Source organism: Mycobacterium rhizamassiliense, assembly GCF_900157375.1.
GTDB lineage: Bacteria > Actinomycetota > Actinomycetes > Mycobacteriales > Mycobacteriaceae > Mycobacterium > Mycobacterium rhizamassiliense.
Genome location: NZ_LT721901.1, coordinates 4,405,736 through 4,521,078, shown reverse-complemented (window position 1 = coordinate 4,521,078; position 115,343 = coordinate 4,405,736). Strand labels below are relative to the sequence as shown.

The window sequence follows — 115,343 nt, the reverse complement described above, 5'->3', positions numbered from 1 at the left end:
CCGAAGTCGTCTTCGGCATCGCCGGTGTCGAGCTCGTCGTGGTGGTGGGCGCCGTTCTCCTTGCGATGTGGTACCCGCCGTACCGGCCGGGCCGGGCAAACTACATGTTGCTTGCCGCGGCGGTGATCACCCTCGCCTCTTCGGACAGGCTGCTGGCCTACCTTCGCAGCGTCGGCGTGACAAAGCTGGACCTTGCGGTCGGCGTCGGCTTCGTCGTCGCTCCGCTGTTGATCACGTGGAGCCTGCTCGAACTGCCGCCGCGGTCCCGGCCCCCTCAGGACGAGCTGGAACAGCCGAACAATTGGGCGCAGTTGACCCTGCCGTACGTGGGCTTCATGGGCAGCACCACTCTCCTCACGTTCCACGTGCTCATCGGCCGCAGGGTCGACCCGATCTTTGTCAGCACGTATTTGGCGATGGCGCTGCTGGTCGCGACCCGCTACGTGGTGGCGATGCGCGTGCAGCGGATGCTGACAGAACAGCTCGTCGACGCCAAGCGCCGACTTGCCCACCAGGCCCACCACGATGCGTTGACCGGCCTGCCGAATCGACTGCTGTTGGCGCAGCGGCTGGACGAGGCGATACGTGAGGAGCCGTTCGTCTTGATCTTCGTCGACATCGACGACTTCAAGGAGGTCAACGACCAATTCGGGCACGCCGCGGGCGACGAGCTGCTGCGCGCGATCAGCGAGCGCCTAGGGGGCTGCCTCAGACCCGGCGACACGCTGGCTCGCATCGGGGGAGACGAGTTCGCCATCCTGGTAGCGGGCGATGTCGAGACACCCGAAAAGTTCGCCGACAAGCTACGGGTGGCGCTTCGGAGTCCATTCTCGGTGCACGGGACTTCCGTCCGGGTGCGCGCCAGCATGGGCCTGGTCAGTCCCGGCGGTGACGGTGTTACGCCGACGTCCGACGACCTGCTTCGGCAGGCCGACATCTCGATGTACACGGGGAAGCGGCTGGGCAAGGACACCGCCGTCGTCTACCACCCGGCGTACAGTGCGTCGGAGGATTTTCCGACGGCACTACGGCAAACGAATGGGTGTGTCCCGGAAGGCTTTCGGCTGAAGTACCAGCCCGTCGTTTCCCTCCCACAGGGCATCCCGGTGGCGGTGGAGGCGCTTGCCCGGTGGACGACACCGAGCGGGACACAGATTCCGCCCCAGACCTTCGTCTCGCTGGCTGAGGCGAACGGCATGGGGGCGCAATTCGATGCCATGGTGCTCGATTTGGCGTGCGCGGAGATCCAAGCCGCGGGCCTCGATGTGGACGTCCACATCAATGTCGGCGCCGCGCGACTGGGCAGCGTCGAATTCGAAGATGTCATCAGCCGCACGCTTGCGCGACACCGGTTATCGCCGCACCGACTGGTCCTGGAAATCACCGAGACCGTCCCCGTCGTCGATCTCGCCGACGGCGCGGCCGCCATCGGACGCCTGACCGACCTTGGGATCAGGGTGGCCCTGGACGACTTCGGCGCGGGCTACAACTCGCTGACGTACCTGCACGAGTTGCCCGTGCAAATCGTCAAGCTTGACCGTGGCCTCGCAACGGGCGTCGAGCCGGGACGCAACCTCACGCTGTACCGGTCGGTCATCGGATTGTGCGAAGCGCTGGGCCTCAACGTAATAGCCGAAGGCATCGAAACGACCGAACAGGCCGACACAGTTTTCCGGGCCGGATGCGGATTGGCGCAAGGCTACCTCTTCGGGGCAGCAGCGGGCCTCACCGAAATCTCCGTCCCTTCTACCGCCAATTGAGCTCGAGGCCGCGCATCCGTCACGACACCAGTCGACGAAATCACCTGCTACACCCTTGGAGACCCGAACTGCCCAGGGTGATACTTCGGAGGTGGTTGAGGTCCGGGAGGCGACAGCAGCAGACAAGATGGCCGTAGCCCGCGTCCACGTCCGATCTTGGCAGCAGGGCTACCGAGATCTCGTCGCACAGGACTTTCTCGACGGAATACGTCCCGAGGACATGGCAATTCGATACGCATTCGACGGGATGGACGTGCGGCAAGGCCCGTACACGCTGGTTGCCACTGATCGCGACACGATACGCGGCCACATCACCATCGGCCGATCGCGCGACGACCACATAATCGACGGCGGCGAAATCTGGTCGCTGTATGTCGACCCGCCGCACTGGGGCTCAGGAGTCAGCCGCGCCCTGCTGGCCGCCGGGTGCGAACGACTGAGTCAGGCCGGCCACGAACAGGCCTTCTTATGGGTCCTGGCCACCAACATGCGGGCCCGACAGTTCTACGAACGCAATGGATGGACGAGCGACGGAGTGCAAAAACCCGTAGTCCTCGGTGGGGCGCCGGTCCACCAGGTCAGGTATGTCACCCCGCTAGGGCGCCAGGCGTAACACGCCCAGACGGACAAGCGGCGCGATTATGCCGATTTTCTCTTCCTCGGTCAGGTCGCCGGGGAGTTCGCGCACATAGAAGTCGCGTGCCTGGGCGATGAAATCCACGGCCTCACAAGCCAATTCATTGACCGACAGCACGGTGGTCCCGTGCTCGTCCGCCAAGTGGATGGTGTGGTCGTCGACGTTCGAGGTCAACAGCCCGGCCCTGGTGTTGATGACGCGGCGGGAGGGCTCGATGCTGCTGTCGTCGTACCAGACGGCCGGCAGCGGGTGGCCGTACAGCTCCTCATATCGCTGACGAAAATCGTTGAAGGAGGCCGCCTTTTGCGCCTGACCGCTAGCCCCGGTTGGCTCGGGGGCGCCATGCTCGTCGGCGGGCGAATGGTGGATGTAGTTTCCGAAGTAGTTGCGACCGTATTCCGTGTACTCGGTCGTGAAGAGGATAAAAGCGTGCCAGGCTTCGTCCACCATCGACGAGCACATGCCAAACGTCATGTCGGGTGTCGCCTCGCACAGCACGAGATACCTTTTCACCTCGGTGAAGAGCAATTCCGCGAATGCCGGCGTATCGGCGACCCGATCTTTGACAAGTCGATCGATCACAAAGGGTGCGTTGAAGGCCAACGCCTCGGCAAGTCGACCTTCAAGCACCACGGCAGTTTACCGAGCCTGTGCGAAGCCAGGGTTGGCGTCGGAAGACTTGCAGAAGCACAAAAGCTCGGCGGAGCGCCCCGCTGGGCTGGCGATGGTGAGTCTGCCGATCGTGAGGGTCTCGGTGGTGTTCTTTTCGATGCTCATTGTTAGCGCCTTCCAGTTGTTGGGCCGGTCTCCCCGAAGCCCTTCAATGCAAGTATTGCGATGCGTGAATATTTTGTCAGTCCACCGATCGGATGATTCGCGGGAGGAACCCGCTGTCCACCGATTGGGGGACAAGGATGGCATGCTCGGGATACTGATGTCGCCAGGGCTACTACCAGACGGTGACACCTGATCAAGACGCCCTCACCTGAAGCTGTTGCCGGAAAACGCAATTGAGCACCACGCAGGTTCGAGCTGGGGTCGCCGGTATAGCTCTGCAACCTATCGGGGACGTTCTCGACCCCATCGCGGCGTAATCGCGATGCCATTCCAAACCCTGGTCCCGAATGCGGGTTTACCATGTCGTTATGGGGGCCGAGGGGCAGGCTGCGCACCCACCGAGCGACGAACCAGCAAACTCCGTGGAGTTGGTTCGAACTCTGTTGGGCCTGTTGCGGCTTCGCCTGGGTCTTGACACGGCGTGGATAGCGTCGTTTCGCCAAGGCATGCAAGTAGTCGAGGCGATCGACGGCGACACCGATATCTTGGGCTGGTCGCCCGGCGACCGCTCATCGCTGACCGGGTCGTACAGCGTCCGCGTTATCGACGGGCGGCTGCCCGCCGTCATCCCGGACACTTCTGCCGACAAGACTGCCTCCGTGCTGCCCAGAACGCAGAAACTGGGGCTGGGGGCCTATGTAGGTGTTCCGTTGCTCGGCGCAGATGGCTCCACGGTCGGGATGGTGTGCGCGGTGAGCCAGCAGGCGAAGCCGCATCTCGCCGACGTGGACCTACGCATCGTCAACAAAATGGCTGAACTCATCGGCGCCTTGCTGGAGTTGCCGGCGAACTCGACGAATATCCACGCCGAGCAGCGCGAGGGGATCCGCCGGGTGGTGGCCGAGCGCGATTTCGAGGTCATCTTCCAAGCGGTGCACGATGTCGTCTCGGGAAAGGTGGTCGGCGTCGAGGCGCTCGCGCGCTTCCCGTGCGAACCGTTTCGACCCGATCTTGTCCTCGGCGAGGCCGCGCTGTTGGGCCTGGACATCGAGTTGGAGACCGCGGTCGTCGCGCGCGCCCTGTCGCTGCTGCCTCAGCTGCCCAAAGATGGATTCGTCACCGTGAACATCTCTCCGTCCGCGGTGCTGCTGGCTCCGTGGCCCGAACTGCTCGCCGGGGTCGACCCCTCGCGCCTCGTGCTGGAAATCACCGAGCATGATGCCGTCGAGAACTATGACGCCCTCGACGAGGTGCTCGAAGCATGCCGGGCACGCGGCATGCGGGTGGCCGTCGATGATGTCGGCGCCGGCTTTTCCTCGTTCTCCCACGTGCTGGAACTCGCACCGGAATTCATCAAGATCGATCAGTCCATCACCCGCAACATCGACGCCGACGACGCTCGGCGGCGACTGGCGCAATCCATTGCCGAGTTCGCCGCGCAGATCGGCGCGACCGTGATCGCCGAAGGGGTGGAGAGCCAAGGCGAATTGGACGCCGTATGCGCCGCCGGCATCCCCTGGGCGCAGGGTTACTACCTGAGCAGGCCCCACTCCCATACCCACGGCTTTGGGGCCTGCGGTGCCCTCGCCGAGCCGGTGGATCAGTCCTTCGCTGATTTCGACCTACTCGGGGAGCGACGATTCGAACTGGCACTGACGCATTCGCCGATCGGGATGGCTATCGTCGGCCTCGACGGCTCCTTCCAGCGCACCAACCGGGCACTGCGGACGATACTCGGCTACGGCCGAAAAGCTCTGGCAGGACTAACCTTTCAGGAGATCACTCATCCCGACGACCTGGATGCCGATCTGGCTTTGCTCGGCGAGTGCCTCGCGGGGCGCCGCCGCAGTTACCGCATGGACAAGCGTTTCATCGCCGCCGACGGACGCATCGTATGGTGCGACCTCACCGCCGTGCTCGTACAGGGCCACCGTAATCAGCCTCATTGCTTCGTCTCGCAAATCCTCGACGTCACCGCCGACCGCATGCGCGAGGCCGAGTTGGCCCGCCAGGCCACCACTGACACCCTGACGAAGATTGCCAACCGCTCTGCGGCGTGGGGCCAGCTAGAGCGCCTCGACGCGGCCGACGAGGGCTACGGCATCCTGTTCTGCGACATCGAGCAATTCAAGTCCGTCAACGACCGATGCGGCCACCAAGCAGGCGATGAATTGTTGATTGAGGTCGCCGGCCGCCTACTCGCCGCTATCGACGGCGATGATCTCGTCGCCCGCTGGGGTGGCGACGAATTCCTGGTTATCACCAACACCGTCGACGATCCCGGGCTCGCACACCTCACCCACCGAATAACAAGCCAGGTGCAGAAGACACCGATTGTCGTCGCCGACGGAACACAGATCTCCATCGTCTTGACGATCGGCTCCGCGGCCCACCGACCGGGGGATGGCCGGTCGATAGACGCCATCCTCGACTGCGCCGATCAGGCCATGTATAAACAGCGGCGCTTTCAAGCCGGTGTATTTCGCCTCGCGGCCGGTCAACCCGGCCCTAGCTCTTGATGATTCCAAGTTCAAAAATCAATCCTGCTGTGGCACAGCATATTTAGCGGCAACTATCGGAGCAGTGTCGGTCCCTCCATCTTGATTTATGTTTGCCGACGCTACCGCAACGGTTGCTAGCCTGCCGCACCACCGGTGGACTATCGTGTTGCTGAATCGCAGCTGTCGGGAGGTTTCGGTGGAAGGGACTCCGTTCGGCCGGTACCGCCTGATCACTTTGCTCGGCAGAGGCGGCATGGGGGAAGTCTGGCGAGCCTATGACACCGTGACCGATCGGGTAGTCGCGCTAAAAGTGCTCCCGGCGCATTTTGCCGCGGACAGGACGTTTCAACAGCGATTCCGTCGCGAGGCCCACGCAGCGGCACGATTGAGCAACCCGCACGTGGTGCCGATTCACACCTACGGCGAGATCGACGGGCGGCTGTTCGTTGACATGCGGCTGATCGAGGGCCGCGACCTGGCAACCGTGCTGGCCTCCACTGCGATGTCTCCCGCACGCGCGGTGCATATCGTCGAGCAGGTGGCCCAAGCCGTCTACGCCGCGCACAAGATGGGATTGGTTCATCGAGATATCAAGCCCTCCAACATCTTGCTCGATGAACACGACTTTGCGTATCTGATCGATTTCGGGATCGCACGCGTTGTGGGCGAGACCGGTCTAACCGGGACGGACGCGGTGGTCGGCACGCTGCGCTACATGGCACCGGAGCGATTCAGAGTCGGTCAGGCCGATGCACGCTCGGACATCTACGCACTGGCCTGCGTGCTCTATGAGTGCTTGACGGGTGGCGCCCCTTATCCCGGTGACAGCATCGAGCAACAGGTGGCTGGGCATCTGGCGACCCCGCCGCCGCGACCATCCGACTCCGGCGCACCGCCGGCGTTCGATGCGGTCATCGCCACCGGTATGGCCAAGGACCCTGAGCACCGCTACGCCACCCCGGTGGATATGGCACGCGCCGCGCGCGACGCGATCACGGTCCCGCTACCCGCGCCGGACCCGAATGCACAGTCCCACAACGCCGATGACACTGCCCCCACACAAGTGGACTCATTTCCGAGTGAGCCCACGCAGCAGGCGCACAAACCATTGCACTTCGGCCCGGGGCAGGCGATGGCCGAGAACCGCACGCGCGCCAAGCGGTCATGGGTGATCGCCGCGGTGATTGCGGTGGCGGTGGCGTCGGGGGCCGCGGGCTTCTACCTGCTGCGCACACACCCATCCACGACTCGATCGACGCAGCCGACAGCGGCGCCGCCGCCATCGAACCCTAGCGGGGGAGGCACACCTAGCGCGGCAGTGACCGCAGTGCCGAGCGGCCCACCCACGATCGCCACCTCGATACGGGTGGGCAATGGCGCCTTCGGCGTCGCGGTCGACTCGGTCGGACACACCGCCTATGTCGCGAACACCGGTGCCAACTCCGTCTCGGTGGTCGACACCACCAGCCGCACGGTCACAGCCACCATCGCTGTGGGACGCCACCCGGTGGGTGTTGCCGCGGATCCGTCAACTCGAACCGTGTACGTCACAAACTTCGATGACGCCTCGGTGTCGGTCATCGAGATGGCCAGCGGCAAGGTCATCGCCAGAATAAGCGTCGGTAGCCATCCGGGCGGGGTAGCGGTCGACCCGGATGCCCGGATCGCCTATGTCACTGAGGGTGATAACGCATCGGTGTCGGTCATCGACACGACGACGCACACCGTAACGGCGACGGTGCCCGCCGGAAAGGGGCCAAGCCGCGTCGCCATCGATCGGATCGCTCATCGCTTGTTTGTCACCAATACCGATCCAACGGTGACGGTTATCGATACCGCGAACCGAACCGTCATCGGCTCGGTCGCGCTTCGTGTCCACCCGGCCGGTATCGCCGTCGATAGCGCATCGCACACCGCCTATATCGCCAGCGGCGATGATGCATCGGTGTCTCTCGTCGACACCATCAGTCTCGGCGTCGCCGCTAGTGTGCCCGTCGGGCAACGCCCCGCGGGGGTGGCGGTGGACCCCCCGACGAATACCGCGTACGTGGCCAACTACAGCGGCGGGTCCGTTTCGGTGATCGACACCACTCGGCGCATCGTCACCGGAATTCTTGCGGTGGGCAACAATCCGCTCGCCATCGCCATCGACCCAACCACACATTTCGCCTACGTCACCAGCGACCTGAACCATGGCTCGGTGACGGTGATCGAGCGCTGACGCGGGGGCGCGGTTACTGGCCTTTCCAGACGACCTTGTCCGTGCCGCCGGCGTCGCGGTACACGACGCTGTCGGGGTTCGTGCCGCTGCGAACGTTGAAGTAAAGGCGCCCAGTGACCGGGGTGCCCAAGGGGAGTGGCCCCTCGGGAAGGCCGTCGGACTGGTTGCCCTTCATCACCGCGAACGTCGAGCTGTTGACGGCCCGAGCGTTGAAGTCGGCAATGTTGGGAGTTGCGTTACCGCTCACACCTTTGGCCGTGACGTCGGAATACCACACGCCGTCGTTGTGGCCGCTGGGCTGCAGGTTGCTCACGGTGTAGTCGATGGTGCCGCCATTACTGGAAAGCTCTGCCATCTGGCCGAACTGCAGCACTTGTGGGTCAGCTAATGCCGGTGTCGCCGTAAGGAGTCCGACAGCCGCCAATGCAACCGTTGCTGCAGTTGTTTTCGATGCAATGTATGAGAACGCCACGTCGGGCTCCCTTCTTAATGTGCCGACTATCCAGGAGCGGCAGCTGAAGGTGGGGGTTATCCACAGCTTGGACTTTCAAACCTGGTGTTTGCTATTCGCGCACCGGCGATTTTGACTCGGGCCTCTGGCTCGCTGTGTATGACCGCGTCGTAAGTTCGTTCGGAGCCGCAACCTGACCCACAGGAACACGCGAGTAGGGGGAAGCCCATGAGAACGATCGTTTATCGCCACCCGGCAGTCGTCGGCCTGGCCGCCGTCGCGCTGATTACCGCCGGCTGCAGCAACGGCAAGAGCGTCGACGCGTCGGCACCGCCTCAGACCAGTGCGAACGCCGCGTCCACGTCCACAACCACCCCAGCGCCTCCGACCGAGGTGAAGCTCACCGGGGAGCGCGACGTCGAGGTGACTCTGACCGGCCCGATCGCTACCAAGTACTCATCGGCAACCGATGATCAGAAGAAGGCTCTCGGCAAGCCGCTGACGGGTGACCGCAACGCGGGGACGCGGGACAGCGGCGTGGTGTTCCAGCAGTTCCAGGGCGGCGCGATCACCGCGAGGAACGACCAGCCCGGCACGCCCGCGTACATCATCCTGGGCAGGGTCCGGGAGGCCTGGAACGTCCCACGAAACCCGGACGGCACACCCGCGGCTACCGGCACCAACGGTTCGGCAGGTCCGCTGGGCTTGCCCACCAGCGACGCGAACACCGTTGGCGATCTTCAGGTGTCGACCTTCGAGCACGGCAAGATCGAGTACAACCCGAAGACCGACCAGGTCACTGTGACGATCAACGGCAAGGTCGTGCCGTCCGGGCTGTAGCCCGAAACTGTTTGGCGCACAGAATCATTAGAGGAGACGCAAGCCGCACGACGCAGGGGAGCGGCTTGGGCGTCACCACCGCCCGCGCAAGCAACGCCTATCGCACATCGCCGCTTGGACGGCCCGCATGGAGGTTCCACTGGCCGCAGTCGGGGGCCAGGACGTCGTTGACGTCCACTTCGAGTCCGCCGACCTTCGGCCCCGGATTGGACGCAGTGCTCACGACGCGCTGGTAGAGAACAGCGGCGGGGTCGACCTGACTGCCGGACCAGGCTCGGGTTTGCCAGACCCACCGGCGGCCAGGTGTGCTCGAAGACCCGACAACGCCATCGGCCACGGCCCACTGGCACACCCTGACCCCTCCGTAGACCCCAGTGCGCTGAACCCCAAGAACCGAGTTGATTCCGCGAAACCACGGCAGCGCGGTGTGATTCCAGGTGTCGCGATTGATGTCCTCATCGATCGTGAAGAACACCGGCGCACCCTGGCCGCCGCCTGCCGCGGTGTGCAACCCCCAGGCGGTGCGCGCGTCCGCGATGCCGCCCGCGTGGCCCCGCGTGAAGTCCGACGGTGCCGAGCTACCCGGCTTGCCGTATTGGTAGTTGCTGACGATCACCAAACCCGCGGCTATCAACGAATCGGCGTAGGACCGGGTGATCGGTTTGGCGCCGAACGACGAGCCGGGCCGCGACATCGAAACGTAGTTGACCACGCCGCTGTAGCCGGCAGCCCGGATCTGCTGCGCCGGAATCTGGTGTGCGGCAAAGTCGATCAGCTGAGGGGGAGCGGCGGCAGCCGCTGTCGGAATGCGGACACCTACCGACGCGGCACCCAGGCCGGCCAGCGCCGTGGCGTAGCGCAAGGCGTCGCGCCGGGAAACGACACGCGGTCGCGCGCTACTGGCGGCCGGGGGGAAATTGTGCATCGCGCGATGTTAACGATGTGGCTGTTGTTACCGATAGACCTGCGCCAGCCGAAACGCGGTTGCATTCCCAAATCGATACCAAGCGGTGACCATTCGGCTACAACCGCGAAAGGACATGCGGGAGAACGACTTATCCCACAATCGCCCGCGCTGCGCGCTCCGCGATGAGCATGACCGGCGCGTTGGTGTTGCCGGAAATGATGGTGGGGATGGCCGACGCATCGACGACGCGAAGGCCAGCGACGCGAAATACGCGGCAGTCGGTGTCGAGCACCGTGGTGGACGCTCGCGGCCGACCGTGGGCGTCGAAGGCGCCCATCGCGCAGGTACCCACCGGGTGGAAGATTGTCGTACCCAATTCACCGGCTGCCTTCTGCAGCTCGTCGTCGCTCACCAGTTGCAGGCCGGGAAGCAACTCCTGCGGACCGTAGCGGGCGAGGGCAGGTGCGGCCATGATCTGCCGGGTCATCCGGAGGCCTCGCACGGCGATTTGACGATCGGCGTCAGTCGACAGGTAATTGCACGAAATCTTCGGGTAGGTCAATGGATCTGCACTGGCCATGCGCACATGGCCACGCGAGGTGGGCCGCAGATTGCAAACCGAGGGAGTGATCGCCGCGAAGGGGTGCAGGGGTTCGCCGAACTTCGGCAAAGACAGGGGCTGCACATGCCACTCCAAATCGGAACTGGCTAGCGCGGGGTCGCTCTTGGCGAAAGCCCCGAGCGTGGAAGGCGGCATGGTCATGGGCCCCGATCGGAACAACAGGTACTGAAGTCCCATGCCCGCACGGCTGATCCAATTGCGGTACAGCGTGTTGACGGTCGGGGCGCCGCGGATCCGGTAGATCGTTCGAATCTGCAAGTGGTCTTGGAGGTTTTCGCCCACTCCGGGCAGATCGACGGCCACCGGCACCTGATGCTGGTTCAGCAGGCCCGCCGGGCCCAGACCCGAGACTTGCATCAGATGCGGCGACCCAATCGCTCCGGCGCTCAGAATCACCTCCTGGCGTGCCCGGACGTCGACGATTTGGCCGCCTTTGAGCAGGCGCACACCGGCGACGCGGTGCTGCGCCGTGGTCCAGGCACCCCGACGCTGATCCTTGTGGACCTGGTCATCCATCAAGAGCCGCAAGGCCTGAGTTTGCGTGTAGACGGTCAGATTCGGCCGATGGGCGATGGGATGCAAGAAGGCATCGGCCATCGACCAGCGACGGCCACGCCGTTGGTTGACGTGAAAGTACGCGCAGCCCGCGTTGTCGCCCTGGTTGAATTCAGCGATCGGGGAGATGCCCACCTGAGCGGCGGCGGCCTGCCAGGCGTCCAAGATCTTCCAGCGCACCCGCGGTAGCTCGACGCGGATCTCACCACCGGCGCCGTGCCAGTCGTCGGCTCCGCCGAAGTAGTTTTCCAACTTTCGGTAGATCGCGAGTGTGTCGCCGGGACTGTCCGGGCCACCCCAGAGCCAGCGCTCGTCACCGGTGGCCTGTGCCCAGAGCTCGTAGTCACTTGCCTGTCCGCGCATGTGGATCATCGCGTTGATCGACGAGCAGCCACCGATCACCCGGCCCCGCGCGTAGTGAATGCTGCGGCCCGCCAGGCCGGGGTCAGGCTCGGTCGTGAAGCACCAGTCGGTGCGGGGGTTGGCGATCGTGTACAGATAGCCCACCGGCACCTTGATCCAGAACCAGTCATCCTTGCCGCCGGCCTCAATCAAGAGCACGCGGCGATCGGGGTCGGCGCTGAGCCGGTTGGCGAGCAGGCAGCCCGCGCTGCCTGCTCCCACGACGATGAAATCGAAGTCGGCGACCGTGTTCATTCCGTCATCTTGTCAGGGGATGACTGTCCTAGTGTGCGCGAAGACCAGCGATCCTTGCTAAACCCAGACGTCCAGGAAGGTCCCAAAGGCAGCCACTGGCCACACAGCTAGACAAGCTGCGAACACACCACCTGATCCCAAATATGCTGGCGCGGAACCGAAAATGGAGTAGCTTCCCGGAAGAAGTCTTCCGTCACGATGGAAGCTTGACGGATGCGGATTCGGCTCGCCGCGCAGTGTGGGAGCACGACTGTGTGCTGCGACCGTTAGGGATCGTTACCGCAATCGTGATCTCGCAGTCCTATCTTTGGACCTACAAGAAGGCCGAAGCATCCGACCTTCCAGATAACGCCTAACCGCGTCCGCGAGCCTAGGGGCTGATATGACTACCGCAATCGCCGCGCAAGACCTAGTCGAGATCGACGCAGCCGACGCCCATGACGATGTCCTTTTGGCGGTCGCAAAAGTAAACGCGAAGGCCTGTTTAGGGGACACCGATGTCGTCGAAAATCCGCGCTCGCGGCTGACGGAAGAAGAGCTCATACGCGCGTCGTCGATCACGGTGATTTTTGTCGCCCTTATGACGGTGATTTGCGTTGCCACAGCCGCGATCTTGACAATGGGTTAGCAGCGAATATGGCTTGGCATTCCTGCGCGACGCCCCACCTGAAATCGGCGTACTCAACTGGTAACCCTGCATATTCGATTCGTGCATATTCTCTAGAGCGTTAACGGCAACGGCTACGGCACGGTTGTGGGTGTTGGTTCGGTCGTATGAGGGGCGACTCCTGGTGCTGCGGGTATGCGGCTGAAGCCGTTGAGCGTTGCGAGGTTTCGTCGAGACGGTTGCCCGTTGAGTTGAAGGGTGGGGAAGCGTTCGAAGAGTGCGCGCAGGGCGAGGGTTGCTTCCATGCGCGCAAGGCTGGCGCCGAGGCAAACGTGGATGCCGCTGCTGAATGAAAGATGTTCTTTGGCGTTGGTCCGAGTGATGTCGAAGCTGGCCGGATGGGTGAAGATCTTCGGGTCGCGGTTCGCGCCGCTGAGCAGCAGGGCCACGGTGGTGTGAGCGGGGATGTGGTGGCCGGCCAGCTCGACGTCGCAGGCGGTTGTGCGTGAGGTCATCTGCACTGGCGAGGCGAATCGTAGGACTTCTTCGACCGCGTTTGGCCATAGGTCGGGGTCGGCGTGCAGCATGGCGAGCTGGTCGGGGTGCTGCAGGAGCAGCACGATCGCGTTGCCGATGAGGTTGACCGTTGTTTCGAACCCGGCGCCGGCGATCAGTGTGGCGGTGGTCGCTAGCTCGTGTCGGGTGAGGGTGCCTTGGCCGACGATGTGGCTGAAGATCCCGTCGCCCGGTTCGGCGCGGAGATGGTCGATTTGCGCGTTGATCTCCTGGCCGCTGGCGCGGAGCATCTCCATACCACGTCGAAACGTCCTCCAGGACACTCCGATATCGAGTAGTGGGGCGCCGCTGTCGCCGCGCTCGAGCATCTGCGATCGATGGCCGTCAGGGATGCCGAGGATGTCGGCGATGATCGCTGCGGGTAGTGGTGCTGCGTAATCGGCGATCAGATCAAACTGGGCCGAAGAATCGATGCGATCCAGCAGCGCGGTACTCACGTCGATGACGCGGGTGCGCAATGCGTCTATCGCCTTCGGGGTGAAGGCGTGGGCGACAGGGTGGCGGTAGCGGCTGTGCTCGGGCGGGTCGACTTGCAGCATGGACGGTGGTTCGCCAGGGTGGGCGAGCTGCGGGTCGGTGCGGTGGATCAGCCAAGCCAGCGGGGCCGGCAGGTTCAGGTTCGTGGTGCTGGTGACGACAAATCGGCTGTCGCGCAGAAGCGTTCGGCACAGGTCGTGATCCGCAGTGGCCCACACCAACGGCTTGCGCATCAGCCGACCGCGATCACGGATCTGCTCGAGCAGTGGGTAGGGATCGCCACCGCGCTGCGGTCCAACCAGCAAGCGGGCCAGCGGATCACCGCAGCGTGCCTGGACCGCCAGGGCTGCGCGGGGCAGGCCGTCCAAGATGGCCCAACGAAGCCTCAACCTGAATCGGTCCAGCGTCCGTCGCACCATGTAAGACCTCCTACGAGTGAGCTTCGTTGCCCGTTCAACGGTTCTGAGCTGCAACGTACGCCGCGCCCAAACAATGTTCAATCAGTGTTGAAGTATTGTTGTTGCATGTCAGAGCGGCAGCGCGCCGGCCGATGGCGTACCGGCCAACAAAGCAAACAGCGGATAGTGCACGCCGCGCGTGAGCGGTTCATGCGCGAGGGTTACCGACGCGCCACGGTCCGGGCCATCGCTGCCGACGCCGACGTCGACGTCGCGATGGTCTACTACTTTTTTGGCAACAAAGAAGGCCTGTTCACTGCTGTCTCAGTCGCAGGGCCCGAGCACCCCTTGCGCCAGCTGGCCGCCCTGCTCGACGAAGGACCCGAACGCATCGGCTCCAGGCTGGTGCGCCATTTCATCGGACGCTGGGACCAAGGCACTGCCTTCGAGCCACTGGTCGCACTGTGGGATACCGCGCCGCTGCTGCCGCAGGCACGAGACATGTTGCACAGCAGCCTGATCGGCCCACTCGCCAAACGCATCCAAGAGCAGTTCGGTGTAGCAGACGCCGAACTGCGACTAGAACTGGTGGCCAGCCACCTCATCGGTCTCGCGTTCGCGCGCTACCAGCTCAAAATCGAGCCACTCGCCTCCGCCGGTGCCGACCGACTAGCTGCCACGATCGGCGCGACGATCGACCGATATCTGACAGATCCCTTGGGGCTGGACGGACGATGATTCGTCTGATGCAATATGCAGTACTTTACTTGACATAATGTCGCTTATCGGTAAAGGCCATATGCCTGGTCGCCGCAAGGCGGGGCCGCTCGACGTTCGCGCCCGCCACATCCCGCTCGATTGATTGGCGCGTCCAACCCCGACACCACGACTGCAACGAACCGCGCCCCGGCGGCCCGGCCGATCGGTCGGCGCGAGATCTGCGCGAGCCAACCCTGACCAACCCCCAAAGCCGGCACCCGGACCACCCATCGCCCCTTCCGCCATATCGCCCCCAATACGTCACTGTGACGAATTATACTGGGCCGCAGCGCATTTGGAGCTCCGCGTGGAGTCGACTGCGACCCGCCTCGTTGCGCGCTTATTGAAAATCATTAGCATTGCCTTGCCGCGCCCCGACAGCAGCCGGGCCCGGCAGGACGGAAGGACGGGGTGTGCGGGCAATCCCTGTGATCGGCTTGACGGGCTATCTCGGCGCCGGCAAAACGAGTCTGCTCAATCACGTGCTCCGCAGTCCTGGAGCCAGGATCGGCGTGATCATCAACGATTTCGGTGAACTGAACGTCGACGCCATGCTGGTGACCGGACAGGTCGATGAGCCAGCATCGATCGCCGGCGGTTGCATCTGCTGCCTGCCCGACGACGGCGGGATCGACGAGGCTTTGGCCAAGCTCGCCGATCCGCGACTCAATTTGGATGCGATCATCGTCGAGGCCAGCGGGCTGGCCGAACCCGTCGCGGTCGCCCGAATGATCGGCTTCAGCGAAGTCGCCGGCGTGCGATTCGGCGGGCTCGTCGATGTCGTCGACGCCGCGAACCACTTCGACACCGTCGACGTCGGCCAGACGCCGCCCGCGCGCTACGGAGCGACCTCCCTGGTTGTGGTCAACAAACTTGACCAACTCCCCCGCGATGATCGGACTGAGATGACTGAGCGGGTGGAAAGCCGGGTGCGAGAGCGTAATCCACGTGCCGTCGTCGTCGGTGCGGTCGGCGGCCGGATCGATCCCGGCCTCCTTTTCGACGCACCGGGAACGCACGAGGAACCGGGCCAGCTCTCGTTGCGCGAACTGCTCGTCGATGCCGCGACCGGTCCGGCGGCCCACGATCACGACACTTCGCATGCCGACTCGGTCACCTCCGTGAGCGAGGGTGAAATCGATCCGGGCGCACTCATCGACCTGCTCGAAGACCCGCCACCAGGGGTATATCGGCTCAAGGGAGCCGTGGTCATGCGATACGGAAAGGCCGCGCCGGTCTTTGTGGTGAACCTGGTCGGCACGTCGATCCACATTGCGAACGCACTGCCTGGCGCCTCACCCAACTGTCTCGTCGCGATCGGAATGGGCCTCGACGCCGACGCCGTGCGCAGCCGGCTCACTGCCGCGCTGCGACCTTGCAGCGGACCGCCGACGCTCGCCGATAGTCATCGACTTCGGCGATATCGCCGACACAGCCTGTAGATCCCCGCATCCCGTCTGCCGCTGCCGATTCGTCACTGTGATGAATTGCCATGGGGCGCAGAGCTATTGGTGCAGCCGGCCCATGTGGCGATGCGTGTCGGTGGACCAGAGATATCCGCAATCCGAGCACTGCAGGTGCACCAACGTCCCCTTGTTGCTCAGCAGGTACTGCCAGTGCGTTTCGCAGTTTCGGGGAGCCCGGCAATCGCCACACTTGGCGGCGTGATCGCAGCACGGGCAAGGCAGCCATGCGCGGCGGCTGCGGTCCGCGGTCGGATCAATCGGCAGCACGAGCAATTGTCCGCTCGGGCAGGACGCCGGCGCGGACCAGTTCGTCGTAGACGCGTTGCTGCTCCGCGTCCAAATCCGAGTACAGCATGTCGTAGGCCTTCTCTTCCTCGGCGAGCACAGCGACAGGGTCCCAGTCGTCACCTAGCGTCTCGAGCACTGCGCTGCGTCTACGCGCTTCGTCGAGGGTCAGGTCATAGGCATAGTCGAAGTTGGCCATCGTGCTCCCAGCCGTTAGATAGACGAACGAAGGGCCAGGATGGCTCAATTCACGCTTGGCGGGCTATGACGTGCGTCACGGTTACCGGTTGAACTTCGTCACAGCGGAAGCGCCGTGCGGTGGGCCCTAGCCCGATGCGACCACCGATGCGGAGTTCCACGGCGCCGCGCGATCGGCCGAACCGGTCGACTCGGGAAGGTCCTCGATGACGTCCCATGTCGCCGACAGGCGTCCGACGCCTAACGCAATCGCGCAGTGTAGGCCGAGTTCGACGAGCTGGTCCTCGGTGAAGTGCTCGCGCAATCCGTCGTAGACAGCGTCATCGATGGCGAGATGGTTGGTAGCGAACAACTCGGCGAACCCCAGCGCGGCCTGCTCGGCGGCGGAAAGGTTGTCCGCGTCGGCGGGCCGTTCCAACGAGCAGACCGCGCCCTCGTCGAGCCCGTCGTCGATGGCGCTCTGGTAGCGCACCGCTATGCAGCTTCGGCACTGGTTGAAAAATGCGATCCGCAGGCGCACCAATTCGAGAAGCCGCGGCGATAACGTGCCGGCGCCGCGCAGTGCATCGGTCAAGGCGCCGAGCGCTTCGGCCACCGCGGGCAGCCGGCCCATGATGCCGGCCACGCCGAGATTGATCCGGTCTCCCTGGCCGAGATCCGCTGTCGGGATTTCAGCAAAAGCCGCCGAAGGCGCAATGCGTGTCAACTCAACCGTCTCCTCTGTATAGCCGCCCCGTTGCAGTATTGCCCCCTGGGAGCCGGGACGCCACTCCCCTCTGACCCGCCAGCTATATCAAACCGTCACAGTGACGTATCTAGCGCGTCGGGCGGGCTGGACCAAAGCACGGAACATGTTGTGCCCGAGGGATATCCGCCGCAATCCTGCGCTCGTTGCCTAGCAGTCGAACGCTGCCCCGTCGAAGCGTTCGCGGGTGGCGATCTCAGAGACCGCTCGCCGGCGCAGTTTCGTCACCTGATGCACCGGCTTGCCCAGCGGCACGACCGCGGCGACGGCGAAGGTATCCGGCACTCCCAGAAGGCTTTTCACCTGCTGCTCCCGGGCCACGGCCATCGTGGTCAACACGCCGCCGTAGCCTTCGTTGCGGGCGGCCAGCAGAATGTTCCACACGAACGGGTACACCGACGCGCCCGGCACCACGGCGATGCGGTCGAGATCCTGATCGGTCGCGGCCACGACGGCGAGGTCCAGGCAGATCACCAGCGCCACCTGTGCCTCACGGAGCGGAGCCGACATCGGCGCCGGCACCTCCGTCTGCTCGATCGTCGAGGCGGCTATCGCGGTGGGCTGCAACGGGTTCCACGGCGATTCGCCGTTCGCGAGCTGGGCCGTGTACCGGCGAGCCGCCGGAAGTCCCAGGTCGGCCAGCGCGGATCGGGTGTCCTGATCGCGAATCACGATGATGCGCACGCCCTGCCGGTTGCCGCCGGTCGGCGCGAACCGGGCGTTGTCGAGGATCCTGCCGAGGACCTCGTCGGGAAGTGGATCATCGGTGAACTCGCGGACCGCGGACGTGGATCGCATGACGTCGTACAACTCCATGACCACCATGGTGCCGCAAGCGGCGCCGCACGCACTCAGGCGGCGTCGTGGAAGATCATCCCCAGCGTGTAGCGCTGGCCGGAGCGGACCGCGGACACCCCGTGGCGTACCGGCGCGGCCGACCACCCCCTGGTCGACCGGATCGGGCGTTCCCTGGTGGTGAAGACGTAGCCGTGCCCCTGCGGAAGTGTGGTGGCCGTCCCGCGCGACTGCGCCCGGGCGCGTTGCTCGACGAGCAGGAATTCACCCCCGGTGTGGTCTACTCCGGGCTCGCTGAGGTTGACGACGACCTGCAGCGGAAAGACGAGATCCCCGTAGAGGTCTCGGTGCAAGGCATTCCAGTCGCCCGGCCCGTATTTGAGCATCAGCGCGGTGGGTTTGGTTTGCTCGGCACGGTGGCACATGTCCAGCCATTCGTCGAGCGTGTCCGGCCACGGGGCGTCGCGCCCCAGCCGGGCCCACCAGTCGCGAGCGATCGGCAATAGCCGCGGGTAGAGTGCCTGTTTCAGCTCTTCGATCGGGCGCGGGTACGGCGCTTTGAAGTACCGGTACTCTCCTTCGCCGTAGCGGTGGCGGCCCATGTCGACCACGGCACGAAACAATCGGTCGTCGGCGTAAAGCCCCACCAGCGAAGCACACTCGGCGGGCGTGAGCAGCCGTGGCAGCAGCGCGCCGCCGACCTCGTCCATGTCGGCGGCGACCGCTTCCCAGTCAGCGGCGCCGACGCGCTCGCACCAAGACATCAGAACAGCTTGCCAGCGACGGCCGGTGCCGGTTCTTCGAGCTCCAACAGAAACCGTTTGCGTTTCAGGCCGCCCGCGTAACCGGTGAGCGCCCCGTCCTTTCCGACGACCCGATGGCAGGGCACGACGATGCTGAGCGGGTTGCGCCCGACGGCTTGACCGACCTCGTAGGCCATGGTCCCATCGCCCAGTTCGGCCGCCAGTTCGCCGTAGGTCTTGGTCTGCCCGTACCCGATGCCGGCAAGCAGATCCCACACGCGCCGGTGCCGTGGGTCGCCCGTCAACGCCACCGGGACGTCGAACTGGTTCCGCTCCCCGGCGAGGTATTCGCGGAGCTGTTCGGCGGCGCGGCCCAGTAGTTCGTCCGCCCCCGGTTCCACGCGCGGGCCCAGGGCCTGGGCCGTGGGTGGATGCCAGTGGTGCCGGAAATACACACCGGTCAACGCGTTACCTCTGGCGGCCACCGTCAGCTCGCCCAATGGACTGTCGATCACCACATGCCGTGTTGTCATCCGTTCAACCTCCTCTCAAGGTAGACGACCGCCCGCCCGTAAACGTGAGGTGCGCGCGGGCAGAAATATGCTGAACGCGGAATTGCTTTCTCACGTTTCACGGTGTGCCGGCGTCTTCCTAGTGAAGTCGCTACTTTCCGCAGAGGACCACAACGGTGAAGACCACGCAGTACTTCCAGCCACCGTTCGAGGCAGTGGTCGCGCGGCACGGCGCCACGGTGCTGCGGGTGGCGCGAGCGGTGGTCGGCCCGACCGATGCCGATGACGCGTGGTCGGATACCTTTCTGGCCGCCATGCAGGCCTACCCGCAGCTGCCTGCCGACGCCAACGTCGAGGCATGGCTGGTGACGATCGCGCACCGCAAAGCCATCGACATCGCCCGCGCGAAGTCGCGGCGGGCCACGCCGATCGCTGACACCCCCGACTCCCCCGGCGGAGAAGGGGCCGACCACCGCGACCTCGACCTGGACGCCGCCGTGAGTGCACTGCCCCCCAAGCAGCGCCAGGCGGTGGCCTACCACTACCTGGCGGGCCTGCCCTATGCCGAGATCGCCACGATCCTCGACAGCAGCGTGGCGGCCGCGCGCCGCGCCGCCGCCGACGGCATCGCCACCCTGCGCCGAACCTATCCGCGCATCGACAACCCGAGGAGAAGCCAATGACCACCTTCGAGCTCACCGAGCACTTCCCCGTCGACCCAGATCACCTCCAGCGCCTGCACGCGCGGCTCGAGCGAGAGGCCAACACCGGCGATCTGCTCGACATCGCCTATCGGACCGTCGATTCCGCCGTCGGGCCGCTGCTGCTGGCGGCCACCACACGCGGACTGGTCCGGCTGGCCTTCGCCAGCGAAGGTCACGACGACGTCCTGCTCACCCTGTCCCAACGCCTCAGCCCGCGGGTGCTGGAAGCGCCCGCGCGCCTGGATTCCATCGCTCGGCAACTCGACGAATACTTCGCAGGGAGCCGGCATCGGTTCGATGTTGTGCTGGATTGGTCTCTCTCGCAGGGCTTTCGGCGCACGGTGCTGGAGCACCTCAACACCGACGTCAGCTACGGCCTTACGGCGAGCTATGCGGCCCTGGCCGAGCTGTCCGGATCTCCTAGGGCGGTCCGCGCCGTCGGCACTGCGTGTGCGACCAACCCGATCCCGATCGTCGTTCCGTGCCACCGGGTGATCCGCTCCGACGGGGCGATCGGCGCCTACCGCGGCGGCCCCGTCGCCAAACGCGTGTTGCTCGACCTCGAGCGGACGCAATGACGACACACCCGCCGGCACGCAATCGGGTCTCCCCGCTCGGCGAGATCATCGCCACCCCGGGCCGCGGCGCCTGGATGGGCAACCGCGGGCGATTGCATCAGGGCCGCGGCACCCGCGACATCGTGCGCAATCATCAGCACAAGGCCTGGATCACCTGCGCCCTGTCGTTTCGGGGCCGGCGGGTGGCGCAGTGGGAACCCAACCGCTACACGCCGTTGTTTTTCCTCGACGAGGCCGTCGCGCTGGCCGCCGGGCACCGGCCCTGCGCGGAGTGCCGGCACCGCGCCTATACGGAGTACCGAACGTTGTGGGCCGAAACTCATCGTGGGGCAATGCCTTACGCCAAGGAAATGGACGACCGGCTGCACCGCGAACGGACCTGCGCGTCCGGCCATCGCGCGCCGTGGAATGGCCTGCCCGACGGCGTCTTTGTCGGCACCGACGCCGGACCCGCCGTCGTGGTCGGCGATCGGCTAGCGGTATGGGACCGGTGCGACAACATGTATCGGGACAAACTGCCCCGACCCGGGGCGGGCACCGCCACAGTCCTCACTCCACCTTCGACCGCGGGAATACTGAGGGCCGGTTACCCTGCGCAGATTGACGATTCGGCCCGCTGAACGAAAGAGCAGTCATGGCGAACAGAGTTTCCGAAAATTCCTTTACTTCACGGCAGGCGCTGAATCCTGAGCTGCGTAACGTCGCCCGCTTTCTGCCCCGGGGTTACGCGCTGCATCGCGGCTACAAAGTGCAGCGGGCCCTGATGCGCCTCATGGGTTCCGCGGGCCGGCTGCGCCACGTACCGGTCGTCGCCGTCAACGAGCACGTCACGGTTCGGCTGCACCGCCCGGACGGCGTAGCGGGCCCGACGCCGGCGCTGCTGTGGATCCACGGTGGCGGCACGATCATGGGCACCGCGGTGCAGGACGACAAGTTCTGCCGCAAGCTGTCTCGCGTCACCGGCGTCGCGGTAGCGGCGGTCGAATACCGCGTCGCCCCCGAGCATCCGTATCCGACACCGCTCGAGGACTGCCATGCCGCGTTGCAATGGCTGGCGCGCCAATCCTGGGTGGACCCGGATCGACTGGCGGTCGGCGGAGCCAGTGCCGGCGGAAACTTCGCGGCGGCGTTGGCGCAGCGGGCACACGACCGCAGCGACGTCAAGCTCGCCTACCAGCTGCTGGTGTATCCCATGCTGGACGACCGCACCGGTGCCAACGGTGATGGCGCCAAGCGGATCATGTGGACCGAAGACGACAATCAGCGGGCGTGGAAGTGGTATCTCAACGGCGCGGACCCCACTGAGGCCGCGCCGGGGCGCCGGGAAGACCTGTCCGGGCTGCCCCCGGCGTGGATCGGCGTCGGCACCCTGGACCTGTTCTATCCGGAGTGCCAGGACTACGCGCGGCGCCTGCGCGAGGCCGGGGTGCCGGTGCACGAGGAGATAGTCCCCGGCGCGTTTCATGCGTTCGACCTGATCGCCGACAAGGCACCGATCTCGGTGAACTTCTTCGCCAGCCAGCGCGATCACCTCTGGAGCGCTCTGGCCACACCCACGAAATAACCGGCCATACGACTGCAAAGTCTGCAGAACGTGCAACTATGTTGGCTATGGCCGATCAGTTGGGGCTGCGCGAGCGCCGTCGCCGCCAGACCAGCGCAGACATCCGTGATGCCGCTGCGCACCTCGCGCTGGAGCGCGGCTTCGACAAGGTGACCATCGACGAGATCTGCGCCGAGGCCGGCATTTCGACGCGCACGTTCTTCAACTACTTCCCGAACAAAGAGTCCGCGATCGCTTACGGCCCCTCCGACATCCCGCCCGAGCTGGTCGCGGATTACGTCGCCGCCGGGCCCGCCCCGTACTCGGTCGTGCTGGCAGAACTGATCACCCTGGCGGCGCACCACCTCCGCGACGTACCTCCGCCACGCAAGCAGGCCGCCCACATGCTGGAACTCGCCAAAACCTCGCCCGCCGTGCTCGCGGCCTTCCTCGCCGACCTGGAGCGGTTCCAGCACCAGCTAATCGATATCATCGTCCGCCGCCAGGGCATGCAACCCGACGACGAAATGGCCGCCTTGATCTCGGCGCTGGCGCTGACGGCCGTGCGCTCGGGCATCGAAAAGTGGGCAAGCGGCGAGCCATGCGATCCCGACGACACGCCGATGCCGTATGTCGAGCGCGCCGCCACCCTCGTGAACAGCATCTTTACGAAGTGATCTGAAACACCGCCGGCCTATGTTGCATACAGTGCAAGATATGCACATCATGTACTATGCGCTGCTGGGGGTACATGACAACCGGCACCGGCCGCAGGTGCGCACGGGCAGCTGCATCTGCGCCTGACGGTCCAGCGCGCAAACCACAGCAATCGACGGGTTTTGACGCCGGGTTGGTCGACGCGCGCGCGACCCCGACTGCGGGCGGCGCGGGCGCGGGGCACATCCCGGTCACCGTGACGAGAAGGGAATCGGGTAGTTGCAGTTGCAGAAGCTGATGCGCAACGCATGGTTGCCGCTGTTGATCGTGGCGGTCGTGATGGTCGGCGGCTTTGCGGTGGTCCGGGTCAAGTCGTTCTTCGGCGCCAACGACACCGGCGTGTTGACCAGTCCTCGGCTCGACGATTCCAAGCCGTTCAAGCCCAAGGTCGTCAAGTACGAGGTCTTCGGCTCGGCTAGCCACGCCAACGTGAACTACTTGGATCTATCCGCCGACCCGAAGCGGGTCGACGGCGCGCCGCTGCCCTGGACGCTGGTGCTCAGCACGACCGCACCTTCGGTCTTCCCCAATCTCTCGGCGCAAAGCGACGGCGACTCCCTCGGGTGCCGCATCACCATCGATGACGAAGTCAAGGACGAGAAAGTATCCACCGGCGTGCACGCCCTGACCTTCTGCTTGGTGAAATCCGCATGAGCACATCGATCGACGACGCCAAGACCGACACCATTCCCGTCGCCAAATCCGAAGAGCCGGCCGCGATTCCGCGCTTCATCCGGAAGTACGCCGTACTGGTCATCCTGGGCTGGGTCGCGATCATCGCGGTGCTCAGCATGGCCGCCCCCGACCTGGACACGGTCGGGAAGATGCGCTCGGTATCGATGGCCCCCGACGATGCGCAATCGGTCGTTGCGACCAAGCGCATGGGTGCGGTGTTCAACGAGTACAAGTCCAACAGCTCGATCATGATCGTCCTGGAGGGCCAGCAGCCGCTGGGCGCCGATTCGCACGCCTATTACGACAAGATCGTCGCGAAGCTCGACACCGACACCAAACACGTTGAGCACGTTCAGGATATGTGGAGCGATCCGCTGACCGGGGCCGGCGCGCAGAGCAACGACGGCAAGGCCGCCTATGTGCAGGTCTACCTGGCCGGTAACCAGGGCGAGTCCCTGGCGAACGAGTCGGTCGAGTCCGTCCAGAACATCGTCAAAAGCGTGCCCGCGCCCAGCGGGGTGAAGGCCTACGTCACCGGACCCGCGGCCCTGTCAGCGGATCAGCACATGGCCGGTGACCGCAGCGTGCAGGTCATCACGATGTGCACGTTCACCGTGATCATCGCGATGATGCTGTTGGTCTACCGGTCGATCGTCACGGTGTTGCTCACGATGGTGATGGTGGTTTTCGAGCTGTCGGCCGCGCGCGGGATGGTGGCGTTCCTGGGCTACCACAACATCATTGGGCTCTCGACGTTCGCGACCAACCTGATCGTCACGTTGGGGATCGCGGCCGCCACCGACTATGCGATCTTTTTGATCGGCCGATATCAGGAAGCCCGGGGCAAGGGCCACTCCCGTGAAGGCGCCTATTACGACATGTTCCACGGCACCGCACACGTGGTGCTGGGCTCAGGGTTGACCATCGCGGGCGCGACGCTCTGCCTGCACTTCACCAACCTGCCCTATTTTCAAACGCTGGGTATCCCGCTGGCCGTCGGCATGGTGGTCGTCGTGTTGGCGGCGTTGACGCTGGGTCCGGCGGTCATCTCACTGGCCACGCGTTTCGGCAAGACGCTCGAACCGAAACGAACCCAGCGTATTCGCATGTGGCGCAAGGTCGGAGCCGTCATCGTGCGCTGGCCCGGGCCGATCCTGGTCATGACGATCGGGATAGCACTCGTCGGGTTGCTGACGCTGCCCGGATACCGCACCAACTACAACGACCGCAACTATCTGCCCGCCGATCTACCCGCCAACGAGGGGTACGCGGCCGCCGATCGGCATTTTTCGCATGCGCGGATGAATCCCGAAGTGCTGATGATCGACAGCGATCACGATCTTCGTAACTCGGCGGACTTCCTGGTCATCGACAAGATCGCGAAGACGATCTTCCGGGTGCCGGGAATCGGCCGCGTGCAGGCCATCACCCGGCCCGAGGGCACCCCGATTGAGCACACCTCGATCCCGTTCCAGATCAGCATGCAGGGCGTCAGCCAGCAGATGAACCAGAAGTACCAAGAAGACCAGATGGCCGACATGCTCAAGCAGGCCGACATGATGCAGACCACCATCGACAGCATGCAGAAGATGTCCGACATCACCGCGCAGATGGCCAACGACATGCATCAGATGGTCGGCAAGATGCACGCCATGACCCTCGATGTTGCTGAATTACGTGACCACATGGCCGATTTCGAGGACTTCTTCCGGCCGCTCCGTAGCTACTTCTATTGGGAAAAGCACTGCTTCGACATCCCGGTGTGCTTCTCGCTGCGATCGGTCTTCGATCTCTTCGACGGCGTGGACACGATGACCGATGACATCCAGAGCCTGCTGCCGATCATGGATCATCTCGACACCGTGATGCCGCAGATGGTGGCGCTGATGCCCGCCATGCTCGAAAACATGAAGGCCATGAAAACCACGATGCTGACCATGTATTCGACCCAAAAGGGTCTGCAGGATCAGCAGAGCGAGGCGCAGAAGAACTCCAACGCCATGGGCAAGGCGTTCGATGCGTCCAAGAACGACGACTCGTTCTACCTGCCGCCGGAGACCTTCAACAACAAAGAGTTCAAGAAGGGCATGAAGAACTTCATCTCTCCCGACGGCCATGCGGTCCGCTTCATCATCAGCCACGACGGCGATCCGATGTCGCAGGAAGGCATTTCGCACATCGCCGCCATCAAGAAGGCCGCCTACGAGTCGATCAAGGGCACGCCGCTGGAGGGTTCGAAGATCTACCTCGCGGGCACCGCGGCAATCTTCAAGGACCTCAGTGACGGCAACACCTACGACCTGCTGATCGCCGGAATCGCTTCGCTGTGCCTGATTTTCATCATCATGCTGATCATCACCCGGGGTGTGGTGGCGTCCGCGGTCATCGTGGGCACCGTGTTGCTGTCGTTGGGAGCGTCCTTCGGGCTTTCAGTGCTGATCTGGCAACACATCATCGGCATCGAACTGCACTGGATGGTGCTCGCGATGTCGGTCATCATCCTGCTCGCCGTCGGTGCCGACTACAACCTGCTGCTGGTGGCACGCTTCAAGGAGGAGATCCACGCCGGCTTGAACACCGGCATCATCCGATCGATGGGCGGCACCGGGTCGGTGGTCACCTCGGCCGGACTGGTCTTCGCCTTCACGATGATGACGATGGCCGTCAGTGAGCTGACCGTCATCGGTCAGGTGGGTACCACCATCGGCCTCGGTCTGCTCTTCGACACCCTGATCGTCCGGTCGTTGATGACGCCGTCCATCGCCGCGCTGCTGGGCAAGTGGTTCTGGTGGCCGCAGCGGGTCCGGCAACGCCCGGCCCCCGCGCCCTGGCCGAAGCCGGCCGAGAAGGCCGAATCGGTAACCGCCGCTACGTAACCCACTCCGGTTGCTCGCCGGTCTCGACGTTGTCGAAGTCCTTGTGCGCGAGGCCTGCGGTGGTGCCGCCGTCGACCACGAACTCCGAGCCGGTCGAGTAGCTGGACTCGTCGCTGGCCAGGTAGATCACCAGGTTGGAGACCTCCACCGGCTGAGCGGCCCGACCCAGCGCGGTGTGGAAGAGATCGTCGGGAACCCAGTCGGTCATCGGGGTCTTGATGAGTCCGGGATGAATTGAGTTCACCCGGATTCCGCTGGGTCCCAGTTCCAGGGCCGCCGACTTCGTCAGCCCGCGAACGCCGAATTTCGTTGCGACATAGCCGTGGCAGGCGATGGTGCCCGCGATCCCCTCGATCGAGGAGATGTTGATGATCGATCCGCGCCCGGCTTCCTTCATGGGTTTCGCCACCGCACGGATGCCGAGGAACACTCCGGTCAGGTTGATGTCGAGGATGCGCTGCCACTCCGAGAGCGCGTAGTCGTCGAAGGAGCCGACGTTGATGATGCCCGCGTTGTTCACCAGCACGTCGATGCGGCCGAACTCGTTGAGCGCGGTGGCGACCGCCGCGTCCCAATCCTCGGGCTTCGTCACGTCGAGGTGCAGATAGCGGACCGCGTCGCCGACCTCGGCGGCCACCGCCTTGCCCTCATCGTCGAGGATGTCGCCGAACACGACCTTGGCGCCCTCGGCCACCATCGTCCGCACGTGCGAGGCGCCCATCCCCCGCGCGCCGCCGCTGATGAGCGCGACCTTGCCCGCTAACCGTTCTGCCACTGCATCTCTCCTGTCGTGTCGGTGCGAGTCGAGTATGCGTCCGGCCCACCGCGTGGGCATCCCGCCCTCCCGGCAGCCGGGACACAGCCGTCACCATACATACCGGCAAGAGTGTATGACCAGGGTTTTAGCCGACGACCTCGAAGATCGCCGCGGCGGAGGTGACGGCCTTGTCCGCGTTTCCCTCGTCGTGCAGCAGCATGCGCACGCCGATGCGCCCCGGCCCGCCTCCCGAACCGGCAATGTGTGCGGTGCCCTCCACCCGGAAGGGGCCGACCTTGCCGCGCGACAAGAACATCACGTGCCAGCTGACGACCTGTACCTTCCTGGTCCTCGCAGCCTCGGCGGCCAGGTCGGTGGCGGCGACTTCGAGCACTACATGCTGGGGCCCGATGTGCAGCGCGGCATCGGGTGAGGCGAGTTCGACGCTGAGCGGCGGCAGCACCCAATGGCCGTCGTCGCGCTTGTCGGCGCCGAAGGCCTGCCACAGCGGCGGCAAGTCCGGCGAATCCTCGACCACCAGCTCGGTGCCCGAAACATCCATCCTGTCAAGGCCTTCCGGCGGTATGCCGATGATCGCGCCCTGGCCCTCGTTGAAGGCGATGACCCGGTCCGGGTTGTCGGCGTCGACGATCTTGCACCGCCCGTAACCCATGGTGCGGCCCTGGTGCACGATGCCGGAGTCGACGATCTCGACGCGGGCGACGTCGTAGCCGGGGTCGATGATCTGCACCGACGCAATGACCGGGTTGGGCACTGCGACCATGTCGGTCTGGCAGCCCTCCGGCGATGAAATCGCCAGCGGCGCAACCATGATGCCGCCGGCTTCGTTGCGCATGTCCCGGCGGATCGTGACGGTGTTGTCGATCTCGCCGATGTCCATCGACGAGTGCTTGCGGCCGATGTAGCGATAGCTCAACAGCCCGGTCCAGCGCTTGTACAGCTCGTCGCGATACGCGTCGGTGTCGTCCATCAGCTCGCGGATGTCGCGCAATTGGTCGCCCATTTCGGCCGCCTTTCTTCCCGACGTCAGGCCTTGCTATGCCGCACCTGGTTGAAGGGAACCCCGCGGTCGGCGGCGTACTCCCGGGGAAAATTCAAGACCCGCTCGCCAATCACGTTGCGCGCCATCTCGGTCGTGCCGCCGCCGATGCTGGCGATCTGACGGCCCAACCACCGCGTGCCGATGTCGAGTTGCGCCGCTGCGTCCTCGATCACGGCGGCCGGGCCCGCGACCGCCAGGGCGGTGTCGGTCTCCACATCGTGTGTGGTGGCCATCATCAGCCTCATGATCGATCCGGCCGTCGGGGGCAGCGATCCGCCGGCCACCGCGTGGAAGACGTGCTCGCTGAGTTGCCCCGCGACCGCGCGATGCACCGAGGCCCGGCCGACCATCTCCCGGACGCGTTCGCTGTCGCCCTGGTTCGTCAGCTCGACCAACGACAGCAGGTCGATCGAAACATCTTGGGCGTCAGAGATTCCGGGTCCGCTGGTGTATTCCGAGCCGTCGCCCATCGAGCGGCGTTCGTGGTACAGCTGGCGCGACGCGACTTCCCAGCCCTGGCCCGGTTCTCCGACGACGGCGTCGTCACCGACTTCGACGTCGTCGAAGAATTCCTCGCAGAACTCGACCGAGCCGTTGATCTGGGTGATGCGGTTGATCGTGATCCCGGGCTGCCGCAACGGCAGCAGGAACATCGTCAACCCTTCGTGCTTGGGCACGTCCCAGTTGGTCCGGGCCAGGCATAAGCCATAGTCGGCGGCGAAGGCCCAGGTACTCCACGTCTTGGCGCCGTTGATGATCCAGCGGCCGTCCCGGCGGTCGGCGCGGGTGATGACGCCCGCGAGGTCCGAACCCCCGTTGGGTTCGGAAAGCAGCTGCACGAGCACCTCGTCGCCGCGCAGCGCCGCGCCGATATGGGCTCGCTTCTGTTCCTCGCTGCCCATGTCCAAAATCGTTGCGCAGCAAATGGCGAACGACGGCACGTTGAGCAACAGTGGAATCTCGTAGCCCACCGACTCGGCGTCGAAGGCCTTCTTGTACGCATAGCCCAGCCCGAGGCCGCCGTACTCGCGCGGGAAGCAGATGCCCGCGAATCCCCCGTCGTACAAAGTCCTTTGCAGTTCGCGCGCCCGCACCCAGGAAGGTTCCGCGTCACGCTCGAGCAGCGCCGCCTCCTCGGGAGACTGCCGCGGCATGTTCTCGGCGAGCCATGCCCGCGCGCGGCTCCGAAATTCCGCCACGGTCTCCGTGGTCTCGGCAGTCATCGCCGCGGGCCTCCTGCATTGAGGTTGTGCTGGGCGACTGTACAGCACCGCCAAATCACTGTACAGACCAGCGCCATTGGCTGGTCAGCCGATGGTCAGGGCGATCTTGCCGACGTGTTCGTTGGCCCGCATGACCTCCACTGCCTCGTCGACCTTGTCCCAACCGAAGACGTGGCTGATGTGCGGCTTGATGTTCGCCTGCGATATCAACGCGCACATGTCGCGGTGGGCGCGCACGCTGCCGACGGTGATCCCGATGATCCGCAGATTGTTGAGCATCACCTCGGCGATCGACAGGGGCGCCGGGTCGAATCCGCTGAGCACGCCGATCACCGCGATGGTGCCGCCCGCCCGTACGGACTGAACCGATTGCGCCAGCGTGGCGGGCCCGCCGAGCTCGACGATAAGGTCGGCGCCGCGGCCTTCGGTGAGGCGCTTCACCTCGGCCTCCCACTGCGGAGTGGTCCGGTAGTTGATGAGATGCGTTGCGCCCAGCCCGGAACCGATTTTCAGCTTGTCGTCGGATGATGACGTGAGGATCACCGTGGCGCCCAGCGCCCGCGCCAGCTGCACAGTGAACAGGGACACGCCGCCGGTCCCCTGGCTGACGACGACATCGCCTTCGCCGATGTTGGCCTCCTGCAACGCACTCCATGCCGTCACGGCCGCGCAGGGCAGCGTTGCGGCCTCGATGTCGCTGAGGTGGTCGGGGGTCGGCACCAGGCCGGCCGCGTCCGCGACGCGGTACTGCTGCAGCCAGCCGTCCTCACTGTCACCCGGCAACTCGCGCTTGGCTTCGGGGGTCGGCGGGCCGTCGAGCCAGCCGGGATGAAACGCGCCCATCACGCGCTGACCGACGCGCAGCGCATCCACATCCGGACCGATCGCCACCACCTCGCCGGCGCCGTCGCTCATCGGCACCCGCGGCCAGGGCCCGGGAAGCAGACCCATCAGGTTGACGTTGTCGTGAAAGTTGAGACTGGACGCGTTGACCTTGACCAGTACCTGCCCGGCACCGGGTGGGTCGACGGACCTGTCCAGCATTTCCAGGGGTGCGCCCGGGCCGCTCATCACGATGGCTTGCTGACGGTCCGGAATACTCACGTGCAACAGTCTGCCGCACGGGGGTCGCACCCAGAACGAATGTCCCGCGCACCCACCTGAAAGCGATAAAGGATCCGATGACCGAAACACACCCGTTCGATGGCGCGATTCAACTCGACACCATCGACGGCAACACCAGGCGTGGCAAGACCCACCCCGAGTGGGCCAACATGGTTGGCCCGTTCGGCGGAATCACGTCGGCTGCCCTGATCCACGCCATCGAAACCCACCCTGAGTGCCTCGGTGAGCCGCTGGCGTTGACGATCAACTTCGCCGCCCCCATTGCCGACGGTGACTACGACATCTCGCTTCGGGCCGCCCGCACCAACCGGACCAATCAGCACTGGGTGGCCGAACTCAGTCAGGACGGAGACGTCAAGACGACGGCGACCGCACTCTTCGGGGTTCGCCGCGACACCTGGGGGGACACCGAGGCGCAGCCGCCCAGCGTGCCGCAACCGGAGCAGCTCACCATGGGCGGTCCAGAGGCCGTCGTCGTGTGGGCGCGCCTCTATGACATGCGTTTCGCGGAAGGAGCCATACCCGGCGAGGACGCGCAGCCCAGCCCGTCGTCGACGAGCACGCTCTGGGTGCGCGATCGCGCTCAACGCCGTGTCGACTATCCGGCGCTCGCCGCGTTGTGCGACGTCTTCTTCCCGCGCGCGTTCCTGCGCCGCGGCGCAGTCCTGGCCGCGGGGACCATCTCGATGACGACGTATTTCCACGCCGATCAGCCGCAGCTTGACGCGCTCGGCGGCGACTACGTCTTGGCCACCGCGCACGCCAACCGCTTCTCGAACGGCTACTTCGACCAGAGCGCGCAAGTCTGGAGCCGCGGCGGGGCGCTGCTGGCCACCACGCATCAGATCGTGTACTTCAAGGGCTGACTACGCTGGGGTGTCCCCCAGACCAGAATCGAGCTGCCATGACCGATCGCGCGGACGAAGTGATCGCTGACGACGCCGCCGCCACGCTGCTGGCGATCGAGGCCATCAAGCAGCTCAAAGCCCGCTACTGCCGGTACCTGGACACCAAGGACTGGGCCGCGTGGCGGGCGATCTTCACCGACGATTTCGTCAGCGACACCTCGGGAGCCGGCGGCAGGTTGATCGTCGGCGCCGACGACTTCGTGGCGTTCACCCGTAAGAGCATCGGACGGCCGGCACAGTCCACCGCGCATCAGGTGCATGCGCCCGAGATCGAACTCACCTCCGCGTCGACGGCGCGCGGCGTGTGGGCCCTGCAGGATGTGGTGCGGTTCGGGCCCGGGCTGTCCCTGGTTGGCTACGGCCACTACCACGAGACCTACGAAAACGTCGCCGGGCAATGGCTTATCAAGAGTTCCGAGCTCACTCGGCTGCGCGAGGACATCGTCACGCCGTTCTTCTCACTGTTCATCTCCCACCGGATCCGCAACGCCGGGGCGAAACTCGCCAACCGGCTGATGGGCCAGTAAGGAATCCCATGACTGTCGACACCATCCTGGTCACCGGCGCGTTCGGACAGGTCGGCAAGCGATGCGCGCAGATCCTGCTCGATCGTGGCCGAACCGTCATCGCCACCGATCTGCGCAACGACAAAACCGTTGCGGTGCAAGAAGAATTGGCCGCCGGCGCACCGCCAGACGCGCTGATCCCCGCGTACGTGGACTTGACGGACGCCGAGGCGGTGCGTGAGCTGATCGCGACGCATCAGCCAGGGGCGATCGTCCATCTTGCGGCGGTGGTCTCCCCGGTGTCGTACCGGAATCCCAAGTTGGCCAGACGCGTCAATGTCGGCGGCACCGAAAACCTTTTGGCCGCAGCCAAAACGCTGCCACGCCCACCGTTGTTCCTGTTTGCCTCCAGCGCCGCGGTCTACGGCTCGCGCAACCCGCACCGGCATCCCGAGCTGATCACCCCCGAGACCCCGGTGAACCCGATCGACCAGTACGGACAGGACAAGGTGCTGGCCGAGGCGGCGATCCGGGCCAGTGGTCTCCCCCACGCGATGTACCGACTGGCCGGCGTCATCTCGCCGGACACCCAATCGGGCGGGGTCGACGGCGACAACCTGGTGATCATGCGATCCATACCGGTCGACAATCGGCTACACACCGTGGACGCGCGAGATGCGGCGCTGGCATTCGCCAACGGCGTCGATCGCGAGGCCACTGTTTCCGGCAAGGCGCTGCTGATCGGCGGAAGCGAAACGTGCGTCATGCTGGAACACGAACTCGAAGGCTCCCTGATGACCGCCCTCGGCCTGGGGCGCCTCGGTCCGTCGGTGGGCTTGCCGGGTGACCCTGACGACGACCGCGGCTGGAGCTTCACCGGCTGGTACGACACCACCGAAGCCCAAGCGCTGCTGGACTTTCAGGAACACGACTGGCAGCAGACCATGGACTGGGTCGCGGAATCCGCGGGCATTACCCGCCATGTGCTGCGCCTGCTCGGCCCGATCCTGCGGCCGGTGCTGCGCGTCGTGATCAGGCTACAGAACCGCTCCGAGGGACGCGGCCCCTACGCCGAGCCGTGGACAATGATCGAAAACAAATACGGCCCGGGGGCATTGGCGCACGCCGACCAGTAGACGGCCTAGCCTCGGCAGGCGAACCAGAGCGCGGCCTTGCGGATCGAATCCTCGACCGGCTCGGGCCGCCAACCCAATTCGCGTTCGGCCTTGCCATGGTCGAGCGGCGACATCAGTTCGGCCATCCGTATTCCGGCGTAGGCGAACAGCAAATCCCGGCGTAGCAGTCGCGCCATGACGTCGTTGGCGCGGGCCCCGGCACGCAGCGCAGCCATCGGGATGCCGATCCGCGGAGGCTTTCTGCCCACCGCCGTCGCGGCGATCTCGTGCAACTCGCGGACGCTCATGTACCTGTCGGAGACGATGTAACGCTCGCCGCGGCGCCCGTGTTCGGCGGCCAGAAGCATTGCCCTGGCGGCGTCTTCGATACCGACCACCTCCGACGAGTAACCGAAGTAGAAGGGAAACTTCCCGTTGGCGACCAGGGAAAGCATCGAGCCGTGCGGGGTGGGCGCCCAATCGCGGGGGCCATACGTGGTGGAGACGCACATCGCGACGGCGGGCAGGCCCTTGTCGCGCGCGTACGACAGCACCAGGTTTTCGGCCGCAACGCGCGCTTCGATGTATGCGCCGCCCTGATCCCAGTTGTGCGGATCGTCTTCGGTGACCACCCGGCTGTCACTGATCGCCAACGCGCCGGCGGTGCTGGTGAACACGAACTTGTCGAGATCGGCGGCCACGGCCGCGTCCAGCACGTGGCGCAGGCCGTCGACGTTCGTCCGGAACAGCGGCGCCGGGTCGCGCAGCCACATCCGGGCATCGACAACGCAGTAGTAGACGACGTCGCAGCCGGCCATCGCCGATCGGAGGGCAGCGTCGTCGAAGACGTCGCCGTAGCAGCGCTCGACGTCGAGATCGTCAATGCCCTGGGTGGAACTGGTGCGGCGCAACATGACTCGTACGTCGGCGCCGGAGGCGGCAAGCTGCCGCGTCACATGCGACCCCAGGAAACCGCTGGCGCCGATCACCAACTTCTTCGCGCGGCTGATGACACTCTCCCGTCGTTGCCCCGCTTGGACAATAGCGGGGCGCTAGTGGGCGTTTGCCTGCAGCTGCTGAATGCGTTCCTCGCGGGGCAGCACGGGACCGTCGTCGAGGGCTTCGTCGATGCCCAGCTCGGACAGGCCGACCTGGGTCAGCATCGAGGTACCGTACGCGGCGAGCATCAGCTTCTGATCGTCGCTGTGACCGCCATCGACGAGCATCGCGCCGATCAGGCAGATGACCGCCATCTTGTAGGCGTTGAACGCCCGGTACCACGACCGGTTCTGCAACGTGATCCCACTGGCCCTCTGGTAGTGCTCCAGCAGTGCCTCGATGTCGAGCGCATCCGGGTGGCTGGTGATGCCGACCGGCTGCATCCACAGCAATTCCAGCCATCCGATGTCGGTGAGCGGGTCGCCGACGGTCGTCATCTCCCAGTCGAAGACGGCACTGACCTCGCCGTCGGTGAAGGCGAAGTTGCCCGGTTTCGCGTCCCCGTGGACCAGGGTGACCTTCGGGCAGGCGCTGGGCGCGCTCTCGCGCAATGCCGCCAGGAGTCGCTCCAGCGCGGGCAGCGAGTCCCGCTTGACGCGGTCCATTTCGGCTGCCCAGTGGTCGAGTTCGCGTTCCAGGTGATTGCTGCCGTCATCGAGTGCGGCCAGTCCGGTCTGGGTGAGATCGACGGAGTGAATCGCCGCGAGCTGTTCGGCCAGGCTCCGGCACATCTGGGCCACGGTCTCGCCGGCCACCTCCGGTGCTTGCATCTCGTAAACGTCGCCGCCAACTCGCTCCATCACTAGGAACGGCCGGCCGAGAACGTCACCGGTGCCCTCGAGCCACAGCGCGGGCGGGACACGAACTGCGCTGTCCTGCAACGCGCGCAGGATGGTGAATTGTCGCGTCAGGTCGTAGGGCTCAAGCAGCGCAGGCGGTTTGGGGCGCAGCCGCAGCACCATGTCCCGGCGGGTGTCGCCAGCCACGACGGTCAACACCATCATCTCCGCGGAGTGCCCGAAGTTCACCCAGTCGAGGCCCTCGACACGGACGGCGTCGGCGTCGGGCAGCTGCGCGCGCAGCCAGGCGGTCAGGCGCTGAGCGAGGTTGGTGTCCTGGGTCATTGACGAACCCCTTCGTCCGGCAGCCGTTCGACCGGCGTTTTGTCCTGGGTGAAAGCGGACATGTCCATCGCCGTCCAGTTCGGGTAGCGGCGGTAACCCTGGCCGCCCATCAGCAGTTCGAAGATGCCCCACCCGCTGTTGCCGTCCAGCTCGAAGCGCATCAGCTGGTCGAGCGCCATCGAGTTTCCCTCGGTCTCGGCGAGTTGTGCGGAATCGTTGCTGTCCCACTGGAAGTGGATGAAGTAACCACCGGCGCCCAGGTCGTTGTACTGGCAGTGCGCCATCGGCAGCCCGTAGTAGGCGTTGACGTGTTGTTCGGGGGTGTCGGCGGTGACGCGGTAGCTCTTGCCGTCCTCGTCGGTGAAAACGAGCACCGCGCGGGCGGGCCGCTTGTTCTCACCGTCGAATTCGACGTCGTGCTCGATCCTGACGAACCGCTTGGACAACGTGCCGTCGGCGTGGGTGATGCCACCGTCGACGTAACGAACCGTCCCATCAGATGATTCGATGATCCACGCCTCGATGGCGTGGTCCTCGAAGCCGGCGTCCAGCCACAGCCAGAAGTCGATCTTGTCCGATACCCGCACCCCGAAGGTGCGGTCGCGGCCGCCGTGGAAGCCGTCGACACTGATCCGCTCACCGTCGATCTGCACCCAACCGGTCCACCGCCCGGGCTCTTTCATGTGGTACATGTCGGCCAGCACCCGGCCGTCGTCGTCACGAACCTTCATGGGCAGCAGTTCCCACATCGGCGCCGTCGGCTCGTAGTACAGCTCCCAGGCAATGCCGGAATCGTTGGGCTCCACGTCGAGACGCCACTTCTTCAACGGCTCGACGCACGTCCACCGCATGGGCCCGGCGCTCAAATCGTCCCGCCCGGTACCGCCGATTGGGCGGCCGGCCAGCAGATCCCAGTGCCGCCCGTCGGCGAGGGTGACCTTGACGTACCCCAATCCGGTGCCGGTATTGGGGTTGTTGCCGTAACCGCTCGCCAACAGCAACGTGCCGTCCGGGGACGCGGCGAAGAAGTAGCAACGGTCCGACCAGGTGGGGTCGGGCTCGTGGACCTGGTCGAAAGTTGTCGGCAGCTGGTGGGTGAACGACTCATCGGCGGCGCTGTAGACCATGAATGCCTTTCTGCCGGATGGCGAAATCCATTGTCAGATAACGCTTTCAGCGATCACGCTGACGCTAGCGATAATTTCTGCCCAACCTCGTCCATCAGATACCCAAGGGCGCAACACATCCCCTAATATCGCTGCATGGAGCCGAACCGGTGGTGGGGTGACGATCGCGCGATCCTCGATGACGACGAGGCGCGCAAGCGTCTGCTGGCTGCCGCCGGCCGCTGCATCGTGCGGCGCGGAAACGCCCAGATCCGGATGGCCGAAGTGGCCGACGAGGCGGGCGTGTCCCGCTCAACTGTGTATCGCTACTTCCCCAACCGCGACGAGGTGCTGCTGGGGTTGGTGCTGGCCCGCGTCGACGCTGCGCTCGGCGCCGTGGTCCGCTCGCTGCCCCACCCGGACGATCCCGTCCGTTCGCTGCCCCAGATGGTGTTGGAGCGAGTGGAATCGGTGGCGGGCAATCCGCTGAACGAGGCGATGTTCTCCACCGAGAGCACCGCGGTGCCCACAGCCCTGCAGGTCGGTTCGGAACCGCTGATCGAGGTGCAGCTGCGCCATTACGGTCCATTGCTGCAGCGCTGGCAGAAGGCCGGCTCGCTGTACGCCGACCTCGATCCGCGCTCCATCGTCCAGTGGCTGAGCACGACGACGCTGTTCCTGCTGGCGCCGTCGTGGCGGCATCGCCCCGCGGCCGACAAACGCGAATTCGTCGAGCAGTTCCTGGTCCGGGCCCTGGTACCACAGATCAGACATTAGTCTCACTTTGTCTGACGTCCAGACATTAAGCTATTTTTGTTCTGGCAACTCTCTTCGCGCTCGTTGGCGCGGGTCGTGACCCGCGTTACCTGCGTAAACAGGATGGACAGCAGTGATGACACTCCCCGTTGGGCAGGCCGTGTCCGTCGTCGGGCTGGCGGGCCACCTCGGTAATGGCGTCCGGCGGGTGACCACCGACGCCCTCCTGGGAAGCCGGGCGGGACTGCCCCGCTCCGTCGGGGACATCGACGCCTCGGTCCTCTCCAAGGTCATGGGACGCGAAGTTCGATCGGTCCGGGTGCTGTCGAGCGATGCGGGAACGTCGTCGCGAGCGCGGTTGGTGTTGACGGGCAACCGGGTCCCCGAGTCGGTCTTCGTCAAGGTGGGCGCGAGGACCGCGGCCACCCGGTTGATGGGTGAACTCGGCCGGCTGGGCGAGACCGAGGTGCGCTTCTACAGCCAGCTCGCCCCGGAACTCCCCGGCGTCCCGGAGGCGTACGGGACCGCATTCAACGCGTGGACGGGGCGCTACCTGCTGGTCCTGGAAGATCTTCCCGAGTCGTGCGTCTTCCCCGACACCTTGCACCCGCTTTCCGTCGACCAGGCCAGCCTGATTGTCGAGTTGTTGGCCAATCTGCACGGCACCTTCTGGGATCGAGTCCGCCAGAACGGGCGCGGGCCGTTGGCATGGCTCTACACGCCGTCGGGCGACGTCACTTCCCTGTTGACCGGGTCGCTGATGAAGACCTCGATGAAACGACTGGCCGAGCGGACCGCCATTCCGGTCGACAACGGCCGCTTCATTGCGGACAACTACCGAGCGGTCGCCGCGGTGATCGACGCTGCCCCCAACACCGTCATGCACGGCGACGCGCACCCCGGCAACGTGTACTTCCGCGACGGCGAGGCGGGACTGCTGGATTGGCAGGCGGTGCGGCGCGGGCACCCGTCCAGGGAACTCGCCTACACCCTGGTCACCAGCCTGACACCGGAGGACCGCCAGTCGGCGCAGCGCGAACTGCTGGACGTCTACCGGCGCGCCCTGGTCGCCGCCGGCGGGCCCGAGCTGGACCGCGAGGACCTGTGGCTGCGCTACCGGCAGGGCGCGCTGTATGCCTATGTGGCCCCGCTGATCACCGCTGGGATGGGCGGGATGCAGGTTGAAGGCATCGCCATGGAGGGCCTACGCCGCGGCGTCGCCGCGCTGGACGACCTGGAAACCGTTGCCGCGCTGCAGGATGCGTTGTCGGCGGGTTAGCGGTCGATCCACGCCATCTGGGCTTCGGCGTGATGGCCCCCGACGGCCGGAGTGAGCCCGTCGAGTCGGGCAAGTTGTTCCGGGCTGAGTTCGACCGCGTCGGCCCCGACGTTTTCCTCGAGGCGCGCAACACGTTTGGTCCCCGGGATGGGAACGATGTCGGGCCCCTTGGCCAGCAGCCAGGCCAACGCGACCTGCGCGGGCGTGGCACCGACTTCATCACTGATCGCGCGTAGCTCGTCCGCGCTGCGGAGATTGTGCTCGAAGTTCCCGTCGAAGAAGCGCGGGTTGGATTTGCGGTAGTCGGTGTCGGGAAGCTCCGCGTTGGAGCGGATGCTGCCGGTGAGGAAGCCGCGGCCCAGCGGCGAGTAGGGGACGAACCCGATGCCCAATTCCCTTAGCACCGGCAGGATTTCGGCCTCCTGGTCGCGTGTCCACAGCGAATACTCGGATTGGACGGCCGCGATCGGGTGCACCGCGTGTGCGCGGCGGATGGTGTCGACACCGACTTCGGACAGCCCGATGTGCCGGATCTTGCCGGCGGCGATCAGCTCGGCCAGCGCACCGACGGTGTCCTCGATCGGAGTGCCGCGATCGAGGCGGTGCTGGTAGTACAGGTCGATGTGGTCGGTCTCCAGCCTTTTCAGTGAACCGTCGACGGCGGTGCGGATGCTGGCCGGGCTGCTGTCCAGCCCGTCGCGGCCGGTGTGCGAGATCAGGCCGAACTTGGTGGCCAACACCACCTGATCGCGCCGGCCCTCCAGGGCGCGGGCGAGCAGTTCCTCGTTGACGAAAGGCCCGTACACCTCGGCGGTGTCGATCAGCGTGACGCCGAGATCGATCGCGCGATGGACGGTGCGGATGGACTCGGCGTCGTCAAAGCCGCCGATGGAATACGCGGCCGACATGCCCATCGCACCGAGTCCGAGGCGCCCGACTTGCAGGTCACCGAGTTGAGCCTGTTTCATGGCGCGTCTCCTGTTGTATCGAGCCTTTCGGCAACGCCCGGGTACCGTGGCGCTGTGTATCCAGAGCTTCCCCTGAACTGATGGCCCACGCAAACACAGAACGGCCGGACCGCAATCTGGCGGCCGATTTCTACCGGGTGTCGGGCGTGGTGCTGATTGTGCTGGGGCACTGGCTGGCCGGGTCGGTGACCTATCACGACGGCCAATTCGGCCGGCAGAACCCGCTCGTGGATCTGCCGTGGACGCAGTGGCTGACCTGGCCGTTCCAGGCGGTCCCGACGTTCTTCATGGTGGCCGGGTATGCCGGCGCCGTGTCCTGGACGCACCGGCGCGACGGCGACGGCGTCTCGCGGCAGAACTGGTTGCAGCACCGACTGGCCCGGGTGCTCGGCCCGACGGCGGTGTACGCCGTTTTGATGGCGGTGCTGGTGATCGTTCTGGATGCCCGCGGCTTCTCCGCATCATTGCTGGAGTACGCGGGTTGGGCGGTGGCGATGCACCTGTGGTTCCTGGCCGTGTACCTGGTGGTGGTGTCGCTGACACCGATTGCCATTGCCGCACACCGCCGTTGGGGGCTGCTGGTGCCGGCGGCACTGGGCGTGGGGGTTGCCGCCATGGACGTCGCCAGGCTCGCCGGTCATGTGCAGTACCTCGACTGGGTGAACTATGTGCTGGCGTGGGGGGCGCTGTATCAGCTCGGAATTGCCTGGCATGGTGGGCTATTCGCGGGTCGGCGACCGGTGCTGCTGGCCGGCGTGTCCGCGGTCGCCCTTGCGCTGTTGATATGGCTGCGGGTCTATCCGGTGAGCATGATCGGGGTTCCGGGCCAGACGATCGACAACACGACCCCGCCGACCGTGGCGCTGTTGGCGTTCGGTTGCGCGCAAACCGGAATCGCGATGGCGCTGGCGCCCGCCCTGAACCGCGCGCTGCGCGCCGCGAACGTCCGGCGGATGCTGGCCATCGGCAACAACAACATCATGGCGCTGTACCTGTGGCACATGATCCCCGTCGTGATCGTGGCGATCATCGGATACCCGGCGGGGCTGTTGCCGCAGCCGCCGGAGGGCACCGCGCAGTGGTGGCTGGCCCGGCTGGAGTGGGTGATCGTCCTCGGCGCCGTGACGCTGGTCGAGATGGTGCTGTTGTGGTGGGGGCGAAGGATTTTCGCGGCCCCGCTCCCCCTGCTTGGTATCCCGGTCACCGAACGGTGGGCCGAACCGGTCATGCTGGCCGGCGCCGCGATGGCGGCCTACGGCCTGTCCTTCACGGCCGCCCAGGGCTTCGCCCCGGACGGGCACCTCGCCTGGCCGACCGTGATCGTCTTCGCCGTCGGCACGTTCCTGGTGGCGCTGCGTCCGACCCGCGTTCTGACGCGGCGATAGCTACCCGTGGGCGGGCAGCACGTGATCGGCGATCTTGTCGGTGGACAGGCACAGGCATAGATCGTGAGGCTTTAGTCCATAACCAGCGGGGACAGAAGACACCGGTCCTACCGCCGCTGCAGCCGCGCAATGGTCCAGAACGGCAATGCGACAAACAGCGCGCCGCCGATCAGGTTGCCCACGGAGGTGATACCGATATTGGTCAGCAGGCCGTCGTCGCCGAAGCCCCAGGTGATCCCGGTACGGCGGGCAGCCGGGTGAAAAAGGTTGAGTAGCAACGGGAGGCCTAGGAATCCCACGTTGGCGATGACGTGCTGGGTCCCGCCGATGACGAAGGCGAACGGGCCGTAGAACGCAAAGGCCATCCGCGCGACGTCGCTGCGCGCCTTGAAGTACATGCACATCGAGGTCTGCAGGAACCATGTGCAGACCACCGCGAGCAGGAAGGCGGTCCAGACAGGCTGGCCCGCCTTCAGGGCGCCGACGGTGGCCGCCCGCTCGGCGAAAGCACCCAGGTAAGGGCCGCCGGCCGCTCCGCAGATGGTGACGAATACCAGGGCGCCCGCGATGTTGCCAACCAAGCCGACAGTCACTAGGAACACATAGGTGCGCAACCTCATGATGCGATTAAGCAAGGCTAGAAACCCGGCGGCCATGTCCGCGGTGATCAGCGACATGCCCGACACCAATATCAGCACGAACGACATGCCGAACGCCAAGCCCATCATGAGGCTGGCAATGCCGGGTGTCTTGACACCGGTGCTCACCATCAACGCCAGCAGCACTCCGAACGCTACCATCGCGCCGCCCACCAGCGAGCGCATGAAGAATACCCAGGGATGCGCTGCCTTTTCCACGGCCATGGCAGCGACCCGATCCACCATGGCACCGACGCTGAGTGGCTCGAACGGGTCTTGGTCCAGCTGGCTGACGGCGATGTCAGAAGGCAAGCCGGTCAACGGGTTTTGCGTCAAAACTTGTCTCTCTTGCTGTGGTGCCTGCGCGTCGATCGTCATCCCTGTTTTCCGTCCCTGAAGTCGTTTATGGCGTTGACGACCCCCACGATGTGTTTCTCGCTGAGCTTCTCGCCATCAAAGACATGATTGAGGAGAACTTTCAGGTCGAGCATCTGTTGCAGATAGACCAGACATGGCGGGCAATCCTCGAGGTGTTTGGCCACGATCGGTCCCCACTGGTCCGGATTCGAGTCGACCAGTTCGTCGACCATCCGGACGAAGTCGACGCAGTCGATCGCGGGAACTGTCTTGTCGTAGAAGGTCATTGGCGGTACCACTTCTCCAGTTCATTGCGGAGGTTGCCCCGGGCGCGGTATAACAGTGCGCGCTGCGCCTCGGCGGATAGGTCAAGGATCTCGACTGCTTCTTCCGCAGAAGTGCCGACCAGGTCGCGCAGGATGACGAGCTGGCGCTGCCGTTCTGGCAGCGCCTCGAGGGCCGCCCGCACGTAGCCGATCAACTCTTGCGCCACGGTTCGGTCCTCCGGCAAAAAACGCCGCGACGGAGGAAGGCTCCAATGCCCGGCATCGGGGTGGCCCGCGGGATGCATGCGCCCCGACAGTGGGTCGGTGTCGACAGCGGCGAGCACCTCGTGATCGCGGATGCGGGACTCGCGGCGCCGGTGGCGCGACGCAGTGTTCTTGACGATGCCGAACAACCAGGTAGCCACCGACGAGCGGCCCTCGAAATTGGCGGACGACTGTAAGACCTGCACCCACGCCTCCTGCACCGCTTCTTCAGCCACCGTCGCCGAACCCACCATCGTGCGAGCGAAATTCACCATTGGCAGGTGAAAGTCGCGAACCAAATTGGCCAGCGGTATCCCGCCGACCAAATGCTGGGTGCCCTCCGGCGGCACCGCCACCGGAGTCACCATCGACCCGCACTCAGGCGCATCTTCCAAGTTCCCAGCGCAATTGCGCCTCCGATGGCGACTGCACGGGGATGAACGCAGCCTCCCGGTAGCGCCGACTGGCCGAAGTCCGGCTTGCATAACCCTTGCCGCCAGCGGTGCGAATCTCTAAATCTGCGCTGGCGCTTGATAGTTCGGCAGCGGCAAGGCGCAGCGACAGCAATGCCTTCTTGGTGGGCGGTATCGGCCCACCAACAGCGGCGGCCAAGGTTGCCAACATCGTCTCCGCCGCGGCGAGCTTCTCCACAATTGAATCGACGTCGGCGGTGAAGACCTCGTTGACCCCGGACAGCGATAGCTTGCTCTGTTGCACCGTGGTTCTGGTCAGCCCCAGGCACATTGCCGACTGCAGTACCAGAAACGTCGGTCGCACCGCATGTAGAAACGCATGAAAGTCCTGAGATAGCACGTGTTCTGAGCTGACATAAGCATTTTCCAGCCGTAGATACGACGACGCGGTGCTCCCCATCGCCAATAGGTCGAAGTGATCACCGATCACAACGCCGGGGGTATCCAGCGGAAGCGCCATGATCAACATCTCGCTGGCTTCGGTACGCGCTGCGGTAACCATCATGGAGTCGGGATACAAGTTGCTGGCCCACCTGATCGAACCGCTCAGCCGATAGCCTCCGTCGACCGGTGCAGCGGTCAGATCCAGGCCGCCGCAGCCAGCCGCTTCCTTGAACGCCGAAGCCATGCCGCTCACCCCGAGGCTGGTTCCGGAAAGCATCGGCCGGGCTACCGCCAAGGCGAAGGGTGTTGCGGCCGTGAGCAGATACTCCACTGCCATTCGGTTGGCCCACACCGAGAATCCCGTGCTCATGCACTCCCCCGAGATTTCGGCGACGACGGCGGCCATCTGCGGTAGCCCGCCGTCGCTGTTTCCCGGGGCCCCGAGACCGAGGAGGCCGGCAGCACCGAGCCGACTGAAACTGCGGCGGGACGTGTCCTCGCCGCGGTCCAATACGCCTGCATGGGCACGGATGTCGCCAATAACTCGGGATCGAGCCGTTTAACTGCGGCGTCCACGATTGCGGTCACGGCAATGCCTCCCGTTCGCTGTGCTTCCATCTGTAGTCGAGGAACTTTCCATCGAAGGTGACGATCACCCGGTCGCCTTCCGGGTCGGGACGCCGTTGGACGTCCAGCTGAAAGTTGATGGCGCTCATGATGCCGTCGCCGAACTCCTCGTGGATCAGCTCCTTGATGGCAGGCCCGTAAACCGACAGCGCTTCGTGGAAGCGGTAGATCGTCGGATCGGATGCCACCGCCTCGCCGCTGCCCCGATACGGCACCAGCTGCAGAACGGCGACGGCCTCGTCGTCGAGTTCCAGCAACTCGGCGACGATCGCGGCCTGCTCGGCCGATAGCGGATGTTGCCCGAGCAGCGCGGCCACGGTCCACGCACGGTCCGTCCCGATCGACTCGGCGATTTTCGCCCAGCTCAAACCGTGCTTGACCCGCGCCAGCCGGATGATGTCCGCGAGTTGCGCCTTCGTCAATGTCCTTGTCACCGTGAGTCTCCCGTCCGCTACTCCTAGCCGATGGCCAGGGTCGAACCCACGCTCACCGGGTTGGTGAACGTGTTCACCACCGGCGACCAGGCGATCGCGCAGTCGTGGATCTCCTTAAGCGTCGCATCATCGGCATCGCCGGCCAACGACACCTTGCAACGGACCGCGCTGAAGCCGAGCACCTTGTCATCCGGGGTGTCACCGACCCCCCACACCGCGGAAATATCGATGTCACCCTCCATCTCCACCTCGATCTTGGTGAGCGTGACGCCACGGTGTGTGGCATTGGCCAGCAAGCCCACGGACACGCATGACCCCAGTGCCGCCAGCGCCGTCTCCGAGGGGTTGGGCGCCGAGTCGTCGCCCAGCAGCGCTGGCGGCTCCCCCACCAGCATCGGCGCCAGGTCACGCACATAGGTCATGTTGCGGAAGCCGTTCTCGCATACTGTCATGGCCTTCAGTGTCTTCTTGCCGGTCTGGGGGTCGGCCTTGGCGTTACAGGACAGCCGGTCAAGGGCGTCAGCGTCGATGACGAGCGCGTCGGTCATGAAGTTCCTCCCGTTCTCAAAACAACTATCTTTGGGCCTTCACGGAATTAGTGCCCGCGGGACCCGATGCGTGACGGAAGAGGAGATTGATTTACAGAGACGACACGAAGCACGACCTGCCTGAAACATCGCGCGCGCCGCACACGACGAGCGGCAGCGGAATATTGCTCAGCTGAACAGGCTCTGCCCGATGAAGTGGCCTTCTTCGGGAGCGGGCGGTATCGCGAAGATAGCTGAGCCGATGTGCCGGATGTATTCGTTGAGTAGGTCATCGGCGCCGAGCCGGGTCTGCAATCGAATAAAATCGTTGGGATCTTTTTGGTACGAGATGAACAACAGGCCGGCGTTGAGTTGGCCGTTGGCGTCGAGGCCGTCGGTGTAGTTGTAGGAGCGCCGCCGGATCATGATGCCGTCGTTGTTCTCCCTGGCCGCCAGCCCGACGTGGGACCGCAGATCGATGAGCAGGTCGCCGTCGGGGCCCTTGGCGGCGAAATTCGGTGTATCGAATTCGGCCCTGCCGCTCAGCGGCGCGCCTTCCTCCTTGGTGCGGCCAAAGATCCGCTGCTGATTGCCGATCCGGTCGACATCCCACGTCTCGAGGAGCATCCGGATCTTGCGGACGACCTGGTAGGTGCCCCCGTTCAGCCAAGGCTGGTCGCTGTTGTCCACCCAGACGAACCGGGAGTACTCGGCGTCGCTGGCGATGTTGCGGGTGCCGTCCTTGAACCCCAACAGGTTTCGCGGGGTGAACTGGCCGGGACCGGCCGAGGCGCGGCCAAAGCCCAGCACCGCCCAGAAGGGGAACACGATGTTGCGGCCGAGGCGGGCCAGGTTGCGCACGGCGTGGTAGCAGACCTGCGGATCGTCGGCGCAGGCCTGCACCGACAGGTCGCCGCCCTGCAGCCGGGGATCGAGATTGTCGCCGTTGAGCGGGGGCAACTCGGTGAAGACCGCGGGCCGCCGCCCGGCAAGCCCGAACCGGTCACCGAAGAGCGACGGGCCCAATCCGATCGTGACGGTAAGGCTCGCCGGGCTCAGCCCGTAGGCTTCCCCCGTGTCGGTCGGCGGCTGCACCTCGACCTGCGGCTGCACCATGCCCACCGGCTTTCCCTGTTGCAGGACGGCCCCCGCCGCCGACCACCGTGCCAGCAGGGACTGCAGGTCCGATCGACTGGCGCCGGCGGCCAGTGAGAAGGACATGAAGACGGCGTAACGCTGTGGGAGCGTGGCGATTCCGCCCTGATGGCCCTGGCCGTAGAACGGGTAGCTGCGGCGCAGGTCGACGTTGTCGTTCTCGTCGGAGCTGCGGGCCGCCGCGGTCGAGTAACCGGCGAACCCGCCACCGGCGGCACCGACGGCGGTGCCGGCCAGCCCGGCCAACACGGTGCGCCCGAGCATCGACCGCCGCGACACCGCCGCGGAATCGGTTGGCGCCTCGGCCTCGTTCCCGGTTTCCGGCCCGGCCGGTTCGTCGTCCGCCGTCGTCAATTGGCCGAGACGACCTTTTGAGCGACGGTGGACAGGCTCTGATGCAGCGGCTGGATGACCGCGGTCAGCTTCGGCGCGTCGCTGGCCCGCAGCGCGGGTGTGTACGTCCGGTAACCGCCCAGCGCCGCCGGGTCGCGGTAGCCGTCGAGCACGCCGAGCACCGCCTGGAACTGTTGATCGATCTGCTTGACCAGACTCTCGTCGATCTTGAGCAGCCCGGGCCGCAGCGAGGCGTAGGCCTGCTGAGCGCCTTCCACGTTGCCGGAGAAGTCGACCAGGTCGATGTGGCTGAAGGCCTCCTCCTCGCCGGTGATTTTGGTGTTCTGCACCTCTTCGATCAGGTCGCTGGCGCCGTTGGCCAAGTCCTCGGGCTTGTACTGCAGCGTGGCGACGATGCCGTTCAATTTGCCTACGTTGCTGACCAATTCGGTACTCAGCAACTTCGTGCCGGGGGTGATGACGTTGCCCTGCCACAGGTCACGTTCGATGGCGTGGAAGCCCTTCCACCCGACCTTCGCGTCAACCGGGGTGGACGCGCGCATGTCGATCAGGTAGTCCAGGCTGCCGGCATTGTCGCCGGCGGCGAACCCGGGCAGCACGAAGCCCTCCACGCTGGACTCCGAACGTTCGTAGAACAGCCGGGCTTTGGCGTAGGCGACTTTGGCGGCGGCGACGTTGCCCGACTGCACGGCGGCATCAAGGCTCTTGACACCGTCGTTGAGCTGACCGATCTGACTCACGATGTATGCGGCGTAGTCCTTGGTGCCCTGGCTCAGGATGCTCGCCACCGTGCCCGTCGGGCCGGCCGGCGCCTGACCCGTCACGGTCAGAGCCTGATACTCGGTGCTCGCGCCTGGGCAATACACCTGATACGAGCCGCCGTTCAGCGTGACAGTAAACGACACCGGATCCAGCCCCGGCGCAAGGTTTTCCTTCTCCCCAATGATCCGTTGATCCCGGAGCAGCTCCATCTCGGTGATTCCCGGCGCGTTGGTGTTCGCCACCGTGAACGTGACGGGCCCGGCCGGCACGCTGCTGGTGTCCAGCGCGCAGCCGTCCTTTCCGCCGCTGTTGGACATCGAGACCTTCACGGCGTTCGTCCCGCCGGCTTTGGCCGTACTTGACGGGCTCGACTGGCTGTTCGAGTGGCCGCACGCGGCGAGCGGCAACACCGCTGCCGCCATCAAAGCCGTTGCAGTCCACCAGTATTCACGAGACCGGCACGTTGCCGGGACGATGCGACTCGCCATCAACCGAATTCCTCTCATCCTTTTGCCTGCGGCCGTTGCGCACCGAGGCTATCGCCGAAAACGCGCAAGCCAGCGCAAAACCCGCTATTACCAATGGAAGCCAGACGTTCCAGAGGTGCCGGTCCGAACGATTTCGTTGGTCGGCGATGATCTGCGCGGCGGCCGAGCGGTCGTCGGCGCTGGACGTGGACCAGTCCGTCGGTAGCCCGCCGAGGCTGACCGTCTTGGCGCCGGTCAGCCCACCGCCGGTCAGCATCGCCGTGCGGTTGCTCGTCGCTCGCGCACTGACCACGCGGTCCCCTTGTGCGAGCACGGTATACGCGGTGGTGGTCGACCATTGCCCTTGGAACGGCCCCGGAGTGCGGCCAACGGCAAGGCCGACCGGCAGCCGGCCGCCCGCCATGGCCAGCAACTGATCCAACGTGACCGCCGGCGCGCCGTCGGCCCCGGCTACCTCCGAAGCCTGCCATAGCTGTACCGGCAGGCCGTCCACGGTTTGGTCGCCCGCGGGGACAAGCAGGATTCGCTGGGCGGTCGGAGCGCCGTCCAGTGCGACGGAGAGCTCGCGTCCGTGCGGCCCGTTCTCCATCGACACCTGCGAGATGTGGCCGGAGCGGTCGGTGACGGTGCGTACCCGCGCGCTCGGTGACGAATCACCGGCCGGCGTCGAGATCGCCAATATGGCCGCGACGATCAGCAGGATCGCCGCGGTACCGGCCAGCAGTCGAGACCGGTTGCGCGCGGTCAGCCGCGCGGGCAGCAGAAAGACGATCAGCACCGGCACCGCGTAGAGCAGCCAGCCGAGCACTTCGATAAGGCGTGGGTCCGACGGAATCCCGAACACGCCGGTGACCAACGCGCCCAGCACGGACTGGTTGGGCATCCAGGCCGACAGGTCGAGCACCTGTCGCTGGCCGACGGTCACCCAGCCCGCCTCGTGGGCGGTGCGCAGCCCGCCCAGCACCAACCCGGCGGCGATCAGCACCAAGAACACGCCGGTGATGCGGAAGAACCGGGCGAGGTTGAGCTTGAGGCCGCCGTAGTAGAGGGCGGCGCCGAGCGCGACGGACAAAGCGATCCCGGCCGCCCCGCCGCACACCGCCAGCCATCGGTTGCCGTGCGACGTCTCGGCGGCCGCCAACAGGAACACCGAGGTCTCGAAGCCCTCCTTGAGCACCGCGAGGAAGGCCATGACGACCAGGGCCAGTGCGCCGCCGCGGTTGAGCGCCTGCTGGGCCTCATGCTCGAGTTCGCCCTTGAGCCGGGCGGCGTTGCGGTTCATCCAAATGATCATGGAGGTCACGAACACCACGGCGATGGCGTCGATGACCGTCTCCATCATTTCCTGCTGAGCCTGCGGCAGCGTCGCAGAGAGCAAGTCCAGCCCGACGCCAATCGCGACACTGATCAGCACCGCCAATGCGACGCCGGCGAACATCGGACGGGTGGGGTGGCCGTTTCGCTTGAGGAAGGCCCCGACGATGCTGACGATCAACGTCGCCTCCAGGCCTTCGCGTAGGCCGATGAGGAACGTGCCGAGGAAGATGCCGAATACGCCCTGCATGTCCGATCCCTGTCCCGCGGATCGGGACGTCCGAGTTAGCCTAACCTAACCGTCGGCGCTGGTTAAGGCGTTCGTCCGCGCCCGCATTCGTCACGCGCCCGGCTGCGTCACAAAGTCGATGAGCTCTTCGACTTTGCCGATCAACGCCGGTTCCAGATCGTTCCAGTCGCGCACGCGCGAACGGATGTGCCGCCACGCCGCGGCGATGTCGGCCTGATTTGCGTGCGGCAAACCGAGGGCCTGACACGCGCCGCGCTTCCACTCGATGTGGCGCGGCACGTTCGGCCAGCCCGCCATGCCGAGCCGCTGCGGCTTCACCGCCTGCCAGATGTCGACGTACGGATGCCCGACCACCAACGTGTCCGGCCCGCCGGGCCCGCGCCTTACCGCCTCGGCGATCCGCGCCTCTTTCGACCCGGAAACGAGGTGGTCCACCAGCACGCCAAGGCGCCGGCGCGGCTCGGGACGAAACTCCTCGACGATGCCCACCAGGTCGTCCACCCCGCCGAGGTACTCGACGACGACACCCTCGATGCGCAGGTCCTCGCCCCACACCTGCGCGATGAGCTCGGCGTCGTGCCGGCCCTCGACATAGATCCGACTGGACCGGGCCACCCGGGCGCGCGCATCGCGTACCGCGACCGAGCCGGAAGCCGTCCGGCCCGTGCCGGTCGGCGCCGCGCGCCGCGGAGCGGTCAGGATCACCGGGCGGCCCTCCAGCAGGTACCCGGGCCCCAGCGGAAAGCCACGGACGTGGCCATGGCGGTCCTCGAGCTGGACGCGACCGTACTCGACCCGAACCACCGCGCCGACGTAACCGCTCTCGACGTCCTCGACGACCAGGCCCGGGTCAGCCGGGTGCTCGGTCGAGCGGGGCTTGCGCCGACCCGCGGCCAGAACGTCGGTGCCGTAGCGATCATCCACGCGGCAATACTAGAAAGGCTTGCGCCTAAACGCCGTTACGGCGCGCCAGGCGATTGCACCGGGCCGCCGCACGCCGATAGGTAGTCGTCGTAGTTCCACGTCTTCAGGAAGCCTTGGCCCGCTTGCAGTCCGCGCTGATACAGCGCCTCGCGCTGTTCATCGGTGATGCCGAAGTCGATCGGGCTCACCTCGTCGGCGGGCACGAAGATGGTGCGGCGCACGGTGCAAGGATCGTCGATGTAGGCGTTGTCTTGATTGCTCACCAGGCTCTCGATCGCCGCTATCCCCAACGACACCGGACCATGCACCGGATGCGTGGGCGGGATGCCGGGGCGGGCGGACAGCCGGATGCCGAAGGTGGGCCAGCGCGGTCCCGGGCGGTCGAACAGGTCGACGGGGAAATCGGATAGCAATCCGCCGTCCACCCATGTCGCGCCGCCGACGCGGACCGGCTCGAACACGTAGGGAATCGCGGCGGACGCGTGCACCGCGCGTGCCACCGGAAAGGTGTCCGGGTCGATGCCGTACGAGCGCAGATCCCAGGGGATGCGCACCAGCTGGCGCCGCGACAGGTCGCTGGCGGTGACGACCAGCGACCAGGCGAACTGGTCGGGCTCCTCGCCGGTGCGCAGGTCGGCGAAGGTGTGCACCCCGAATTCCGCGAGGAGATCGGTCAGCAGCTGTTGCAGGTAGGCGCCCCGGTACACCCCGTCGGACAGCAGCAGCGACAGTCCCCCGCCGATCAGCGGGATGTGCCCAACCAGGTTGCGGTCCAGGATCTTTCGATAGTCGATGTTGCGCATGATCTCGGCCAGCCGGCTGAGCGGTTCGCCGGATTTCTGCAGGGCGGCGACCAGGGAGGCGACGATCGCGCCGGCACTGGTGCCGGCGACGCGCGGAAACCGGTAGCCAGCGGCGGCGAGGGCATCCACCGCCCCCACCAGGCCGATGCCCCGGACACCACCGCCTTCGCAAACCAGATCGACCGAGTCCAAAGTGGCCCCCTACCAACCAAATTCAACCTGCCGGTGGTGCAGCAAAGACGCTCTCCGCCAGCATACGCCGGCACCACGCCCGGTAGGCGTCGGCGCTCCAACCGCCGCGATGGGTCATCCGCAGATAGGTCTCGGCGCTGCAGAGCACCCCCGCCGTCTCGACGAGTTCGTCGAACGGCACGTCATCGCGCAACCAGCCCCGATCGCGGTGCACGTCGAGCACCCGCCGGACCTGCCCGTTGATGCCGGCGATGAACTCGGTCAGGTAGCGATCCAGCTTGGGGTCGGAACCGGCGCCGCTGAGCAACGCGGGCGCTAGTCTTGCGGTCCGCTCGTGCACATCCGTGACGAACGTGACGATAAAGTCCAGCGCCTCATCGAGGTCGTCGAGGGCGATCATGGTGCGGCCGACATCGAGATTCAGCAGATTTTCTTCACCGGCCACCCCCACCCCGGCGTACTCGATGGCCGCGATCAACAGGCGCGCTTTCGTCCCCTGCCCCTGCACTGTCTCAGCCGAAACACCCGCCGCGGCAGCAATTTTCGCCAATGTGGTGCGCTCATAGCCATCGGCGGCGAACAGTTCGGCCGCCGATGCGAGCACCCGCGTTCGAGTGAGCCCGGCCTGCTGTTGGCGCAGCGCCGATCGATAGGTACGCGTCTTGGCGGATATTGACTCCGGTGCCATAGTAATGAATACTACGCGATACCAGTCGGGGGCGACAGGCGGGAGCGGCAAGTGTCATCGATCGTCTTCGCCAGCATTCCGGTACATGGGCACATCACGCCGTTGCTGGCCGTCGCCGAGAAATTCGTCAAGCGCGGCGACGACGTGCGCTTCGTCACGGGCTCGCGTTACGCGGATAAGGTCGCGGCCACGGGCGCATCATTTGTGCCGCTGCCTCCGGAGGCCGACTTTGACGACCGGAACATCGCCGAGAGCTTCCCCGAACGCGCCCGGTTGAGGGGCCTCAAGGCGGTCGCCTTCGACATCGAAAACGTCTTTTCCCGACCCGCCAAGCTGCAGTACGACGCCATCGACGCCGCCATTGCGGCGCAACCCGCCGACGCTGTGCTCGCCGAGCAGAATTTCCTTGGGGCCGCGTTCCTGCTCGCCCACCAGCGCGCCGCGCGCCCAGCGGTCGTCATTTGTGGCGTCATTCCGCTGTGCATCGACAGCCGCGACACCGCCCCCTTTGGCATGGGGCTGCCGCCGGCACGCGTCTTGAACCGGCATCGCAACGCCGCGCTGGCCCCTCTGCATCGCCGAATCCTGCGGCAGGGCAACCGAACACTCAACGACCTTCACCGGCAAGTGCACGGGCTCGATATGCCGGACACAATGATGAATTGGTACCGGCGGGCCGACGCGTTCGTCCAGTTCAGCGTCTCCGCGTTCGAATACCCCATGTCCGACACACCTACCGCGCTGCATTTTGTCGGGCCACTGTCCGCTGCCGGTTCACGGATTCCACTGCCGGACTGGTGGGGCGAACTCGACGGGACACGCCCCGTCATCCACGTCACTCAGGGCACGTTTGCCAATGGCGACTACGACCAGGCGATCGCACCAACGCTGCACGCGCTTGCCGACGAGGACGTTCTGGTCGTGGTCGCGACGGGCGGTCGACCACTGGACACGTTGCCCCCGCTACCCGGGAATGCGCGCGCCGCGAACTACCTGCCCTACGACGAATTACTGCCGCGTACTGCGGTTTACGTCACCAACGGCGGCTACGGCGGCGTCCAGTACGCACTGCGCTACGGCGTGCCGATCGTCGCTACCGGTGGCAAGGAAGACAAGCCGGAGGTTGGCGCCCGCGTCGCGTGGTCAGGCGTCGGCCGGCGGATCAGAAGTGAACGACCGACCGCGGGTGCGCTGCGCCGCGACATTCTGGCGGTGCTGCACGAGCCGCGCTACCGGCAGGCAAGCAAGCGCATCGCCGCCGACATGGCCGCGGCACCGGGCTTCGCCGGATTGGCCGAGGTCGTCGACGGATTGATCGCCGACTCCCCTGCGTCACACGGAGATCCGGCGGCCGTCGACGCCGAAAAAGTGTAGGTGCCCGGGTTCGGGGTGCAGCCGCACCCGGCTGCCCTTCTGCGGCGGGTTGCGGCCGTCGGCGCGCGCCACGACGTTTTGCGCAATGACCTTGCCGCCGTCGGCGAAGCGGCCGTACAGGTAGGCGTCGGCGCCGAGTTCCTCGACCACGTCGACTTCCATCTCCACGCCGAGGGTGCCCAGTTCGAAGTGTTCCGGGCGAACTCCGACAACGATTTCGCTTGCCCCGCCCGCGATTTCACGCGGTAGTTGGATGGGCCAGTCCCCCAGCAGCACCGTCGAATCGACGATGGGGAGGGTGAACAGGTTCATCGCAGGCGATCCGATGAATCCGGCGACGAAGACGTTGGCGGGGTTGCGGTAGAGCTCGCGAGGCGCCGCGAACTGTTGCAGCAGGCCGTCGCGCAGCACCGCGACGCGGTCGCCCATGGTCATGGCCTCGACCTGGTCGTGGGTGACGTAGACGGTCGTGGTCTCGAGCCGACGCTGCAGGGCGGCAATCTGGTTGCGGGTCTGCACCCGCAGCTTGGCGTCGAGGTTCGACAGCGGCTCATCCATCAAGAACACCTGGGGGCGGCGCACGATCGCGCGCCCCATCGCCACCCGCTGCCGCTGGCCCCCGGAGAGGTCTTTGGGCTTGCGATCCAGATACGGTTGCAGGTCAAGCAGTTTCGCCGCGTCCAGCACCCGCTCGGCGATCTCGGCTTTCGGGGTCTTGGCTATCTTCAGCGCAAAGCCCATGTTCTGCGCCACCGTCATGTGCGGGTACAGGGCGTAGTTCTGGAAAACCATCGCCACATCGCGATCTTTGGGATCGACGTTGGTGACGTCGCGGTCGCCGATCCGGACACACCCGGAGTCCAGCGACTCCAATCCGGCCACCATCCGCAGCGACGTCGTCTTGCCGCATCCGGACGGCCCGACCAGCACGACGAATTCGCCGTCGGCGACGAACAGGTCAAGGCCGTCCAACGCCGGCCGGTCGGTACCCGGAAAGCACCGTGTCGCCTGCTCGAAGCTCACCGAAGCCATTGTCACCCACTCATTCCGGTCACCGCGATGCCACGCACAAACGAACGCTGGGCGACCGCGTAGATGATCACGAGCGGGATCATGATGAGCATCGAGGCCGCCATGATCACCGGCCAGCGCGCGACGTACTCCCCGCGCAGCCGGACCAGGCCCAGCGTCAGGGTGGCCAGGTTGTTGCGCTGAATCATCAACAGCGGCCACAGGAAATCGTTCCAGACGTTGACCCAGGTGAGCACGGCGAGAACCATCACCGCCGGCCTGGCGTGGGGCAACAGGATCCGCCAGTAGATCTGCCACGGCGAGCAGCCATCGAGAATCGCGGCCTCCTCGAGATCCCCGGGGAGCGTTTGGAAGAACTGCCGCATCAGGTAGGTGCCGAACGCGCTGCCGAACAGGCCCGGCACGATCATCGCCCAGGGGGTGTCGACCCAGCCGGCGAGGCGCATGATGATGAACTGCGGGATCACGGTGACCGTCAGTGGAACCATCAGCGTGCCGAGGTACAGCACGAACAAGGTGTCACGGCCGCGAAACTGCAGGCGCGCGAAGGCGTATCCGGCCAGAGAGCAGAAGAAGACCTGCCCGGCCGTCACGCATCCGGCGTACAGCACGGTGTTGAAGAACATGCGCCAGAACGGCATCACCGCGAACACGTCGGTGTAGTTCGACCAGCGCGGGTGGGCGGGCAGCAGCTTCGGCTGGCTGATCTCGCCCTCTCGTTTCAGCGATCCCGAGATCGCCCAGGCGATCGGGAACAGCCAGGTCCACGCGATGGCAAGCAGCGCGATGTAGACCGGAACCGCGCGCAGGACGCCGCGTTTGACGATGCGCTCAGCTAAGGCCACGAGACGCCTCCACCGAACGCTGCCGGGTGATCCGCAACTGAACCACGGTCAGCACCAACAAGATCGCGAACATCACCCATGCCAGTGCCGAAGCATAGCCGAACTCCAGGAAGGAGAAGGCATGCTGAAACAGCATGATGCCCAACACGTAGGTCGAGGTCTCCGGCCCGCCGTTGGAGCCGTTGAGAACGTAGACCACGTCAAACGCCTGGAACGCGTGGATGATTGAAATGACGATGACGAACGAGATCGCGCCGCGGATCAGCGGCAGCGTGATGAAGGCGAACTGCCGTATCTCCCCCGCACCGTCGATTTTGGCTGCCTCGTAGACGGTTTCGGGCACCCCTTGCATCGCGGCCAGCAGGATGACGGTGGCGAACGGGACACTGCGCCACACGCTGACGATGCACAGCGATGTCATCGCCCAGTTGGGGTCGACCAGCCACGGGACCGGGCCGATTCCCACCCACCCCAGCATGATGTTGAGCAGGCCGTTGTCGGTGTTGAACACGAACTGCCAGACGACCGCCATCACCACCGATGAGATGGCCAGCGGCAGGAACACGATGGTCCGGAAGATCGCGATGCCCCTGACTTTCCGGTTCAGGACACCGGCCACGACGAGGCTGATGATGACGGTCGGCACCACCGTGCCCAGGGTGAACACCACGGTGTTGCGGATGGCAATTCCGAACAGCGGGTCGGACGTGAACAGCTGCTCGAAGTTCTTCAGCCCCACAAACTTTGGTGGATTGAACACGTCCCACCGCTGAAAGCTCATGTACAGCGAGAAACCGAGGGGAAAGAGCATGAAGACCGTGACCGCGAGCAGGTTCGGCGCGACAAAGAAGCGGCCTGCCCATTCGCGCCGGCGCGACGGACGCGCGCCCGGAGGTCGTTGGCCGCGGGCCGGCGTAGGTTCGGCGGAGGTGTCGATCGATGTCATGGGCTTTGCAGTACCTCGTCAACGGCTTGTGCCAGGCCTGTCAGCGAGCTGGCCGGGCGGGCCCCGCGCAGCACCGGCCCCATATTGCGATCCATCAGCGCGACGATCTTCTCCCACGCCGGGGTGACCGGCAAGCCCTCGGAATACGACGGCCCCTCGGTGAGCACCGCGAGGTTACGGATCCTGTGGTGAGCCTTGGCGAATCCATCCGAGTGCAGCACGGAGCGCAGCACCGGGACGAAGAGGCACGACGCGGCGATGATCGCCTGTCCGACGGGGCCGGTGGCGAATTTGACGAACTCCCATGCCTGTTCCTTGCGCTGACTGCTCGCCGAGATCGACAACCCGGTGGTGCCGATATTCGAGCAGGCGCTGCGCCCCTGGGGCCGGGAGGGTCCTACCGGTAGCGGGGCGACGTCGAAGTCCAAGTCCTCGGCCCGGATAAAGGTCTGGTATCGCCAGTGGCCGCCAAGCGCAATGGCCGCGTTGCCCGATGCGAACAGGTCGGGCGTGGACATCGACTGCACGTCGGACGCGTCGGGTGCCACCTTGTGCTTGTTGGCGAGGTCGGCGTAGAACTGCACCGCCTCCATGAACGCGGGGTGATCGAAATTGAGGTGGGTCGGGTTCTTCTGCGGCGTGGACCAGGGCACGCCGTTGTTCAAGGCGAACAGCCCGGCCGAGTAGTACGAGACGAAGGTGTTCACGAAACCCCACTGCGTGACGCGTCCCGAGCGGTCCCGTTTGGTCAACGCCTTGGCCGCGTCCAGGAATTCGGCGAAGGTCCAGGACGTGCCCCAGCTGGTGGGCGGGGCCGGCACACCGGCCTCGGCGAAGAGCCGTTTGTTGTACCACAAGTAGTTTCCGGACCATTGCTCCGGAAAGCCGAATTGCCCTCCGTCGTAGGTGAAGGTGTCATACAGCGCCTCGACGCTGTCGGCCTTCAGCTGCGCGGCAAATCCCGGGTCGCGCGCCAGGAAGTCATTCAGGTCGTGCAGCACGCCCCGGGCGGCCAGCTCGGCGTAGGTCAGTTCCCACGTCTGCAGCACATCGGGGCACTTGCCGCCCGCACAAAAGGTCGACAGCTGCTGCATCACCCCGGGCCCGGACCGCACCGCCCGAACCTTGATGTCGGGATGGCGGCGCTGGAATTCGTCGACGACCCGGAGGCGGGCGGCGGCCTCGTCGGGATTGGCGGCGAAGAAGAACGTCAGCGCGTCGTCGTCGGACGCGCAGCCGGCGCCCAAGGGGGTCAGCGCTGCCGCGGTGAGCGCACCGGCTCCCCGCAGCAGGCTGCGCCGTCCGAACGGCTTATCGAGCATCGTGCTTCCGATCCTGGCTCGTCACCGGCCTCCTCGCCGACTGGCTCCCCTGTCCTTGGTACCCGATGAGCCTGCGCTGTTCTTGAGATGACCACTGCGGCAGCGCCAGGGTCGCCCGCCGCAGGCGGTCGCCGTCACCAGTGATGTCAATCGCGTGGATCCGGCCGCCGGCGGCGATCCCGATCTCCAGCAAGACCTGCGCGCGCCCCCGCGGCGCGAGAACGATGCCCGGAGCACCGTCGATGAGCATGACGACACCCGCCCGCGCGCGGCGGGCAAACAGGCGCGTCTCCTCGGCGACCTCTCGGGCGCCGCGTACCTCGGTCGGCACGTCGTCGCGCACCAGGGCGGGGTCGACCCTGCGGACCACGTCGGGGGCGAGCAGCTCGAGCAGCGTGGCGATGTCACCACCGCGGGAGGCCACCAGAAACGCGTCGACGATTTCCAGGTGCTCGGCCATGCGTCGCGGTTCGGTGGCGGGCCCGTGGTGCAGACGCCCACGCGCACGGCTGGCCAGCTTTTTCGCGGCCGCCGGCGAGCGGTCGAGCACGCCGGCGATGGTCTCGAAGGGCATGGCGAACACGTCGTGCAGGACGAAGGCCACCCGTTGCGCAGGTGACAGCCGGTCCAGCACCACCAGCAGCGCGCTGCTCACCGAATCGGCCAGCAGCGCGTCTTCGTCCGCCGGAGCCGACGGGGTTGCCGTCAGCCGGTCGAGGTCTGCCGCATCGGCCAGCGGTTGCTCGGCGCGGCGTTTGCGCACGCGAAGCTGGTCGAACGCCGCGTGCGCGGTGATGGTGGTGAACCAGCCGGTGAGGTTGGCGATGTTCGCCAGGGCGTCGGAATCGCAACGACTGGCCTTCAACCACGCGGACTGCACCGCGTCGTCGGCATCGGCTGTCGACCCGAGCAATTGGAACGCGACCGACCTCAAGTGCCGGCGGTCCGCATCGAAGCGGCGCGCCAGGTCGTCCAGATCCACCGAACTTTTCGTTGCGCTCATCGGGTCACCTTTTCCGTGCGGGAGTCGTCAAACCGATGACCGCATCCATCGAACTCTCGGACCTAAGGAGACCTGCGTCATGACCCTATCGATTGTGCGCCGCGCCCGACGCGGCCGCCACGCGGCTCGCCGCTGCGGAAACAATTGCACCGCAAGGGATTGACCCGATGCATACCGCCTACCTCACCGTCACGCTCATCACCGCGGTCGTTACGGCCGGGATCGCCGTGGCCGACTTCGTTCCGGCCAAGTTCGTGCTGGCAAACTCGGCCGAGGTTGGCGTGCCGCGATCGTGGCTGCGGCCGCTCGCGGCCGTAAAGCTGGCGGGGGCCACCGGATTGGTCGTCGGGCTGCTGGGGCTGCCGTGGTTGGGCATCGCGGCAGCCACCGGCCTGGTGCTGTTCTTCGTCGGCGCGGTGGCGACTCACCTGCGGGCGCATGTCCTGTACAACATCGCCTTCCCCGGCGCCTACCTCTGCCTGTCGGCGGCCTCGCTGGCCCTGGTGGCCGCCCACTGAGCGGGGACTAGAAAAGTAATCGGCTCTTGACGGCCCCGTCCTGCTTGCGCGCGACGTCGAGCACGAACTCCTGCATCACGGGGTCGTCGAGGGCGCTGTCGAACTCCATCGCCACCACCGCCCTGCCCTCGGCAAACACCAGATAAGTCACCGCTTTTGACTTGTCCGGCGACTTGCCGACGCCCATCCATCCATTGGTCCCGATTTCGAACGGCTCCGGCGGGGTCGCGACGTACTTGGGAAAGGCGGACAGGCGGTCGCTTTCGGACTGCAGGGCAACCGTGGGATCGATCGAGACATAGATGGTGTCGGAAATGGTGCGGGTGTGATCGGGACTGCCGAAGTTTTGTCCCGCTCCCGCGCCACCGCCGGGATCCTGCGTCGGCGGCCCGACCGCCGTGAAGTTGTGCCCGACATCACTGGCCTGGATCAGCAGGTAGGTGTAGTCACCAAGCGCAGCGGAGCCCGCGGGCGTGGTCGACGGAGTGGTCGCCGCCGGCGAACCCGATGACTTCGTCGACGAGGGAGACGGCTTTTCGCCACTGCCGCAGGCCGTTACGGCGGTGAGCGCGCCGGTCAGCGCCACGGCGATGCCGAAGGTGCGCGCTAGATGCATTGTTTGCCTCCGTGATATTGGTATGGCGCCGAGCGCGCCGACGGCAACGGCTCGCTCACGCAGGAAAGTACCGGACCCTGGTGATCGCCTCGCCACGCCATGGCACGTCGGCGAAGAGGAGGCCGCGGCCGTGGTCCGAGTTGAGCGAGACGGTGACGGTGGCCCCCGACGCGATCACCTTTTCCGGCCGCGCCCCGCTGAGTTGTTGGGCGAGCTTTGCGATGTCAAGCGGACCGGAGTCACCCAAAGTTATTGGGGCCGTGGGAGACAGAGCATGCGAGGCCTCGGCGGTGTCGCGGCGGGCCAGAGCATCGACGAAGGCCTGCATCAGCCTCTTGTGCCGAGCACCCACGCGGCGAAAGCCGCTCATGAAGCCGGCCGTTCCGCGTAGCCGCTGGATGGTCAACAGGTCTCGGGATAAGCGCAGCCCCGGCGTTATCGCTCCGGGACCGGTTCGCAGGAACTGCAGCATCATCGCCGGCAGCTCCCAGTAGGCGCGTAGTTCGGCAAACCGCCACTCGCCGTTGGCCTCTCGGAGGTCGTAGCGCAGAAACGCGGGGATGTACATCGTGACCGCGGACCCCATCGACACCTCGAGTTCGAGGTCTCGCAGCACTACGGTGCCGAAGACGACGTCGAAATCCCGGTGAAACGTGATGTCGCGCGGCCGGATGAAGGTGTCGTAGAAACGCCCGATCTCCGGGATGCCGGCGTGCGGCCGCGAACCGACCGGGTCTTCGATTCGGCCGTCAGCCGTGAACAGCCCCACCCATGCGGCCCGGTCATGTGCCGCGGCGGCCCGCGGCGAGCGTTCGACCGCGGCGAGCAGATGCTCCCGGTCCAGTGGCGCCACCATGGACTAAGCCCCCACCAATTCGACGCCGGCCGAACGCATCTCCGCCAAGGCGGCCGCGGCCGAATCCGGTGCGACCGCGGCCGTGAGGTCGACCAGCACCCGGGTGGTCAGCCCCGCCCGCACCCCGTCTTCAGCCGTCCGCCGGACGCAATGGTCGGTGGCGATCCCGACCAGGTCGACCCCGTCGATTCCCCGCTGCTGCAACCACTCGAGCAGCGCGGTCCCGTCGTCGTCGGCGCCTTCGAAACCGCTGTACGCCGCCGCAAAGGCTCCCTTGCGAAACACGGCTTCGATCGGGGCGGTGTCAAGATCGGGATGAAACTGCGCTCCGTGACTCCCCGCGACGCAGTGCCGCGGCCATGATGCCGAGAAGTCGGGCTGATCCGAGAAGTGGTCGCCCGGGTCGATATGGAAGTCCTGCGTCGCCACCACGTGCCGGTAGCCGGGCCGGCCGGCCAGGTGGCGGTTGATCGCGACGGCCAACGCCGCGCCGCCGGGGACCTCCAGTGAGCCGCCCGCGCAGAAGTCGTTTTGCACGTCGACGATGACCAGCGCCCGCATAGGCCCACCCTAGCGTCGGGGAAACCCGCCAGCTGGGGCGATAGGCCGCACGGTTTGTTTGCCGACCGGCCGGGTAACCAGGCTGCCATGGTGATTCGGAGAATCGCGCGGCCCTTGTTGTCGGCGGCGTTCATCGGGCAAGGAATCAATTCCCTACTCAACCCCAAGTCAGCGGCCGAAGCCGCCGCACCCACGGTAGACGGCCTGCAGTCGCTGCCCGACCCCATCGGGAGCAGCATCCCGAGCAACCCCCAGACGGTCGCGCAAGTCAACGCGGCCGTTCAGATCGGGGGCGGCCTGTTGCTGGCCAGCGGCAAATTGCCGCGGGTGGCCTCGGCTGCGCTGGCATTTACCGTGCTGCCCGCCAATCTGGGAACGCACTCGTTTTGGAATGAACCCGACCCACAGCTCAAGGCCGAGAAGCGTCAGCAATTCCTCACCGATCTGAGCTTGGTGGGCGGCCTGTTGATCGCGTCAGCCGACACCGCGGGCAAACCTTCGCTGGGATGGCGCGGCCGCCGGGCCGCCGAACGGCTCTCGGAGCGGGTGTCCTCTGCGCTGCCGGGCTCCGACGACACCGACTTCGCCGAGCTTGGCGAGAGGATCGCCCACGGACTCCACGTGGGTGCCGAACGGGGCCGCGAGCTGGCCAGCACCGCGGCAGAACGCGGCGCCCCCTACGCCGAAGCCGCCCTGGAACGCGGCAAGGAACTCGCCGACGCCGCGGCAGAACGCAGCGCGCCACTGGCGCAGAAGGCACGCAAGCGGGGCCAGGAACTGGCCAGCACCGCAGCAGAACGCGGCGCTCCCTACGCCGAAGCGGCACTGGAACGCGGCAAGGAACTCGCCAACGTCGCCGCCGACCGCAGCGCGCCACTGGCCAAGAAGGCGCGTAAACGTGGCGAGAAGCTGGCCAAGACCGCCCGCGCCCGCGGCGCCGAGTTAGCCGAATCCGCTCGTGAGCGGGGCAGCGAATGGGCCGACATCGCCGCCGACCGCGGCAGTGAATGGGCCGACATCGCCGCCGACCGCGGCAGCGAGTGGGCCGACATCGCGCGGGAGCGTGGCAGTGAGTGGGCCGACACGGCACGCGAACGCGTTGGCGCACAGACTAAGAGCCGCAAGCGCCGTCCCTGGTAGCCGAGTTCGCCAGGAACGTGTCGACGATTATGTCGACATCGTGAGCGATGTCCACGGTGACACCGGATTCGTCAGGGTCAAGGGGCTCCAAATCGCCGAATTGTGACCGCAACAACGCGGCGGGCATGAAATGCCCTGGCCTGCCTGCCATTCGGTCCTCGATCAGCTCCGACGAACCGCGCAGGTGCAGAAATTCGACGCGTGGGCAGCGTGCGCGCAGCTGGTCGCGGTAGCTGCGCTTGAGCGCCGAACAACTCACGACGCCACCGCCGCGGTGCGCGGCCAGCCACTCCCCGACTCTTTCCAGCCAGGGAAAGCGGTCCCCGTCGTCGAGCGGCTCACCGGCGCTCATCTTGGCGATGTTGGACTGCGAATGCAGGGTGTCGGCGTCCACGAACTCCACCCGCAGCCGTTGCGCGAGTGCGGCACCCACCGTCGACTTGCCCGAGCCCGAGACGCCCATCACCACGATGGGCGTCGACGCGCGGTGCGCCGGCTCGGCTATGTCTGTCCCATGTTGCGGTTCCATTCCATCCAGCCGACGCCGGTGCGCCCGTCGGTGGTGGTGACGCCCACCCAGGCCCGAGCGAACTCGCTGACTCGTCCCTCCGCGGAGGTCAGACGTACCGGGGCATTCCCCCGCACCTCGATGTTGGCGGTGAGTTCGGCGGGTTCCAGGTTCAGCGTGTCGCTCAGCGGTAACCCGTTGGTGTCGAAGTCTTCTCGGCTGTTCACCGCGCTCAGTTCGATCATGCTGCCGGCGGCATCTTGGACGTAGCCGACGCTGAAGGCCGGGACGCCCGGGATGCGGATGTTGACCCCATGCACGTGAGTGCCTTCGTCGAGGTGCAGCGCGCTCCACACCCAGTCCATACCCCACCAGTCCCGGACGCCCCAGGAGTGATCACGTTGTCCCGCAACCGAATCCACGCGGTAGCTCTGGCCGTCGACGCTCACGGTTCCCGAGACGGTGCACGGGATTTCGTAACGCGTCGTCACCCGGTACTTGTAGGGCGTGCCGTCGGTGGCCCACACCAGGTTCATCGCCAACTCGACCGGAGTTCCGGATTCACCACGCAGCAGGGCCGACGGGTCCGAATAGGACTGGCCGCGCCCGCGCAGATCGACTCGGTAGTCCTGCAACGGGGCACTGGCCGCGTGGTCGAGCTCTAGCCTGTCGGCGCGCACCGCCCACGGATCCGCGGGTAGCGGGACCTCGACGGCGATGGCCGTGGTCGGCAGGTCGGGCCCGCACAACAGGGCCTGCACCCACGCGGTCTGCTGATTGGCGATCAGGCCGATGCGGAACCAGCCGCCCAAACCCTGTGCGGCGTCGACGAAGTCGGAGTACCAGCTCTCGCTCCACAGCGGTTCGTCGGTCGCGGTGTGTGCGAGTTCGTCGTCTTCGGACGGCCGCAGCGGCTCCGGTGCCGCCGGATCGGGCAGCACGGCCAACGCATCGGTGGCCAGCACATGGTCGCAGTTGCGTTGCAGCATGGTCATGAACATCTGGTCGCCGCGCTCGGTGCGCTCCACCAACATCGACGAGACGATCGCCATCATCACGCCGAAAAAGCTCTGCCGGCGAACGCCCTCGGCGACGTCGTCCACGGTCAGGGACGCGCCGGGTCCCAGCGCCTCGTGGTATGCGCCCAGCAATGCGTCGTAGTGCTCGCGGCGTACCTCCGCGGGCAACGCGCAGCCGAGGAAGTAGGCCAGATCCGTCTGAGCCGGGCCCCACGAAACCGTCTGCCAGTCAACGACCGTCAGCGCCCGGTCGGCGCCGTCGGTGCCGAACAACATGTTGTCCAGTCGATAGTCGCCGTGCACCAGGCCCTGGATTCGGTCCTGTCCAGCCTCGTCGGCCACGTAGTCGTCGAACGCGGCCACCAGGCGCTCGCACACCACGCGGTGCTCCGGCGCGATCTGCTCGCCGTAGCGGTCGACGAACCCCGCGTAGAGGCCGGCGATCATCGCCTGGCTGAGCGGGGAATCGCGGTTGAGCCAGGGCGCCTGGGCCAGCGACGTGTCGCCCAGCAACGGGCCGTGCAGCCGCCCCAATTCGGTGACCGCCAGCATCGCCTGTTCGATTGTGGCACCGGCGATTTCGTTGCCTACGGCAGCCGGGGCGGCATCGCCGAGCAGCAGGTCGAACACTCCTGTCGAGGTGTCGACCGCGGCGTGATAGCACTGCGCAATCGGACCGCCCAGCCCCGGCGCGATGTCGCCGTAGAACCGGACCTCACGCTCGTAAAGGCCCAGGGCCGAGCCGGTTTGCCGGCTCACCGGATCGGCGGCCGCGACCTTCAACACCACCGACTCCGGCCGGTCCGGGCCGGCGGCTCCGTCGGCGTAACGGAGTTGGACACGGTAGCACTCGCTCATCTGGCCGGTGCCGATGCGCTCGATGTCGAAATCGGCGATCTCTCCAGCGCCGATCGCGGAGGCGAGCCAGGAGGCGGTGAGGTCGCCGGGTCGTTCGATGACTGGCTCGGTTACGGTGTCCATGAAGTCCTCTGTCGTCGTTGACAAATAGATGCCAGGCCAGCGTGCCAGGTCAAGGCGCTAAAGAGAAGCCGTCCCATGCCATCCGGCGATCAGGGTGCGGATCGAACTCGACGCGGCACTTGCGGTCGAAGACCATGACCGCGCGGTCGTCGTGGTTGTATTGCGGCCAATCGTCGCCCGGAACCCCGGTGCGGCTGAACGACCGCCAGCGCCGTTGCACCTGATTGCTCACCCGCAGTGCGGCACGCTGGTCGGCCGCGGCGGTCAGCAACGCACCGAAGCGGGTGCGGTAGACGTCGAAAACCGCGAGCAGCTCGGTCGCATGCGTCGCGCCCAGGCCCGACCAGCGCAGCGTTCGCGGCGCATAGTCATATCGGTACAGGTAAGTGGGCGCGTGGCTGCTGTGGGCCTCCGCGATCTGCCAGGCCGCCGAGCTGAACGCGAAGTCACCGCCCAACTGGATGCACGCCGAGGCCGAGGGATAGTCCGGATAGGCGGCCGTAATGCGTTCGCGGGCAACCGGTTCCGTGTCGGCCAGCAACTCTTCGATCATCGATTGATTCGTCGGCAGCATCTTGAGGAAGCGGGTGAACAATCGGCCCTCTTCTGCGTTGGTTCCCACGATCAGCGGCACGCGATGCGCTCGACCGGTGCGCATGGCCTCGACGGGATCCAGCGGCAGGCAGTCGTCGCCGATGACCGGGCCGATCGGGAAGGCGCCCAGCCTGCTTTCCATGCCCTGATCGATCAGCTCATGCTGAGCCTGGACCAGTTGGGCCGCGGGCACCCGCAGCAGCGCTTCGGCGGCGTCGTCGGTGCCGACGCCGAGCAGCGTGGCGAAGCGTTTCGCGAATTCGGCCGAGATCTCCTTCGGCCGCACCAGACCGGACGCCGGGCTTTCCGCGATCGCTTGGGCGAACAGGCCTTCGGCGGCCGGCACCGCCAGCAGCGTGGCGGTCATGCACGCGCCCGCGCTCTCGCCGAAAATGGTGACATTGTCTGGGTCGCCGCCGAATTCCGCGATGTTGCCGCGAACCCATTGCAGCGCGAGCACCAGGTCGCGCAGGTACAGGTTGCTGTCGATGGTGATGTCGCGGGTGGACAGCGACGACAGGTCCAGGCAGCCCAGCGCGCCGAGCCGGTAGTTCACCGACACGTATACACAACCGCGCCGGGCCAACGCGGCGCCGTCGTACAGCGGGGTGGCCGAGCTACCCAGGATGTAGCCGCCGCCGTGAATGAAGACCATCACCGGCAGCGGCTCGGCGGACGGGGTCTCCGGCGTGACGACGTTGAGGGTGAGGCAGTCCTCGCTCATCGGCTGATACCTGCCTGCCAGACCCGACATGCCGAGCAGGGTGTATCGACGCTGCTGCGGCGCGCAGCCGGTGAAGCCATGGCAATGCCGCACACCGGACCACGGCAGGGCCGGCTGCGGCGCCCGGAATCGCAGCCGTCCCACCGGGGGCCGGGCATACGGGATGGATCGCCAGCGGTTCACGCCGTCCCGCGTGAAGCCTTCGACGGTGCCTGCGGTCGTGTGGGCGCGGATGGTGCGCTCATGCATAGTCCGACGGTAGCCGACACTACGTCCGTAGGGTGGGTGGAGCGGCCAAATCCGGGGTGCGGCGGTTAGCCTGGCGACATGCGGATCGCCGCGCTGACCACCGTGTTGCTTCTGGTTGCCGGATGCTCGCATACGGTCGGCGGCCAGTCGCAGGGTTCGAGCACGACCGCCGCGTCGAGCTCCGCCCCGACGTCCGGGAACAAACCGTCGACCGCACCGGCCCCCGGCGCCGCGATCTCCGACGTCATCCGGTGGATCGAGGCAGGTCATCCGGCCGACCCGGCCCGATACCACGTGGTCACGCGCGACGGCGCCACCACCCAGCTGGGCAACGACATCGCGTTCACTTTGCCGGCCGTCCCGGAAGGCCGACCGGTCGCGTGCACGACGGATTCCAAGCACACCGGCAACGCGCTGGTCTGCCTGGTCGACCTGGCCAATCCCCCGCCCAAGCCCGACACGGCCTACGGCGAATGGCAGGGCGGCTGGGTCGTCTTCGACGGCATGACGCTGCAGATCGGCGCGGCACGCGGCGACCCGGGGCCATTCGTCAACGGCAACGGGCCCGAGCTGGCCGACGGCGATACGTTGTCGTACGACGATTACCGGTGCCGCGCCGGCCAAGCCGGCCTGTTCTGCGTGAACTACGCCCACCAGTCGGCGGTACGGGTCAGCGGCGCCGGAATCGAGCAGTTCGGTTGCCTGCGGTCGGTGCCGCCGCCCGACGGCGTCGGCGTGGCGTTCGGCTGCTGATCGTCGGTCTCAGTCGGCCATGATCGCAGCGAAGAGCTCGCCCATCTCGTCGGCAGTCCCGCCCGGCACCGTGTAGCCGGCTTCGTCGCGGATGTCTGCGAGGTGATCGCGCACCTCCTCGATCGAGAGCCCGGGGCTAAAGAAGCCCTTTGTCCTGCCGATGAAGAACCGTGAAACATGGCCCGCACCAACGGTATATATCTCCCCCGACACCGGGCAGTCACGATGCGTCAGGAAGGCCGCAACCGGGGCGACCAACGCCGGATCGAGCCGCTGCAGATACTGCTTGACCAGGTCGTCCAGTACCGCCTGTGCGGCCGCGTCATCCGGTGCGGCGGCGCCGTCGACGGAGTGCGCCAGCATCCGCGTGTAGGCGATCGGGGCGATGGCGTTGATCTTGATGTCGCGTCCAGCTGCTTCGGCGGCCAGAACGCGGGTGAGCCCGATCAATCCGGTCTTGGCCGAGCCGTAGTTGCTCATGCCGGCAGCACCCAGTATTCCGGCCGCCGAGCAGGTGTTGAGGATGCGGCCGTAGCCATTGGCGCACATCGCTTTCCACGCCGGCCTCGTGACGTAGAAGGCGCCCTTCAGATGCACGTCCAGCAGCGGCTCGAACCGATCGGCGGTCATGTCCTCGAAGGGGGCGTCCCGCACGATGCCGGCGTTGTTGATCAGGATGTCGACTCGCCCCCACGCGTCCAGCGCGGCGTCGATGATCGCCTGTCCGCCTTCGGGGCTGGTCACGCTGTGCGCATCAGCGACGGCCTGCCCACCCAGCTCGTGGATCTCCTCGACCACCGCAACCGCGGCCGCGGCGTCGGATCCGTCCCCGGTCACCGACCCGCCGATGTCGTTGACCACGACGCGCGCGCCGCGCGACGCGAGCAGCAGCGCGTATTCCCTGCCCAGGCCGCCTCCCGCGCCGGTGATCACGGCGACCTGGTCGTCAAACCTCAGTTCGTTGGTCATCGCATCCTCACCAGCTCACCGGAAGTTCTTTCATGCCATAGATGTCGGCCTCTTTGAACTTCAGGGCATCCGGAGCGACCGCCAGCCTGAGCCCGGGCAAGCGTCTGGCCAACGCGGCGAACGCCGCCTGCATCTCAACTCGAGCGAGATTCGCCCCGATGCATTGATGTACGCCGTAGCCAAACCCCAAGTGCCCGCGAGTATTTCGCTCCACATCAAAGGATTCGGGGTTGTCGACGAACTCGGCGTCCCAGTTCCCGGCGGGGATATTCATCAGGACCATGTCGCCGGCGTGGATCAACTGACCGCCGAGTTCGAAGTCCTCGGTAGCCACCCGGTCCACCTGGCTGTGCACGATGGACAGATAGCGCATCAGCTCTTCGACGATGTTGGCGACCACGGCCGGATCGCCGGTCTCGCCGAGTCGCTTGAAGATGTCCGGACGTTCCAGCAGCGCAACCGTTCCCAGTGAAATCATGTTGGCGCTGGTTTCGTGGCCAGCGACCATCAGGGTCATCCCGGACAAGGCCGCAGTCTCACGCGTGAGCTGGCCTGTCATGACGTAATTGGTAACCAAGCGGCCCATCAGGTCGTCAGCCGGCTCGTGTTCCTTGCGCACCACCAATTCCAGGAGGTATCCGAACATAGCAGCACCGGCCTGTGCCTTTTCGTCCTCGGACGCCCTCGTATCCAGCCCAACCGCGGTGTATTCCTGGAAGGACGCGAGATCCTCGGCGGGCACCCCCAGCAGTAAAGCGATTACCAATGACGGCACCGGCAAGCCGAAATCGCGCACCAGGTCGGCCGGCGCCCCGTTGCGGATCATCTCGTCAAGATGATGGTCGACCAATTCCTGGATCTGGGGCCGCATGGCTTCGCATCGCCGAAAGGTGAACTCGCCGGTCAGCATGCGCCGCAACCGATGATGCTCGGGGTCGTCGACCCGGGCGAACATGACCGGCACGTTGTCCGTGTTCTTCTGCCTCAGATATTCGGGGGTGGTTTCGGCGGACAGACGCGGGTCGACCAGCGCCGCCCGGATGTCGCGGTACCGGCTCACCACCCAGGCCGGCTGGCCGTGGTACACGGCCCGTCGCAGGCCGGATCCCTGGCGCCAGTTGACGAACTCAGGCGGGGGATGCAGCGGGCAGTGCGCGGCGCGCGGCAAAGGTATCACCGGAAGATCCGTGTCGGAACTCAGGTCGGAAGTTGTTGACATCAGCGGGGTTTTCCGATCGTTGAGCTTGCGTTCCGGCGCCAGTACATCGTCACCAGCTGACCGGAAGTTCTTTCATGCCATAGATGTTGGCGTCTTTGAACTTCAGCTCCTCCGCGGCCACCGCCAGCTTGAGCCCGGGTAACCGGCGCGCCAGCGTGGCGAACGCGACCTGCATCTCGACGCGGGCCAGGTTCGCGCCGATGCATTGATGCGCGCCATACCCGAAGCCTAAGTGTCCGCGGGCATTTCGCTCGACGTCGAAAGATTCGGGATTGTCGACGAATTCGGCGTCCCAGTTCCCGGCCAGCAGGCTCATCATGACGTACTCGCCGGCGCGGACCAGCTGGCCGCCGATCATCACATCTTCGGTAGCGATGCGATCGACCTGGCTGTGCACGATGGTCAGGTAGCGCATCAGCTCTTCGACGATGTTGGCGACCACGGCAGGATCGTCGGTCTGCCCGAGTCGCTCGAAAACCTCCGGATGTTCCAGCAGCGCAACCGTTCCCAACGAGATCATGTTGGCCGTGGTCTCGTGCCCGGCCTGCATCATGATCACGGCGTTCATCGCCGTGGTGGCATTGTCGAGCTGGCCCTTGGCCACGTATTCGGTGACCAGGCGGCTGATCAGGTCGTCACCGGGTTCGCGCGCCTTGCGTTCCACCAGCTCCTCGATGTAGGCGTACATCGCCCCGAACGCCTGACCCCGTTCCTCGTCGGTGGATTTCTGATCGAGCCCCTTCGTGGTGCTGTGCTGGAAGAGTTCGAGGTCCTCCGGCGGCACCCCCAACAGCAGCGCGATCACCATGGACGGCACCGGCAAGCCGAATTCGTGCACCAGGTCGGCCGGCGCACCGCCGTCGATCATCTGGCCGAGGTAGTGGTCCACCCATTCCTGGATGCTGGGCCGCATCGCCTCACAGCGCCGGAAGGTGAAGTTGGTGGTCATCATGCGCCGCAAGCGCTGATGCTCGGGATCGTCGGCGCGCGCGAACATCACCGGGACCTTGTTCTCCTCGTCCTTCGGCATCATCGAGTCCGGAATGGTCTTCGCGGACAGGCGCGGATCGACCAGCGCCGCCCTGATGTCCTGGTAGCGGCTGACCACCCAGACCGGGTTGCCCTGGAACATCGCCTTCCGCAGGCCGGGCTGTACCCGCCAATCCACAAACTCGTCCGGGGGCGCGAGCGGGCAGCGTGCGGGCCGCGCGATGGGCAGCACCGGGAGGTCGGCGTCAGAACGCACTTCGGAAGTTGTTGACATCACCCGTGTTTCCTGTTAAGTGTCAGCTGTCTGCCAGTTACAAACTGTAAAGCTACCCTAGATGGCAGTCAACCGTCAGTTAGGCTGTCGGGATGACCGCGGTTGAGGACCGGCCGTTACGGGCCGACGCTGCGCGCAACGTCGAGCGCATCCTGCGCGCGGCGCGAGACGTCTACGGCGAATTGGGGCCCGATGCTCCGGTGGAGGCCGTCGCGCGCCGCGCCGGTGTCGGAGAGCGAACCCTCTACCGCAGGTTTCCGACGAAGGCCGACCTCGTGCTGGCCGCGCTGGAGCAAAGCATCGCCGAGGACCTCACGCCGGTGATCGACAATGCCCGCCGCGCCGACGACCCGCTGCGCGGCCTCACCCAGCTGATCGAGGCCGCAATATCGCTGGGGGCACGCGAGCACAGCCTGCTGACCGCCGCACGCCGCGCGGGTTCGCTCACGTCCGACATCTCGGTGTCGCTCAACGCCGCGCTCGGCGACCTGGTGCGCGACGGCCAGCGCGCCGGCCGGATCCGCGAGGATCTGGTCGCCGACGACCTGCCCCGCCTTATCGCGATGCTCTTCGGCGTGCTCTCGACGATGGATGCGGGCAGCGACGGCTGGCGGCGCTACGTCGCCCTGGTTGTCGATGCGATAGCGGTGAATGAGCGCCAGCCGTTGCCCCCGGCCACGGCGTTGCGGTATGAGGTCGATCCGAACAGCTGGCCGCTTTAAGGCGCGTCAGTTGATGGTCACGCCCGCGTCGACCTTGAACTCCAGCCCCGTCACATAGCGCGACTCATCGGAGAGCAGGAACAGCACCGCGCTGCTGACGTCGGCGGGCTCGACGGCCGGCGTGGGCATCGCATTGATGAAGATCGGGATCAGATCGGACCGCTGCTCGCCCAGGAGCGGTCCGAACGACGGCGGCACCATCCCGGTAGGGACGCCGGTGGGAAGCACGGTATTCACACGGATGCTCTGTGCCGCGAGCTCATTCGCCAACGCCAGGGTCAGGCCGACGACGCCGTGCTTGGCCGCCGTGTAGGGCGTCTGCAGCGGAAAACCTTTGATGGCACCGGCGGAGCTGACGTTGACCAGGCTGCCGCCGCCCTGATTCAGCAGGTGAGGTATCGCGGCCGCGCAGGTGTTCCACACCCCGATGAGGTTGACGTCGACGACCGTGCGCCACTGCTCGGCGGTCGTCTTGTCCCAGGACGCCACCGTGAGCACGCCGGCGTTGGCGACCGACCCGTCCAGGCCGCCCAGCTCGCCGACTCCCTCGTCGACCGCGGACCGCAGTTGGGCCTCGTCGCGAACATCGACAACGTGGCTCACGCAGCGATGACCGAACTCCGTTACCAGCCTTACCGTTTCGGCCAGATCATCCTCGGTGGCCAAGGGATACTCGATCTGAGGCAACGATTGGCACATGTCGACCAGGATAAGGTCCGCGCCCTCCTGCGCGAGCCGCAGCGCGTGGCCCCGGCCCATGCCCCGCGCGGCGCCGGTGATCAGAATGCGTTTGCCGGCAACGCGTCCCGGGGTCGTCAGGCTACCGCTCGTTCCACATCAGCCCGCGCATCGTCGCGGACAGTGGGATGTCCTCGACCCCGATCAGCCCCTGAGGCGCGCGGCACACCCAGTCGATCGCGTTGACGGCCCGGCCGGCCGTCGAGATGCAGCCGGCGTCGGTGGAATCGAAAAGAGGATGGGACACATGGGTATTGATTTCCACCCGCGGTTCGCCCTCCACTACGACGCGGTGTACGCCGGTATGGCCGTCGGGCGGGAACTCCCAGTCGGGCGCCGCGGCCTGGGTGAGCCGGGTGACGTGCTCGAGGGTGATTACCGGCTCGCCGTTGCGCACCCCCTCGGTGGCGAACCGCACCGCGCCCATCTGCCCCGGCTCCACCGTCATCATCGTGCATTCGATTCGCTCCGGCGTATACCAGGGTTCAACGCGCTGGCGCACGTCGTCGAGCTTGATGTCGAGATTGTCCGCCAGGCTGCGTACCTGGCCACCCCACATCGACACGATCACCCCGGGCAAGAACATCATCGGTGAATCGTCGTCGGCCGTCGAACCGAAACCCATTGCTACGCCGGTGAACTCAGCGTCATCGTAGTTGCCGTAGTCGAAGATCTCCTGCACGGTGATCGAATCGACCCGGGTGGTCAGGCTGGCAGCCGAGTGCACCAACGTATCGCCGGAGAAGCCGGGGTCGATGCCGTTGACATAGAGCGAAGTGTTGCCGGCCGCGCAGGCGCGCTCCAACGGCTCGCGCAACCAGTCGTCGGCGTGGCGCGGCGTGACCAGCCAGACCATCGACGTGCCGACGACGTTGATGCCCGCGGTGAGGAACTTGGTCATCTGTTCGATGGCTTCCATCGGACGCGTTTCGCCCTGCGACGTATAAACCACGCAGTCGGCGCCGAGGGCGATCAACGCGTCGATGTCGTCGGTGGCGACGATGCCGGTCGGCTCTTCCAGCCCGCACAGCTGCGCGGCGTCCTTGCCGATCTTCTCGGCGCTGGCGGCGTGCACGCCCACCAGTTCGAGATCCGGCCTGCCGATGATGGCCCGCAGCGAATGCCGGCCGACGTTCCCGGTGGAGAATTGAATGACTCTGCGCATCGTTACCTCATCCTTCCCGCGGCCGATACTGTATCGCTTTCAGTCCGTCGGCACACGGGGCAATTTGCTAATAGTCGGGTATTGGCAACGGCGAATTGTTGGAGTCGATGCCGCCGTCGACGTGGAAGGTTGCGTTGGTCGCGTAGCAGTCGCGCGTGGATAGATACACCGCGAGCCGCCCGAGGTCCTCGACGTCGCCCAGCCGATGCAAGGGTGTGGACTCCTGCATCTTCTCCAGCGATCCGGGCATCATGTCCAGGCTCCCCTTCAGCCCGTCGGTGGCGAACGAGCCCAGCGCGATCGCGTTGACGCGAATCTTCGGGGCGAGTTCCTGTGCCATGGCGCGGGTAAGCGCTTCGAGGCCACCCTTTGCGACGCAGTAGGCGGTCAGCGCGCGAATGCCGAATCGCGCCGAACCCGACGAGATGTTGATGATGGACCCGTGTCCGGCATCGATCATGTGCGGCGCCACCAGCTGACTCATGATGAAGGCGGAGGTCACGCACCAGTCGAACGTGTGCCGGAAGTCCTCGTCGGTGATGTCCAGGAACCGCGCGTAGGTCGAACCACCGACGTTGTTGACCAGAATGTCGACGCGGCCGAGGCGCTCCATGGCCGTGTTCACGACCCGCTCCCCGTCCGGACGGCTCATCGCGTCGGCAACGAGCGCCAGGCCCTTGCCGCCCGCGGCCTCGATACCCTCAATCGTGCCAACGATATCCGCCTCGGTGCGTGCGGTACCGACCACCGCGGCCCCCGCCTCGGCCAGCACCCGGGCAATGCCCGCCCCGACGCCCTTCCCGGCACCCGTGACGATGGCGACCTGGCCATCCAGCCGGAACTGCTCCATCGCCATGCCGGTTCTCCTTCGATGCGGTGTGCGCGTTCAATCTATGAACTCTGCTGACTAAAGTCAATGAATTTGCGGTGCCGAGATGCACGCGGGTCGGCCTGAACCAACAATGATCAAGTTGTGCAAGCCTTTTTGGCCGCAACACGGCATAATGAGCTGGTTAGCCTCCAGACTCTTACATGAGTCGGGTCAACCGTGAGGAAAGAAATGGCTGTGACGGACCGAGTGTCTGCGCGAGAGGCCAAGCGCCTGCAGACGCGGGAGCGCTTGATGGGCGCCGCGATCGCGGAATTCGCCCGCGCCGGAATGGCCGACGCCGACGTCAGCGCCATCGTGGCCGCGGCGGGAGTCGCCCACGGTACCTTCTTCTTCCACTTCCCCACCAAGGAGCATGTGCTGCTCGAACTGGAGCGCCGCGAAGAGGACCGGATAGCAAAGCAATTCGCGCAGTTCCTCAAGTCCAAGCACGATCTCGCTTCGGCATTGAACGAGGCCGTCCGGCTGGTGGTCGGGCTGGAGCGTCGGCTGGGCGACCGGCTCTTCAATGACTTTCTCGCGCTGCACTTCTCCCAGACCCGGCCGCAGACCGAGGACGGCAGGGATCACCCGTTGATCGTCCTGGTCGCCCAGGAAATCGCGCTTGCCCAAGAACGCGGCGAGACGGACTCGGACGTCAATGCGATGAACAGCGCGGTGTTCTTCCTGCTGGGCCTGTATGCGTTGTTGATCACCACCAACCACTGGCCGACGGGTCACACGTTGCTGGAAGACTACATTGCCAGGACATTGCGCAGCCTAAAGCCCTGACACCACAGGGTCTTTCGCGGCTATCGCACCACACCGAGTAACGGCACCAGCCCGAGTTCCTTGTGGGTGAGAAACCCTGGCGCCGCGTCGCAGACGGCCGGAACCGTGTTCGCCGGGCCCATCGCGGTCCAGGTATAGCCCGGCTTGGGGTAGTTGCCCTGCGGATCGGCCGGCGCCTGCAGGATCAGCTCGGTGGGCTCGTCGCCCTCGATCACGATGCGGTAGTGGTAGTGCCCGCCCCAATCCGGCCGGGGCTCAATGGCGTCGTAGTCGTCCATCGTGTACATCTCGTGAAAGGTGATGAGCGGCTTGTCGTCCACCCACGTCGTCCACTTGTGGTGCTGCGAGGCGACGGTGCCCTTCTTGATGGTGCCCTTGAAGCCGGGCATGTCGCTGGTCGGCCCGCCCTCAAAAGGGATGTCGCGGATTGCCGTGCCCAGTTCGACGTCCGTCGTGTATTTGTCGACCGTCTTCCCGAAGCCGTCGACCACCATGGCCATCGATTGCGCGAACAACGGCCAGGCGTTGCCCAGCAGGTTCGGCCCGGCCCTGAACTCCTCGGGTGTGTCCCCCATCCCCATCTCGTGCAGGTACTTCAGCGTGTCCTTGCCGAAATTCACCACCTCGTAGATGTGGATGGCATCGATGCGGCTGACGATGCGGGCCAGCGTCAGGACCAGGAGGTCTCCGGCGAAGCCGGGGTTGACGCCGCCGGCATGAAACGACGTCCCGCCCTCGTGGCAGGCCGCGTCGATCTTGTCGATGTCGGCCTGGCTGTGCTCGGTGCGAAACCACCAGGCACCACCGGAGGCAACGACATTCTTGCCCGAGCGCAGCAGGCGACAGACTTCGTCGGGGTCGGACCACAACGGCGCGTAGAACACGCAATCGGCGTCGAGCGCTTCGATCTCGGCCTTGTCGGTGGTGGCGAGCACCCCGATCGGCGCCACCCCGACGAGCTCCCCGGCATCCTTACCCACCTTCTCGGGGCGGTTGCAGAGCACGCCGACGACTTCGAACGCGGGGTTGTGCGCGAAGTGACGCAGCGCGATCGTCCCGACATTGCCTACGCCCCACTGGATCACGCGATATTTGTTCTCGGCCGGCGAGTTGAGTGTCATTGCTACTCCTTTGTGTGGCCGGAAGGGCTGAGCGCTCGCTGAGCGTAGGCATCCGCCGAACGGTGTGTCAACGATTCAGAGCTGACTTTCGTCAGTAGTAGTGGCTGCGATGCGGGGCCTACACAGCGCTAACAGGCCGAATTCCTAGTGCTATGCCACGCAATGGCACAGACCCGCTCCACGTCTTTTGCTGACTCTAGTCAGCCTGTTATAGTGCAGACGCCGAGCCAATCAGTGTCGATGACGGGGAGGGTTAGTGAATCTGCCGAAGATCGAGTCAACCGGCGGCGCGCCGGCGAGCCTCACCATCGACGAACACATGGAACGCTCGCAACTCGCGCAGCGCCAGGCCGACAAGTGGCTCATCTCCGGCAGTCTGCTGATCGGCACCGCGGCCCTCGGCGTCTTCGGCTTGCCGCTGTTCCTCTGGGGAGTGCGCTTGCTGCGCCGCGCCCAACGCGACGGCCTATCGGTGCGGCCGATGCTGGTCACGTTGCTCGGCTACCTCGTCATCATCGACGCCGCGATCAACACCGTCGGATGGGCGCTCGACCTGGTGGCGAACCACACCATTCTGGCGCGAGTGCTGCTCAACGGCTGGGGCAACATGTTCGACGCCGGCTACTTCTGGCACTACAACGAGCTTTGGGTCGGCGGCGCGGCCGGCCCCGGCGAAAAGGCCATGGAAGTCGGCCTGATCCTGACCGTCTTCACCATGCGCATCGCCGCCGCCATCGGCTTCCTGCAGATGAAGCGGTGGGGCCATCAATGGATGGTCGTCACCTGCTGGATGGGCGTGGTGATCTGGATTACCTACGTCTTCAACATGACGATGTTCGCCGACGTGCGGTTCGCCGGCGTCGTGCTGCCGGTCGTCGGCTGGTGGCTCTACGACATCTTCTACATCACCCCCTTCCTCGCCATCCCCTACCTGCACACCGTCAACCGCGAACTCTTCTCCGACTGAAATGCGCGAGCCGAAATCCACTACGTCACCGAGGAAGTCACATCATGGGTTATCTGTGGGAGATCCTTCGCTACGTCGCAGCGTGGGGCGGCACCGGACTGATCATCTGGTTCTGGTACTGGCTGTTCTCCAACATCGGCACGTTCTGAATTCCGCCGATGGCTGAGCATTCCGATGCGCATGCGATGGCGCTGGAACGCAGTTGCGCCGTGACGGCGGTGGCGCTCAGCGAGCAACGCCGCGAAGGCGTCCGGCTCGTCACCGGCGAACGGCGGAGCTTCGGGCTGAACGCGGCGCTCTCCTTCGTCCACGTCCCCTACCCGGCGGCGCCGGAGTGGACGCGCCGGACCCTGACCTGTGGTGTGGCCCTGCAGTGTTCGCCGTCCAAGGACCGCGTCACCGAGTATCGCCTCAACGAGCTGGCGGCCCGCGAGCTACGCGCGCTCACGCTCGTCGAAGCCGGCGTCGCCCTGGGCTGGATTGCGTCGCGGTGGCCGGGGCTGCTCCCCGATGTCCAGCGGCTACTCCCCGATCTGGACGCGCAGGCCGGTGACATGGATGCGGCCGAGATGCTCAGCCGAGCAATCGCTTTAGCGGCCACCGGCCAGGACCTGACGATTGATCCGCTGCTGGGCAGCTTGCCGCTGGCCTACACGGCACCGCAGGGCTTGACCGACAAGTTGCGGCGCAGCTTCGGCCGGATGCCCTGGACGACGACGCAGAAGCGCATCCCCCGGCCGTACTCGGTTCCCGTCGGTGGCGATGGCGGCGTGCGCAATCCCAACCTGCCACCACCGAGCCGGCCGCAGGACAACGACTTCGACGTCACACCGCAACACCGGCCCGGGATCCCCTATCCCGAATGGAACATGTGGACGCAGCGATTCATGCGCGACCACGTCGCCGTCATCGAGCACACCGACGGCCGGCACACCCGCCGCCCGGTTCCGGTGGCCGTCGACGTGCGCAAGTGGTTCGAGGAACACACCCATCGCGCGATGACCAATCGTCTCGAGGACGGTTCTGACCTCGACGTCGACCAATACGTCAACCACTACATCGACCTGTCCACCGGCGAGGCCAAGGAGCCGAGGGTCTTTCGCGAGTTGCTGCCCAGCAGCCGCGACGTGACCGCGGCGTTGCTGCTCGACGGCAGTTCGTCGTTGGGGGTGCATGGCGGTCGAGTTTTCCAGCTCGAATTGTCCTGTGCCGACGCGCTTTCGCGCGCCATGACGCTGGCACGCGAACCGCATGGTGTCTTCGTATTCACCGGCAACACCCGCCATCGCGTCGAGGTGCGATGCCTGAAGGACTTCGAAGACCGCCGGTTCGTGCCGCCCAGCGGGCTGGGCCTGTCGACGCGCGGGTACACCAGACTCGGTGCGCCACTTCGCCATCTGACGAGCCGGCTGCTGGCACAGCCCGCCGAGCGGCGCCTGCTGATCATCATCGGCGACGGGCTGATCTCCGACGAAGGCTACGAGGGCCGGTACGCCTGGGCCGACGCCGCGCACGCCGTCGAGGAGGCCAACGATGCCGGCGTGTCGATGTACTACGTCGGCGTGGGCCCGACGCGGGTCGATCCCCTCCCCGAGGTATTCGGGCCACGCCGGTCGCAGCGGATCCGGCGCATCGAAGAACTGCCCCGGGTACTTGCCCATGTCCATCGCGAACTGGTCGCCGCGTGACCGCCACCCAGCTGAGGAAGAGATGACCACCGAGACATATTTCGCCAACGGCAACGAAGTTCAGCTGTTCGAGCAGGCGTTCCACCGGTGCATCCCGGTGATGCTGACCGGCCCGACGGGCTGCGGAAAGACCCGGTTCGTCGAACACATGGGCTCACTGCTGCAACGCCCCGTGGTCACCATCAGTTGTCACGACGACCTCACCAGCTCCGATCTCGTCGGCCGCTTCATGGTGACCGGCGGCGACGTAGTGTGGACCGATGGCCCGCTGACCCGGGCGGTCAAGGCCGGCGCGATCTGCTACCTCGACGAAGTCGTCGAGGCCCGCCACGACTCACTGGCGATCCTGCATTCGCTCACCGACCACCGGCGTTCGCTCTACCTCGACCGGGCCGGCGAGGTGGTGCAGGCACCGCAAGAGTTCATGCTGGTGTGCTCGTACAACCCCGCATATCGCAGCTCGCTCAAGGAGCTCAAACCCTCGTTCCGCCAACGGTTCGCCACGCTCGCGATTCACTACCTGCCGCCCGACCGCGAGGCCGAGGTGATCGTCGCCGAATCGGGAATTCCGTTGGCCACGGCGAAGCGGCTGGTCGGATGCGCGGTCGCGATCCGCACCGCCGACGAGGCCTTTCACTTCGAGCCGCCGTCGACCAGGGTGCTGGTCACCGCGGCCCAGCTGATCGCCGCCGGCGCAACCGAATTGGACGCGGCCGACGCGTGCATACTCGCGCCGCTGAGCATCGACGGCGCCGTCACCGACGGTCTACGTGAAGTCGCGGCGGCCAGCCTGGCCCCCTCGAATGCCTCGAGCAGTCGTTAGAAAGGAGCAATCGGCATGGATCAACAGGAGCAGAAGCGCAAGAGGGCGCTGATCGTCTTCCAGATCTTCATCTACGGCTACCTGGTGGTGATGTTCGGCATCCAGCTGTACATGTCGTTCGCCCGAGGGTGGTGGGATCTGTGACTCTTTCTGCCCCGCAAGCGAATTCGGTCGGCCTCGAGGCTCACCACGACGAATCGCGCCTGGCTCAGCGCCGCGCCGACAAGTGGATGATCGTCGGCGCCGCCCTGATGGGTATGTGGGCGCCGGGTCTGATCGGGTTCCCCATCTTCATGCGCGGCGTCTGGCTGCAGCGCCAGGCCCTGCGGGAAGGCCTGTCGGTGCGGCCGATGATCGTGACGCTGATCGGCTACCTGACCCTGATCGACGGGATGCTCAACAGCCTGGGCTGGGCCTTGGATCTGGTGGCCAACCACACGCTGATCAACCGGGTGCTGATGGTCGGCTGGGGCAACATGTTCGACGCCGGCTATTTCTGGCATTACAACGAGCTTTGGGTCGGGGGTGCCGCGGGACCCGGCGAGAAGGCCTACGTCGCGGGGTTGATCCTGACGGTGTTCTCCATGCGGGTGGCCGCGGCCATCGGCTTCCTGCAGATGAAGCGCTGGGGCCATCAATGGATGGTCGTCACCTGCTGGATGGGCGTGGTGATCTGGTCCGCCTACGTGTTCAACATGACGATGTTCGCCGACGTGCGCTACGCCGGTGTCGTTTTCCCGGTGATCGGCTGGTGGCTCTACGACATCTTCTACATCACCCCGTTCCTCGCCATCCCCTACCTGCACACCGTCAATCGAGAAATCTTCTCCGACTAAGGAGCGCAACCATGACCGCACCGTCTACCACCGAAGACAAAGACCCGGCCGCCGATCTCGAGCCGGGGACCACGCCGTACTACGCGCGCATGCACAAGTGGATCAAGCGTGCCGTGTTGGTGTGCCTGGTGGCCCTGGTGTTCGAAGGCGCCTTCACGCTGCCGTTCATGGCGGTTTACTACGGCTACCCGACACTGAGCCTCACCGAGATCTGCAGCGAGCTACTCAAGATCCGGTATTCCAACGACACATTGGAGTGCAAGTACCCCTACCCTCCGTTCGGCCCGCCGGAGGGTGCCGAGGGCAAGGCCACCGCCCAAGACGTGTGGGGCATCCAGCCGATACCGAAGTACCACCGGCTCGGGTTCCGTGAACTCGTCAGGATTCACGACGAGCGGCTGGCCCGCCAGCATGCGCCGTCGCACCCGTGAGGAGTCTGGCGCCTTGACCTATCGGGTCGTCCAGTGGACGACGGGTAACGTCGGCAAGAGCTCGGTCAAGGCGATAGCCGCGAACCCGACGCTCGAGCTCGTCGGGTGCTACGCGTGGTCGCCGGACAAGGCCGGGCGCGACGTCGGCGAGCTGTGTGGGATCGAGCCGCTGAATCTGAAGGCCACCAACGACATTGAGGCGTTGCTCGCGCTCAAGCCGGACTGCGTGGTCTACAACCCGATGTTCGCCGACGTCGACGAGCTGGTCCGCATCCTCGAGGCGGGCGTCAACGTCGTCGGCACCGCCGGTTTCATCACCGGCCACTTCCTGGGTGCGGGCCGCGATCGCATCGCCGAAGCCTGCGAACGGGGCGGATCGAGCATCTTCGGCAGCGGCATCAACCCGGGTTTCATTCAGCTTTTCGCCATCGTGTCGGCGGGGCTCTCCGACCGGGTGGACAAAGTGTCGGTACTGGAATCCTTTGATACTACGATCTACAACTCACCGGCGACCGAGATACCCATGGGCTTCGGTTGCCCCATAGATCAGCCGGACCTTCCAGCTGTCACCGAGAAAGGATCCGGCATCTTCCGCGACGGCGTCTTGCTGCTCGCCGATGCGCTCGGCGTCGAACTCGACGAAGTCCGCTGTGAAGCCGAATACGCCCAGACCACCGAGGACCTCCAACTGCCCGGGGACTGGACCATCGCGAAGGGTTGCGTCGCGGGCATCCACGTTCGCTGGAAGGGAATTTTGGCTGACCGAGAGGTCATCGAAATCGGCGGCCAATGGCGTAAAGGGCAAGCGCTGGAACCGGATTGGCCGCTGGACATGGGATACACCATCGAGGTGCAGGGCCGGCCGACCATCAAGACCACACTGAGCTTCCTCCCGCCACCGGACTTTGAGGGCACGATGCTCGACGACTTCATCATGTTGGGCCTCACTATCACCGCCGTGCCGGCGATCATCGCGATACCCGCCGTCGTCTCGGCGCCTCCCGGCATCGTCACCTACAACGATCTGCCCCTACTACTGCCGCGCGGCGTCCTGCGCGCCGCTTCCCGATAGGAAGACCCCATGCCTGAAGAGCCTGCCGCACCCTCGCTCCATCACGTCGTGTTCGCCGTGGCACCGGAACGACACGACACCGCGGCGCAGATGTTCAACGATCTCGGCTTCGTCTTCGAGCCGCTGCAACTGGCCGAGCTGGGCTTGGACATCCACCTCGACTGGAGTCGGGGTATCGAGCTGATCAGCCCGATACCGGGGTCGACCGGCGAAGTGGCCGTCTCGGTGACGGAGTTCCTCGAGCGCCACGGCGACGGCGTGTTCACCGTGGTGATCGGAGTCCCGGAAGCTTCGAAGTCCGACGCCGTCGCGGAGCGCTACGGCGCGACGACGCGATTCCGGCAACGCCTGGAGGGCGAGGGCACCTACCTCGACGAAAACGACGTGTCGATCCTGGGCCTGCCACTGACATTTCTGGCAACCAATATTCCGTGATTGGAGACGGCATGGCTGGTGACCCGCGGGGAATTCCAGAGCTCGACTTGGACGATCTGCCGATGGCGCTCGACCGCGGCGTCGGCTGGGCGGCGTTGCGGGACGCCGGCCCGGTGGTATTGAGCGACGGCTGGTATGCGTTGACCCGCCGCGAAGACGTCCTGGCCGCGCTGCGCAACCCGAACGTGTTCTCCTCGCAGAAGGCCTTCGAGGTGGTGGGCAGCCCGCTTCCGTTGGTGCCCGCGGCGTTTGACCCGCCGGAGCACACCCGGTTCCGGAAGATCCTGCAACCGTTCTTCAGCCCCCACGCGCTCGCCGCGATCCTGCCGTCGATCCAGGCCCAGGCGATCGACATCATCGAATCGATTGCGGGACGCGATGAATGCGAGGTGATGGCGGAGGTCGCGACTCCGTATCCGTCGCAAGTCTTCCTGACGCTGTTCGGCCTGCCGCTGCGGGACTGTGAACGGCTGATCGGCTGGAAGGACGCCATCATCGAGCTGAGCATCCCCAACGCCGCAGGCGAAACCCCGGACCTGACACCGGCGCTCGAGCTGTTCGCCTACCTCACCGAGGCCGTCGCCGAGCATCGGCGCGACCCGGGCGACGACGTCCTCTCCCAGGTGCTCGCCGGCTCCGGTTCTCAGGACGCGCTCACCGACGACGAAGCCCTGGGCATGGCGTTCTTTTTCGTCCTCGCGGGACTGGACACCGTCACGTCGGCCATCGGCGCGGCGATGCTCGAATTGGCGCGGCGGCCCGAGTTACGGGGCAGGCTTCGCGAAAGACCGGATGAGATCGGCGTTTTCGTCGAGGAGATCGTCCGGCTGGAGTCGTCCGCCCCCGTCGTCCCGCGGGTGACGACCGAGGAGGTCACCGTCGCCGGCGTCACGTTGCCCGCCGGATCGCGGGTGCGGCTGTGCCTCGGCGCCATCAACCGGGATGGCAGCGACGCGATATCCGGCGACGACCTGGTGCTGGACGGCAAGGTGCACAAGCACTGGGGCTTCGGCGGCGGCCCGCACCGTTGCGTGGGTTCGCACCTGGCCCGCATGGAGATGAACGTCGTCGTGACCGAATGGCTCAGCCGCATTTCCGATTTCGAGCTCGCACCGGGATTCTCACCCGAGATCACCTGGCCGTCCCCGACCTGCACGCTGCCGCTGCTCCCGCTGCGGATTCTGCCGAAGGAGACACGATGACCGTCGGCACCGCGGCGCCGAGCGTCTTCGACGCCGGGCTCCCGACGCTGCACTACGACCTCACCGACACCGTGCACGAGGTCGCCCCGCGGATCCACGAGGTGCGAAAGCACTCGCCGATGGCCCTCGGGCCGTTGGGACCCGAGGTGCTCGGCTACGAACTCGCCCGCGGGATACTCCGCGATCCGCGGTTCGTATTCCCACCCGGTATGCACATGACCGCTCGCGGGATCACCTCCGGCCCACTGTTCGACCGGGTGCTCGGCACCATCCTGGGCATGGAAGGCGAGGAACATCGCCGGCTGCGCAGCCTGGTGTCCAAGGCCTTCACGCCGCGGGCGTCCGCGCGGATGGAAGACACCGTCGACACCGTGATCAACGAATTGATCGATCACGTCGCCGAGGCCGGCCGATGCGATTTCGTCACCGACATCGCCCGGCCCTACCCGATCCCGATCATCTGCGCGCTGTTGGGCGCGCCTCCCCAGGACTGGGAGCAGTTTTCCCTATGGGCGGAAGACATTTTCAAGATCGTCAGGTTCGACTCCGACCTGCTGAACGAGCAGCACATCGTCATGCGCGCGTGGGACGAGTTCGACGCCTACATCGACGACATGATCGCCGAAAGGCGCAGCCGGCTGACCGACGACCTGATCTCCGAACTGATCCGCGCCCAGGACGGTGGCGACCGGCTCAGCAACGCGGAGATGCGCATGCTGGCGTTCAGCATCCTGAGTGCGGGCACCGACACCACCCGCAATCAGCTGGCCGCGTGCATGCACGCGCTGTGCGATCACCCCGATCAGCTGGCGATGCTGCGCGACAACCCCGACCTCGCGATGCCGGCCGTCGAGGAATGCATGCGCCATTCGCCGGCGGTCTGCACCACCCTGCGCACCGTCCTCGACGACGTCACATTCGCCGAGTACACATTTCCGGCCGGCACCTTCATTTCGGTGAATACCTTTGCCGCGAACTGTGATCCGGAGGTTTATCCGCACCCGGATCGGTTCGACATCACCCGCGACGACCCGCCGCCCATTTTGACGTTCGGCGGCGGCGCCCATTATTGCCTCGGCGCGAATCTCGCCCGGACCGAACTGGCCGGGGCCCTCAAAGTCCTGGCCCGGCGCATGACCAATCCGCGCCGGGTGGCAGCGGCGCGCTGGAAGCCGATGCTGGGCCTGAGCGGGCCGGTCGATCTGGAGATGGAGTTCGACTAGCTCAAGGCGTCGTCGGCAAGCTCCAGCACATGGATCTCGCCCGTCGCGCCGTCGACCTCGATCAGGGCACCCGACGGCAGCGCCCTGGTGGCTCCCTGGACGTCCACCACACAGGGGAAGCCGAATTCGCGAGCCACCACCGCGGCGTGCGACATGGGACCGCCGAGTTCGGTGACGACGGCCGCGGCGTAGCAGAACGCCGCCGTATACCCAACGTCGGTGACCTCCGCGACCAGGATCTCGCCGGGTTGCAGGTCGTCGATGGTCTCGGGTCGCACGATGCGCACCCGGCCCCGCACCCGTCCCCCGCACACGCCGACACCGCGCATGGTGTCCCCGCTGGCCAGCGCGGCCGACGACGTCGTGGTCGGCTGCCAGCTTCCGCTGAAGACCGTCGGCGGCGCCACCGTGACCAGCCGGCGTTGCTCGGCGCGGCGCCGGGCGACCACCTCGCCCACATTCGCTGGAAGCGCATCGAGTTCGTCGACAAGCAGATAGAAGACGTCGTCGGCGGCGGCGAAGATGCCCGCCTCGAACGACCTGCGCCCATACTCGCGCAGCAGCTTGCGCAGCACCCAGTTCGCCCGCACCACCTTGTCGCGGCGGACTTCGCGGTCGCGCAGCTGCTGCGTGGCCAGGGCCGCAATAGGCTTGGCGCGCAGCGGAATACGAGGAGCTCGCGGCTGGCCCGCGGGTCCCGCGCTCATCGCTCTGGTCACCATCCGGACCAGCAGCTCGGGATCGTCGGCGTAGCTGGTCGAGCGCATCTCGAGCTCGGCCGGGCCGCGGTGGCCGATCAGCGCCAGCTCGGCCAGCAGCGCGGCGTGGAATTCCGGCGCCTCGACGGCCAGCTTGTCGAGCCGGTCCCCCGGCTCGGCAAGCAGCGCGCCGACTTTCGGATCACGTTGTGCGGCAACGACCAACCGCTGCATCGCCTCGACCGAACGCGCGCTGACCAATTCCGGTCCGGCGGGCGCGGCGGTGTCGCGCCCGCACAACCCGCGCAGCAACACGTTGAACGCCGCGCACAGCAGGAACGAGCCCGCCGCCAGCACCCAGCCGTGCACCACCTGGTCACGCGCCAGCGAGATCAGGCTCAGCAGCCGGCGATCGTCGAGGCGGGTGGGATCGCCGTCGGTCAGGCGTTCCAGGCGATCGACGTCGGCAACGAATTCGCGGGTGTCCAGGGGCGCGCCGGCGGACAGGCCGATCAGGTTGACGCCGAACACCCCGATGTTGCGGACGGTCCGCAGCTGCTTACGGATTCGGCCGGTGCCGGAGTGCGGACGTTCCTCGCCGAAGATCGGCAGGGCGGCCATGCTCGGGCCGAAGAACCCGCTGTTGCTCACCACCGTCGTCGGCTTCACGAACGGCACGGTTTCGGCCATGAAGTGCGCGGTGGTGATGGCGCCATACAGCCGGTGGGCGAACACGGCGACCATCCGCATGGCGATCTCGCGCTGGATCATCCCGCCGGGCCGCAACCGCTCGGCGACGCACACGGCGCTGGCCCGCAGTCCGCGCACCGTCGCCGACGCCGACGCCGGCGAAAACGGGCCGGGCAGCGCCTCGGACAGGTTCGTGGCCAGAAATGTGGGAAAGCGGGGGTCGATCGGCGTGTCGAACTCGCCGTTATCTCCCGCTGCGCCTGCCCAATCGGGCTTGACGCCGTCGTTGCTCGGCGCGTCGACCGAGGGCAGGTCCTGAATGTTGGCCAGCCGCCACGGCAACGAGATCACCCGCTTGCCCACGGTGACCCGGCCGCGCACCGCCAGCGCGAAATCCTCGACGCATTCGCCCGCTTCCCACGCCGGCCGGAATTCCCACTCGTCGCGCAGCCGCGAGGTGTCCATCAGCGCAGCGTCCCGCACCAGTCGCAGCTCCGCCGGCTCGAGGCCCAGCCGCACGACCGGCCGGTGCAGCGCTGCGGCGATCTGCCGGAAGGTCGGCTCACCGGGGGCCGCGAGATTGACCGGGCCGCTGGCGATTCCGGGTTCCACGACCGCGCGGTGGAAGAGGCGGAGCGCGTCGTCGAGATGGACGACCTGCATGCGACGATCGCCCGACCGGTCAGGAAACGCCGGTACTGCGAGCAGGCGGCGCACCCAGTTGTCGACGCTGCGGCCGAGGATCAGCGCGGAGCGGATCGCGATCCACTCCGTGCCCGATTCCGCGAGCAGCTGTTCGACCCTGGCCTTCATTCGGCCTTCGGCGTCGTGCGGAGTCGTGGCGTCGCGTTCGGACTTCGGCGCTTCTCCCCCGCCGTAGACATGGGCCGACGACGCGAAAACGATCCGCCTGGAACCTGTTTCGGCCATCGCGTCGAGCACGTTGCGGGTGCCATCGATGTTGACCTGCTGGTCGTCGCGCCCGGAGTTGCGCGCCCATGCGCAGTGCGCGACGACGTCCGCGCCGACCAGGGCGCGCCGGACGGCGCCCGCGTCCCGGATGTCCGCCGCGACGAAATCCGCCGCGCTCGGCCAGCTTTCGGGGCGATGGCGGGCAATGCCCGTGACGTCGTGGCCTTGGCTGAGCAGCCGGCCGGCGAGGCCGCGGCCGAGCACGCCGCTGGCCCCGGTGACCGCGATTCTCACTTCATGCCTACTCGTCGTCGTCGTCGCGCAGCGCCGCGTTGACCAGAGCGTCGAGGTCCATGTCGGCGATGTCCTTTTCGGTGGTCACCGCCGAGGCCTGAGTCGCGCCCTCGGACTCGCTTGCCAGCGCGAGCAGCAGTTCCAGCACACCGGCCTGGCGGAGTCGCTTGACCGGGATGGATCCCACCACCCGCTGAATGTCCGCCTCGCCGGGCGCGGCGGCGGGGGCCTGCTGCTCCGAGGTGCCGACCAGTTCGGAGTACATGTAGCCGGCCAGCGCCGCGGAGTTGGGGTAGTCGAAGATCAGCGTCGGCGAAAGGGGTAGCCCGGTGGCGGATTTCAGCCGGTTGCGCAACTCGACGGCGGTCAGCGAATCGAAGCCCAGTTCCTGGAACGCCCGGTCCGGATCAATGGCCTCGGGGCTCGAGCTGCCCAGCACCGTGGCGATGTTCGCGCGCACCAGATCCAGCAGCACCGCCTGCTGCTCGTCTTCGGGCAGTCCCTCGAGGCGTTGCAGCAGAGCCGATTTCGACTTCGCCGCGGCCAGCGAGTCGTCCACCTGACGCCGGGTCGGCGCGTTGATGAGGTCGACGAACATCGGCGGCAGGGTTCCGCTGTCGAACTTGACCCGCAGCGCCGCCAGGTCGATGTGGGCCGGCAGCATGAACGGCTCGTCGACGATCAGCGCGGTGTCCATCAGCTCCAGCGCCTCGCCAGAGGACATCGCGATAATTCCGTCGCGGCCGAAGCGGGCCCGGTCGGCGGCACCGAGCGCACCGGTCATGGCGCTGGCCGCATCCCACAGGCCCCATGCCAGGGATACCGCCGGGAGCCCCTGCCTGCGGCGGTGCACGGCCAACCCGTCCAGGAACGAGTTGGCGGCCGCGTAGTTGGCCTGGCCCGACGCCCCGGCCAGCCCGGCCATCGACGAGAACAGGACGAACGCCGAGACGTCGAGGTCGCGGGTCAGCTCGTGCAGGTTCCACGCCGCGTCGACCTTGGCGCGCAGCACGGAGTCGACGCGTTCGGGCGTCAGCGACGAGATCACCGCGTCGTCGAGCACACCGGCGGCGTGGATGACCCCGGACAGCGGCCGCTGCACCGGGATGTCGGCGAGCACCTTGGCCAGCGCCTCGCGGTCGGCGGCATCACAGGCCACCACCTGTACCTGCGCCCCGGCGGCCGACAGCTCGGTCATCAGCTCCGCGGCGCCCGGCGCATCCAGGCCGCGCCGACTCAGCAGCACCAGGTTTCGCGCGCCGTGGCGGGCCACCACGTGGCGCGCCAGCGCCGAACCCGCCATCCCGGTCGCGCCGGTGATCAGCACCGTGCCGGTCACCCAGGAGTCGGGCATGGTCATCACGACCTTGCCGACGTGGCGCGCCTGGCTCAGGTACCGCAACGCCGCCGGCGCACGACGCACGTCAAACCTGTTGACCGGCAACGGCTGTAGCACGTCGTCACCGAACAGCGCCGCCAGCTCGTCGAGCATCTGCTGGATGCGCTCGGGCCCGGCCTCGAACAGATCGAAGGCGCGGTAGCGCACACCGGCGTGGTCGCGTGCGACGACCTCGGCATCGCGGATGTCGGTCTTCCCCATCTCCAGGAACACCCCGCCGGGGGCAACCAGCCGCAGGGATGCGTCGACGAAATCACCCGACAACGAGTCGAGCACCACGTCCACACCACGCCCGCCGGTGGCAGCCCGGAACTTCTCCTCGAAGTCCAGGCTGCGCGAATCGCCGATGTGATCGTCGTCAAAGCCCATGGCCCGCAGGGTGTCCCACTTGCCGCGGCTGGCCGTCGCGAACACCTCCAGGCCGAAGTGACGCGCCAGCTGCACGGCCGCCATGCCCACACCGCCGGCGGCGGCGTGCACCAGCACCCGCTGTCCGGGCTTGACGGCCGCCAGGTCGGTCAGCGCGTAGCAGGCCGTGGCGAACACCACCGATGCCGTCGCGGCGGCGGTGTGCGACCAGCCGAGCGGCACCTTGGTCAGCAGTCGCTGGTCGGTGACGGCGATCGTCCCGGTTCCGTCCGGGAACAGGCCCATCACGCGGTCGCCAACGGCGAACCGCCCGTCGCCAGAGGCCGTTTCGATCACGACACCGGAAGCCTCGATGCCCATGATCGCCTCGGGATCGGGGTAGAGGCCCAGCGCGATCATCACGTCACGGAAGTTGGCGGCCAAGGCCGACACGGCGACCCGCACCCGACCCGGGCCCAGCGGCGCGTCGGCATCCGGAATCCGCTCCAGGCGCAGGTTCTCGATGGTGCCGTAGCTGCTCATGCCCAGTCGCCACGGTCCATCGTCGGGCGGCACCAACAGACCGCCGACTGCGCGGCTGCCGTGCACCCGCGCGATGTGCACGGTTCCATTGCGCAGCAACACCTGCGGCTCGCCGGGCGCCAACACCGCCGCTATCGCCTCGCCGTCGAGCGGCGCGTCGGTGTCGACGAGCACGATGCGGCCGGGATGCTCGGTCTGCGCCGAGCGCACCAGCCCCCACACCGCCGCGCCCGCCAGGTCGGTCACGTCCTCGCCCGGCAGCGCCATCGCGCCCCGGGTGGACACCACCAACGTTGCGGCGCGGTCGCGGGACAACCACGACTGCAGCACCGGCAGTACCGCGCGGGTGGCCGCATACACCTCGGTCACGACGTCGCCGGCCACCGGCGCCGACTCGAACAGCACCGCGGCAGCCTCGACGTCGTCGGATTCCGTTGCCCCCCAGGCGCTTACCGTTACCGGCTGCACGTCCGCCGCCGGCTGCGCGGACCAGATGACCTCGAAAAGCCGATCGGGACCCGAACTCGACACCGCGGCCAGTAGCTGCTGATCGGTCACCGGCCGGGCCACCATCGAGGCGACCGAGAGCACCGGCAGGCCCAAACCGTCGGCCAGCTCGATGGACACCGACGACGGGCTGACCGGCACGATACGGGCACGCACCGCCGCGGCACCCGCGGCGTGCAGCGAGACCTGTTGCCAGGAGAACGGCACCAGCATCGAGCCCGGCGGCAGCTCGTCGCTGTCCGAGGCCAGCATCACCGCGTGCAGTGCCGCGTCCAGCATCACGGGGTGAACCCCGAACCCGGACACCGAAACCCCGGCGTCAGCGGGCAGGGTCACCTCGGCGAACACCTCGTCGCCACGACGCCACATCGACGTCAGGCCGCGGAACGCCGGCCCGTAGTCGTATCCGCGCTCGGCCAGTTGCTCGTACCCGTCGCCGATATCGACCGGGACCGCTCCGACCGGCGGCCAGGCCGACAGATCGGTGCTCGGCTGGATCGACCCCGTGTTCAGCACGCCCTCGGCGTGCAACAGCCAGCCGGACCCCGCGTCGGCCCGCGAGAAGACGGACACCGCGCGGGTGCCCGAGTCGTCGGCACCGCCGACCACGACCTGGACGGCGACCGACCCGCCGGCGGGAAATACCAGTGGCGCCGCGAGGTTCAGCTCGTCGACGACTCCGCAGCCCACCTCGTCGCCGGCGCGGATCGCCAACTCGACAAATCCCGCACCCGGGAACAGCACGACGCCACCGACGGCGTGATCGTTCAACCAGCCCTGCGTGGCCGGTGACAACCGGCCGGTGAGCACCACACCGCCGGAAGCGGGTAGGTCCACTACGGCGCCGAGCAGAGCGTGTTCGCCGGCGGCCAGGCCCAGCCCGGCCGCATCGGCCGGCGCGCCGTCGCCGGAGAGCCAAAAGCGCCGCCGCTCAAAGGCATACGTGGGCAGCTCGATGAAGCTGGCCGTTCCGAGCGCCCCGCGCCAGTCGACGTCCATGCCGGCGACGAACCCACGCGCGAGGGCGTCGGTCAGGGCGAGGGGCTCCGGGCGGTCCTTGCGCAGCGCGGACATCGTCGTCACCGCCGCTGCCGACTCTTCGAAGGCCAGTAGCTCCTCGATGGACGCCGTCAGGCCGCTGCTCGGCCCGACCTCGAGGAACCGGCTGCCCCCGGCCGCGTGCACGAAGCGCACGCTGTCGGCGAATCGGACCGCCTCGCGAACGTGGCGCTTCCAATACGCCGCTGTCCCGAAGTCGTCCGCGGCCAGCTGCCCGGTCACGTTCGACACGACCGGGATGACCGGCTTGGCGACGGTGAGCCCGGCCGCCACCGTGCCGAATTCGTCGATCATCGCGTCCATCAACGGCGAGTGGAACGCGTGCGAGACCGCGAGCCGGTGCACGCGACGACCGTCGGCGCGCAGCCGATCCGCGATAGCCAGCACCGCGTCCTCGGTCCCCGAAATCACCACCGACGCCGGCCCGTTGACCGCGGCGATGCCCACCTGGTCTTGTTGGAAGGGCACCAGCAGCGGCCGCACCTCGTCTTCGGTGGCCTGGACGGCGACCATCGCGCCGCCCGAGGGCAGCGCCTGCATGAATCGGCCCCGGGCGGCCACCAGAACCGCGGCGTTCTTCAGCGACAGCACACCGGCGACGTGCGCGGCCGACAGCTCCCCGATCGAGTGGCCCAGCACGAAGTCGGGGTGCACACCCCAGGACTCGAGCAGCCGGAACAACGCAACCTCCACCGCGAACAGCGCGGGCTGCGCGAATTCGGTGGTGTGCAATAGGTTTTCGTCCTGGCCCCAGATGACGTCGCGCAGGGGCCGCAGCAGGTGCTGATCCAGCTCGGCCAGCACGGCGTCAAACGCCTCGGCGAACACCGGGTACGCGGCGTGCAATTCGCTTCCCATGCCGAGTAATTGGGAGCCCTGGCCCGGGAAGACGAAGACGGTCTTGCCGCCGGGGGTGGCCGTGCCGCGAATGACCGACCCGGCCAGGTCGTCTCCGGCCAGCTCGTCCAGCCCGCTCAGCAGGCTGTCGCGGCCGTCACCGACGAGGACCGCGCGATGCTCGAAGCTCGACCGGGCCGCCAACGACCAGCCGACGTCGGCGAGGGCCAGATCGTCGTGGGCGCGCAGGTATTCCGCCAGCCGCGCGGCCTGAGACCGCAACGACACCGCCGACTTCGCCGACAGCGGCCAGGGCGCAACCGGCACCGCCGGACGGTCCGCCACGGTCTCCGACCCGGCGGGTGGCGCCTCGACGATGACGTGCGCGTTGGTGCCGCTGATCCCGAACGAGGACACGCCCGCGCGGCGCAGGCCGCCCTGCGACGGCCAGGGGTGCGGCTCGGTCAGCAGCGACACCGACCCCATCGACCAATCCACATGCGGGCTGGGCTCGTCGACATGCAATGTCGCGGGCAGCATCTCGTGGCGCATCGACAGGACCATCTTGATCACGCCGGCGACACCGGCGGCCGCCTGCGTGTGACCGATGTTCGACTTGATCGAGCCCAGCCACAGCGGCTCGCTGCGTCCCTGCCCATAGGTCGCCAACAACGCCTGGGCCTCAATGGGATCGCCGAGGGTGGTTCCGGTGCCGTGGCCTTCGACCACGTCGACTTCGGTGGCGGACAGGCCGGCGTTGGCCAGCGCCGCGCGCACCACCCGCTGCTGCGACGGCCCGTTGGGGGCGGTCAACCCGTTGGACGCACCATCCTGGTTGATCGCCGAACCACGCACGACGGCCAGCACCGGGTGCCCGAGCCGCTGCGCGTCCGACAACCGCTCCACGACGAGCATGCCGCCGCCCTCGGAGAATCCCGTGCCGTCGGCCGCTCCGGCGTACGCCTTGCACCGTCCGTCCACCGACAATCCGCGCATGCGGCTGAATTCGACGAAGATGTCGGGTGTCGCGTTGACGGTGACACCGCCCGCCAGCGCCAGGTCGCATTCGCCCGAACGCAGCGACTGCGCCGCCATGTGCAGCGCCACCAACGACGACGAGCACGCCGTGTCCACCGACACGGCGGGGCCCTCCAGCCCCAGCACATACGAGATGCGGCCGGACGCGACGCTCGATGATTGGCCGGTCAGCCGGAAGCCCTCGGCCGCCGGCGGGGCGCCGATGCCGTAGCCCTGCGTGTACACCCCGGCGAACACACCGGTGGCGCTGCCGCGCAGGCTGCCGGGTTCAATCCCGGACCGCTCCAAGGCTTCCCACGACAGCTCCAGGAACATCCGCTGCTGCGGGTCCATCGCCAGCGCCTCGCTGGGCGCGATGCCGAAGAAGGCGGAGTCGAAGTCGGCGACACCGTCGACGAAGCCGCCGGTGCGGGTGTAGCACGAGCCGGGGACGTCGGGATCGGCGTTGTACAGCCCGGCCAGGTTCCAGCCGCGATCGCTCGGGAATTCGGTGAGCACGTCGCGGCCCTCGGTCAGCATGTTCCAGAGGTCTTCGGGAGAATTCACCCCGCCCGGGTAGCGGCACGACATGCCGACGATCACGATCGGATCGTCGTCGGTGACGCGAACGACGTTGACCTGCTTGACTTCCTGTGGCACCCCGGCCAGCTCGGTGCGCATGTAGGTGGCCAGGCCGTTGGGCGTCGGGTAATCGAAGATGAGGGTGGGTGAAAGGGCCAGTCCGGTGGCGGTTTTGAGCCGGTTACGCATTTCGACCGCAGTCAGCGAGTCAAAGCCCAACTCCTGGAACGCCTTGTCCGGGTCGATCGCCTCGGCGCTGATGTTGCCCAGCACGGTGGCGATGTGCGAGCGCACCAGGTCAAGCAGCACGGCGTGCTGCTCCGCCTCGGGCAGGCCCTGCAGGCGATGCGCCAGAGCGGATTTCGACTTGGCCGCCGCCAGCGAGTCGTCGACCCGGCGGCGGGTCGGTGCGTTGACCAGGTCGGTGAACATCGGCGGGATCGCCACCGCGTGGGCGCGCAGCGCACCCAGGTCGATGCGGGCGGGCGCCAGGAACGGTTCGTCCACGATCAGTGCGGTGTCGAACAATTCCATGGCCTCGTCCGAGGACAGCGCCAGGATGCCGTCGCGGCCCAGCCGCGCGCGACCGGCGTCGTCCAGTCCGCCGGTCATGTCACTGGCCTGGTCCCACAGCCCCCACGCCAGTGAGATCGCGGGCAGGCGGTTCGCCCGCCGGTGCGCCGCAAGCCCGTCGAGGAACGAGTTGGCCGCGCCGTAGTTGCCCTGGCCCGACGAGCCGATCAGCCCGGCCATCGACGAAAACATCACGAAGGCGGACAGATCCAGGTCGCGGGTCAGTTCGTGCAGGTTCCACGCCGCGTCGATCTTGGCCCGCAGCACCGCATCGATGCGCTCTGGCGTCAGCGATGTGACCGTCGCGTCGTCGAGCACGCCGGCGGCGTGGACGACACCCGACAGCGGCCCGCGCGCCGACGCCTCGGCGATCACCTGCGCCAGCGCATCGCGGTCGGCGGCGTCGCACGCGACCGCCCGCACCGTCGCACCGGCGGATTGCAACTCGGCGACGAGCTCGCTCGCGCCCGGCGCGTCCGGGCCGCGGCGGCTGAGCAGCAGCAGGTCCCGCACACCGTGGTGAGTCACCAGGTGGCGGGCCAACGTCGAGCCCGCCATGCCGGTGCCGCCGGTGATCAGCACGGTGCCGGATGCCAGCCCCGACGGCAGGGTCATCACGACCTTGCCGGTGTGGCGGGCCTGGCTCAGGTACCGCAACGCGGAGCGCCCGCGTCGCACGTCAAACGTGGTGACCGGCAATGGCTTCAGCACCCCGGCCTCGAACAGCCCGGCGAGCTCGATCATCCATTGGTGCATCCGGGGACGGCCGGGCTCGAAGAGGTCGAAGGCGCGGTAGCGCACACCGGAGTATTCCTGGGCCACCGCGTCGGGGTTGCGAATGTCGGTCTTGCCCATTTCCAGGAACCAGCCACCGGGGGCGACCAGTCGCAGTGAGGCGTCGACGAATTCGCCGGCCAGCGAGTCGAGCACCACGTCCATGCCGCGCCCGCCGGTGACCGTCCGGAACTTCTCCTCGAAGTCCAGGGTCCGCGAATCGCCGATGTGGTCGTCGTCAAAGCCCATGGCCCGCAGGGTGTCCCACTTGCCGCGGCTCGCGGTCGCGAACACCTCCAGGCCCAGGTGCCTGCCCAACTGCACGGCCGCCATGCCCACGCCGCCGGCCGCGGCATGCACCAACACCCGCTGTCCCGGCTTGACGTCGGCGAGGTGGATGAACGCCATGTATGCGGTGGTGAACACCGCCGAGATGCCTGCGGCTTCGGCGTAGGACCAATCGGCGGGCTTGTGCTGCAGCAGGCGCACATCGCCGGGCACCAGGGTGCCGCTGCCGTCGGGGAAGAAGCCGTATACCGAGTCGCCGACGGCGAATTCGGTGACGTCCGGGCCGACCTCGGTCACGACGCCGGCGCCCTCGCCGCCGAGCAGGGCCTCGTGGGTGAACATGCCCAGGGTGATCATGACATCGCGGAAGTTCGTCGCGATGGCGCGAAGCGCCACCCGAACCTGACCCGGCTCCAGGGCGGCGCCGGCGTTGGGAACCGGCTGCAGTTGCAGGTTTTCGAAGGTGCCCGCGGTGTCGATGCCCAGCCGCCAGGGTCCGTCGGCGGGCGGCGTCATGATGCCGTCGACCGCGCGGCTGCCGTGGACTCGCGCCGTGTAGACCTGGCCGCCGCGCAGCAACGCCTGGGGCTCACCAGCGGCCAGCACGGCCGCAATCGCGCTATCGTCAAGGGCCACATCGGAATCCACCAGCACGATGCGGCCGGGATGCTCGGTCTGCGCCGAGCGCACCAGCCCCCAGACCGCCGCGCCGGCCAAGTCGGTGACGTCCTCCCCCGCCAATCCCATTGCCCCGCGCGTCGCGACGACCAGCACGCCAGTGTCCTGCCCGGTGAGCCAGGACTGCACGGCGGCGAGTGCCCCGTGCGTGCGCTCATAGGATCCGGCGACCGCATCGTCTTCGGCCGCAGCGGATTCGAACAGCTCGTGCGCCGGGAGCGCGGCGGTGGCTGCGGCGGCCGGCGCGGGCGCCCACACGACCTCGAACAGCCGGTCCGGGCCGGAGCTCGAAACCGCAGCGCGCAGCTGCTGCTCGCTAACGGGACGGGCGACCATCGCCCGCACCGACAACACCGGCAATCCCAGGCCGTCGGCAAGCTCGATGGACACGCTCGACGGGCCGGCGGGCGCGAGGCGCGCACGTACCGCGGATGCGCCCGCGGCATGCAGCGACACGCCCTGCCACGAGAACGGCAGTACCACTTCGTCGGCCTGCCCGGCGGCGTGGGAGCCGATCACCAACGCGTGCATGGCCGCGTCGAGCAGGGCCGGGTGCACGCCGAAGCCGTTGACGCTCCCCGCCGCATCGGGCAGCCGCACCTCGGCGAACACGTCGTCGCCGCGCAGCCAGACCGCACTGAGCCCCTGGAACGCGGGGCCGTAGCCATACCCGCGCGCGGCCAACTGGTCGTAGCCGTCCGCGACGTCGGCCGCGATCGCTCCGGCCGGTGGCCACGCCGACAGTTCCGCGACGGGCTCGACCGATCCCGGGCTCAGGGCGCCCTCGGCGTGGCAGACCCAGCCGGGGCCGGAGTCGGCACGCGAGAAGATCGACACGCTGCGCTGGCCGGATTCCTCGGCGGGCCCCACCACGACCTGCACTGCGACCGATCCGGCCCCGGAATCCTTGGCGGGCAACATCAATGGCGCTTGCAACGTCAGTTCGTCGACGGTCGGGCAACCGACCTCGTCACCGGCGCGGATCGCCAACTCCACGAACCCGGAGCCGGGGAACACGACGACGCCGGAGACGGCGTGGTCGGCCAGCCAGCCCTGCGAGCCGGGTGACAACCGGCCCGTCAGCAGCACGCCGCCCGACGCCGGCAGTTCCACGACCGCGTTCAGCAGCGGGTGCCCGCTGGTTCCCAGGCCGAGGCCGCTGGCGTCGGCGACGATGGCCTCGCCGGACAGCCAAAACCGGCGGCGATCAAAGGCATACGTCGGCAGCTCGACGTACCCGCCGCCGTCCAGCGCGCCGCGCCAGTCGACGTTGACGCCCCCCACGAACGCGGTGGCGGCCGACGTGAGGAATCTGTCGAGCCCGCCGTCGTCGCGGCCCAGGGTGGGAACGACGATGGCCTCGCTGTCGCCCGTCGTGCAATCGTTCGCGGTGTCCTCGATCCCGGCGATCAACGCGGGATGCGGGCTGGATTCGATGAACGTGCGATAGCCGTGCTCACAGGCGCTGCGCACCGCCTGGTCGAACTGCACGGTCTGCCGAATATTGCGGTACCAGTATTCGGCGTTCAATCCCGCTGTGTCCAAACGGTTTCCGGTGACCGTCGAGAAGAACGCGGTGCGCGAGGACTGCGGCTCGATGCCGGCGAGAACCTCGGCGAGTTCGCCGCGGATCGCCTCGACCTCGACCGAGTGCGACGCGTAGTCCACGTCGATCCGGCGGGTGCGCAGCTCCAGGTCGGCGCAGAAGCCGACGAGTTCGTCGAGCGCCGCCCCGTCGCCGGACACGACGACGGCCGAACGGCCGTTGACGGCGGCGATGCTAACGCGATTGCCGTAGGGCGCCAACAACTCCCGGGCCCGCTCGGTGCTGCAGGCGATGGACAGCATGCCGCCGGGGCCGGCCAGCGACGTCAGCAGCTTGCTGCGCAGCGTCACCACCCGCGCGGCGTCGCGCAACGACAGCGCGCCGGCGACGTAGGCCGCGGCGATTTCGCCCTGCGAGTGGCCGATCACGGCATCCGGGCGCACCCCGAGTGACTTCCACAGCTCGGTCAGCGACACCATCACCGCAAACAGCACCGGCTGCACGACGTCGACGCGATCCAGGCCCGGTGCGTCGGGCGCGCCGCGCAGCACGTCGATCAGCGACCAGTCGACGAATTCCGCGAACGCCTCCGCGCACGCTTCCATCTGCTGCGCGAATGCCGGTGCGGTGTCGAGCAATTCGATGCCCATGCCCACCCACTGGGAGCCCTGACCGGGATACACGAACACGGTCTTGCCCGCGGGTGCGGCGGCGCCCCGGATCACCGAGGCGGTCAGCGCCTCGCCGGCCAGATCGTCCAGCCCGGCCAGCAGCCCGTCGCGATCGGGGGCGACCACCACCGCCCGGTGCTCGAAGTTCGTCCGGCCCGCCAGCGACCACGCGACGTCGGCGGCGTCCACATCGCCGTGGGCACGCACGTGCGCCGCCAGGCGAGCGGCCTGAGATGTCAAGGCGGAGTTCGACTTTGCTGACACCACCCACGGCAGCACCGCAGGCGCCGGGCCGGCTTCCTGGGGCTCGACTTCAGGGACGGACTCCACGATTATGTGCGCGTTGGTGCCGCTGATCCCGAACGAGGACACTCCCGCCCGGCGCGAGCGGCCGTCGGCGGCGGGCCACGGCCGCGCCTCGGTCAGCAACGACACCGATCCCGCCGACCAGTCCACGTGCGGGCTGGGCGCGTCGACATGCAGTGTCGCGGGCAAGGTTTCGTGGCGCATCGCCTGCACCATCTTGATCACGCCGGCGACGCCTGCGGCGGCCTGCGTGTGTCCCATGTTCGACTTGATCGACCCCAGCCACAGCGGCTCGGTCCGGTCCTGCCCGTAGGTCGCCAACAGCGCCTGGGCCTCGATCGGGTCGCCCAGCGTCGTCCCGGTGCCGTGGCCCTCGACGACGTCGACCTCGGTGGCGTTCAGTCCGGCGTTGGCCAGCGCCGCGCGCACCACGCGCTGTTGCGACGGGCCGTTGGGCGCGGTCAGCCCGTTGGACGCGCCGTCCTGGTTGACCGCCGAGCCGCGCACCAGCGCCAGCACCGGATGCCCGAGCCGTCGCGCGTCCGACAACCGCTCCACGACCAGCATGGCCCCGCCCTCGGACCAGCCGACCCCGTCGGCCGCCCCGGCGTAGGCCTTGCACCGGCCGTCGGGCGCGAGGCCGCGGTGCCGGCTGAACTCGATGAAGACGGTGGGAGTGGCGTTGACCGTCGCACCGCCGGCCAGCGCCAGGTCGCACTCGCCCGAACGCAGCGACTGCACCGCCATGTGCAATGCCACCAACGACGACGAGCAGGCCGTGTCCACCGACACGGCTGGGCCCTCCAAGCCCAGCACGTAGGAGACGCGGCCCGAGGCGACGCTGGAGGTCATGCCGGTGAGCCGGTAGCCCTCGATCTCCTCGGCGAGCATCCCGTAGCCCTGCACGATGAGCCCCGCGAAGACGCCGGTGGCGCTGCCGCGCAGCCCGCCGGGGTCGATGCCGCCCCGCTCCAGCGCCTCCCAGGACAGCTCCAGCAGCATCCGGTGCTGAGGGTCCATCGCCAGCGCCTCGCTGGGCGGGATACCGAAGAACGCCGGGTCGAAGTCCGCGACCCCGTCCACGAAGCCGCCGGTGCGGGCGTACGTCTTGTGCCGGGCGTCGGGGTCTGGGTCGAACAGCCCGCCCAGCTCCCAGCCACGATCGGCGGGAAACTCCGAAATCACATCGCGGCCGTCGGCCACCATCTGCCACAGGCCCTCGGGGGAGTCGACGCCGCCGGGGAACCGGCACGACATGCCGACGATCGCGATCGGCTCGCTGGACCGCTCCAGCAGCGCACGGTTGGTGCGCTTCAGGCGCTCAACCTGGACCAGCGCCTTTCGCAGCGCTTCGGTCGCGTGCTGGAGTTGATCCACCGTCTCTGCCCCTCGCCTAATTTTGGCCGTCTTCAGCTACCGGATGCCGAGTCACGGTAGTTGCTGCACGATGCGGCGCCGGCACTCTTTCAACCTGCGTCGTGCAGCTCTGGAACCCAAGAATGTCGCTGGTGAGTATGGCCAACTCCGGCAAGATTTCAAAACGTCCGATACCGCCGGTTGCTACCGGAAGATCGGCTTCGGCGTGTGGAACGCCGTGTCCAAGGGGGTGCGACGTGGCACGCCATTCATGGCGCGACTGTACTCGGCTATGCATCGACCGTGGTCGGGCGCATGACAGCGGCTTTGTGGGTGCGGGCCGGACCGGCCCCAAGCGACGGGGCTCAGACACCCACTCGGCGCCAACCGTCGGCGGCCCGCGCGGCGCTGATCAACACATCGCAGAGCTCGCGCAGTTCGGCCTTCCCAGCGCCCTCGTCCAGCGCCGTGGCGACGTCCTCTGCCGCGCATCGGACCTGGTAGACGCGGTCGGACAGGTCGGCGGCGTCATCGGCCGACAACACCACCGCGTCGGCGGGCAAGGCCGCCGCTTCGCCCCGGTTGATCGATGCGCGCTGCTCGTAGGCCCGCTGCCGGCACGACTGGCGGCAATACTGGCGGCGACGGCCCATCCCGACGTCGGTCACGTCCCGGCCACACCAGCGGCACGGCTGCGGTCGGGCACGGCGGGTCACGCCTGCCGACTTTAGTCCGCGTCGCTTCGCGATCCCGGTATCATTGAAGGTCGAGTCGCTGACCCCGCGTGTCTGCCGGGGAACTACGCAGGCCGCCGTAACGTTTGCTAAGCGAAGAGAAGCGCACCACAGAAGCCCAAAGGAGTAGCACCATGGCTGATCGCGTACTGAGGGGCAGTCGCCTCGGAGCCGTGAGCTACGAGACTGACCGCAACCACGATCTGGCGCCGCGTCAGCTCGCGAAGTACCGCACCGAGAACGGCGAAGAGTTCGAGGTCCCGTTCGCCGACGACGCCGAAATCCCCGGCAGTTGGCTGTGCCGCAACGGCCTGGAAGGCACCCTGATCGAGGGTGACCTGCCCGAGCCGAAGAAGGTCAAGCCGCCGCGCACCCACTGGGACATGCTGCTGGAGCGTCGCAGCGTCGAAGAGCTCGAAGAGTTGCTCAAGGAGCGCCTCGAGCTGATCAAGACCAAGCGCCGCGGCTAAGCCGCGTTACGAGCGGTTGTCCGCGGACGCGGTCCGCGCGTTGGCCATCCGCCCCTGAATCCCCCACTTCGCGACCTTGACCAGGGCCTCGCGGATGTTGGACCCGCTCATCTTGGACACGCCCAGTTCGCGTTCGGTGAAGGTGATCGGCACCTCGACGACGGTGTAACCGTTGGCGAGGGTCCGCCGGGTCAGGTCGATCTGGAAGCAGTAGCCCTTGGAATCGACGCCGTCCAGGTCGATGGCCTCGAGCACTTCGCGGCGGTAGGCGCGGTATCCGGCAGTGATGTCGTGGATGCCGATGCCCAGCGCCAGTCTCGCGTAGGTGTTGGCCGTCCAGGACAGGGCCCAGCGCCGCCACGGCCAGTTTCGGACGTTGCCGCCGTCGACGTAGCGCGACCCGATCACCAGGTCGGCCCCGGCGTCGATGGCTTCCAGCAGGCGGGCCAGCTGCTCGGGTGAATGGCTGCCGTCGGCGTCCATCTCCACCAGCACGGAGTACTGCCGCCCCAATCCCCAGGCGAAGCCGGCCAGGTAGGCCGCGCCGAGGCCGTCCTTGGCCGTGCGGTGCATGACGTGCATGCGCCCGCCGTCGGCGGCCGCCAGCTCGTCGGCCAGCTCCCCGGTGCCGTCGGGGCTGCTGTCGTCGACGATGAGTAGGTGCACGTCGGGGCACGCGTCCTTCAGCCGCCGGTGAATCAGCGGCAGGCTCTCCCGCTCGTTGAACGTGGGGATGATCACCAGGACACGCTGACTGGGCCGGTTGCCCGGTACTCGGGTCGCCTGCTCGCCGGTGGTCATGTAGCTCCTCTGTGTCGCCCGAGATAACGCGGGGGTCGGCCGCCCTTGTGATGAAGCGGAGTGTAGTCACCGCCCTGTTCGGACGGAGGGTCGTCGCCGCCCTGGTCAGGCGGGGGCCCGTCGTCGGAGGCCGTGGGCTCCTCCGATTGGTCGGGGGGCTCACCCGGGGGCGTAGACCTCCGGCGAATCGAACGCGGGAACCATCCATTGTGCCGTATCCCGGCCAAGATGACCGCTCCGGCCGCTGCCACCAAGATCCACTGCAGGATCGGTCCCCAGCGGGTTGCGGGCGTCAGCGCCGTCTTGAGGCGCACCTGGATGTCCAGGTAGCCGGGCGTGAAGAACGGAGTGCGGACCAGCTCGGCCCCGTCCGGGGCGACGATGGCGCTGATGCCGGTGGTGCCGGCCACCACGACGTAGCGGTCGTGCTCGACGGCGCGAACCTTGGCGAACGCGAGCTGCTGTTCGCTCATCCTCTGGTTGAAGGTGGCGTTGTTGGCCGGCACGGTTAGCAACTGGGCGCCGTTGAGGACCGCTTTGCGCGGCGCGCGGTCGAAGATCACTTCCCAGCAAGTGGTGACGCCGACGGGGACGCCCGCGATGTGCACCACGCCGGTGCCCGGGCGGGGCACGAAATGCCCGGCCCGATCGGCGTAGCCGGAGAGATGCTTCAGCAGCCCCGCCATCGGCAGGTATTCGCCGAACGGTTGCACGATCTCCTTGTCGTGGCGGTCGGCCGGCCCGGTCCCCGGATTCCAGACGATGACGGTGTTGGTGGTGTATTGGGCGGGATCGTTCGGGCGGCCGGGCAGATCCAGCACCGTGCCGAACATGATCGGCGCACCGACCGCGTGGGCCGCCTCCGCGATCTGTTGGGCCGCATCGGGATTGAGCAAGGGGTCGATGTCCGACGAGTTCTCCGGCCACACCACGAATTGCGGTTGCTGCGCGGCGCCGGAACGCACGTCCTCGGCCAGGCGCAGCGTCTCCTGGACGTGGTTGTCCAGCACCTGCCGCCGCTGCTCGTTGAAGTCGAGGCCGAGCCGCGGCACGTTGCCTTGCACGGCGGCGACGGTGACGGTCGGTTCGCCGCCCGATCCCGCGCCGGCGTGCCGCACCTGCGGCCACACAATGGCGGCGGCGAACAACACCAGGCAGATGCACACGCCGGGCAACACGACCGCAGGCGGCGCGGCGTCGGCCTCGGTGACGTGCTTTTCGGTGTCGTCATCGTCGGCTGCGGCGGCGTCGGGCTTCCGGATGCCGCGTCGCCACCACTCGACGATCTCGCGGGCGATCGCGGTGGCGCTGAATCCCATCAACATGACCGCCAGCGACAGCAGCGCGACGCCGCCGATCTTGACCAGCGGCAGCAACGGGCCTTCGGTCTGGCCGAACGCCACCGCGCCCCAGGGGAAGCCGCCGAACGGGACGATCGATTTCAGCCACTCCGTGGCCGTCCACACCAGGGCAAACCAGACCGGCCAGCCGGGCAGCCCGCGCACCACGACGGCGAACACGCCGAACAGGGCGGGAAACACCGCACACACCACCGCCAGCACCAGCCACGGCACCGCGCCGACCAGGTTGCTGATCCACGGCAGCAGCGGCGCGTAGAACGCGAAGCCGAACAGGAAGCCGTAGCCCAGGCCACCGATCGGCGTCGTCGCGGGATGGGTCAGCACCCACCCCAGCAGTGCGGCGGCGACGACGGCCGCCCACCACCAGTTCACCGACGGGAAGCTCGCGCACAGCAGCAGCCCGCCGGCGACGCTGACCACCAGGCGCGCCACCCGGGGCCGCAGCGCGGCCCACAGTCCGGGCAGCCGCGCGAGCACCGCCACGACCAGCGCCAGCAGCACACGCCGCGCCGCGACACCCAGCCGCCGGGCCGGACTCGGTCCGTCGGCCTTGGCGGGCGTCTCGTTGTCGGGCTCGGGGGCTTCCGCGTCGTCGTCAGGCTCGTTCACCGCTTCGTCGGCGTCGATGTCGGCCGGGCCGTCCTCGTCCGTCGGTGTGGGTTCGCTTTCGCCGGATTTCCCCGGTCGCAGGTGCCGGGCCGACCATTTCCTAGCCATGGACCACCACGCCCCGGTGCACGGTTTGGCGGCAGCGCGGCAAGGCGTCGGTCGCGCCGAGCCGCGGCAGCGCGGGCACCCGGGACCGCGGGTCGGTCGACCACCGCTGCACGCCGTCCTGTGGGGCGTGCACGTCGAGGTCGCCCGCATCCCACACGGCGTACGAGGCGGGCGCACCGGGAACCAGGGTGCCGGTCGTGTCGTCGCGCACGCCGCAGGCCCGCCAGCCGCCGCGGGTGGCGGCCGCAAACGCGGCCCGGGCCGAGACGGCGCTGCCCGGAGTCCGATGGTTGACCGCCGCGCGCACGCTGCCCCACGGGTCGAAACCCGTCACCGGGGCGTCGGAACCGAGCGCGAGGGGCACGCCTTGGGATGCTAACAGCGCGAGCGGGTTGAGCTGCCTGGCTCGTTCGGCGCCCAGCCGGCGGGCGTACATGCCGTCGTCGCCGCCCCACAGCAGGTCGAAATTGGGCTGCACGCTGGCGATGACGCCCCACGCGCCCAGCTTGGCGGCCTGATCGGCGGTGACCATCTCGAGGTGCTCCAGGCGGTGTCCGCAGCGGGCCACCGCGACCACCCCGAGGTCGTCGACGACCCTTTCGAAGGCGTCGACGGCCGCCGAGACCGCGGCATCCCCGATGACGTGGAAGCCCGCGGTCACCTGCGCCTCGGTACAGGCCCGCACGTGCACCTCGATCAGGTCGGGGTCGAGGTAGCAGGTTCCGGCGCGCTCGGGAGCGTCGAGGTAGGGCTCGTGCAGCCAGGCGGTGCGCGAGCCGAGGGCGCCGTCGATGAACAGGTCGCCCGCCAGCCCGCGGGCCCCGGTTTGTTCCACCAGCGCCCGCGCCTGCGCGGCGGTGGTCACGGCCTCACCCCAGTAGCCGATCACCTCGACGCCGTGGTCGAGGGCACGCAGCCGCAGCCAGTCGTCGAGCCCGCCGATCTCGGGACCCGCGCATTCGTGCACCGCGACGATGCCCGACGCCGCGGCGGCCCGCAGCGCCGCGAGCCTGGCCTCGGCCAGCTGCTCCGGCGTCAGCAGGTCGCGCGCCACGGCGCGGACCAGGTGGTGCGCGTCGCCGGCCAGCGGCCGTTCGGCGGCGAACCCGCTGGCCGCCGCCAGGTCGGGGACCAGCCGCCGCAACCCCGTCGACGCCAGGGCGGAGTGCACGTCGACGCGCGCCAGGTACGCGGGCCGGTCGCCGAGCACCGCGTCGAGCTCCGCGGTCGTCGGCGGGCCGTTCTCGGGCCACGTCGACTCGTCCCAGCCGTGACCCCACACCGGCTGGCCGGGGTGGGCGGCCGCGTGCTCGGCGACCAGCCGCAGGCAGTGCGCCAGTGAAGTCGCGTCACGCAGGTCCAGGCCGGTGAGCGTGAGGCCGGTCGCGCTCAGGTGGATGTGGCTGTCGACGAACCCCGGCGCGACGAAACCCCCGTCCAGGTCCACCAGTTCGGCGTCCGGGAACTGGCTGCGGCCCACCTCGTCGCTGCCCAGCCAAGCGACCAGGCCGTCGCGCACCGCCATGGCGGTGGCGTCGGGATGGGTGGGGCTGTGCACCCGGCCGTTCACCAGCAGGGTCGTCGCGGTCACACGCCAAAACTACGCGCGGGCGCGCGGCGGGCAATCAGCTCGGGCCGGACGCGTACCGGGGGCCGCCCCAGTGGTCGTCGCTGCGCAGCGCGGGCGGCTCGACATCGTGGACGTCGATGACCTCGCCGTCGATGTAGTCGCGGCGGTCGGCCGGGTCGCCGCGCTGGGTTTGGGTGAACGCCGCCGGGTAGGTGACCAGCGGCACCCGCCGCTGCAGAGTGCGCAGCGCAAGCGCGGAGACCCCGGGGCCGGCGGCGGCACGCACCGGGGGCAGCAGCAGCAGCGTCCCGATGACGGTGGTCACCAGCCCGGGAACCAGGACGAGCCCGGTGGCCACGGTGACCAGCGCGCCGTCACCGACGCTGCGCGCCTCCAGCGACCCGGACCGCATCCCGCGCAGCTGGTGCAGGAGCTGCGAGCCGGCCATCGGGGCCAGCAGGCCCCAGCCGAGGACGAACGTCGCGAGCAGGATCAGCAGGGTCCAGCCCCAGCCGAGGGCCCACACCAGGGCGAAGACCGCCGCGAGTTCGACGACGGCGTAAACGAGTAAGAGCCGGCTCACCATGTACGCACAACGACGGCGGGCCGCGCCGGAGTTCCCCTGGGCGCCGGGATCGCGGCTGCAGTTAGATGACGTTATGACCACGATTGAGATCGCTACCCCCGACGGATCGATCGACGCGCTGCTGAACACCCCGGCCGGGACGGGCCCGTGGCCCGGCGTCGTGGTGATCCACGACGCCTTCGGCTACGGCCGCGACAAAAAACAGATCAACGAGCGCATCGCCCAGGCCGGCTACCTGGCGCTCACGCCGAACATGTACGCGCGCGGCGGCCGCATCCGCTGCATCACGCGCGTGATGCGCGAGCTGCAGACGCAGCGCGGCCGCGCCCTCGACGACATCGTCGCCGCCCGCGAGCACCTGCTGGCCTCGCCGGACTGCACCGGGCAGGTCGGCATCGCCGGCTTCTGCATGGGTGGCCAGTTCGCCCTCATCATGTCCCCCAAGGGTTTTGGCGCCTCCGCCCCGTTCTACGGCGCGCCCCTGCCGCGCCACCTCGACGACACCCTGGAGGGGGCATGCCCGGTCGTGGCAAGCTTCGGCGGCCGCGACCCGCTGGGCAAGGGCGCACCCGAAAAGCTGCGGAAAGTCCTTGCGGCCAAGCAGGTTACGAACGACGTCAAGGTCTACCCCGACGTCGGGCACAGCTTCGCCAACGACCTACCGGCCCAGCCGCTGCTTCGGGTCGCGGGCTTCGGCTACGACCACGCCGCGACCGAAGACGCGTGGAGCCGGGTGTTCTCGTTCTTCGGCGAGCACCTGCGCTAACTACGGCAGCTTGTCTGACACCGCTCGCGCGAAGGTGTGGGTGTCACCGGGCCAGCGCGCCGAGATGTAGTTGCCGTCGTCGACGACGAACGCCGGTCGCGAGTCGGTCGCCGTGTCGCGCGCCATCCCGGAGGACTTGAGCCGCGCATGCTCAGCGCCGCGCTCGACGTCGCGAAAATCCGTCGGCTCTTTGAGCGCCCGGGTGACTTCCGATTGCACGGACATGTAGCCGCCGGGTTGGCCGGGTTCCTCGCTGTAGGTCCGGTAATAGTCCGGGTCCCAGAATCTGGTGATCCGGGTGAGCCGCCAGGCCAGCCGCTCCATGGCCCAGGTCAACGCGGTCGTCTTGCGCCCGTAGAGCACCGAGCGGCCGGTGCCGGGGTCGACGCTGCGGGCGGCCAGCAACACGCCGTGACAGATCGCGGCGACAATCAGGTTGCGGGCGAAGGCATCCACCACCAGGCGCTGCAGGATGTCGCTGTCGATGTAGCTGCGCATGCCGCGGGCGCGGTGACCGCCGGGCAGCAGTAACGCGTCGACGCCGTCGAGGGTGGCCGCACGCCAGCTCACCGGATGCTGGTACTCCCCCGACTTCACCATGGCGGCGTATGCGGCACGGCCATTCTTGTTGGCGCGCAGCGCCATTCCGACGAGCGGGATCGAACGCAATACCGGCATCGCCGACCAGATGTCGAGACCCCGGCCGGTCACCATGATGTCGTCGGCGACACCCGGTGTGCCGCTCTCGGTCGCGAAGATCACCCGGTGGCCGTTGTCGGTCAGGACGCGCCAGCTGACCGCGACCTCCGTCGGGTCGAAGTCCCGGTCCGGAATCGGAATCAGCACGGTACCCATAACGCTCTAGCCCTGCGCCACTCGCAGTTCGAGGCCGATGTTGTTCTCCATGCCGCCGCGCAGCTTGCTGAAGAAATTGAAGACCCCGCCGATCAGGCCGTAGCGCTTGCCGATCGCGTCGTAGACGGTGCCGGTTTCCGACTTGTCGAGCAGCGCGGCGGCGCCCTCGACGGCCTCGCTCGTCGGGCGGCCGCGCATGGTGCAGGTGGCCATCGTGACGCGCGGCGTATTGCGAATCCGCTTGACCTTCCACGAGGTTTCCTGCGTGATCACCAACAGCCGATCGCCGCGCTCCTGGTCCAGGGCGGTCCAGATGGGTGTCGGCTTGGGCCGGCCGTCCTTGGTGAAGGTGGTCAAAAGGATGTATTGCGCCTTGGCGAGATCGGCAAAGGTGGGCGTCACGGTCTCAACCTACTCGGCAACGTTGACATTCTCAGCGATCTTCGTGTTAAGTGAAAATATCGTTTTCATTTAGCGGCGTGTGACGGTGACCGGAGCGAGGAAACGCGTGAGCGATTCGAAGAACCCCATGGCGTGGCTCCCGTTCTCGATCGCCGAGGCGGCGGTGGCAGGACCAGCGGACGGCGACGTGGACGCGCCCGGGGCGTGGTCGTATCTGCAGGAGCGGCTCAGCGATGCGGCCCAGGTTGTGCAGTCGGACCCGGCGAACCGAAATCGGGTCGATCTCGCCGCGGGGATGCGCCATCTGCTGGTGCTGCTCACCGCGGGCATCGACGAGATCCTGCGGTTCGACAGCGATCCGGTGCTGTGCGTCCAGGCGACCAGCACCGACGACCTCGTGACGTGGGGCATGGAATGCCCGGACTGCATTTACACCCGCGCCGTGCTGCGCGGCGGCGAAAGCTACCGGCTGTTCGGCAATCGCGGCACCGCACGCTACGTCGGGCTGCAGACGATGAACGGCATCACCTCGACGGCCAACGAACTGGTCGACGAACTCGAGGTGGACGCCGACGGGAACTTCGAGGTGGTGCTGTCTCCCTCCGAACCGACGGGGCGGCCGGGCAATTGGATGCGGCTCGAGGGCGACAACCCGACCCTGACGGTGCGGCACTTCTTCTACGACTGGGACACCGAGGTGGCGTCGTCGCTGCGCGTCGAGCGGCTCGGCGATGCCGTTGGGGCCGAACGCCGTTCGGTCGACCCGGTCGTCGCGATCCCGCAACAGCTGGTTGCCCTCGGCGACTTCGTCGAGGGCAACCTGGCGTTCTTTCTGCAATTCGGCGCCGCGGCCCCGGCCAACGGATTCCTGCCGCCGATCGACCGCACGGACATCGGTGCGGCCGCGGAGAACCGCCCGGTGATCGGCCGGTGGGAGCTGGGCAGCGGCGAGGCCCTGATCGTGGAAGTGGAACCGCCACAAGGGATTTACTGGAGCTTCTCCATCGGCAATCCATGGTGGGAGACGATTCACTACGGCCGCCATCAGTCCAGCCTGAACGCGCATCAGGCGGTGGTGGATTCCGACGGCCTGGTGCGCGTAGTGCTGTGCGCGCGAGACCCCGGCGTCGCGAATTGGCTTGATACCGCGGGCTTCAGCAACGGGCCCATCATCCTGCGCTGTGTGCGCACCGAAACGGCGCCGACGCCGTCGACGCGGGTCGTGCCGTTCGACGAGATTCGTGCGGCGCTGCCCGCCGATACGGCGACGGTGACGGCCGAGGAGCGCGCGTCCGTCATCGCCTCGCGTCGCAACGCCGTGCGGGAAAGGTTCGCCTGATGTTCGATGCCGACGAGCTGGAGAACGGCGCCTGCGCCGCAACGGGTCTGGACGACTTCGGGTCCCCGTACTACCGCGAGGGACTCGATCGCATAGTCGAGGCGCTGAACACCGAGGCGGATCTCAACGAGATCGGCAATGTCATCCAGCACGCGACGATCAGCAATGCGTTGATTCAACGCCTCAACGTCGAGGACACCTACCGGCAGCATCCCGAGATCGACGACGAGGTGGTCGGCGGACCCGTCTTCGTGATCGGCCTACCCCGCACGGGCACCACGGCGTTGAGCCAACTGGTGGCCGCCGATCCGCAGTTCCGCTCGCTGCGGACCTGGGAGTCGCAGGCCCCCACGCCCCCGCCGGAGTCCGCCACGCAGCACACCGACCCGCGGATCGCGCAGGCCGAGGCGGGCCTGAAGATGCTCGACGACATGTTCCCGCTGATGAAAACGATGCACAACTCCGAGGCGACGGCCGCGACCGAATGCCAGGACCTGATGGGAATGAGCTTCCGCACCTTCCACTTTGACGGCGCGGTCCGCGCCCCCGGATATCTTGCGTGGCTGATGGACTGCGACATGCGCGAGACGTACACCTTTCACCGACGGGTCCTCAAGCTGTTGCAGTGGCATTGCCCGCCGGTGCTGTGGCACCTGAAGACGCCGGTGCACATGTTCGCCCTCGACGCGCTGGTCGAGGCCTACCCGAACGCCAAATTCCTGTGGAGCCACCGCGATCCGGCCGCGGTGATGGGCTCGGTATGCAGCCTGATCCAGTACGTCCGCAGCTGGAGCAGCGACCACAACGATCCGCACGAGCTGGGCGCCGAACAGATCGACAGCTGGGCCGAAGCCGTCCGGCGGGCAATGGATTTCCGCGCCCGCACGGGTGACGACCGGTTCGCCGACGTCTCGTTCGCCGACCTGCAGTCCGATCCCGTGCGCACCCTGCAGAGCGGCTACGAGCGCCTCGGGCTGAGCTTCACCGACGCCACCGCGGACTCGGTCAAGCGCTGGGCCGAGACCCACAAGCCCGGTTCGCGCGGCGCACACGACTACGACCTGGCCGACTACGGGCTGACACCCGACGGCGTTCGCCACCGGTTCGCCGACTACCTCGCCGCCTACGATGCCAGCGCCTGACCCCGCCGATGCGCCCCGCACGCGGCGGCGCGACAAGCTCGAACCGGACCCCGCCGTCCGGCGTACGATCCTGGCCGCCGCATCAACCACGTTGCGCGAGAACGGGGTTCAAGGCTTCGGCATTGCCGCGGTCTTGGAGCGAGCCGGCCTGAGCACGCGCGCGTTCTATCGGCATTTCGGCTCGAAGGACGAGCTGGTCGCGGCGGTCTTCCTGGAATCGGCGCGGGTTGAGCGGCGGCGGCTGCACCGCCGGATGGCCGGCGCCGCCGACGAGATCGAGGCCGTGGCGGCCTGGATCGACGCGCGGCTCGACCTGGCGTTCGACGAGAACACGAAGTCCGATCTGCGCCGGCTGTCGCTGGAGGCGCAGTCCCAGACGCTGGCCTCCCCCGGACTGGTGCAGCCGGCCTACGCCGAGATGCTCAAGCCGCTCAGCGAGGCGCTAGAGCGCGGCCTGCGGCGCGGCGTGTTCCACCATATCCATCCGGCGGTCGACGCGGAGTTCATCCACGGCGTGGTGTGGGCGGCGGTCGACCGGCAATGGCAGACCGGCGATTCCGATCGCGCTGCCGTCCGCGACCGTGCGGTGAGCTTCTGCCTACGCGGGCTGGGCGTCACGTCGGACGCCGCCACCCAATAACTCAAAGGAGATATCGATGGACCTGGGTTTCGCCGGATCGACGGCTGTGGTCACCGGGGGCAGCAAGGGCATGGGGCTGGCCATCGCCGAAACCCTTGCGGCCGAGGGGGCCAGCGTGGCGGTGCTGGCCCGGGGCCGGGCGGCGCTCGACGCCGCGGTGGAGGCGCTGCTGGCGGCCGGCGCACCCGACGCCGTCGGCATCAGCGTGGACATGGCCGACGCCACGTCCATCGCCGACGGCTTCGCCGCGGTCGCCGAGCGGTGGGGCCGGCTCAACAGCCTGGTCCACACGATCGGCCCGGGCGACGGCTACTTCGAGCAGATGGACGACGCGCAATGGGACGACGCGTTCGCGCTGGGCACGATGTCGGCCGTGCGGTCGATCCGCGCCTGCCTGCCGCTGCTACGTGCCGCGGACTGGGCGCGCGTCGTGACGCTGTCGGCGCATTCCATCCAGCGGCAGAACCCGCGCATCGTCGCCTACACCGCGTCGAAGGCCGCGCTGGCCAGCATCACCAAGAACCTCTCGAAAAGCCTTGCCGCCGAAGGTATTCTCGTCAACTGCGTGTGTCCCGGGACGATTGTGACCGCCAGCTTCACCGAGAACCTCAAGGACATCCTGGCCGCCGACGGCCTCGACGCCACCGACCCGCGTGACGTGATGACGTGGATCGACAACAACTTTCATCAGCCCTGCGACCTCGGTCGCGCCGGGCTGCCCGAAGAGATCGCATCCATCACCGCCTACCTGGCGTCCCGCCGCAACGGCTATGTCACCGGCGCGACCGTCAACGTGGACGGCGGCTCGGACTTCGTCTGAGGGCTAGCCCTCGAGGTCGCCCTCGGTTTCCAGCAACGCCTGGCGCAGGCCGTCGAGCGTCTCCTGCTGTGGCTCGGCCCACATGCCGCGTCCGGCCGCCTCCAGCAGCCGCTCGGCCATGCCGTGCAACGCCCACGGGTTGGACTCCGTCATGAATTTGCGATTCTCCGGGTCCAGCACGTAGCTCTCGGTGAGCTGCTCGTACATCCAGTCGGCCATGACCCCCGCGGTGGCGTCGTAGCCGAACAGGTAGTCGACGGTCGCCGCCATCTCGAAGGCACCCTTGTAGCCGTGCCGGCGCATCGCCGCCATCCAGCGGGGATTGACCACGCGGGCGCGGAACACCCGCGTCGTCTCCTCCGAGAGCGTGCGGGTGCGAATCGCATCGGGCCGCGTGTTGTCCCCGATGTAGGCGGCCGGCGCCTGACCGGTCAGCGCCCGCACCGTGGCCACCATGCCGCCGTGGTACTGGAAGTAGTCGTCGGAGTCGGCGATGTCGTGCTCGCGGGTGTCGGTGTTCTTGGCGGCCACCGCGATGCGCCGGTACTGGCGGTTCATGTCGTCGACCGCCTCGCGGCCATCCAGGTCACGCCCGTACGCGAAACCACCCCACGCGGTGTACACCTGCGCCAGGTCGGCGTCGTCGCGCCAATTGCGGCTGTCGATCAGCTGCAGCAGCCCCGCGCCATAGGTGCCCGGCTTCGACCCGAAAATTCTTGTCGTGGAACGGCGTTTGTCGCCATGCTGGGTCAGGTCGGCCTGGGCGTGCGCGCGTACGTAGTTGTCGTCGGCCGGCTCGTCGAGGTCGGCGACCAGCTGCACGGCGTCGTCGAGCATCGTGACGACGTGCGGGAAGGCGTCCCGGAAGAAGCCGGAGATCCGCACGGTCACGTCGATGCGCGGGCGGCCCAGCTCGGCCAGCGTTATCGGCGTCAGCCCCACCACGCGCCGAGAAGCGTCGTCCCACACCGGCCGGACGCCCAGCAGCGCAAGGACTTCGGCGATGTCGTCGCCGGAGGTGCGCATGGCCGAGGTACCCCACACCGACAGACCGACCGATTGCGGCCAGTCCCCGTGGTCGGCGCGGTAGCGGGCCAGCAGCGAATCAGCAAGCGCGACACCGGCTTCCCACGCGAGCCGCGAGGGTATCGCCTTGGGGTCGACGGAGTAGAAGTTGCGGCCAGTCGGCAGCACGTTGACCAGGCCACGCAGCGGCGATCCCGACGGCCCCGCCGGAATGAAGTGGCCGTCCAAAGCCCGCAGCACCTGGTCGATTTCGGCGGCCGTCCCGGCGAGCCGGGGCACCACCTCGGCGGCCGCGAACCGCAGCACCGCGGCGACGTCGGGGTTGTCCGTGAGCCCGTCTGCGGCGGCGGGGTCCCAGCCGCCGGCCTGCAGCGCCGCCACCAGCCCGCGGGCGGCGGCCTCGGTCGCATCGACCGCGGACCGCTCGTCGGTGCCGTCCTCGGCCAACCCCAACGCCTGGCGCAGGCCCGGCAGAGCCTGCTCGCCACCGAACAGCTGGCGCGCCCGCAGGATGGCCAGCACGAGGTCGAGTTCGGCGTCGCCCGTTGGCTTTTGGCCGAGGATATGCAGCCCGTCGCGGATCTGAACGTCCTTGATTTCGCACAGCCACCCGTCGACGTGCAGCAGCATGTCGTCGAACGAGTCGTCCTCCGGGCGTTCGGCCAGGCCCAGATCGTGGTCCATCTTGGCGGCCCGGATCAGCGTCCAGATCTGCTGGCGGATGGCGGGCAGCTTGCCCGGGTCCAGCGCCGCGACGTTGGCGTGCTCGTCGAGCAGCTGCTCCAAACGCGCGATGTCGCCGTAGCTTTCGGCGCGCGCCATCGGCGGGATGAGGTGGTCGACCAGGACCGCGTGGGCCCGGCGCTTGGCCTGCGTACCCTCACCCGGGTCGTTGACCAGGAAGGGATAGATCAGCGGCAGGTTGCCCAGCGCCGCGTCGGACCCGCAGGCCGCCGACATGCCCAGCGTCTTGCCCGGCAGCCACTCCAGGTTGCCGTGCTTGCCGAGATGCACGAGGGCGTGCGACCCGAATCCCGCGTCCAGCCAGTGGTAGGCAGCCAGGTAGTGGTGGCTGGGCGGCAGGTCGGGGTCGTGGTAGATCGCGACCGGGTTTTCCCCGAAGCCGCGCGGCGGCTGCACCATCAACACCAGATTGCCGGCTTGCATTGCGGCGATGACGATTTCGCCGTCCGGGTCGTTGCTGCGGTCGACGAACAGCTCCCCGGGCGGCGGGCCCCAGTGCCGCGTCACCGCATCGGTCAGCTCGGCGGGCAGCGTGGCGAACCAGGTGCGGTAGTCCTTCGCGGACACGCGGATCGGGTTGCCTTCCAGTTGGCCTTCGGTCAACCAGTCGGGGTCTTGGCCACCGCGTTCGATCAGCGCGTGGATCAGCGCGTCGCCGTCGCCCGCCTCGACTCCGGGCAGATCACCCACCTGATACCCGCGCTCGCGCATCGCCCGCAGCAACGCGACCGCGCTGGCCGGCGTGTCGAGGCCGACGGCATTGCCGATGCGGGCGTGCTTGGTGGGGTACGCCGAGAACACCAGCGCCACCCGCTTGTCGGCCGGCGCGACGTGCCGCAGCCGCGCGTGCCGTACGGCCAGGCCGGCCACCCGGGCGCAGCGCTCCGGGTCGGCCACGTAGGCGATCAGCCCGTCGTCGTCGATCTCCTTGAACGAGAACGGAACCGTGATGATGCGCCCGTCGAATTCGGGCACCGCCACCTGGCTGGCCACGTCGAGCGGGCTCAGGCCGTCGTCGTTGTCGGACCATTGGCTGCGCGAGCTGGTCAGGCACAGTCCCTGCAGGATCGGAACATCAAGGGCGGCAAGGTGTTCGACGTTCCAGCTGTCGTCGTCGCCGCCGGCCGACACCGTGGCCGGCTTCAATCCCCCGGCCGCCAGCACGGTGACCACCATGGCGTCGGCGTCGCCGAGGCGTTGCAGCAGTTCGGGTTCGGCGGTGCGCAGTGACGCGCAGTAGACCGGCAGCGGGGTCGCGCCCGCCTCCTCGATGGCCCGGCACAGCGACTCGACGTAGGCGGTGTTGCCGGCCAGGTGCTGGGCGCGGTAGTACAGCACCGCGATCGTGGGGCCGTCGGTGGTCGCCGGCTGCGGGCGCTCCAGCTCGCCCCACGTCGGCGTCAGCACCGGTTCGGTGAAGCCGAAGCCGGTCATCAGGACGGTGTCGGACAGGAAGGCGTGCAGCTGGCGCAGGTTGTCGACGCCGCCGTACGCGAGATAGATGTGCGCCTGCACCGCGATGCCCGCCGCCAGCGTGGACAGCCCGGTCAGCTCGGCGTCGGCCGCCTGCTCGCCGCTGACCAGGACGGTCGGCACCCCGCTGGCGATCACCGCGTCGATGCCGCTCTGCCAGGCGCGGTAACCGCCGAGGATCCGCACCACGACGATCGAGGCGCCGTCGAGCAGGTCGGGCAATTCTGTGTCAGTCTCGGAGTCGGACAGCCGCGCCGGGTTGGCCCACCGGTAGTTCTTTTCGCTGGCGCGGGCACTGATCAGGTCGGTGTCGGACGTCGACAGCAGCAAAATGGTTGGCTCAGCCACCCACCATTCGTACCGCAACCGCACCGAAGAGGCTTCGTGCGGTGCCGGCTTCGAGATCCGAAGGCGCTACTGCGGCCCCAACTTGGGGGCGAACTGCGG

General features: G+C 67.0%; 100 protein-coding genes and 2 pseudogenes (2 of these 102 running past the window's edge). 43 read left to right on the top strand and 59 right to left on the bottom strand.

Annotated features, from left to right (window positions below; genetic code table 11):
* Together MRAB57_RS21775 and MRAB57_RS21770 are read left to right on the top strand one after the other, a co-directional pair.
* A protein-coding gene (locus MRAB57_RS21775; RefSeq protein ID WP_245835974.1) for a putative bifunctional diguanylate cyclase/phosphodiesterase crosses the window boundary here: on the top strand, positions 1-1,760 show its 3' portion. It extends 355 nt beyond the left edge of the window; the window shows 1,760 of its 2,115 coding nt (coding positions 356-2,115); the start codon falls outside the window, past its left edge; it ends in the stop codon at positions 1,758-1,760.
* A 91-nt stretch (positions 1,761-1,851) separates the two neighbouring features.
* Positions 1,852-2,373, top strand: coding sequence for a GNAT family N-acetyltransferase (locus MRAB57_RS21770; RefSeq protein WP_077090758.1), 522 nt, complete (start codon positions 1,852-1,854; stop codon positions 2,371-2,373).
* Here MRAB57_RS21770 and MRAB57_RS21765 read toward each other — a convergent pair.
* Both MRAB57_RS21765 and MRAB57_RS28655 read right to left on the bottom strand, forming a co-directional pair.
* The gene (locus tag MRAB57_RS21765) at positions 2,356-3,027 is read right to left on the bottom strand and encodes a glycine-rich domain-containing protein (protein WP_157900651.1); all 672 of its coding nucleotides are present in this window, start codon (positions 3,025-3,027) and stop codon (positions 2,356-2,358) included. The two genes, MRAB57_RS21770 and MRAB57_RS21765, sit on opposite strands and share 18 nt — an antisense overlap.
* Positions 3,028-3,036: 9 nt before the next feature.
* Positions 3,037-3,174: a hypothetical protein gene (locus tag MRAB57_RS28655; protein WP_157900650.1), complete on the bottom strand. Its 138-nt coding sequence runs from the start codon at positions 3,172-3,174 to the stop codon at positions 3,037-3,039.
* A 368-nt stretch (positions 3,175-3,542) separates the two neighbouring features.
* On the opposite strand from MRAB57_RS28655, the gene MRAB57_RS21760 reads away from it, so the two are divergent.
* Together MRAB57_RS21760 and MRAB57_RS21755 are read left to right on the top strand one after the other, a co-directional pair.
* On the top strand, positions 3,543-5,693 hold the full coding sequence (locus MRAB57_RS21760) for an EAL domain-containing protein (protein WP_077089183.1): 2,151 nt from the start codon (positions 3,543-3,545) through the stop codon (positions 5,691-5,693).
* 178 nt (positions 5,694-5,871) lie between these two features.
* On the top strand, positions 5,872-7,896 hold the full coding sequence (locus tag MRAB57_RS21755; protein ID WP_245836114.1) for a serine/threonine-protein kinase: 2,025 nt from the start codon (positions 5,872-5,874) through the stop codon (positions 7,894-7,896).
* A 13-nt stretch (positions 7,897-7,909) separates the two neighbouring features.
* Here the strand turns inward: MRAB57_RS21755 and MRAB57_RS21750 are convergent, their stop codons facing one another.
* Complete coding sequence (locus MRAB57_RS21750; protein WP_077089182.1) at positions 7,910-8,368, bottom strand: DUF1942 domain-containing protein; 459 nt, start codon at positions 8,366-8,368, stop codon at positions 7,910-7,912.
* 207 nt (positions 8,369-8,575) lie between these two features.
* Between MRAB57_RS21750 and MRAB57_RS21745 the strand changes: the two genes are divergently transcribed.
* On the top strand, positions 8,576-9,187 hold the full coding sequence (locus MRAB57_RS21745; protein ID WP_077089181.1) for an LGFP repeat-containing protein: 612 nt from the start codon (positions 8,576-8,578) through the stop codon (positions 9,185-9,187).
* Between the two features lie 97 nt (positions 9,188-9,284).
* On the opposite strand, the gene MRAB57_RS21740 is transcribed toward MRAB57_RS21745, so the two are convergent.
* Positions 9,285-10,112, bottom strand: coding sequence for a DUF1906 domain-containing protein (locus MRAB57_RS21740; RefSeq protein ID WP_077089180.1), 828 nt, complete (start codon positions 10,110-10,112; stop codon positions 9,285-9,287).
* 130 nt (positions 10,113-10,242) lie between these two features.
* Positions 10,243-11,928: a GMC family oxidoreductase gene (locus MRAB57_RS21735; protein WP_077089179.1), complete on the bottom strand. Its 1,686-nt coding sequence runs from the start codon at positions 11,926-11,928 to the stop codon at positions 10,243-10,245.
* 382 nt (positions 11,929-12,310) lie between these two features.
* On the opposite strand from MRAB57_RS21735, the gene MRAB57_RS21730 reads away from it, so the two are divergent.
* The gene (locus MRAB57_RS21730; protein ID WP_077089178.1) at positions 12,311-12,556 is read left to right on the top strand and encodes a hypothetical protein; all 246 of its coding nucleotides are present in this window, start codon (positions 12,311-12,313) and stop codon (positions 12,554-12,556) included.
* Between the two features lie 113 nt (positions 12,557-12,669).
* Here MRAB57_RS21730 and MRAB57_RS21725 read toward each other — a convergent pair whose 3' ends face one another.
* Positions 12,670-14,007, bottom strand: coding sequence for a cytochrome P450 (locus MRAB57_RS21725; protein WP_083743492.1), 1,338 nt, complete (start codon positions 14,005-14,007; stop codon positions 12,670-12,672).
* Between the two features lie 105 nt (positions 14,008-14,112).
* Between MRAB57_RS21725 and MRAB57_RS21720 the strand changes: the two genes are divergently transcribed.
* Both MRAB57_RS21720 and MRAB57_RS21715 read left to right on the top strand, forming a co-directional pair.
* Positions 14,113-14,724, top strand: a complete 612-nt coding sequence (locus tag MRAB57_RS21720) for a TetR/AcrR family transcriptional regulator (RefSeq protein WP_077089177.1) — start codon at positions 14,113-14,115, stop codon at positions 14,722-14,724.
* Positions 14,725-15,158: 434 nt separating this feature from the next.
* Positions 15,159-16,187, top strand: a complete 1,029-nt coding sequence (locus MRAB57_RS21715) for a CobW family GTP-binding protein (protein WP_077089176.1) — start codon at positions 15,159-15,161, stop codon at positions 16,185-16,187.
* Positions 16,188-16,464: 277 nt separating this feature from the next.
* Here the strand turns inward: MRAB57_RS21715 and MRAB57_RS21705 are convergent, their stop codons facing one another.
* From MRAB57_RS21705 to MRAB57_RS21685, 5 genes are all read right to left on the bottom strand, one after another.
* The gene (locus MRAB57_RS21705; protein WP_077089174.1) at positions 16,465-16,695 is read right to left on the bottom strand and encodes a DUF6400 family protein; all 231 of its coding nucleotides are present in this window, start codon (positions 16,693-16,695) and stop codon (positions 16,465-16,467) included.
* A gap of 126 nt (positions 16,696-16,821) precedes the next feature.
* Complete coding sequence (locus MRAB57_RS21700) at positions 16,822-17,400, bottom strand: carboxymuconolactone decarboxylase family protein (RefSeq protein WP_077089173.1); 579 nt, start codon at positions 17,398-17,400, stop codon at positions 16,822-16,824.
* 189 nt (positions 17,401-17,589) lie between these two features.
* A complete protein-coding gene (locus MRAB57_RS21695) occupies positions 17,590-18,255 on the bottom strand; it encodes a nitroreductase family protein (protein ID WP_077090756.1) in 666 nt (221 codons plus the stop codon).
* 35 nt (positions 18,256-18,290) lie between these two features.
* Positions 18,291-18,998, bottom strand: coding sequence for a 2OG-Fe(II) oxygenase (locus MRAB57_RS21690; RefSeq protein WP_077089172.1), 708 nt, complete (start codon positions 18,996-18,998; stop codon positions 18,291-18,293).
* Positions 18,998-19,510, bottom strand: coding sequence for a methylated-DNA--[protein]-cysteine S-methyltransferase (locus tag MRAB57_RS21685; RefSeq protein WP_077089171.1), 513 nt, complete (start codon positions 19,508-19,510; stop codon positions 18,998-19,000). Before MRAB57_RS21685 ends, MRAB57_RS21690 begins: the two co-directional genes overlap by 1 nt.
* A gap of 155 nt (positions 19,511-19,665) precedes the next feature.
* Here MRAB57_RS21685 and MRAB57_RS21680 point away from each other — a divergent pair, with 155 nt between their 5' ends.
* The 7 genes from MRAB57_RS21680 to MRAB57_RS21650 all read left to right on the top strand — a co-directional run bounded on the left by MRAB57_RS21680 (position 19,666) and on the right by MRAB57_RS21650 (position 26,582).
* Positions 19,666-20,172 carry an RNA polymerase sigma factor gene (locus MRAB57_RS21680; protein ID WP_077089170.1) on the top strand — a complete coding sequence of 169 codons (507 nt, stop codon included), beginning with the start codon at positions 19,666-19,668 and terminating at the stop codon, positions 20,170-20,172.
* A complete protein-coding gene (locus MRAB57_RS21675; protein WP_077089169.1) occupies positions 20,169-20,771 on the top strand; it encodes a methylated-DNA--[protein]-cysteine S-methyltransferase in 603 nt (200 codons plus the stop codon). The genes MRAB57_RS21680 and MRAB57_RS21675 overlap by 4 nt, the downstream gene beginning before the upstream one ends.
* Positions 20,768-21,391, top strand: coding sequence for a hypothetical protein (locus MRAB57_RS21670; protein WP_077089168.1), 624 nt, complete (start codon positions 20,768-20,770; stop codon positions 21,389-21,391). Before MRAB57_RS21675 ends, MRAB57_RS21670 begins: the two co-directional genes overlap by 4 nt.
* Before the next feature lie 14 nt (positions 21,392-21,405).
* Positions 21,406-22,335: an alpha/beta hydrolase gene (locus MRAB57_RS21665; protein WP_077089167.1), complete on the top strand. Its 930-nt coding sequence runs from the start codon at positions 21,406-21,408 to the stop codon at positions 22,333-22,335.
* Between the two features lie 47 nt (positions 22,336-22,382).
* The gene (locus tag MRAB57_RS21660; RefSeq protein ID WP_077089166.1) at positions 22,383-22,991 is read left to right on the top strand and encodes a TetR/AcrR family transcriptional regulator; all 609 of its coding nucleotides are present in this window, start codon (positions 22,383-22,385) and stop codon (positions 22,989-22,991) included.
* Between the two features lie 277 nt (positions 22,992-23,268).
* Positions 23,269-23,685 (top strand): MmpS family transport accessory protein, encoded by a 417-nt coding sequence (locus MRAB57_RS21655; protein ID WP_077090755.1) that lies wholly within the window; start codon positions 23,269-23,271, stop codon positions 23,683-23,685.
* A complete protein-coding gene (locus MRAB57_RS21650; protein WP_077089165.1) occupies positions 23,682-26,582 on the top strand; it encodes an MMPL/RND family transporter in 2,901 nt (966 codons plus the stop codon). Before MRAB57_RS21655 ends, MRAB57_RS21650 begins: the two co-directional genes overlap by 4 nt.
* Here the strand turns inward: MRAB57_RS21650 and MRAB57_RS21645 are convergent.
* The 4 genes from MRAB57_RS21645 to MRAB57_RS21630 all read right to left on the bottom strand — a co-directional run bounded on the left by MRAB57_RS21645 (position 26,575) and on the right by MRAB57_RS21630 (position 30,729).
* Positions 26,575-27,357: an SDR family oxidoreductase gene (locus tag MRAB57_RS21645; RefSeq protein WP_077089164.1), complete on the bottom strand. Its 783-nt coding sequence runs from the start codon at positions 27,355-27,357 to the stop codon at positions 26,575-26,577. The two genes, MRAB57_RS21650 and MRAB57_RS21645, sit on opposite strands and share 8 nt — an antisense overlap.
* Before the next feature lie 127 nt (positions 27,358-27,484).
* Positions 27,485-28,363, bottom strand: coding sequence for a hypothetical protein (locus tag MRAB57_RS21640; RefSeq protein WP_077089163.1), 879 nt, complete (start codon positions 28,361-28,363; stop codon positions 27,485-27,487).
* A gap of 23 nt (positions 28,364-28,386) precedes the next feature.
* Positions 28,387-29,625 carry an acyl-CoA dehydrogenase family protein gene (locus MRAB57_RS21635; protein ID WP_077089162.1) on the bottom strand — a complete coding sequence of 413 codons (1,239 nt, stop codon included), beginning with the start codon at positions 29,623-29,625 and terminating at the stop codon, positions 28,387-28,389.
* A gap of 84 nt (positions 29,626-29,709) precedes the next feature.
* Complete coding sequence (locus MRAB57_RS21630) at positions 29,710-30,729, bottom strand: zinc-dependent alcohol dehydrogenase family protein (protein WP_083743491.1); 1,020 nt, start codon at positions 30,727-30,729, stop codon at positions 29,710-29,712.
* 77 nt (positions 30,730-30,806) lie between these two features.
* Between MRAB57_RS21630 and MRAB57_RS21625 the strand changes: the two genes are divergently transcribed.
* The 3 genes from MRAB57_RS21625 to MRAB57_RS21615 are packed head-to-tail and all read left to right on the top strand — an operon-like array spanning position 30,807 to position 33,300.
* On the top strand, positions 30,807-31,616 hold the full coding sequence (locus MRAB57_RS21625) for an acyl-CoA thioesterase (protein WP_077089161.1): 810 nt from the start codon (positions 30,807-30,809) through the stop codon (positions 31,614-31,616).
* 38 nt (positions 31,617-31,654) lie between these two features.
* Positions 31,655-32,185, top strand: a complete 531-nt coding sequence (locus tag MRAB57_RS21620; RefSeq protein WP_077089160.1) for a nuclear transport factor 2 family protein — start codon at positions 31,655-31,657, stop codon at positions 32,183-32,185.
* Positions 32,186-32,193: 8 nt separating this feature from the next.
* Positions 32,194-33,300, top strand: a complete 1,107-nt coding sequence (locus tag MRAB57_RS21615; protein ID WP_077089159.1) for an NAD-dependent epimerase/dehydratase family protein — start codon at positions 32,194-32,196, stop codon at positions 33,298-33,300.
* A 5-nt stretch (positions 33,301-33,305) separates the two neighbouring features.
* Here the strand turns inward: MRAB57_RS21615 and MRAB57_RS21610 are convergent, their stop codons facing one another.
* Genes MRAB57_RS21610 through MRAB57_RS21600 form a run of 3 tightly spaced genes read right to left on the bottom strand, consistent with a single transcriptional unit; the run spans position 33,306 to position 36,529 of the window.
* Entirely contained in the window at positions 33,306-34,289 is a 984-nt protein-coding gene (locus MRAB57_RS21610) for an NAD-dependent epimerase/dehydratase family protein (RefSeq protein ID WP_077089158.1), read from the bottom strand.
* A 42-nt stretch (positions 34,290-34,331) separates the two neighbouring features.
* Entirely contained in the window at positions 34,332-35,402 is a 1,071-nt protein-coding gene (locus MRAB57_RS21605) for a phosphotransferase family protein (protein ID WP_077089157.1), read from the bottom strand.
* On the bottom strand, positions 35,399-36,529 hold the full coding sequence (locus MRAB57_RS21600) for an Rv3169 family protein (protein WP_077089156.1): 1,131 nt from the start codon (positions 36,527-36,529) through the stop codon (positions 35,399-35,401). Before MRAB57_RS21600 ends, MRAB57_RS21605 begins: the two co-directional genes overlap by 4 nt.
* A gap of 135 nt (positions 36,530-36,664) precedes the next feature.
* Here MRAB57_RS21600 and MRAB57_RS21595 point away from each other — a divergent pair, with 135 nt between their 5' ends.
* Positions 36,665-37,285, top strand: coding sequence for a TetR/AcrR family transcriptional regulator (locus MRAB57_RS21595; RefSeq protein ID WP_077089155.1), 621 nt, complete (start codon positions 36,665-36,667; stop codon positions 37,283-37,285).
* A gap of 115 nt (positions 37,286-37,400) precedes the next feature.
* Positions 37,401-38,543 (top strand): phosphotransferase, encoded by a 1,143-nt coding sequence (locus MRAB57_RS21590; RefSeq protein ID WP_077090753.1) that lies wholly within the window; start codon positions 37,401-37,403, stop codon positions 38,541-38,543.
* On the opposite strand, the gene MRAB57_RS21585 is transcribed toward MRAB57_RS21590, so the two are convergent.
* The gene (locus MRAB57_RS21585; RefSeq protein WP_077089154.1) at positions 38,540-39,511 is read right to left on the bottom strand and encodes an aldo/keto reductase; all 972 of its coding nucleotides are present in this window, start codon (positions 39,509-39,511) and stop codon (positions 38,540-38,542) included. The genes MRAB57_RS21590 and MRAB57_RS21585 overlap by 4 nt on opposite strands.
* An 80-nt stretch (positions 39,512-39,591) precedes the next feature.
* Between MRAB57_RS21585 and MRAB57_RS21580 the strand changes: the two genes are divergently transcribed.
* Positions 39,592-40,896 (top strand): acyltransferase family protein, encoded by a 1,305-nt coding sequence (locus MRAB57_RS21580; RefSeq protein ID WP_077089153.1) that lies wholly within the window; start codon positions 39,592-39,594, stop codon positions 40,894-40,896.
* 107 nt (positions 40,897-41,003) lie between these two features.
* Here the strand turns inward: MRAB57_RS21580 and MRAB57_RS21575 are convergent, their stop codons facing one another.
* The 12 genes and pseudogenes from MRAB57_RS21575 to MRAB57_RS21520 all read right to left on the bottom strand — a co-directional run bounded on the left by MRAB57_RS21575 (position 41,004) and on the right by MRAB57_RS21520 (position 51,712).
* Positions 41,004-41,912: a formate/nitrite transporter family protein gene (locus MRAB57_RS21575; RefSeq protein ID WP_077089152.1), complete on the bottom strand. Its 909-nt coding sequence runs from the start codon at positions 41,910-41,912 to the stop codon at positions 41,004-41,006.
* Entirely contained in the window at positions 41,909-42,178 is a 270-nt protein-coding gene (locus tag MRAB57_RS21570; RefSeq protein WP_077089151.1) for a hypothetical protein, read from the bottom strand. Before MRAB57_RS21570 ends, MRAB57_RS21575 begins: the two co-directional genes overlap by 4 nt.
* Positions 42,175-42,789: an RNA polymerase sigma factor gene (locus MRAB57_RS21565; RefSeq protein WP_077089150.1), complete on the bottom strand. Its 615-nt coding sequence runs from the start codon at positions 42,787-42,789 to the stop codon at positions 42,175-42,177. Before MRAB57_RS21565 ends, MRAB57_RS21570 begins: the two co-directional genes overlap by 4 nt.
* Positions 42,790-42,799: 10 nt before the next feature.
* Positions 42,800-43,866 (bottom strand): annotated as a pseudogene (locus MRAB57_RS21560) (acyl-CoA dehydrogenase family protein).
* Complete coding sequence (cynS, locus tag MRAB57_RS21555; RefSeq protein WP_077089149.1) at positions 43,863-44,339, bottom strand: cyanase; 477 nt, start codon at positions 44,337-44,339, stop codon at positions 43,863-43,865. Before cynS ends, MRAB57_RS21560 begins: the two are co-directional and overlap by 4 nt.
* Positions 44,340-44,362: 23 nt before the next feature.
* Positions 44,363-44,887 carry an OsmC family protein gene (locus tag MRAB57_RS21550; RefSeq protein WP_077089148.1) on the bottom strand — a complete coding sequence of 175 codons (525 nt, stop codon included), beginning with the start codon at positions 44,885-44,887 and terminating at the stop codon, positions 44,363-44,365.
* 168 nt (positions 44,888-45,055) lie between these two features.
* Entirely contained in the window at positions 45,056-46,285 is a 1,230-nt protein-coding gene (locus MRAB57_RS21545) for a Dyp-type peroxidase (RefSeq protein WP_083743640.1), read from the bottom strand.
* A gap of 86 nt (positions 46,286-46,371) precedes the next feature.
* Positions 46,372-47,547: an iron uptake system protein EfeO gene (gene efeO, locus MRAB57_RS21540; protein ID WP_173814046.1), complete on the bottom strand. Its 1,176-nt coding sequence runs from the start codon at positions 47,545-47,547 to the stop codon at positions 46,372-46,374.
* Between the two features lie 37 nt (positions 47,548-47,584).
* A complete protein-coding gene (gene efeU, locus MRAB57_RS21535; RefSeq protein ID WP_077089146.1) occupies positions 47,585-49,189 on the bottom strand; it encodes an iron uptake transporter permease EfeU in 1,605 nt (534 codons plus the stop codon).
* Positions 49,190-49,279: 90 nt separating this feature from the next.
* Complete coding sequence (locus MRAB57_RS21530; protein ID WP_077089145.1) at positions 49,280-50,113, bottom strand: DUF3097 domain-containing protein; 834 nt, start codon at positions 50,111-50,113, stop codon at positions 49,280-49,282.
* Between the two features lie 35 nt (positions 50,114-50,148).
* Positions 50,149-51,108: a patatin-like phospholipase family protein gene (locus tag MRAB57_RS21525; RefSeq protein WP_077089144.1), complete on the bottom strand. Its 960-nt coding sequence runs from the start codon at positions 51,106-51,108 to the stop codon at positions 50,149-50,151.
* Positions 51,109-51,130: 22 nt separating this feature from the next.
* Entirely contained in the window at positions 51,131-51,712 is a 582-nt protein-coding gene (locus MRAB57_RS21520) for a TetR/AcrR family transcriptional regulator (RefSeq protein ID WP_157900649.1), read from the bottom strand.
* 135 nt (positions 51,713-51,847) lie between these two features.
* Between MRAB57_RS21520 and MRAB57_RS21515 the strand changes: the two genes are divergently transcribed.
* Complete coding sequence (locus MRAB57_RS21515) at positions 51,848-53,170, top strand: glycosyltransferase (RefSeq protein WP_077089143.1); 1,323 nt, start codon at positions 51,848-51,850, stop codon at positions 53,168-53,170.
* Here the strand turns inward: MRAB57_RS21515 and MRAB57_RS21510 are convergent.
* From MRAB57_RS21510 to MRAB57_RS21490, 5 genes are read right to left on the bottom strand one after another with little or no spacing between them, the layout of a single operon-like run.
* Positions 53,129-54,202 (bottom strand): ABC transporter ATP-binding protein, encoded by a 1,074-nt coding sequence (locus MRAB57_RS21510; RefSeq protein WP_077089142.1) that lies wholly within the window; start codon positions 54,200-54,202, stop codon positions 53,129-53,131. The two genes, MRAB57_RS21515 and MRAB57_RS21510, sit on opposite strands and share 42 nt — an antisense overlap.
* Before the next feature lie 2 nt (positions 54,203-54,204).
* Positions 54,205-55,047: a carbohydrate ABC transporter permease gene (locus tag MRAB57_RS21505; RefSeq protein WP_077089141.1), complete on the bottom strand. Its 843-nt coding sequence runs from the start codon at positions 55,045-55,047 to the stop codon at positions 54,205-54,207.
* A complete protein-coding gene (locus MRAB57_RS21500) occupies positions 55,034-55,993 on the bottom strand; it encodes a carbohydrate ABC transporter permease (protein ID WP_077090750.1) in 960 nt (319 codons plus the stop codon). Before MRAB57_RS21500 ends, MRAB57_RS21505 begins: the two co-directional genes overlap by 14 nt.
* Positions 55,990-57,315 (bottom strand): ABC transporter substrate-binding protein, encoded by a 1,326-nt coding sequence (locus tag MRAB57_RS21495; protein ID WP_077089140.1) that lies wholly within the window; start codon positions 57,313-57,315, stop codon positions 55,990-55,992. Before MRAB57_RS21495 ends, MRAB57_RS21500 begins: the two co-directional genes overlap by 4 nt.
* Complete coding sequence (locus tag MRAB57_RS21490) at positions 57,305-58,318, bottom strand: sigma-70 family RNA polymerase sigma factor (RefSeq protein ID WP_077089139.1); 1,014 nt, start codon at positions 58,316-58,318, stop codon at positions 57,305-57,307. Before MRAB57_RS21490 ends, MRAB57_RS21495 begins: the two co-directional genes overlap by 11 nt.
* Before the next feature lie 167 nt (positions 58,319-58,485).
* On the opposite strand from MRAB57_RS21490, the gene MRAB57_RS21485 reads away from it, so the two are divergent.
* Positions 58,486-58,836 carry a DoxX family protein gene (locus MRAB57_RS21485; RefSeq protein ID WP_077089138.1) on the top strand — a complete coding sequence of 117 codons (351 nt, stop codon included), beginning with the start codon at positions 58,486-58,488 and terminating at the stop codon, positions 58,834-58,836.
* Between the two features lie 7 nt (positions 58,837-58,843).
* On the opposite strand, the gene MRAB57_RS21480 is transcribed toward MRAB57_RS21485, so the two are convergent.
* Genes MRAB57_RS21480 through pncA form a run of 3 tightly spaced genes read right to left on the bottom strand, consistent with a single transcriptional unit; the run spans position 58,844 to position 60,869 of the window.
* Positions 58,844-59,452: a hypothetical protein gene (locus MRAB57_RS21480; RefSeq protein ID WP_077089137.1), complete on the bottom strand. Its 609-nt coding sequence runs from the start codon at positions 59,450-59,452 to the stop codon at positions 58,844-58,846.
* 55 nt (positions 59,453-59,507) lie between these two features.
* Positions 59,508-60,308, bottom strand: a complete 801-nt coding sequence (locus tag MRAB57_RS21475; protein WP_077089136.1) for a ketosteroid isomerase family protein — start codon at positions 60,306-60,308, stop codon at positions 59,508-59,510.
* Between the two features lie 3 nt (positions 60,309-60,311).
* Positions 60,312-60,869, bottom strand: a complete 558-nt coding sequence (gene pncA / locus MRAB57_RS21470; RefSeq protein ID WP_077089135.1) for a pyrazinamidase PncA — start codon at positions 60,867-60,869, stop codon at positions 60,312-60,314.
* Positions 60,870-60,956: 87 nt separating this feature from the next.
* Between pncA and MRAB57_RS21465 the strand changes: the two genes are divergently transcribed.
* Positions 60,957-62,009, top strand: coding sequence for a DoxX family protein (locus MRAB57_RS21465; protein ID WP_077089134.1), 1,053 nt, complete (start codon positions 60,957-60,959; stop codon positions 62,007-62,009).
* On the opposite strand, the gene MRAB57_RS21460 is transcribed toward MRAB57_RS21465, so the two are convergent.
* Genes MRAB57_RS21460 through MRAB57_RS21450 form a run of 3 tightly spaced genes read right to left on the bottom strand, consistent with a single transcriptional unit; the run spans position 61,981 to position 66,084 of the window.
* Positions 61,981-62,538 carry a gluconokinase gene (locus MRAB57_RS21460; RefSeq protein WP_245835973.1) on the bottom strand — a complete coding sequence of 186 codons (558 nt, stop codon included), beginning with the start codon at positions 62,536-62,538 and terminating at the stop codon, positions 61,981-61,983. The two genes, MRAB57_RS21465 and MRAB57_RS21460, sit on opposite strands and share 29 nt — an antisense overlap.
* Complete coding sequence (locus MRAB57_RS21455) at positions 62,511-64,517, bottom strand: DUF7064 domain-containing protein (protein ID WP_077089132.1); 2,007 nt, start codon at positions 64,515-64,517, stop codon at positions 62,511-62,513. The genes MRAB57_RS21460 and MRAB57_RS21455 overlap by 28 nt, the downstream gene beginning before the upstream one ends.
* Positions 64,518-64,566: 49 nt before the next feature.
* Positions 64,567-66,084 (bottom strand): carboxylesterase/lipase family protein, encoded by a 1,518-nt coding sequence (locus MRAB57_RS21450; protein WP_077089131.1) that lies wholly within the window; start codon positions 66,082-66,084, stop codon positions 64,567-64,569.
* Positions 66,085-66,162: 78 nt separating this feature from the next.
* Here MRAB57_RS21450 and MRAB57_RS21445 point away from each other — a divergent pair, with 78 nt between their 5' ends.
* A complete protein-coding gene (locus MRAB57_RS21445; RefSeq protein ID WP_077089130.1) occupies positions 66,163-66,837 on the top strand; it encodes a hypothetical protein in 675 nt (224 codons plus the stop codon).
* 9 nt (positions 66,838-66,846) lie between these two features.
* On the opposite strand, the gene MRAB57_RS21440 is transcribed toward MRAB57_RS21445, so the two are convergent.
* Genes MRAB57_RS21440 through MRAB57_RS21430 form a run of 3 tightly spaced genes read right to left on the bottom strand, consistent with a single transcriptional unit; the run spans position 66,847 to position 70,289 of the window.
* Complete coding sequence (locus MRAB57_RS21440; protein WP_077089129.1) at positions 66,847-67,806, bottom strand: SDR family NAD(P)-dependent oxidoreductase; 960 nt, start codon at positions 67,804-67,806, stop codon at positions 66,847-66,849.
* 7 nt (positions 67,807-67,813) lie between these two features.
* Entirely contained in the window at positions 67,814-69,025 is a 1,212-nt protein-coding gene (locus MRAB57_RS21435; RefSeq protein ID WP_083743489.1) for a cytochrome P450, read from the bottom strand.
* A gap of 49 nt (positions 69,026-69,074) precedes the next feature.
* Complete coding sequence (locus MRAB57_RS21430; RefSeq protein ID WP_173813957.1) at positions 69,075-70,289, bottom strand: cytochrome P450; 1,215 nt, start codon at positions 70,287-70,289, stop codon at positions 69,075-69,077.
* Between the two features lie 92 nt (positions 70,290-70,381).
* On the opposite strand from MRAB57_RS21430, the gene MRAB57_RS21425 reads away from it, so the two are divergent.
* Positions 70,382-71,011, top strand: a complete 630-nt coding sequence (locus MRAB57_RS21425; RefSeq protein ID WP_077089126.1) for a TetR/AcrR family transcriptional regulator — start codon at positions 70,382-70,384, stop codon at positions 71,009-71,011.
* Between the two features lie 6 nt (positions 71,012-71,017).
* Here the strand turns inward: MRAB57_RS21425 and MRAB57_RS21420 are convergent, their stop codons facing one another.
* The 3 genes from MRAB57_RS21420 to MRAB57_RS21410 form a co-directional block, all read right to left on the bottom strand.
* Entirely contained in the window at positions 71,018-71,830 is an 813-nt protein-coding gene (locus MRAB57_RS21420) for a mycofactocin-coupled SDR family oxidoreductase (RefSeq protein ID WP_077089125.1), read from the bottom strand.
* Position 71,831: 1 nt separating this feature from the next.
* Positions 71,832-72,914 carry an NAD(P)H-dependent amine dehydrogenase family protein gene (locus tag MRAB57_RS21415; protein WP_077089124.1) on the bottom strand — a complete coding sequence of 361 codons (1,083 nt, stop codon included), beginning with the start codon at positions 72,912-72,914 and terminating at the stop codon, positions 71,832-71,834.
* Positions 72,915-72,981: 67 nt separating this feature from the next.
* Entirely contained in the window at positions 72,982-73,770 is a 789-nt protein-coding gene (locus MRAB57_RS21410; RefSeq protein ID WP_077089123.1) for an SDR family NAD(P)-dependent oxidoreductase, read from the bottom strand.
* A gap of 204 nt (positions 73,771-73,974) precedes the next feature.
* Between MRAB57_RS21410 and MRAB57_RS21405 the strand changes: the two genes are divergently transcribed.
* Positions 73,975-74,574, top strand: coding sequence for a TetR/AcrR family transcriptional regulator (locus MRAB57_RS21405; protein WP_077089122.1), 600 nt, complete (start codon positions 73,975-73,977; stop codon positions 74,572-74,574).
* 20 nt (positions 74,575-74,594) lie between these two features.
* Here MRAB57_RS21405 and MRAB57_RS21400 read toward each other — a convergent pair whose 3' ends face one another.
* Positions 74,595-75,695: an NAD(P)H-dependent amine dehydrogenase family protein gene (locus MRAB57_RS21400; protein WP_077089121.1), complete on the bottom strand. Its 1,101-nt coding sequence runs from the start codon at positions 75,693-75,695 to the stop codon at positions 74,595-74,597.
* A 319-nt stretch (positions 75,696-76,014) separates the two neighbouring features.
* On the opposite strand from MRAB57_RS21400, the gene MRAB57_RS21395 reads away from it, so the two are divergent.
* The 10 genes from MRAB57_RS21395 to MRAB57_RS21355 all read left to right on the top strand — a co-directional run bounded on the left by MRAB57_RS21395 (position 76,015) and on the right by MRAB57_RS21355 (position 84,372).
* On the top strand, positions 76,015-76,662 hold the full coding sequence (locus MRAB57_RS21395; protein WP_108638120.1) for a hypothetical protein: 648 nt from the start codon (positions 76,015-76,017) through the stop codon (positions 76,660-76,662).
* Positions 76,663-76,820: 158 nt separating this feature from the next.
* Complete coding sequence (locus MRAB57_RS21390) at positions 76,821-78,350, top strand: nitric oxide reductase activation protein NorD (protein ID WP_077089119.1); 1,530 nt, start codon at positions 76,821-76,823, stop codon at positions 78,348-78,350.
* A 22-nt stretch (positions 78,351-78,372) separates the two neighbouring features.
* Positions 78,373-79,173 carry a CbbQ/NirQ/NorQ/GpvN family protein gene (locus tag MRAB57_RS21385; RefSeq protein WP_077090749.1) on the top strand — a complete coding sequence of 267 codons (801 nt, stop codon included), beginning with the start codon at positions 78,373-78,375 and terminating at the stop codon, positions 79,171-79,173.
* A 15-nt stretch (positions 79,174-79,188) separates the two neighbouring features.
* On the top strand, positions 79,189-79,317 hold the full coding sequence (locus MRAB57_RS29435; RefSeq protein ID WP_281254382.1) for a hypothetical protein: 129 nt from the start codon (positions 79,189-79,191) through the stop codon (positions 79,315-79,317).
* Entirely contained in the window at positions 79,314-80,009 is a 696-nt protein-coding gene (locus MRAB57_RS21380; RefSeq protein WP_077089118.1) for a hypothetical protein, read from the top strand. Before MRAB57_RS29435 ends, MRAB57_RS21380 begins: the two co-directional genes overlap by 4 nt.
* Positions 80,010-80,020: 11 nt before the next feature.
* Positions 80,021-80,440, top strand: coding sequence for a hypothetical protein (locus tag MRAB57_RS21375; RefSeq protein ID WP_077089117.1), 420 nt, complete (start codon positions 80,021-80,023; stop codon positions 80,438-80,440).
* A 13-nt stretch (positions 80,441-80,453) separates the two neighbouring features.
* Positions 80,454-81,512, top strand: coding sequence for an NAD(P)H-dependent amine dehydrogenase family protein (locus tag MRAB57_RS21370; protein ID WP_077089116.1), 1,059 nt, complete (start codon positions 80,454-80,456; stop codon positions 81,510-81,512).
* 9 nt (positions 81,513-81,521) lie between these two features.
* Entirely contained in the window at positions 81,522-81,947 is a 426-nt protein-coding gene (locus MRAB57_RS21365) for a VOC family protein (RefSeq protein ID WP_077089115.1), read from the top strand.
* A gap of 11 nt (positions 81,948-81,958) precedes the next feature.
* Positions 81,959-83,149 (top strand): cytochrome P450, encoded by a 1,191-nt coding sequence (locus MRAB57_RS21360; RefSeq protein WP_077089114.1) that lies wholly within the window; start codon positions 81,959-81,961, stop codon positions 83,147-83,149.
* On the top strand, positions 83,146-84,372 hold the full coding sequence (locus MRAB57_RS21355) for a cytochrome P450 (RefSeq protein ID WP_077089113.1): 1,227 nt from the start codon (positions 83,146-83,148) through the stop codon (positions 84,370-84,372). Before MRAB57_RS21360 ends, MRAB57_RS21355 begins: the two co-directional genes overlap by 4 nt.
* Here MRAB57_RS21355 and MRAB57_RS21350 read toward each other — a convergent pair.
* From MRAB57_RS21350 to MRAB57_RS28970, 3 genes are all read right to left on the bottom strand, one after another.
* Positions 84,369-86,966: a sugar epimerase family protein gene (locus MRAB57_RS21350; protein WP_077089112.1), complete on the bottom strand. Its 2,598-nt coding sequence runs from the start codon at positions 86,964-86,966 to the stop codon at positions 84,369-84,371. The two genes, MRAB57_RS21355 and MRAB57_RS21350, sit on opposite strands and share 4 nt — an antisense overlap.
* A 7-nt stretch (positions 86,967-86,973) precedes the next feature.
* Complete coding sequence (locus MRAB57_RS21345) at positions 86,974-99,471, bottom strand: type I polyketide synthase (protein WP_077089111.1); 12,498 nt, start codon at positions 99,469-99,471, stop codon at positions 86,974-86,976.
* Positions 99,472-99,815: 344 nt separating this feature from the next.
* Complete coding sequence (locus tag MRAB57_RS28970; protein WP_077089110.1) at positions 99,816-100,166, bottom strand: hypothetical protein; 351 nt, start codon at positions 100,164-100,166, stop codon at positions 99,816-99,818.
* 152 nt (positions 100,167-100,318) lie between these two features.
* On the opposite strand from MRAB57_RS28970, the gene MRAB57_RS21335 reads away from it, so the two are divergent.
* Positions 100,319-100,654: an RNA polymerase-binding protein RbpA gene (locus MRAB57_RS21335; RefSeq protein WP_077089109.1), complete on the top strand. Its 336-nt coding sequence runs from the start codon at positions 100,319-100,321 to the stop codon at positions 100,652-100,654.
* On the opposite strand, the pseudogene lnt reads toward MRAB57_RS21335, so the two are convergent.
* The 3 genes and pseudogenes from lnt to MRAB57_RS21315 all read right to left on the bottom strand — a co-directional run bounded on the left by lnt (position 100,632) and on the right by MRAB57_RS21315 (position 105,689).
* Positions 100,632-103,311 (bottom strand): annotated as a pseudogene (gene lnt, locus MRAB57_RS21325) (apolipoprotein N-acyltransferase). The gene MRAB57_RS21335 and the pseudogene lnt overlap by 23 nt on opposite strands.
* Positions 103,312-103,525: 214 nt before the next feature.
* Positions 103,526-105,058 carry an amidohydrolase gene (locus MRAB57_RS21320; RefSeq protein ID WP_077090748.1) on the bottom strand — a complete coding sequence of 511 codons (1,533 nt, stop codon included), beginning with the start codon at positions 105,056-105,058 and terminating at the stop codon, positions 103,526-103,528.
* A 100-nt stretch (positions 105,059-105,158) separates the two neighbouring features.
* On the bottom strand, positions 105,159-105,689 hold the full coding sequence (locus tag MRAB57_RS21315) for an FxsA family protein (protein ID WP_077089106.1): 531 nt from the start codon (positions 105,687-105,689) through the stop codon (positions 105,159-105,161).
* A 73-nt stretch (positions 105,690-105,762) separates the two neighbouring features.
* Here MRAB57_RS21315 and MRAB57_RS21310 point away from each other — a divergent pair, with 73 nt between their 5' ends.
* A complete protein-coding gene (locus tag MRAB57_RS21310; protein ID WP_077090747.1) occupies positions 105,763-106,455 on the top strand; it encodes a dienelactone hydrolase family protein in 693 nt (230 codons plus the stop codon).
* Here MRAB57_RS21310 and MRAB57_RS21305 read toward each other — a convergent pair whose 3' ends face one another.
* Positions 106,456-107,310, bottom strand: coding sequence for a type 1 glutamine amidotransferase domain-containing protein (locus MRAB57_RS21305; RefSeq protein ID WP_077089105.1), 855 nt, complete (start codon positions 107,308-107,310; stop codon positions 106,456-106,458).
* Positions 107,311-107,316: 6 nt separating this feature from the next.
* Entirely contained in the window at positions 107,317-107,712 is a 396-nt protein-coding gene (locus tag MRAB57_RS21300; RefSeq protein ID WP_077089104.1) for a PPOX class F420-dependent oxidoreductase, read from the bottom strand.
* Positions 107,713-107,839: 127 nt separating this feature from the next.
* Between MRAB57_RS21300 and MRAB57_RS21295 the strand changes: the two genes are divergently transcribed.
* Genes MRAB57_RS21295 through MRAB57_RS21280 form a run of 4 tightly spaced genes read left to right on the top strand, consistent with a single transcriptional unit; the run spans position 107,840 to position 111,653 of the window.
* Positions 107,840-109,051, top strand: coding sequence for a DUF1214 domain-containing protein (locus MRAB57_RS21295; protein ID WP_077089103.1), 1,212 nt, complete (start codon positions 107,840-107,842; stop codon positions 109,049-109,051).
* Positions 109,048-110,193 carry a sulfotransferase family protein gene (locus MRAB57_RS21290; RefSeq protein WP_077089102.1) on the top strand — a complete coding sequence of 382 codons (1,146 nt, stop codon included), beginning with the start codon at positions 109,048-109,050 and terminating at the stop codon, positions 110,191-110,193. The genes MRAB57_RS21295 and MRAB57_RS21290 overlap by 4 nt, the downstream gene beginning before the upstream one ends.
* Positions 110,180-110,833: a TetR/AcrR family transcriptional regulator gene (locus tag MRAB57_RS21285; protein ID WP_077089101.1), complete on the top strand. Its 654-nt coding sequence runs from the start codon at positions 110,180-110,182 to the stop codon at positions 110,831-110,833. The genes MRAB57_RS21290 and MRAB57_RS21285 overlap by 14 nt, the downstream gene beginning before the upstream one ends.
* 16 nt (positions 110,834-110,849) lie before the next feature.
* On the top strand, positions 110,850-111,653 hold the full coding sequence (locus MRAB57_RS21280) for an SDR family NAD(P)-dependent oxidoreductase (protein WP_077089100.1): 804 nt from the start codon (positions 110,850-110,852) through the stop codon (positions 111,651-111,653).
* Between the two features lie 3 nt (positions 111,654-111,656).
* On the opposite strand, the gene cobN is transcribed toward MRAB57_RS21280, so the two are convergent.
* On the bottom strand, positions 111,657-115,244 hold the full coding sequence (gene cobN, locus MRAB57_RS21275; RefSeq protein ID WP_077090746.1) for a cobaltochelatase subunit CobN: 3,588 nt from the start codon (positions 115,242-115,244) through the stop codon (positions 111,657-111,659).
* 66 nt (positions 115,245-115,310) lie between these two features.
* Positions 115,311-115,343 carry the 3' portion of a DUF732 domain-containing protein gene (locus MRAB57_RS21270; RefSeq protein WP_157900648.1) on the bottom strand. Its footprint extends 303 nt past the window's final position, so the window shows 33 of its 336 coding nt (coding positions 304-336); its start codon lies beyond the right edge, outside the window — the gene reads right to left on this strand; its stop codon occupies positions 115,311-115,313.

Bases quoted from the DNA above. Each gene is read 5' to 3' on its own strand.
- MRAB57_RS21640 (WP_077089163.1), bottom strand. From the start codon at position 28,363: ATGGGCGACCAATTGCGCGACATCCGCGAGCTGATGGACGACACCGAC.
- MRAB57_RS21440 (WP_077089129.1), bottom strand. From the start codon at position 67,806: ATGACCAACGAACTGAGGTTTGACGACCAGGTCGCCGTGATCACCGGC.
- MRAB57_RS21550 (WP_077089148.1), bottom strand. From the start codon at position 44,887: ATGACCGACGCGCTCGTCATCGACGCTGACGCCCTTGACCGGCTGTCC.
- MRAB57_RS21430 (WP_173813957.1), bottom strand. From the start codon at position 70,289: ATGTCAACAACTTCCGAAGTGCGTTCTGACGCCGACCTCCCGGTGCTG.
- MRAB57_RS21455 (WP_077089132.1), bottom strand. From the start codon at position 64,517: ATGGACACCGTAACCGAGCCAGTCATCGAACGACCCGGCGACCTCACC.
- MRAB57_RS21510 (WP_077089142.1), bottom strand. From the start codon at position 54,202: ATGGCTTCGGTGAGCTTCGAGCAGGCGACACGGTGCTTTCCGGGTACC.
- MRAB57_RS21545 (WP_083743640.1), bottom strand. From the start codon at position 46,285: ATGCTCGGGCGCACCGTGTTGGCCGGGCTGGCCGGCACCGCCGTCGGT.
- MRAB57_RS21575 (WP_077089152.1), bottom strand. From the start codon at position 41,912: ATGACGATCGACGCGCAGGCACCACAGCAAGAGAGACAAGTTTTGACG.
- MRAB57_RS21615 (WP_077089159.1), top strand. From the start codon at position 32,194: ATGACTGTCGACACCATCCTGGTCACCGGCGCGTTCGGACAGGTCGGC.
- MRAB57_RS21635 (WP_077089162.1), bottom strand. From the start codon at position 29,625: ATGACTGCCGAGACCACGGAGACCGTGGCGGAATTTCGGAGCCGCGCG.
- MRAB57_RS21655 (WP_077090755.1), top strand. From the start codon at position 23,269: ATGCGCAACGCATGGTTGCCGCTGTTGATCGTGGCGGTCGTGATGGTC.
- MRAB57_RS21395 (WP_108638120.1), top strand. From the start codon at position 76,015: ATGGAACGCTCGCAACTCGCGCAGCGCCAGGCCGACAAGTGGCTCATC.
- MRAB57_RS29435 (WP_281254382.1), top strand. From the start codon at position 79,189: ATGGATCAACAGGAGCAGAAGCGCAAGAGGGCGCTGATCGTCTTCCAG.
- MRAB57_RS21460 (WP_245835973.1), bottom strand. From the start codon at position 62,538: ATGGAACCGCAACATGGGACAGACATAGCCGAGCCGGCGCACCGCGCG.
- MRAB57_RS21410 (WP_077089123.1), bottom strand. From the start codon at position 73,770: ATGGCGATGGAGCAGTTCCGGCTGGATGGCCAGGTCGCCATCGTCACG.
- MRAB57_RS21315 (WP_077089106.1), bottom strand. From the start codon at position 105,689: ATGGTGAGCCGGCTCTTACTCGTTTACGCCGTCGTCGAACTCGCGGCG.
- MRAB57_RS21625 (WP_077089161.1), top strand. From the start codon at position 30,807: ATGACCGAAACACACCCGTTCGATGGCGCGATTCAACTCGACACCATC.
- MRAB57_RS21445 (WP_077089130.1), top strand. From the start codon at position 66,163: ATGCGGATCGCCGCGCTGACCACCGTGTTGCTTCTGGTTGCCGGATGC.
- MRAB57_RS21400 (WP_077089121.1), bottom strand. From the start codon at position 75,695: ATGACACTCAACTCGCCGGCCGAGAACAAATATCGCGTGATCCAGTGG.
- MRAB57_RS21280 (WP_077089100.1), top strand. From the start codon at position 110,850: ATGGACCTGGGTTTCGCCGGATCGACGGCTGTGGTCACCGGGGGCAGC.
- MRAB57_RS21320 (WP_077090748.1), bottom strand. From the start codon at position 105,058: ATGGCGGTGCGCGACGGCCTGGTCGCTTGGCTGGGCAGCGACGAGGTG.
- MRAB57_RS21425 (WP_077089126.1), top strand. From the start codon at position 70,382: ATGACCGCGGTTGAGGACCGGCCGTTACGGGCCGACGCTGCGCGCAAC.
- MRAB57_RS21720 (WP_077089177.1), top strand. From the start codon at position 14,113: ATGTCAGAGCGGCAGCGCGCCGGCCGATGGCGTACCGGCCAACAAAGC.
- MRAB57_RS21580 (WP_077089153.1), top strand. From the start codon at position 39,592: ATGGCCCACGCAAACACAGAACGGCCGGACCGCAATCTGGCGGCCGAT.
- MRAB57_RS21705 (WP_077089174.1), bottom strand. From the start codon at position 16,695: ATGGCCAACTTCGACTATGCCTATGACCTGACCCTCGACGAAGCGCGT.
- MRAB57_RS28655 (WP_157900650.1), bottom strand. From the start codon at position 3,174: ATGAGCATCGAAAAGAACACCACCGAGACCCTCACGATCGGCAGACTC.
- MRAB57_RS21670 (WP_077089168.1), top strand. From the start codon at position 20,768: ATGACGACACACCCGCCGGCACGCAATCGGGTCTCCCCGCTCGGCGAG.
- MRAB57_RS21565 (WP_077089150.1), bottom strand. From the start codon at position 42,789: ATGGTGACTCCGGTGGCGGTGCCGCCGGAGGGCACCCAGCATTTGGTC.
- MRAB57_RS21355 (WP_077089113.1), top strand. From the start codon at position 83,146: ATGACCGTCGGCACCGCGGCGCCGAGCGTCTTCGACGCCGGGCTCCCG.
- MRAB57_RS21310 (WP_077090747.1), top strand. From the start codon at position 105,763: ATGACCACGATTGAGATCGCTACCCCCGACGGATCGATCGACGCGCTG.
- MRAB57_RS21665 (WP_077089167.1), top strand. From the start codon at position 21,406: ATGGCGAACAGAGTTTCCGAAAATTCCTTTACTTCACGGCAGGCGCTG.
- MRAB57_RS21725 (WP_083743492.1), bottom strand. From the start codon at position 14,007: ATGGTGCGACGGACGCTGGACCGATTCAGGTTGAGGCTTCGTTGGGCC.
- pncA (WP_077089135.1), bottom strand. From the start codon at position 60,869: ATGCGGGCGCTGGTCATCGTCGACGTGCAAAACGACTTCTGCGCGGGC.
- MRAB57_RS21360 (WP_077089114.1), top strand. From the start codon at position 81,959: ATGGCTGGTGACCCGCGGGGAATTCCAGAGCTCGACTTGGACGATCTG.
- MRAB57_RS21595 (WP_077089155.1), top strand. From the start codon at position 36,665: ATGGAGCCGAACCGGTGGTGGGGTGACGATCGCGCGATCCTCGATGAC.
- MRAB57_RS21475 (WP_077089136.1), bottom strand. From the start codon at position 60,308: ATGGTGGCGCCACTGGACCGGGAGCATCTGCTCGCCGCGGTCGAACGC.
- MRAB57_RS21415 (WP_077089124.1), bottom strand. From the start codon at position 72,914: ATGCGCAGAGTCATTCAATTCTCCACCGGGAACGTCGGCCGGCATTCG.
- MRAB57_RS21495 (WP_077089140.1), bottom strand. From the start codon at position 57,315: ATGCTCGATAAGCCGTTCGGACGGCGCAGCCTGCTGCGGGGAGCCGGT.
- MRAB57_RS21365 (WP_077089115.1), top strand. From the start codon at position 81,522: ATGCCTGAAGAGCCTGCCGCACCCTCGCTCCATCACGTCGTGTTCGCC.
- MRAB57_RS21405 (WP_077089122.1), top strand. From the start codon at position 73,975: ATGGCTGTGACGGACCGAGTGTCTGCGCGAGAGGCCAAGCGCCTGCAG.
- MRAB57_RS21490 (WP_077089139.1), bottom strand. From the start codon at position 58,318: ATGAGCGCAACGAAAAGTTCGGTGGATCTGGACGACCTGGCGCGCCGC.
- MRAB57_RS21335 (WP_077089109.1), top strand. From the start codon at position 100,319: ATGGCTGATCGCGTACTGAGGGGCAGTCGCCTCGGAGCCGTGAGCTAC.
- MRAB57_RS21435 (WP_083743489.1), bottom strand. From the start codon at position 69,025: ATGTCAACAACTTCCGACCTGAGTTCCGACACGGATCTTCCGGTGATA.
- MRAB57_RS21465 (WP_077089134.1), top strand. From the start codon at position 60,957: ATGGTGATTCGGAGAATCGCGCGGCCCTTGTTGTCGGCGGCGTTCATC.
- MRAB57_RS21660 (WP_077089166.1), top strand. From the start codon at position 22,383: ATGGCCGATCAGTTGGGGCTGCGCGAGCGCCGTCGCCGCCAGACCAGC.
- MRAB57_RS21390 (WP_077089119.1), top strand. From the start codon at position 76,821: ATGGCTGAGCATTCCGATGCGCATGCGATGGCGCTGGAACGCAGTTGC.
- MRAB57_RS21730 (WP_077089178.1), top strand. From the start codon at position 12,311: ATGACTACCGCAATCGCCGCGCAAGACCTAGTCGAGATCGACGCAGCC.
- efeU (WP_077089146.1), bottom strand. From the start codon at position 49,189: ATGCAGGGCGTATTCGGCATCTTCCTCGGCACGTTCCTCATCGGCCTA.
- MRAB57_RS21480 (WP_077089137.1), bottom strand. From the start codon at position 59,452: ATGCATCTAGCGCGCACCTTCGGCATCGCCGTGGCGCTGACCGGCGCG.
- MRAB57_RS21585 (WP_077089154.1), bottom strand. From the start codon at position 39,511: ATGAAACAGGCTCAACTCGGTGACCTGCAAGTCGGGCGCCTCGGACTC.
- MRAB57_RS21685 (WP_077089171.1), bottom strand. From the start codon at position 19,510: ATGACAACACGGCATGTGGTGATCGACAGTCCATTGGGCGAGCTGACG.
- MRAB57_RS21375 (WP_077089117.1), top strand. From the start codon at position 80,021: ATGACCGCACCGTCTACCACCGAAGACAAAGACCCGGCCGCCGATCTC.
- MRAB57_RS21500 (WP_077090750.1), bottom strand. From the start codon at position 55,993: ATGACATCGATCGACACCTCCGCCGAACCTACGCCGGCCCGCGGCCAA.
- MRAB57_RS21735 (WP_077089179.1), bottom strand. From the start codon at position 11,928: ATGAACACGGTCGCCGACTTCGATTTCATCGTCGTGGGAGCAGGCAGC.
- MRAB57_RS21285 (WP_077089101.1), top strand. From the start codon at position 110,180: ATGCCAGCGCCTGACCCCGCCGATGCGCCCCGCACGCGGCGGCGCGAC.
- MRAB57_RS21620 (WP_077089160.1), top strand. From the start codon at position 31,655: ATGACCGATCGCGCGGACGAAGTGATCGCTGACGACGCCGCCGCCACG.
- MRAB57_RS21690 (WP_077089172.1), bottom strand. From the start codon at position 18,998: ATGTCTTGGTGCGAGCGCGTCGGCGCCGCTGACTGGGAAGCGGTCGCC.
- MRAB57_RS21570 (WP_077089151.1), bottom strand. From the start codon at position 42,178: ATGACCTTCTACGACAAGACAGTTCCCGCGATCGACTGCGTCGACTTC.
- MRAB57_RS21675 (WP_077089169.1), top strand. From the start codon at position 20,169: ATGACCACCTTCGAGCTCACCGAGCACTTCCCCGTCGACCCAGATCAC.
- MRAB57_RS21485 (WP_077089138.1), top strand. From the start codon at position 58,486: ATGCATACCGCCTACCTCACCGTCACGCTCATCACCGCGGTCGTTACG.
- MRAB57_RS21605 (WP_077089157.1), bottom strand. From the start codon at position 35,402: ATGACCCAGGACACCAACCTCGCTCAGCGCCTGACCGCCTGGCTGCGC.
- MRAB57_RS21650 (WP_077089165.1), top strand. From the start codon at position 23,682: ATGAGCACATCGATCGACGACGCCAAGACCGACACCATTCCCGTCGCC.
- MRAB57_RS21745 (WP_077089181.1), top strand. From the start codon at position 8,576: ATGAGAACGATCGTTTATCGCCACCCGGCAGTCGTCGGCCTGGCCGCC.
- MRAB57_RS21450 (WP_077089131.1), bottom strand. From the start codon at position 66,084: ATGCATGAGCGCACCATCCGCGCCCACACGACCGCAGGCACCGTCGAA.
- MRAB57_RS21740 (WP_077089180.1), bottom strand. From the start codon at position 10,112: ATGCACAATTTCCCCCCGGCCGCCAGTAGCGCGCGACCGCGTGTCGTT.
- MRAB57_RS21385 (WP_077090749.1), top strand. From the start codon at position 78,373: ATGACCACCGAGACATATTTCGCCAACGGCAACGAAGTTCAGCTGTTC.
- MRAB57_RS21590 (WP_077090753.1), top strand. From the start codon at position 37,401: ATGACACTCCCCGTTGGGCAGGCCGTGTCCGTCGTCGGGCTGGCGGGC.
- MRAB57_RS21305 (WP_077089105.1), bottom strand. From the start codon at position 107,310: ATGGGTACCGTGCTGATTCCGATTCCGGACCGGGACTTCGACCCGACG.
- MRAB57_RS21600 (WP_077089156.1), bottom strand. From the start codon at position 36,529: ATGGTCTACAGCGCCGCCGATGAGTCGTTCACCCACCAGCTGCCGACA.
- MRAB57_RS21295 (WP_077089103.1), top strand. From the start codon at position 107,840: ATGGCGTGGCTCCCGTTCTCGATCGCCGAGGCGGCGGTGGCAGGACCA.
- MRAB57_RS21760 (WP_077089183.1), top strand. From the start codon at position 3,543: ATGGGGGCCGAGGGGCAGGCTGCGCACCCACCGAGCGACGAACCAGCA.
- MRAB57_RS21695 (WP_077090756.1), bottom strand. From the start codon at position 18,255: ATGGAGTTGTACGACGTCATGCGATCCACGTCCGCGGTCCGCGAGTTC.